This is a genomic window from Sphingomonas sp. CFBP 13603, from assembly GCF_014892665.1.
In the GTDB taxonomy this organism is placed as follows: Bacteria; Pseudomonadota; Alphaproteobacteria; order Sphingomonadales; family Sphingomonadaceae; genus Sphingomonas.
Map to the genome: position 1 here is coordinate 115,343 of NZ_JADBIA010000004.1, position 115,343 is coordinate 230,685.

General features: G+C 66.0%; 98 protein-coding genes, 1 tRNA gene and 2 riboswitches (1 of these 101 cut by a window edge). Of the genes, 58 read left to right on the forward strand and 41 right to left on the reverse strand.

The window, feature by feature from the left end; all coding sequences use genetic code 11:
- Nucleotides 1-5: 5 nt before the first annotated feature.
- Genes IFR23_RS08300 through IFR23_RS08315 form a run of 4 tightly spaced genes read right to left on the reverse strand, consistent with a single transcriptional unit; the run spans nucleotide 6 to nucleotide 7,550 of the window.
- The gene (locus tag IFR23_RS08300; RefSeq protein ID WP_192975472.1) at nucleotides 6-1,469 is read right to left on the reverse strand and encodes a carboxylesterase/lipase family protein; all 1,464 of its coding nucleotides are present in this window, start codon (nucleotides 1,467-1,469) and stop codon (nucleotides 6-8) included.
- The gene (locus tag IFR23_RS08305; RefSeq protein WP_192975688.1) at nucleotides 1,466-2,215 is read right to left on the reverse strand and encodes a GDSL-type esterase/lipase family protein; all 750 of its coding nucleotides are present in this window, start codon (nucleotides 2,213-2,215) and stop codon (nucleotides 1,466-1,468) included. Before IFR23_RS08305 ends, IFR23_RS08300 begins: the two co-directional genes overlap by 4 nt.
- A gap of 2 nt (nucleotides 2,216-2,217) precedes the next feature.
- Entirely contained in the window at nucleotides 2,218-4,167 is a 1,950-nt protein-coding gene (locus IFR23_RS08310) for a glycoside hydrolase family 97 protein (RefSeq protein WP_192975473.1), read from the reverse strand.
- Nucleotides 4,164-7,550, reverse strand: a complete 3,387-nt coding sequence (locus IFR23_RS08315; RefSeq protein WP_192975474.1) for a glycosyl hydrolase 2 galactose-binding domain-containing protein — start codon at nucleotides 7,548-7,550, stop codon at nucleotides 4,164-4,166. Before IFR23_RS08315 ends, IFR23_RS08310 begins: the two co-directional genes overlap by 4 nt.
- Before the next feature lie 197 nt (nucleotides 7,551-7,747).
- Nucleotides 7,748-7,966: riboswitch (cobalamin riboswitch) on the forward strand.
- A gap of 167 nt (nucleotides 7,967-8,133) precedes the next feature.
- Between IFR23_RS08315 and IFR23_RS08320 the strand changes: the two genes are divergently transcribed.
- The 7 genes from IFR23_RS08320 (at nucleotide 8,134) to cobJ (ending at nucleotide 17,223) form a co-directional block, all read left to right on the forward strand.
- Complete coding sequence (locus IFR23_RS08320) at nucleotides 8,134-9,195, forward strand: HoxN/HupN/NixA family nickel/cobalt transporter (protein ID WP_446740893.1); 1,062 nt, start codon at nucleotides 8,134-8,136, stop codon at nucleotides 9,193-9,195.
- A 172-nt stretch (nucleotides 9,196-9,367) separates the two neighbouring features.
- Nucleotides 9,368-9,577: riboswitch (cobalamin riboswitch) on the forward strand.
- Nucleotides 9,578-9,676: 99 nt separating this feature from the next.
- Nucleotides 9,677-10,726, forward strand: a complete 1,050-nt coding sequence (cobW, locus tag IFR23_RS08325) for a cobalamin biosynthesis protein CobW (RefSeq protein ID WP_192975475.1) — start codon at nucleotides 9,677-9,679, stop codon at nucleotides 10,724-10,726.
- A gap of 8 nt (nucleotides 10,727-10,734) precedes the next feature.
- Nucleotides 10,735-13,968, forward strand: coding sequence for a cobaltochelatase subunit CobN (gene cobN / locus IFR23_RS08330; RefSeq protein ID WP_192975476.1), 3,234 nt, complete (start codon nucleotides 10,735-10,737; stop codon nucleotides 13,966-13,968).
- Nucleotides 13,965-15,113 carry a cobalamin biosynthesis protein CobG gene (locus tag IFR23_RS08335; protein WP_342344899.1) on the forward strand — a complete coding sequence of 383 codons (1,149 nt, stop codon included), beginning with the start codon at nucleotides 13,965-13,967 and terminating at the stop codon, nucleotides 15,111-15,113. Before cobN ends, IFR23_RS08335 begins: the two co-directional genes overlap by 4 nt.
- Nucleotides 15,114-15,743: a precorrin-8X methylmutase gene (locus tag IFR23_RS08340; protein ID WP_192975477.1), complete on the forward strand. Its 630-nt coding sequence runs from the start codon at nucleotides 15,114-15,116 to the stop codon at nucleotides 15,741-15,743.
- Nucleotides 15,740-16,477 (forward strand): precorrin-2 C(20)-methyltransferase, encoded by a 738-nt coding sequence (gene cobI / locus IFR23_RS08345; protein ID WP_192975478.1) that lies wholly within the window; start codon nucleotides 15,740-15,742, stop codon nucleotides 16,475-16,477. Before IFR23_RS08340 ends, cobI begins: the two co-directional genes overlap by 4 nt.
- A complete protein-coding gene (gene cobJ, locus IFR23_RS08350) occupies nucleotides 16,474-17,223 on the forward strand; it encodes a precorrin-3B C(17)-methyltransferase (protein WP_192975479.1) in 750 nt (249 codons plus the stop codon). The genes cobI and cobJ overlap by 4 nt, the downstream gene beginning before the upstream one ends.
- On the opposite strand, the gene IFR23_RS08355 is transcribed toward cobJ, so the two are convergent.
- A complete protein-coding gene (locus tag IFR23_RS08355; protein WP_192975691.1) occupies nucleotides 17,199-17,948 on the reverse strand; it encodes a cobalt-precorrin-6A reductase in 750 nt (249 codons plus the stop codon). The two genes, cobJ and IFR23_RS08355, sit on opposite strands and share 25 nt — an antisense overlap.
- On the opposite strand from IFR23_RS08355, the gene cbiE reads away from it, so the two are divergent.
- From cbiE to IFR23_RS20430, 7 genes are all read left to right on the forward strand, one after another.
- Complete coding sequence (cbiE, locus tag IFR23_RS08360) at nucleotides 17,938-19,146, forward strand: precorrin-6y C5,15-methyltransferase (decarboxylating) subunit CbiE (protein ID WP_446740894.1); 1,209 nt, start codon at nucleotides 17,938-17,940, stop codon at nucleotides 19,144-19,146. The genes IFR23_RS08355 and cbiE overlap by 11 nt on opposite strands.
- The gene (locus IFR23_RS08365; protein WP_342344900.1) at nucleotides 19,128-19,520 is read left to right on the forward strand and encodes a cobalamin biosynthesis protein; all 393 of its coding nucleotides are present in this window, start codon (nucleotides 19,128-19,130) and stop codon (nucleotides 19,518-19,520) included. Before cbiE ends, IFR23_RS08365 begins: the two co-directional genes overlap by 19 nt.
- Complete coding sequence (gene cobM / locus IFR23_RS08370; RefSeq protein ID WP_192975481.1) at nucleotides 19,517-20,302, forward strand: precorrin-4 C(11)-methyltransferase; 786 nt, start codon at nucleotides 19,517-19,519, stop codon at nucleotides 20,300-20,302. Before IFR23_RS08365 ends, cobM begins: the two co-directional genes overlap by 4 nt.
- Nucleotides 20,299-21,606, forward strand: coding sequence for a cobyrinate a,c-diamide synthase (locus tag IFR23_RS08375; RefSeq protein WP_192975482.1), 1,308 nt, complete (start codon nucleotides 20,299-20,301; stop codon nucleotides 21,604-21,606). The genes cobM and IFR23_RS08375 overlap by 4 nt, the downstream gene beginning before the upstream one ends.
- Nucleotides 21,603-22,322, forward strand: a complete 720-nt coding sequence (gene cobA / locus IFR23_RS08380; protein ID WP_192975483.1) for a uroporphyrinogen-III C-methyltransferase — start codon at nucleotides 21,603-21,605, stop codon at nucleotides 22,320-22,322. Before IFR23_RS08375 ends, cobA begins: the two co-directional genes overlap by 4 nt.
- Entirely contained in the window at nucleotides 22,319-23,077 is a 759-nt protein-coding gene (gene cobF / locus IFR23_RS08385) for a precorrin-6A synthase (deacetylating) (protein WP_192975484.1), read from the forward strand. The genes cobA and cobF overlap by 4 nt, the downstream gene beginning before the upstream one ends.
- Before the next feature lie 120 nt (nucleotides 23,078-23,197).
- Entirely contained in the window at nucleotides 23,198-23,320 is a 123-nt protein-coding gene (locus IFR23_RS20430) for a hypothetical protein (protein ID WP_274599171.1), read from the forward strand.
- A 77-nt stretch (nucleotides 23,321-23,397) separates the two neighbouring features.
- Here the strand turns inward: IFR23_RS20430 and IFR23_RS08390 are convergent, their stop codons facing one another.
- Nucleotides 23,398-23,667 (reverse strand): DUF1488 family protein, encoded by a 270-nt coding sequence (locus IFR23_RS08390; protein ID WP_107962382.1) that lies wholly within the window; start codon nucleotides 23,665-23,667, stop codon nucleotides 23,398-23,400.
- Between the two features lie 173 nt (nucleotides 23,668-23,840).
- On the opposite strand from IFR23_RS08390, the gene IFR23_RS08395 reads away from it, so the two are divergent.
- The 3 genes from IFR23_RS08395 to IFR23_RS08405 all read left to right on the forward strand — a co-directional run bounded on the left by IFR23_RS08395 (nucleotide 23,841) and on the right by IFR23_RS08405 (nucleotide 29,237).
- A complete protein-coding gene (locus IFR23_RS08395) occupies nucleotides 23,841-24,461 on the forward strand; it encodes a DUF1826 domain-containing protein (RefSeq protein ID WP_192975485.1) in 621 nt (206 codons plus the stop codon).
- A 185-nt stretch (nucleotides 24,462-24,646) separates the two neighbouring features.
- The gene (locus IFR23_RS08400) at nucleotides 24,647-26,677 is read left to right on the forward strand and encodes a M3 family metallopeptidase (RefSeq protein WP_342344901.1); all 2,031 of its coding nucleotides are present in this window, start codon (nucleotides 24,647-24,649) and stop codon (nucleotides 26,675-26,677) included.
- Nucleotides 26,678-26,822: 145 nt separating this feature from the next.
- The gene (locus IFR23_RS08405) at nucleotides 26,823-29,237 is read left to right on the forward strand and encodes a TonB-dependent receptor (protein WP_244655533.1); all 2,415 of its coding nucleotides are present in this window, start codon (nucleotides 26,823-26,825) and stop codon (nucleotides 29,235-29,237) included.
- A gap of 34 nt (nucleotides 29,238-29,271) precedes the next feature.
- Here IFR23_RS08405 and IFR23_RS08410 read toward each other — a convergent pair whose 3' ends face one another.
- Nucleotides 29,272-29,940: a glutathione S-transferase gene (locus IFR23_RS08410; protein ID WP_342344902.1), complete on the reverse strand. Its 669-nt coding sequence runs from the start codon at nucleotides 29,938-29,940 to the stop codon at nucleotides 29,272-29,274.
- 78 nt (nucleotides 29,941-30,018) lie between these two features.
- Entirely contained in the window at nucleotides 30,019-32,166 is a 2,148-nt protein-coding gene (locus tag IFR23_RS08415; protein ID WP_192975487.1) for a TonB-dependent siderophore receptor, read from the reverse strand.
- 145 nt (nucleotides 32,167-32,311) lie between these two features.
- Between IFR23_RS08415 and IFR23_RS08420 the strand changes: the two genes are divergently transcribed.
- On the forward strand, nucleotides 32,312-32,662 hold the full coding sequence (locus IFR23_RS08420; RefSeq protein ID WP_192975488.1) for a hypothetical protein: 351 nt from the start codon (nucleotides 32,312-32,314) through the stop codon (nucleotides 32,660-32,662).
- 317 nt (nucleotides 32,663-32,979) lie between these two features.
- Here the strand turns inward: IFR23_RS08420 and IFR23_RS08425 are convergent, their stop codons facing one another.
- The 6 genes from IFR23_RS08425 to IFR23_RS08450 form a co-directional block, all read right to left on the reverse strand.
- Nucleotides 32,980-34,632: a Na+/H+ antiporter gene (locus IFR23_RS08425; RefSeq protein ID WP_192975489.1), complete on the reverse strand. Its 1,653-nt coding sequence runs from the start codon at nucleotides 34,630-34,632 to the stop codon at nucleotides 32,980-32,982.
- A 75-nt stretch (nucleotides 34,633-34,707) separates the two neighbouring features.
- Nucleotides 34,708-36,306, reverse strand: coding sequence for a family 43 glycosylhydrolase (locus IFR23_RS08430; protein WP_192975490.1), 1,599 nt, complete (start codon nucleotides 36,304-36,306; stop codon nucleotides 34,708-34,710).
- On the reverse strand, nucleotides 36,303-37,691 hold the full coding sequence (locus IFR23_RS08435) for a DUF885 family protein (protein ID WP_192975491.1): 1,389 nt from the start codon (nucleotides 37,689-37,691) through the stop codon (nucleotides 36,303-36,305). The genes IFR23_RS08430 and IFR23_RS08435 overlap by 4 nt, the downstream gene beginning before the upstream one ends.
- Before the next feature lie 187 nt (nucleotides 37,692-37,878).
- On the reverse strand, nucleotides 37,879-41,676 hold the full coding sequence (locus IFR23_RS08440; RefSeq protein ID WP_342344903.1) for a LamG-like jellyroll fold domain-containing protein: 3,798 nt from the start codon (nucleotides 41,674-41,676) through the stop codon (nucleotides 37,879-37,881).
- A gap of 130 nt (nucleotides 41,677-41,806) precedes the next feature.
- Nucleotides 41,807-43,126 carry an MFS transporter gene (locus IFR23_RS08445; RefSeq protein WP_244655562.1) on the reverse strand — a complete coding sequence of 440 codons (1,320 nt, stop codon included), beginning with the start codon at nucleotides 43,124-43,126 and terminating at the stop codon, nucleotides 41,807-41,809.
- A 33-nt stretch (nucleotides 43,127-43,159) separates the two neighbouring features.
- Nucleotides 43,160-43,972, reverse strand: a complete 813-nt coding sequence (locus IFR23_RS08450; RefSeq protein ID WP_192975493.1) for a 2-keto-4-pentenoate hydratase — start codon at nucleotides 43,970-43,972, stop codon at nucleotides 43,160-43,162.
- Nucleotides 43,973-44,121: 149 nt separating this feature from the next.
- On the opposite strand from IFR23_RS08450, the gene IFR23_RS08455 reads away from it, so the two are divergent.
- The 6 genes from IFR23_RS08455 to IFR23_RS08480 all read left to right on the forward strand — a co-directional run bounded on the left by IFR23_RS08455 (nucleotide 44,122) and on the right by IFR23_RS08480 (nucleotide 51,040).
- Nucleotides 44,122-45,162, forward strand: a complete 1,041-nt coding sequence (locus tag IFR23_RS08455; RefSeq protein WP_107962615.1) for a LacI family DNA-binding transcriptional regulator — start codon at nucleotides 44,122-44,124, stop codon at nucleotides 45,160-45,162.
- Nucleotides 45,163-45,264: 102 nt separating this feature from the next.
- A complete protein-coding gene (uxaC, locus tag IFR23_RS08460) occupies nucleotides 45,265-46,707 on the forward strand; it encodes a glucuronate isomerase (RefSeq protein WP_192975494.1) in 1,443 nt (480 codons plus the stop codon).
- Nucleotides 46,708-46,718: 11 nt separating this feature from the next.
- Nucleotides 46,719-47,561, forward strand: coding sequence for a 5-dehydro-4-deoxy-D-glucuronate isomerase (kduI, locus tag IFR23_RS08465; protein ID WP_176499843.1), 843 nt, complete (start codon nucleotides 46,719-46,721; stop codon nucleotides 47,559-47,561).
- A 116-nt stretch (nucleotides 47,562-47,677) separates the two neighbouring features.
- Nucleotides 47,678-48,448, forward strand: a complete 771-nt coding sequence (kduD, locus tag IFR23_RS08470) for a 2-dehydro-3-deoxy-D-gluconate 5-dehydrogenase KduD (RefSeq protein ID WP_192975495.1) — start codon at nucleotides 47,678-47,680, stop codon at nucleotides 48,446-48,448.
- Between the two features lie 38 nt (nucleotides 48,449-48,486).
- A complete protein-coding gene (locus tag IFR23_RS08475; protein ID WP_192975496.1) occupies nucleotides 48,487-49,494 on the forward strand; it encodes a sugar kinase in 1,008 nt (335 codons plus the stop codon).
- A complete protein-coding gene (locus IFR23_RS08480) occupies nucleotides 49,481-51,040 on the forward strand; it encodes a carboxylesterase/lipase family protein (protein ID WP_192975497.1) in 1,560 nt (519 codons plus the stop codon). The genes IFR23_RS08475 and IFR23_RS08480 overlap by 14 nt, the downstream gene beginning before the upstream one ends.
- A 4-nt stretch (nucleotides 51,041-51,044) precedes the next feature.
- Here the strand turns inward: IFR23_RS08480 and IFR23_RS08485 are convergent, their stop codons facing one another.
- A complete protein-coding gene (locus IFR23_RS08485) occupies nucleotides 51,045-51,437 on the reverse strand; it encodes a cupin domain-containing protein (RefSeq protein WP_192975696.1) in 393 nt (130 codons plus the stop codon).
- 296 nt (nucleotides 51,438-51,733) lie between these two features.
- Here IFR23_RS08485 and IFR23_RS08490 point away from each other — a divergent pair, with 296 nt between their 5' ends.
- Complete coding sequence (locus IFR23_RS08490; protein WP_244655535.1) at nucleotides 51,734-54,772, forward strand: TonB-dependent receptor; 3,039 nt, start codon at nucleotides 51,734-51,736, stop codon at nucleotides 54,770-54,772.
- Nucleotides 54,773-54,882: 110 nt separating this feature from the next.
- On the opposite strand, the gene IFR23_RS08495 is transcribed toward IFR23_RS08490, so the two are convergent.
- The gene (locus IFR23_RS08495; RefSeq protein WP_192975498.1) at nucleotides 54,883-56,172 is read right to left on the reverse strand and encodes an N-succinylarginine dihydrolase; all 1,290 of its coding nucleotides are present in this window, start codon (nucleotides 56,170-56,172) and stop codon (nucleotides 54,883-54,885) included.
- 210 nt (nucleotides 56,173-56,382) lie between these two features.
- Nucleotides 56,383-56,459 (reverse strand) — tRNA-Pro (locus tag IFR23_RS08500).
- Between the two features lie 215 nt (nucleotides 56,460-56,674).
- Between IFR23_RS08500 and IFR23_RS08505 the strand changes: the two genes are divergently transcribed.
- From IFR23_RS08505 to mazG, 9 genes are all read left to right on the forward strand, one after another.
- Nucleotides 56,675-57,664: a lytic murein transglycosylase gene (locus tag IFR23_RS08505; RefSeq protein ID WP_244655563.1), complete on the forward strand. Its 990-nt coding sequence runs from the start codon at nucleotides 56,675-56,677 to the stop codon at nucleotides 57,662-57,664.
- On the forward strand, nucleotides 57,648-58,382 hold the full coding sequence (locus IFR23_RS08510) for a septal ring lytic transglycosylase RlpA family protein (protein ID WP_192975499.1): 735 nt from the start codon (nucleotides 57,648-57,650) through the stop codon (nucleotides 58,380-58,382). The genes IFR23_RS08505 and IFR23_RS08510 overlap by 17 nt, the downstream gene beginning before the upstream one ends.
- 26 nt (nucleotides 58,383-58,408) lie before the next feature.
- On the forward strand, nucleotides 58,409-59,572 hold the full coding sequence (locus IFR23_RS08515; protein WP_192975500.1) for a D-alanyl-D-alanine carboxypeptidase family protein: 1,164 nt from the start codon (nucleotides 58,409-58,411) through the stop codon (nucleotides 59,570-59,572).
- Nucleotides 59,573-59,600: 28 nt separating this feature from the next.
- Nucleotides 59,601-60,578: an AAA family ATPase gene (locus tag IFR23_RS08520; protein WP_192975501.1), complete on the forward strand. Its 978-nt coding sequence runs from the start codon at nucleotides 59,601-59,603 to the stop codon at nucleotides 60,576-60,578.
- Nucleotides 60,579-60,628: 50 nt separating this feature from the next.
- Entirely contained in the window at nucleotides 60,629-62,176 is a 1,548-nt protein-coding gene (gene metG / locus IFR23_RS08525; protein ID WP_121885076.1) for a methionine--tRNA ligase, read from the forward strand.
- The gene (locus IFR23_RS08530; protein ID WP_192975502.1) at nucleotides 62,176-62,967 is read left to right on the forward strand and encodes a TatD family hydrolase; all 792 of its coding nucleotides are present in this window, start codon (nucleotides 62,176-62,178) and stop codon (nucleotides 62,965-62,967) included. Before metG ends, IFR23_RS08530 begins: the two co-directional genes overlap by 1 nt.
- The gene (locus IFR23_RS08535) at nucleotides 62,964-63,728 is read left to right on the forward strand and encodes an MBL fold metallo-hydrolase (RefSeq protein WP_192975503.1); all 765 of its coding nucleotides are present in this window, start codon (nucleotides 62,964-62,966) and stop codon (nucleotides 63,726-63,728) included. The genes IFR23_RS08530 and IFR23_RS08535 overlap by 4 nt, the downstream gene beginning before the upstream one ends.
- Complete coding sequence (locus IFR23_RS08540) at nucleotides 63,725-64,312, forward strand: retropepsin-like aspartic protease family protein (protein ID WP_192975504.1); 588 nt, start codon at nucleotides 63,725-63,727, stop codon at nucleotides 64,310-64,312. The genes IFR23_RS08535 and IFR23_RS08540 overlap by 4 nt, the downstream gene beginning before the upstream one ends.
- A 69-nt stretch (nucleotides 64,313-64,381) precedes the next feature.
- Nucleotides 64,382-65,116: a nucleoside triphosphate pyrophosphohydrolase gene (gene mazG / locus IFR23_RS08545; RefSeq protein ID WP_192975505.1), complete on the forward strand. Its 735-nt coding sequence runs from the start codon at nucleotides 64,382-64,384 to the stop codon at nucleotides 65,114-65,116.
- On the opposite strand, the gene hflX is transcribed toward mazG, so the two are convergent.
- The 7 genes from hflX to dusB all read right to left on the reverse strand — a co-directional run bounded on the left by hflX (nucleotide 65,097) and on the right by dusB (nucleotide 74,192).
- On the reverse strand, nucleotides 65,097-66,389 hold the full coding sequence (gene hflX, locus IFR23_RS08550; RefSeq protein ID WP_192975506.1) for a GTPase HflX: 1,293 nt from the start codon (nucleotides 66,387-66,389) through the stop codon (nucleotides 65,097-65,099). The genes mazG and hflX overlap by 20 nt on opposite strands.
- Nucleotides 66,386-66,889: an RNA chaperone Hfq gene (hfq, locus tag IFR23_RS08555; protein WP_192975507.1), complete on the reverse strand. Its 504-nt coding sequence runs from the start codon at nucleotides 66,887-66,889 to the stop codon at nucleotides 66,386-66,388. The genes hflX and hfq overlap by 4 nt, the downstream gene beginning before the upstream one ends.
- Nucleotides 66,890-67,029: 140 nt before the next feature.
- On the reverse strand, nucleotides 67,030-68,406 hold the full coding sequence (gene ntrX, locus IFR23_RS08560; protein ID WP_192144678.1) for a nitrogen assimilation response regulator NtrX: 1,377 nt from the start codon (nucleotides 68,404-68,406) through the stop codon (nucleotides 67,030-67,032).
- A gap of 4 nt (nucleotides 68,407-68,410) precedes the next feature.
- Nucleotides 68,411-70,654 (reverse strand): sensor histidine kinase, encoded by a 2,244-nt coding sequence (locus IFR23_RS08565; protein WP_192975508.1) that lies wholly within the window; start codon nucleotides 70,652-70,654, stop codon nucleotides 68,411-68,413.
- Between the two features lie 52 nt (nucleotides 70,655-70,706).
- Entirely contained in the window at nucleotides 70,707-72,146 is a 1,440-nt protein-coding gene (gene ntrC / locus IFR23_RS08570) for a nitrogen regulation protein NR(I) (RefSeq protein ID WP_192975509.1), read from the reverse strand.
- The gene (locus tag IFR23_RS08575; RefSeq protein ID WP_342344905.1) at nucleotides 72,143-73,213 is read right to left on the reverse strand and encodes a two-component system sensor histidine kinase NtrB; all 1,071 of its coding nucleotides are present in this window, start codon (nucleotides 73,211-73,213) and stop codon (nucleotides 72,143-72,145) included. The genes ntrC and IFR23_RS08575 overlap by 4 nt, the downstream gene beginning before the upstream one ends.
- The gene (gene dusB, locus IFR23_RS08580) at nucleotides 73,194-74,192 is read right to left on the reverse strand and encodes a tRNA dihydrouridine synthase DusB (protein WP_192975510.1); all 999 of its coding nucleotides are present in this window, start codon (nucleotides 74,190-74,192) and stop codon (nucleotides 73,194-73,196) included. The genes IFR23_RS08575 and dusB overlap by 20 nt, the downstream gene beginning before the upstream one ends.
- Nucleotides 74,193-74,283: 91 nt before the next feature.
- Between dusB and IFR23_RS08585 the strand changes: the two genes are divergently transcribed.
- From IFR23_RS08585 to IFR23_RS08595, 3 genes are read left to right on the forward strand one after another with little or no spacing between them, the layout of a single operon-like run.
- A complete protein-coding gene (locus IFR23_RS08585; protein ID WP_192975511.1) occupies nucleotides 74,284-75,432 on the forward strand; it encodes a bifunctional 2-C-methyl-D-erythritol 4-phosphate cytidylyltransferase/2-C-methyl-D-erythritol 2,4-cyclodiphosphate synthase in 1,149 nt (382 codons plus the stop codon).
- Entirely contained in the window at nucleotides 75,429-75,953 is a 525-nt protein-coding gene (locus IFR23_RS08590; protein ID WP_192975512.1) for a hypothetical protein, read from the forward strand. The genes IFR23_RS08585 and IFR23_RS08590 overlap by 4 nt, the downstream gene beginning before the upstream one ends.
- On the forward strand, nucleotides 75,953-76,468 hold the full coding sequence (locus IFR23_RS08595; RefSeq protein ID WP_192975513.1) for a CinA family protein: 516 nt from the start codon (nucleotides 75,953-75,955) through the stop codon (nucleotides 76,466-76,468). Before IFR23_RS08590 ends, IFR23_RS08595 begins: the two co-directional genes overlap by 1 nt.
- Here the strand turns inward: IFR23_RS08595 and IFR23_RS08600 are convergent.
- The 5 genes from IFR23_RS08600 to aspS form a co-directional block, all read right to left on the reverse strand.
- Entirely contained in the window at nucleotides 76,414-76,887 is a 474-nt protein-coding gene (locus IFR23_RS08600) for a type II toxin-antitoxin system RatA family toxin (RefSeq protein ID WP_133031165.1), read from the reverse strand. The genes IFR23_RS08595 and IFR23_RS08600 overlap by 55 nt on opposite strands.
- Nucleotides 76,887-77,810, reverse strand: a complete 924-nt coding sequence (lipA, locus tag IFR23_RS08605; protein ID WP_192144670.1) for a lipoyl synthase — start codon at nucleotides 77,808-77,810, stop codon at nucleotides 76,887-76,889. Before lipA ends, IFR23_RS08600 begins: the two co-directional genes overlap by 1 nt.
- Nucleotides 77,811-77,964: 154 nt before the next feature.
- Entirely contained in the window at nucleotides 77,965-78,738 is a 774-nt protein-coding gene (locus tag IFR23_RS08610; protein WP_192975514.1) for a polyphosphate kinase 2 family protein, read from the reverse strand.
- Complete coding sequence (locus IFR23_RS08615) at nucleotides 78,735-80,147, reverse strand: APC family permease (RefSeq protein WP_192975515.1); 1,413 nt, start codon at nucleotides 80,145-80,147, stop codon at nucleotides 78,735-78,737. The genes IFR23_RS08610 and IFR23_RS08615 overlap by 4 nt, the downstream gene beginning before the upstream one ends.
- Before the next feature lie 222 nt (nucleotides 80,148-80,369).
- Nucleotides 80,370-82,193: an aspartate--tRNA ligase gene (gene aspS, locus IFR23_RS08620; protein WP_192975516.1), complete on the reverse strand. Its 1,824-nt coding sequence runs from the start codon at nucleotides 82,191-82,193 to the stop codon at nucleotides 80,370-80,372.
- Between the two features lie 91 nt (nucleotides 82,194-82,284).
- On the opposite strand from aspS, the gene rnd reads away from it, so the two are divergent.
- Together rnd and IFR23_RS08630 are read left to right on the forward strand one after the other, a co-directional pair.
- Entirely contained in the window at nucleotides 82,285-83,460 is a 1,176-nt protein-coding gene (gene rnd / locus IFR23_RS08625; protein ID WP_192975517.1) for a ribonuclease D, read from the forward strand.
- Entirely contained in the window at nucleotides 83,457-83,753 is a 297-nt protein-coding gene (locus IFR23_RS08630; RefSeq protein WP_192975518.1) for an I78 family peptidase inhibitor, read from the forward strand. The genes rnd and IFR23_RS08630 overlap by 4 nt, the downstream gene beginning before the upstream one ends.
- 32 nt (nucleotides 83,754-83,785) lie before the next feature.
- On the opposite strand, the gene IFR23_RS08635 is transcribed toward IFR23_RS08630, so the two are convergent.
- From IFR23_RS08635 to IFR23_RS08650, 4 genes are read right to left on the reverse strand one after another with little or no spacing between them, the layout of a single operon-like run.
- Nucleotides 83,786-85,297 carry a Ppx/GppA family phosphatase gene (locus IFR23_RS08635; protein WP_192975519.1) on the reverse strand — a complete coding sequence of 504 codons (1,512 nt, stop codon included), beginning with the start codon at nucleotides 85,295-85,297 and terminating at the stop codon, nucleotides 83,786-83,788.
- On the reverse strand, nucleotides 85,294-87,459 hold the full coding sequence (locus IFR23_RS08640; RefSeq protein ID WP_192975520.1) for an RNA degradosome polyphosphate kinase: 2,166 nt from the start codon (nucleotides 87,457-87,459) through the stop codon (nucleotides 85,294-85,296). Before IFR23_RS08640 ends, IFR23_RS08635 begins: the two co-directional genes overlap by 4 nt.
- Nucleotides 87,460-87,475: 16 nt before the next feature.
- Nucleotides 87,476-88,120, reverse strand: coding sequence for an HdaA/DnaA family protein (locus IFR23_RS08645; RefSeq protein ID WP_056482954.1), 645 nt, complete (start codon nucleotides 88,118-88,120; stop codon nucleotides 87,476-87,478).
- Between the two features lie 11 nt (nucleotides 88,121-88,131).
- Entirely contained in the window at nucleotides 88,132-89,376 is a 1,245-nt protein-coding gene (locus tag IFR23_RS08650; protein WP_192975521.1) for a heavy-metal-associated domain-containing protein, read from the reverse strand.
- Between the two features lie 64 nt (nucleotides 89,377-89,440).
- Here IFR23_RS08650 and purM point away from each other — a divergent pair, with 64 nt between their 5' ends.
- From purM to IFR23_RS08670, 4 genes are read left to right on the forward strand one after another with little or no spacing between them, the layout of a single operon-like run.
- A complete protein-coding gene (purM, locus tag IFR23_RS08655) occupies nucleotides 89,441-90,556 on the forward strand; it encodes a phosphoribosylformylglycinamidine cyclo-ligase (protein ID WP_192975522.1) in 1,116 nt (371 codons plus the stop codon).
- A complete protein-coding gene (gene purN, locus IFR23_RS08660; protein WP_192975523.1) occupies nucleotides 90,549-91,121 on the forward strand; it encodes a phosphoribosylglycinamide formyltransferase in 573 nt (190 codons plus the stop codon). The genes purM and purN overlap by 8 nt, the downstream gene beginning before the upstream one ends.
- The gene (locus IFR23_RS08665) at nucleotides 91,118-91,483 is read left to right on the forward strand and encodes an MmcQ/YjbR family DNA-binding protein (protein ID WP_192975524.1); all 366 of its coding nucleotides are present in this window, start codon (nucleotides 91,118-91,120) and stop codon (nucleotides 91,481-91,483) included. Before purN ends, IFR23_RS08665 begins: the two co-directional genes overlap by 4 nt.
- Nucleotides 91,480-92,085 (forward strand): hypothetical protein, encoded by a 606-nt coding sequence (locus IFR23_RS08670; protein ID WP_192975525.1) that lies wholly within the window; start codon nucleotides 91,480-91,482, stop codon nucleotides 92,083-92,085. The genes IFR23_RS08665 and IFR23_RS08670 overlap by 4 nt, the downstream gene beginning before the upstream one ends.
- A 39-nt stretch (nucleotides 92,086-92,124) precedes the next feature.
- Here IFR23_RS08670 and IFR23_RS08675 read toward each other — a convergent pair whose 3' ends face one another.
- The 4 genes from IFR23_RS08675 to IFR23_RS08690 form a co-directional block, all read right to left on the reverse strand.
- Nucleotides 92,125-92,643: a GNAT family N-acetyltransferase gene (locus IFR23_RS08675; RefSeq protein WP_192975526.1), complete on the reverse strand. Its 519-nt coding sequence runs from the start codon at nucleotides 92,641-92,643 to the stop codon at nucleotides 92,125-92,127.
- Nucleotides 92,643-93,065, reverse strand: coding sequence for a nucleoside-diphosphate kinase (gene ndk, locus IFR23_RS08680; RefSeq protein WP_056058698.1), 423 nt, complete (start codon nucleotides 93,063-93,065; stop codon nucleotides 92,643-92,645). Before ndk ends, IFR23_RS08675 begins: the two co-directional genes overlap by 1 nt.
- A 72-nt stretch (nucleotides 93,066-93,137) precedes the next feature.
- Nucleotides 93,138-93,584 (reverse strand): DNA polymerase III subunit chi, encoded by a 447-nt coding sequence (locus IFR23_RS08685; RefSeq protein WP_192975527.1) that lies wholly within the window; start codon nucleotides 93,582-93,584, stop codon nucleotides 93,138-93,140.
- Nucleotides 93,585-93,692: 108 nt separating this feature from the next.
- On the reverse strand, nucleotides 93,693-95,168 hold the full coding sequence (locus IFR23_RS08690) for a leucyl aminopeptidase (protein ID WP_093397480.1): 1,476 nt from the start codon (nucleotides 95,166-95,168) through the stop codon (nucleotides 93,693-93,695).
- 183 nt (nucleotides 95,169-95,351) lie between these two features.
- Here IFR23_RS08690 and IFR23_RS08695 point away from each other — a divergent pair, with 183 nt between their 5' ends.
- The 4 genes from IFR23_RS08695 (at nucleotide 95,352) to rsmA (ending at nucleotide 101,052) form a co-directional block, all read left to right on the forward strand.
- Entirely contained in the window at nucleotides 95,352-97,619 is a 2,268-nt protein-coding gene (locus IFR23_RS08695; RefSeq protein ID WP_446740895.1) for an LPS-assembly protein LptD, read from the forward strand.
- Between the two features lie 79 nt (nucleotides 97,620-97,698).
- Nucleotides 97,699-99,195: a peptidylprolyl isomerase gene (locus IFR23_RS08700; RefSeq protein ID WP_374956427.1), complete on the forward strand. Its 1,497-nt coding sequence runs from the start codon at nucleotides 97,699-97,701 to the stop codon at nucleotides 99,193-99,195.
- The gene (pdxA, locus tag IFR23_RS08705) at nucleotides 99,173-100,210 is read left to right on the forward strand and encodes a 4-hydroxythreonine-4-phosphate dehydrogenase PdxA (RefSeq protein WP_192975529.1); all 1,038 of its coding nucleotides are present in this window, start codon (nucleotides 99,173-99,175) and stop codon (nucleotides 100,208-100,210) included. The genes IFR23_RS08700 and pdxA overlap by 23 nt, the downstream gene beginning before the upstream one ends.
- A gap of 11 nt (nucleotides 100,211-100,221) precedes the next feature.
- Nucleotides 100,222-101,052, forward strand: coding sequence for a 16S rRNA (adenine(1518)-N(6)/adenine(1519)-N(6))-dimethyltransferase RsmA (gene rsmA / locus IFR23_RS08710; RefSeq protein WP_192975530.1), 831 nt, complete (start codon nucleotides 100,222-100,224; stop codon nucleotides 101,050-101,052).
- Between the two features lie 161 nt (nucleotides 101,053-101,213).
- Here the strand turns inward: rsmA and IFR23_RS08715 are convergent, their stop codons facing one another.
- The 3 genes from IFR23_RS08715 to guaB all read right to left on the reverse strand — a co-directional run bounded on the left by IFR23_RS08715 (nucleotide 101,214) and on the right by guaB (nucleotide 104,986).
- On the reverse strand, nucleotides 101,214-101,714 hold the full coding sequence (locus IFR23_RS08715; RefSeq protein ID WP_192975531.1) for a tetratricopeptide repeat protein: 501 nt from the start codon (nucleotides 101,712-101,714) through the stop codon (nucleotides 101,214-101,216).
- A 56-nt stretch (nucleotides 101,715-101,770) separates the two neighbouring features.
- Entirely contained in the window at nucleotides 101,771-102,958 is a 1,188-nt protein-coding gene (locus tag IFR23_RS08720) for an RsmB/NOP family class I SAM-dependent RNA methyltransferase (protein ID WP_192975532.1), read from the reverse strand.
- A gap of 570 nt (nucleotides 102,959-103,528) precedes the next feature.
- The gene (gene guaB / locus IFR23_RS08725; protein WP_060525500.1) at nucleotides 103,529-104,986 is read right to left on the reverse strand and encodes an IMP dehydrogenase; all 1,458 of its coding nucleotides are present in this window, start codon (nucleotides 104,984-104,986) and stop codon (nucleotides 103,529-103,531) included.
- A 120-nt stretch (nucleotides 104,987-105,106) separates the two neighbouring features.
- On the opposite strand from guaB, the gene IFR23_RS08730 reads away from it, so the two are divergent.
- The gene (locus tag IFR23_RS08730) at nucleotides 105,107-106,093 is read left to right on the forward strand and encodes an SPFH domain-containing protein (protein ID WP_192975533.1); all 987 of its coding nucleotides are present in this window, start codon (nucleotides 105,107-105,109) and stop codon (nucleotides 106,091-106,093) included.
- Nucleotides 106,093-106,530 carry an NfeD family protein gene (locus IFR23_RS08735; RefSeq protein ID WP_192975534.1) on the forward strand — a complete coding sequence of 146 codons (438 nt, stop codon included), beginning with the start codon at nucleotides 106,093-106,095 and terminating at the stop codon, nucleotides 106,528-106,530. The genes IFR23_RS08730 and IFR23_RS08735 overlap by 1 nt, the downstream gene beginning before the upstream one ends.
- Nucleotides 106,531-106,657: 127 nt before the next feature.
- Here the strand turns inward: IFR23_RS08735 and IFR23_RS08740 are convergent, their stop codons facing one another.
- Complete coding sequence (locus IFR23_RS08740) at nucleotides 106,658-108,268, reverse strand: phosphoenolpyruvate carboxykinase (RefSeq protein WP_192975535.1); 1,611 nt, start codon at nucleotides 108,266-108,268, stop codon at nucleotides 106,658-106,660.
- Nucleotides 108,269-108,443: 175 nt separating this feature from the next.
- Here IFR23_RS08740 and IFR23_RS08745 point away from each other — a divergent pair, with 175 nt between their 5' ends.
- The 9 genes from IFR23_RS08745 to IFR23_RS08785 all read left to right on the forward strand — a co-directional run.
- Nucleotides 108,444-109,151, forward strand: a complete 708-nt coding sequence (locus IFR23_RS08745) for a response regulator transcription factor (protein WP_056058673.1) — start codon at nucleotides 108,444-108,446, stop codon at nucleotides 109,149-109,151.
- Nucleotides 109,120-110,703: a sensor histidine kinase gene (locus IFR23_RS08750; RefSeq protein ID WP_192975536.1), complete on the forward strand. Its 1,584-nt coding sequence runs from the start codon at nucleotides 109,120-109,122 to the stop codon at nucleotides 110,701-110,703. The genes IFR23_RS08745 and IFR23_RS08750 overlap by 32 nt, the downstream gene beginning before the upstream one ends.
- A gap of 9 nt (nucleotides 110,704-110,712) precedes the next feature.
- Nucleotides 110,713-111,144 (forward strand): HPr kinase/phosphorylase, encoded by a 432-nt coding sequence (locus IFR23_RS08755; RefSeq protein ID WP_446740896.1) that lies wholly within the window; start codon nucleotides 110,713-110,715, stop codon nucleotides 111,142-111,144.
- Between the two features lie 10 nt (nucleotides 111,145-111,154).
- The gene (rapZ, locus tag IFR23_RS08760; protein WP_192975537.1) at nucleotides 111,155-112,069 is read left to right on the forward strand and encodes an RNase adapter RapZ; all 915 of its coding nucleotides are present in this window, start codon (nucleotides 111,155-111,157) and stop codon (nucleotides 112,067-112,069) included.
- Nucleotides 112,070-112,084: 15 nt separating this feature from the next.
- Nucleotides 112,085-112,492, forward strand: a complete 408-nt coding sequence (locus IFR23_RS08765) for a PTS sugar transporter subunit IIA (protein WP_192975538.1) — start codon at nucleotides 112,085-112,087, stop codon at nucleotides 112,490-112,492.
- Entirely contained in the window at nucleotides 112,489-112,764 is a 276-nt protein-coding gene (locus tag IFR23_RS08770; protein WP_056481934.1) for an HPr family phosphocarrier protein, read from the forward strand. The genes IFR23_RS08765 and IFR23_RS08770 overlap by 4 nt, the downstream gene beginning before the upstream one ends.
- Before the next feature lie 126 nt (nucleotides 112,765-112,890).
- Nucleotides 112,891-113,706, forward strand: a complete 816-nt coding sequence (locus IFR23_RS08775; RefSeq protein WP_192975539.1) for a TrmH family RNA methyltransferase — start codon at nucleotides 112,891-112,893, stop codon at nucleotides 113,704-113,706.
- 158 nt (nucleotides 113,707-113,864) lie between these two features.
- Complete coding sequence (locus tag IFR23_RS08780; RefSeq protein ID WP_192975700.1) at nucleotides 113,865-115,310, forward strand: L,D-transpeptidase family protein; 1,446 nt, start codon at nucleotides 113,865-113,867, stop codon at nucleotides 115,308-115,310.
- Nucleotides 115,311-115,321: 11 nt separating this feature from the next.
- On the forward strand, nucleotides 115,322-115,343 hold the 5' end (the start) of the coding sequence (locus IFR23_RS08785) for a hypothetical protein (protein ID WP_107962443.1). The gene runs 317 nt beyond the window's last position; the window shows 22 of its 339 coding nt (coding positions 1-22); it begins with the start codon at nucleotides 115,322-115,324; its stop codon lies beyond the right edge, outside the window.

Here is a 115,343-nt window from a genome sequence, read left to right on the forward strand (position 1 = left end):
TCCGGTCAGGGCGTATCGCGTAGGCCGCAAATGGCGCCGCGCAGATCCCGGCGCGACACCGGCCCGGTCTGGTCGAACGCCATATAGTCCCGCGTGCCATTCGAATATCGGGCCCATTGCGGGAGTGCGCCACCGTTCGGGTTCCCCGTCTTAACGAAGTTCACCCAATAGGCCTGCAACGGCGGCTGTCCGGGTTTCGGCGGGTTGAACAGATAGCCGATCTCGCTCGAATGGCTTACCGTGCCGCCGGGCGGGGCATAGTCGAACTGGTATTGCCAGACGGGCACGCCGACGCGGGTCAGCGCCTTCGAGACGGCGGCGGTCGGGCAGCGGAACGTCAGATCGGTCGCCAACTGCGCGGTCACGTCGCCGAGGCGCGGATCGTCGACGGGCTTGCCGCCGGGGTTGAGCCCGTAGAGGCCAAGCGCCTTGCCGGCGTTGGCACCGAACTCGCTGCGCACGGTCGCTTCGGCTGCGGGGCGGCCACCATGCAAGCCGAGTTCGCGCGCGTTCACGCCGATCACCAGCGGTGCACGATCGACTTGGCCGTTCGCCAGCAGATGCGCGGGGGTGTCGGTGAGGACGCGACCGTCGACCACAGCCTGCAACCAGATGAAGCTGTCGTCGTCGAGATCGGGAACGTCGACCTTGTCCTGCACCGCGAGCAACCGGTCGACCGGCAAGCCACGGAGTTGCGCCGCCGTCGCGGTCTCGGGCAACCCGGCGGCTTGGGCGATCAGCGATCCCAGCCGCTCGTTCTGCGCAAGGCTGCGCGGTGCCACGCCGAAGCCCGGCGTGCCGCTTTCCTCGATCGCCTGCGCGAACAGGCCGCGCGATGCCGGTGCTAGCCGGTGGAGCGCGACGTCCTGCGCTCCGGCGGATTCACCCGCGATCGTGACGCGCGCCGGATCGCCCCCGAACCGCGCGATGTTGCGCTTGATCCAGCCGAGCGCGGCCTGCTGGTCCATCAGCGCGTAATTGCCCGAATGCCCGCCCTGTTCGCGGCTGAGCGCGGGGTGCGACAGGAACCCGAGCGCGCCCAGTCGGTACTGGATGCTGACCAGAACGATGCCGCGGTCGGTGATCGTGGATTCGACCGTGCCGCTGCCCGCGCCGCCTCGGTTGGCGCCGCCGTGGATCCAGACCAGCACGGGCAGGGGCTTGGCGGGCGACAGCGCCGGCGTGCGGACGTCGAGGAACAGGCAATCCTCCGAGCCATGCTGCGCGGCCGTACGGTTCCATTCGCCGTAATCGCCTTGCGGACAGGCAGCATGCTCGGCGACCGCGTCGACCGGCTCGGTCCATTTTGCGGGCCGCTGGGGCGCACGCCAGCGGAGCGGCCCCGCGGGTGCCTTCGCGAACCGGATGCCCCGAAACACGCTCGTTCCGCCGGGCACTGCCTGGCCACGGACCGGTCCGTCATCGGTGCGGACGACCGGCGCGGCGGCCAAAGCCAGCGCCAGGATCATCGCAGGCCTCGCGGGGCCGGCTTGGCGAGCGCGGCGCGGATCGCGGCTTCGGCGACCGGTGCCATCGCCGCATAGCCTGCCTTGTTCGGATGTACCCCGTCATAGGTCAGCGAGGCACGCGTCGCGTCGCCATCGTGCAGCGCACCCCAGTAATCGGCATAGGTCGCGCCGATCTTCGCGGCATAGTCCTTCAGCCATGCGTTCATCGCGGCGATCTTCGGTGCCGTCGCCAGGCCCGGCCGCCACGGAAACCGGTCCGCCGGCGGGATCGAGGCAAAGATCACGCGGATGTTGTTGGCGCGCGCGAGATCGGCCATCGACATGATGTTCGCCTTGGTCTGCTCGGGCGTCATCGGCCCGGTATTGCTGGCGATGTCGTTGGTGCCGCCCATGATCTGGACCACCGCCGGGTGGAGGTCGACGACGTCCTGCCGAAAGCGCAACAGCATCTGCGGCGTCGTCTGCCCGCCGATCCCGCGACCCATCCGGTCGTCGGCGAAGAACGACGGGACCATGTCGAACCACCCCTGCGTGATCGAATCGCCGATGAAGACGACGCGGTGGTTGCCGGGCTTGGGCAACGCGGCGTTGGCGGACTGATAGCGACCCAGCCACGCCCAGTCCTCGTGCAGCCGAGTCTCGGCCGCCTGCGCCTCGCGCTGCTTGTCGGCGTCGGTCTGCGCGGTCGCTGCCGTGCCGGTCAGTGCGATCATGCCGGCAAGGGCGATCCGGGCGTATGTCGTCATGGTCATCGAACAGGCTCCATCATGGCGGCGGCGCCTCCGGACGCGGCCAGTGTCAAGGTCAGGGTGTCGCGCGCGGTCACCGTGCGGGTCGCGGTGACGAGGTCGGTCGGGGTCGCGCCGTCGCTCCAGGTCCGCGCGCGATAACGGCCGGTCCCGAGGAAGCCGAGCGGCAGCGTGATCGTCCGCGCGGCATCGGTCATCGCCCCGACATACCAGGTCTTGCCGCGCCGCCTTGCGAGCGCGATGTGCTCGCCGAGTTCGCCGCTCAGGAACCGCGTCTCGTCCCACGTCGCCGGCACCGCGGAGAGGAAATCGAGCCCCGGCTGGCCACGATACGCATCGGGACTGTCCGCGATCGCGCCGAGCGGGCTTTCGTACACGACGTACATGGCGAGCGTCTGCCCGCGCGTCGTCTGGACCTCGGGGCCCACGGGATGCGGCGCGAACGTCGCCGGCGTACGATTGCGATACCCGCCGGGCGTATAATCCATCGGCCCGCCGAGCATCCGCGTATAGGCGAGCGTCACGTTGTGCCGCGCCGTGATTCGCCGCGTCCATTTGTTGTATTCCGCCCCCAGCACGCCCTCCTGCGTCAGGAAGTTCGGCCAGGTCCGCGTCATCCCCCAGGGATGCGTCGCGCCGTGCAGGTCGAGCAGCAGGTGATGCCGCGCGGTCGCCTCGGCGAGACGGTGATAATAGGCGATCATCTCCTGGTCGTCGCGGTCCATGAAATCGACCTTGATGCCCTTGATCCCCCACGCCTCGACCTGCGCGAGGATGCGCTCCATGTCGGTATCGAGCAGCTTCCAGTGGATCCACACGATCAGCCCGACGCCGCGCTTGCGGGCATAGTCGACCAGCGCGGGCAGGTTCACGCCGGCGATCGGCCTGGTCGGGTCGGCCCCCGGATTGAGCGTACCGCCGTCGCCGCTGTTCACATACCAGCCGTCGTCGATCATCATGTACGGTAGCGTCATCGACTGCGCGAAATCGATATAGCCGCGGATCGTCGCGTCGTTGGTGCCCGCCTTGGCCACGCTCGCCAGGATCGGCCCGGACCACCAGTCCCACGCGGTCTTGCCGGGCTTCACCCAGCTGAAATCCCCCTTCGGCGCGGGGTTCAGGCTGGTGAGCAGCGTGTTCTCGATCAGCGTGCCGGGGTTCGCGCCGACCATGATCACCCGCCACGGCGACCGGATGCCGGTCCCGACGTCCGCCTTCACCGCGATCCCCGGCTCGTCGATCCGCCGCGACAGCTTGGTGTCGACGCCGAGCGCGCCGGTTTCGGTGCCGGTCAGGTACATCGTCGGCCATCCGGTCACGTCGGCCTCCGCGAAGGCCAGCGTCGGCCCGCCCTCGCCGGTGCGGCAGACCAGCGGCAGTTCGTACATATTGTGCCGGCGGATCGCCGCCGCCTTCACCGGATCATATTCGCCCTCATGGCTGGTCCCGAAGGTGCCGAGGTTGAGCCCGGTGCAGTCGTAATCCGCGGGGAAGGCGACCTGCGTCAGTTCGTTGACGATCCGCAGCGACGTCAGGTTCGGCTGCATCGGCACGACATAGCGCAGCGCCGTCCCGGTGTCGTACGCACGGATGACCACGTCGAGCCGTCGCGCCTTGCCATCGGCCTCGGCGAGATGGACGACGATCTCGTTATACCGCTCCGCGACCGACGACGTCTTGCCGGCACGCAAGGTGTAGCGATCCTCGCCGCGCCGCCGGTCGACGCCGGTCACCTTCAACCCGTTCGACAGCTTGGCATATCGCTCGAACTCGAGCCCCAGCGTCGAGGGCGCCACGACTTCGCGTCCGGCCACGGCGACCCGGTAGGTCGGTTGCGCCGCCGCATTGGTTCCGAGCGTAACGGCGATCCGCCCATCGGGCGAAACGACGGATTGCGCCACGGCGGGCGTCGCACCGAGCACCGCCGCGACGAATACCAGCGCCTTCATCGTACCATCCCTCCTGCAACGTTCCACCCACGCAGCGCGACATGCGCGGCGGAAGCCTTGTCCGTCGGATAGCGGATCTCGACGGTGCGTACGTCACCCGGCAGCAGGGATACGTAGTTGTCGCTGAAATAGGCGGGCAGGACCTGCGTGCCGTCGGCGTTCATCACCGTCAGCTTGGTCTCGATCGCGGGCGTCGCGCTGGTATTGCGCAACGTCACAATGGTCACGGTGTCCGCGCCGTCGACCCGCGTCGCCGATGCCGTGTCGAGCGTCACCGCCGCGAGACCGTTCAGCGCCTGGAACTGCGCGTCGTTCGCCGCCTGCCAGTAGAAGTTGGTCGACAACAGCTTGCCTGCCGCATCGCTCGCCTCCAGCCGGACGAGCGCGACGCCGTTCGCGGTCGCCGCCTTGGGATCCAGCGTGAACGCATCGCTCGCCGCCTCGCCGGTAGCGGTGATCGTCGCGGACTTCTCGGCGATCGTCCGGTTGTCGAGTCCGACCACCTTCGCCTTCACCGTGACGCCCCGCAGCGACGCCAGCCCGTTATTGACCAGCACGACCTTCCAGTCGGGCAGGTTCATCTGGACATGGACCGGCTCGGACGCCTTCTTCACGCCGTAGAACGAGGCCTGCGTGTCATAGTCCGAACTGAAGATGTTCCACGCCGACGACGGCCAGGCGGGCTGCGTCATCCACAGCATCCGGCCGCTATGCTCCGTCCACAGCTTCGCGTTCATCCCCTCGAAGATCGCGCGGTACGATTCATACTGCATCATCTGCGCCTTGCGCTCGAAATCCTCGAGGCTGGTGCCGGGGCCGAAGCGCGTGGCGAGTCCGTCCATATACGTCTTCACCGCGCCGTTCCCGGTCTGGTGCCAGTCGTGATACGCCCACGCATCGCTGATCGGCCATTGATCGGCAGGCGCCATCGCGCGCTTCCACGCCTCCAGCGTCGGCAGCGACGGGGTGCCGCTCTCGACAGAGAAACCCTTGGCATGCTCGGTGAAATACTCGACCGGCGGGCGCCAGTTATACGGCCCGGAGTTCTGCAGGTTCACCCGGTTGGACGACCCCATGTACAGCCGCGTGCCGTCCTCCTTGTCGATCAGCGTCTCCAGCGCCTCGTTGAGGATCGGCTGCGGCACGCCCTCGTTGCGGCCGAACCACACGACGATCGACGGGTGGTTGCGGTATCGCTTCACGACGTCGGTCGCGTTGGTCATGAACAGCGCCGGGTCCTGCGCCTCGATGTTGTAGTCCTGCGTCGATTCCCAGAAATCGTTGAGGATCATCAGGCCGTATTCGTCTGCCAGATCGTAGAACGTGTCTTCGGTGTTCTGCCCGACCCAGTTGCGGATGATGTTGAGATGCGCGTCCTTGTGCAACTTGAAGAACGGCTCGAGCCGCGTCCGGTCGACGCGCTTCATGAAGTCGTCCATGCCGATATTGCCGCCACGCGCCGCGATCTTCACGCCGTTGACGCGGATCACCAGATACGGCGTCAGGCCGTCCTGATCCTTGATCCGGGTGACCGCAGGCGATGTCTCGGCGCCCGGCACGAGGCTCGCGGCCCAGCCATTGGCGACCTTGCGGATGCCGGTATGCGAGCCGTCGACGATCCGCTCGCCGCGCTGCCGGGCCTTCGACAGGTCGATGCCGACCCGTTCGAGGTCGCCGTCCTTGTCCATCAGCGAAATGTCGTACGTGACCTGCCGGATGCCGAAGCGGACGTGCTTGGCGTCGCTCGCCGCGCCGTCCACCGACGCGGTCAGGGTCAGGTCGTGCAGGGCAGGGGCGCCGTAGCCGTTCGGCCACCAGAGCTTCGGATTGCGCACCATAAGCTGCGGGAAGTCCGCAGGCTTCAGCACGACGTTGGCGGTCTGGCCGGGCGCGAGCGTCACCTGCTTCTCGACGACGACGTCGTCGAATGCCGCGCGGACAGTGGCGCTCACCGGTCCCGCGGAATGGTTCGCGACGGGTACGCCGATCTCGACTGCCGCCACGCTGTTGTCCGCCTTGGGCAAGGTCGTCACGACCTGCGCATCGCCTAGCATTGCTGCGCCGGTCGCGGTCAGGGTCACGCCGCGCCACAGGCCGATGTTGCGGTCGCGGATGCTCGGAATCCAGTCCCACCCCTCGGTCGCGACGAAGGTCGGGCCGTCGAGCATCATCATGCCGCCATTCTCGCCGACGCCCGACGTCAGCGACTCTTCCTGCGCGATCCCCGGGTGCGGCGGCGGCGACACCTTCACCGCGACCGCGTTGCGGCCGGGCAGCAGCTTGCCGGTCACGTCGAACCGGCCGCGCACGAACGCACCCTTCATCGTGCCGATCGGTGCGCCGTTCAGCCACACCTCCGCGCTGTAGTTCACGCCGTCGAAATTGAGCATCTGTCGCTTGCCCGCGGTCGCGGCGGGTGCGTCGAACTCGGTGCGGTACCAGTAATCCTGTTTCGCCAGGCTTTCGGGGATCGTCATGTTGTTCAAACCGAACGCAGGGTCGGCATAGACACCGCGATCCACCAGCGTCGTCAGTACCGTGCCAGGCACCGTCGCAACGTACCAGTTCGACGCATCGAACCCCACACGGCTGAGCGTGGCCCCGGGTGCGGTCACCTTCGGCGCTTCGGCCAGCCGCCAGCCGGCAACCGTCCAGGCGCCGGCATGCAGCGGTGCGATCGCGGGTTCGGTCGGGAGTGGCTTGGCGACGGGCGCGGGGAAGGGGCCCCTCGACACCGGCCGGGTCCAGGCATCCTGCGGGGTGGTCTGGCCAAGCGATTGACGCACCTGAACCGGCCATGCCGGGCTCGCATCCTGATAGACGATCGACGCGCCCGGCTTGGTCGTGGCGAGCGCCTTCACCGCACCCGCGTCGAGCGCACGTCCCTCCATCGCAAAGCCCGAAACCCGCCCGCCGAACGGCGCGATCGTCGCGGCCGATGGCACGGGTGCCGTGGTCATCCGGCGCTGCGCGACCTGTCGCCCATCGACGTACAGGCGCGCCTGACCCTGCTCGACCGTCGCCGCGACGTGATGCCAGCTGCCGGCCGCGATCCGCGATGGCGCGATCACCGTGCCGGCTTCGGTGATCAGGCTCGGGCGGCCCTTGTCGAGCCCGAGATAGCGGCGCGGTCCGTTCGCGATATCGCCGAACCCCGCAACGGGCACGATGCCGTCGCGGACCGTCCTGGGTTCGATCCACCCCGACAGTGTCCAGTTCGGCGCGTCGATCGGCCTGGCGCTATCGCCACCGATCGCCGTATTGAGGCTGTCGCCACCAGCAGGCGCCGCGACGTTGAACGGACCATAGCTCTGGGCCGACGCGGCGGTCGCACAGCATAACGCCGCCATGGAAATCGTGCCGGCGAACATCCGCTTGCCCATAATCATCCTCCCGTGCGCGGAATCTGACGATGCTCCGCGATTGACGGTCAACATGACGCGGTGCCGCGAAAAAGCCAAATTGAATTACGAATTGTTTCCGATCGGTCGGGGCGTCCGAGACCACGTTTGGCCGAGGCGCATATTGGCAGCGCCGCGAAAGCAGGATACCCAACCGGGCGGGCAGCGGATCAACGCCGCCTGCATGATCGCGTCGGTGCCCCTCGGGGCTTGATTGGGAATGCGGTGCGGTGGGGTTCGCCCTGCCAATGCCGCGGCTGTCCCTGCAACTGTAAGCGGCGAGCGAGACGCACGGGCCCTTCGACTGGAGGGCAGCCACTGGGCCGAAGAGCCTGGGAAGGCGTGGCGTGGAGCTTTGACCCGTGAGCCAGGAGACCTGCCGGCGTCTGGTCGCTCTTGTCCCGGTCCAGGGGGTGGCCGAGGCACGGTGAACGCCGTCTGAGCGACGACACGCGCGGCAGGGGCCGCACGGCGACGCGCGTCGGCTGCTCATGGCGTCCGGTCTTCGCGTGTCCCGGCCGCTCGCGGCAGGCCCCCGTCCTCGTCGGACGCCGGGGAGTTCTGCATGACGACTGCGACGATAGAGAGAACGATCGAGAGACCGACGCGCGCCGCCACCCGCAAGCGGATCGGCTGGATGTTCGCAGGCCTGATCATTGCCAACATCGCCGCCTGGGGCTGGGCGTTCTCGCTGTTCCACGCGCAACCGCTGATGCTGGGCACCGCGCTGCTCGCCTGGGGCCTGGGTCTGCGGCACGCCGTCGACGCGGATCACATCGCCGCGATCGACAACGTGACTCGCAAGCTCATGCAGGACGGCCAGCGGCCGATCGCGGTCGGCTTCTGGTTCGCGATCGGTCATTCGGGGATCGTGCTGATCGCCGCTGTCGCGATCGCGCTCACCGCCAGCGCGCTGTCGCAGTTCGAGGCGTTCAAACAGGTCGGCGGCGTCATCGCGACCGTCATTTCCGCCGTCTTCCTGTTCACGATCGCGGCGATGAACTTGATCATCCTGCGCTCGGTGTGGCGGACCTTCGGCCATGTCCGCAGTGGCGGCACCTATGTCGAGGAGGATCTCGACCTGCTGCTCGGCAACCGCGGCTTGCTCGCGCGGCTGTTCCGGCCGATGTTCCGGCTGGTCACGCGGAGCTGGCACATGGCGCCGCTCGGCTTCCTGTTCGGGCTGGGCTTCGACACGGCCACCGAGGTTGCGATCCTCGGCCTGTCCGCGAGCCAAGCCGCCGACGGCCTGTCGATCGGCACCGTCCTCGTTCTGCCCGTGCTGTTCGCGACTGGGATGGCGCTGGTCGATACCGCGGACGGGGTCGTCATGCTCGGCGCGTATGAGTGGGCGTTCGTGAAGCCGATCCGCAAACTCTATTACAACATCACCATCACGTTGATCTCGGCGATCGTCGCGATCGCGATCGGCGGGATCGAGACGCTCGCGCTGCTCGGATCGAAGCTGGGGCTGACCGGCGGCATCTGGGATCTGGCGGAGGCGCTCGGCGAGAATTTCAACGGCCTCGGCTTCGCGATCATCGGGCTGTTCGTGCTCTGCTGGGTGCTGAGCTTCGCGATCTACCGCTGGAAACGCTTCGACGAGATCGAAGTCGTGCACGGATAGCGCACCCCTCCGTCACCCCGGACTTGTTCCGGGGTCCACGGTTCCGCAAACTCATGGCTATCGAGCATGCGGATCCGTGGATGCCGGAACGAGCCCGGCATGACGTATGCAAAGACGCATTGGCAGTCCCCGCAAACTCATCTAGTTCACTTTCTGAGGGTCGGTTGCACCGAACCTCACAGATCGCGCCGGTGCCCTTCGGGGCTTGAATGGGAATGCGGTGCGGGAGTTCCTCCCAATGCCGCGGCTGTCCCTGCAACTGTAAGCGGTGAGCGAGACGCACACGCCCTTCACGCAAGGGCAGCCACTGGGGAAACCTGGGAAGGCGTACGTCGAGCCTCGACCCGTAAGCCAGGAGACCTGCCAGCGCTACGGTCGCTCTTGCTACGATCCAGGGGATGGTCGCGGCACGGTACTCCGTCTGAGCGACGAACGCGTGCGGCCCTATGGTCGTGCGTGCGTGTGCTTGCAGGAGAATATAATGTCCGATCGTTCGCCCAATTTGGCAAAGGTCCCCGTCACCATCGTCACCGGCTTCCTGGGTGCCGGCAAGACCACGCTCATCAGCCACCTGATCCGCAATGCGAACGGCCGCCGCCTCGCCGTCGTCGTCAACGAATTCGGCACGCTCGGCATCGACGGCGATATCCTCAAGGGCTGTGCGATCCCCGATTGCCCGGCCGAGAACGTGATCGAGCTGGCGAACGGCTGCATCTGCTGCACCGTGGCGGATGACTTCATCCCGACCGTCGAGGCTCTCCTCGCGCTCGACCCGCGCCCCGATCACATACTGATCGAGACGTCCGGGCTCGCGCTGCCCAAGCCGCTGCTGAAGGCGTTCGACTGGCCCGCGATCCGGTCGCGCATCACCGTCGACGGCGTCATCGCACTCGCCGATGCCGAGGCAGTCGCCGCCGGTCGCTTCGCCCCCGATGTCGCCGCGCTCGACGCGCAGCGCGCCGCCGACCCCAGCGTCGATCACGAGACGCCGCTGTCGGAGGTGTTCGAGGATCAGCTCGCCTGCGCCGATCTCGTGCTGCTGACCAAGGTCGATCTCGCCGGCCCCGAGGGCGTCGCGAAGGCACGCGCGGTGATCGCCGCCGAGTCCGCACGGCCGCTCCCGGTGATCGACCTCACCGACGGCATCATCGACCCCCGCGTGATCCTCGGCCTGAACGCCGCCGCCGAGGACGACATCGCCAGCCGCCCCTCGCATCACGACGGCGAGGACGATCACGAGCATGACGATTTCGACAGCGTCGTCGTCGAGCTTGGCGAGATCGCCGACCCTGCCGACCTCACCGCGAAGATAGAAGCGCTCGCCCGCGGTGCCGACATCCTCCGCGTGAAAGGCTATGCGGCCGTCACCGGCAAGCCGATGCGCCTGCTCGTTCAGGCAGTCGGTGCGCGGGTCCGTACTCAGTACGACCGCCCCTGGCGCGCAGGCGAACCGCGCCGCACGCAGTTGGTGGTGATCGCCGAGCACGACCGGATCGACGAGGCCCGCATCAAGGCCGCTCTGGACGGCTGAGGCCCACGATGCACGTCGTCTTCCGCGAGACTCACGGGCTGGAGGAAAGCACGGTCCCGCAGGACCTCGCCCAATCCCCCGCGGATCTCGTCGTCCTCTCCTTCTCCGACGGTGACCTCGGCGCGTTCGCCGCGGGTTGGAGACGTGCGGATGCGGCCGGAAGCCGACTGCCCTCGCTACGCCTCGCGAACCTGACCGCACTCCAGCATCCGCTCTCGGTCGACACCTATGTCGAGCAGACGCTGGCGGGCGCGAAAGGCATCCTGATCCGGCTGATCGGCGGGCGCTCGTACTGGAGCTACGGCCTGCAACAGGTCGAAAACCTCGCGCGGGAGAAGGGCATAGCGCTCGCCGTCCTCGCAGCGGACGGGCGCATCGACACGCGGCTCGACGCCGCCTCGACGATCCCGCTATCGACGCTCCGCCGTTTGGCCCATCTCTGCGACACCGGCGGCGCAGTCGCGGCGCAGGCGGCGCTAGCCCAGTTCGCGCTGGCCGCCGGCTGTTACGCTGGTCCCGTAACGGGCGTCCGCGCGATCGCCGATGTCGGCGGCTGGCAGCCACATGACGGCGTGACCTGCCCGGCCGCGTTCGCCCTGAACGCGACACGCCCCCGCATCCTGATCGTCTTCTACCGCTCATACCTGACCGCCGCGGACCTCGACCCGATCGAAGCGCTCCACGCCGAACTTTCCGCGCGAGGGTTCGACGTCATCGGCCTCTTCGCGCCTTCGCTCAAAGCCCCCGACGCAGCCGTCTGGCTGAGCCGCTGGGTCAATGCACTAGAACCCGCCGCAGTCGTAAACGCCACCGCCTTTTCCGCCCGCGGCGTCTCCGACACGACGCCTCTCGACGGCGCGAACGTGCCCGTCTTCCAGATCGCGCTAGCCACCTCCGACCGCGCCGCCTGGGCCGGTGCCACCCGAGGCCTGTCGCCCGCCGACTTGGCCATGCACGTCGTCCTCCCCGAAGTGGACGGTCGCCTCTTCGCCGGCGTCGCCAGCTTCAAGGAGAGCGCCGCCCGCGACGGCGACCTCGAATACACCCGCCGCGAACACCGCGCCGACCCGGCCCGCATCACCGCCATCGCCGCGCGCATCGAAGCCTGGACTAGCCTCGCCAGCAAGCCCGTCGCTGAGCACCGCCTCGCGATCGTCCTCTCGACCTACCCCGGCAAGGCATACCAGATGGCGCACGCCGTCGGTCTCGACGCGCTAGCCTCTACGCAAGCGATCCTCGCCGACCTCACGGACGCCGGCTACGCGATTACAGCCGACGCGGCGGACCTCGCTAGCGCTTACATTCACTGGCCGCTCTCCGAGTATCGCAACGCCATCGCGTACCTCCCAGAGGCCCTGCGTAAGGACCTTCAGGAAACCTGGGGCGATCCAACGGAAGACTTCACGTTCACCGCGATCGATCAGGGCGGCGCACTCGTCGCCCTTCAACCCGAACGCGGCCGAACCAAGCAACGCACGGAGGAATATCACGACCTCTCGCGTTGCCCCTGCCACGCCTATGTCGCCTTTTACCTCTGGCTCCACGCGCGGGGCACCGATGCGCTGGTCCATGTCGGCGCGCATGGCACGCTCGAATGGCTCCCCGGCAAGTCGGTTGCGCTGTCCGATGCCTGCTGGCCCGAGGCGCTCACCGGCGCGATGCCCGTCATCTACCCGTTCATCGTCAACGATCCCGGCGAGGCGGCGCAAGCCAAACGCCGCCTCGGTGCGGTCACGCTCGGCCACGTCCCGCCACCGCTGGAGCGCACGCGCACCGGTGCCGGCCTCGGCCGCCTCGAAGCGCTGCTTGACGAATTCTCCAACGCCGACGGCCTCGATCCGGCGCGCCGCGACCGCCTGCAACGCGACATCCGCGACGAAGCCACCGCCACCGGTCTCGCCGCAACGCTGGGCCTCGACGACGCACAGTCCCAAGCCGACGCGATTACCCGCATCGACACCTTCGTCTGCGACGTGAAGGAGAGCCAGTATGGCGACGGCCTCCACATCTACGGCCGCGGCGAACACGGCGCAGCGGAACGCGCGGGTCTTCTGTCGGCGCTCCAAGGCAAACGCGTCGCGTCCGGCCCGTCCGGCTCCCCGTGGCGAGGCCGCGCCGACGTCCTCCCGACCGGCCGCAACCTCTACACCACCGACCCTCGCGCGGTCCCGTCGCGCGCCGCCCATACTCAGGGCGTGAAGCTCGCCGACGAACTCATTCGCCGCCATTTGCAGGATCACGGCGATTACCCTCGCACCCTCGTCGTCGACCTATGGGCCTCCGCCACGATGCGGACCGCGGGCGAGGAGTTCGCGATGGCGCTCCATCTGCTCGGCGCGGAACCGGTGTGGGACATGCAATCCGACCGCGTGACGGGTGTCGAGATCCTGCCACTGGCGAACTTCGACCGCCCCCGCATCGACGTCACGCTGCGCGTGTCGGGCCTGTTCCGCGACGCCTTCCCGACGCTTTGCACAATGTTCGGCCAGACTGTCCGGGCCCTCGCCACACGCGACGAACCGCAGGACTGGAACCCGTTCGTCGGCAAGCCCTCCACCGCCCGCGTCTACGGTCCCGAACCCGGCCGCTACGGCCTGAGCATGGGCGACGCCGCCGAAACCTACACGCCCGCAGCGCGCCTGACGGCCGGCCAAGCTTGGCTGTCCGCCTCCAGCCACGTCCTCGACGACGGCCAAGACAGTTTCGATCCCACCGGCATCCGCGAGCGTGTCGCCGCCGCGGATGCTTTCGTCCACGTCCAGGACCTGCCCGAGACCGACCTCCTGCTCGCCGCAGATTACGCCGCGCACGAGGCCGGCTTCGCCGCCGCGCAATCGGTCGCAGGGGGCAGCGCCACGCTCTACCATCTGGACGCGCGCGATCCGAACCAGGCCAAGGCCCGCCCGCTCAACGAGGAGATAGCCCGCGTCGTCCACGCCCGCGCGGCAAACCCGGCCTGGGTCGACGGCATGATGCGGCACGGCTTCCGTGGCGGCGCGGAGATCGCCGCCACGCTTGATCACCTCGGCGCCTTCACGCACCTCGCCAGCGCGGTTCGTCCCGAACTGATCGATCTCTATTACGACGCGACGCTGGGCCGCGACGACGTCCACGCCTTCCTCGCCAATGCCAACCCGGGCGCGCTCGCGGCGATGAAGGCGCGGTTCGCCGCCCTCCACGCCGCCGATCTCTGGCCGACCCGTCGCAACTCGATCCTCGCGAGCCTGGACTTGCCGATTTGACCCCGCCGGTTACCAACGGCGTCGTCAAAGGCTGGTGCCCCGACGCCTGGCGTCCGATGATGGCCGGCGATGGACTGCTGGTCCGTGTAAGGCCACCGCTTGGCCGTCTAACGCGCGCCCAGGCACTTGGCGTCTGCGAAGCGGCGACAAGGCACGGCAACGGTCAGATCGACGCCACCACCCGCGCCAACCTCCAGATCCGCGGCGTCCGGGAGGATAGCTGGCGCCCGCTGATCGACGCGCTTCTCGACCTCGCCCTGATCGAGTCCGACCCGGTCCGAGAAGCGCGCGCCAACATTCTGGTCGCTGCCGAATGGTGCGTGGGCGACGATACCCACCGCATCGCCGAAGACTTGCGCGCCCGCCTCGCGGAACTACCGGACCTCCCCGGCAAAGTCGGCTTCGCGGTCGACGCTGGCCCGACGCCCGTACTCAGAGACGCCTCAGCAGACTTCCGCATCGAACCTGCTGCAACCGGCCAATTGATCCTCCGTGCGGATGGCCGCTCCAACGGCATACCGCTATCGCCCGGTACCGAAGTCGACCGGCTGATCGCGCTCGCGCACTGGTTCGTCGAAAGCGGTGGCCGCGCCAATAAACGCATGGCACGCCACCACGCGCCGCTCCCCGATTGGGCGACCGCGACGACACCCCCCGCATTCGCAGCCACGGCGCTCAAGTCCGGTCCGCATCCGATAGGCATGGCGCTCGGCCTGCCATTCGGTCGTATCGCAGCGCCAGCCCTGACGCGCTTGCTCGAAGCCGAAGCCATCCGCGCCATCCGCATGACGCCGTGGCATGTCGTGATCTGTGAGACAGACGCGCCGTTCCAGGCCAACCCGGCCGAGTTCATCACCGACCCATCTTCGCCGTTCCTGCACGCCGACGCCTGCGTGGGCGCACCGGCCTGCCAGCAAGCCACCGTCGAAACCCGCGCGCTGGCCCACCGCCTTGCCCCCCACGTCGCTGGCCGCCTGCACGTCTCGGGTTGCGCCAAGGGATGCGCCCGCGCGGCCCCCGCCGACATCGTTCTCACCGGTCGCGAAGGCCGATACGACCTCGCCTATGCCGCGCGCGCGGGCGCACCACCTGCCATCACAGGTCTGGACGCCGCCCAGATCCTCGCCCATTTCGGAGCCGCCTGAATGCCGTACGCTTATGAAACCGACGGCGCGGCGATCTACCGCCAGTCCTTCGCGATGATCCGTGCCGAAGCCGATCTCGGCCGCTTCTCACCCGAGGAAGAGCCGGTCGCGGTCCGCATGATCCACGCCGCCGGGCTCGTCGGTTTAGCCCAGCACCTCCGCTTCTCCCCCACCTTCGCGGTCGAGGCCCGTCGCGCACTGCAGGCCGGCGCCCCGATCCTGTGCGATGCGCGCATGGTCACCGAAGGCATCACGCGCGCGCGCCTCCCTGCCGAAAACCGCATCGTCTGCACGCTCCACGCGCCCGAAACACCGGACCTTGCCCGGACGATGGGCAACACGCGATCCGCCGCCGCGCTCGAACTCTGGCGCCCGTATCTCGCTGGCGCGGTCGTCGCGATCGGCAACGCGCCGACCGCGTTGTTCCACCTGCTCGACATGCTCGAGGACCCCGATTGTCCGCGCCCGGCGGCGATCATCGGCTGCCCGGTCGGGTTCGTCGGTGCGGTGGAATCGAAGGCGGCGCTCTGGACCGACCAGCCCGTGCCGTGCGTGGTCGTCGAAGGCCGGATGGGCGGCAGCGCGATCACCGTCGCCGCGATCAACGCGCTCGCGAGCGGCACCGAATGACCCTCGTGCGATCTGGGGGGACGATCCACGGCGTCGGCCTGGGTCCCGGCGCGCAGGACCTGATGAGCGTCCGTTCGGACCGCCTCGTCCGTGGCGCGCGTCATGTCGCGTATTTCCGCAAGGCCGGACGTCCCGGCCAGGCGCGAAAGATCGTCGAGGGCATGCTCCGCGACGACGTGATCGAATTCGCGATGGAATACCCGGTCACCACCGAGATCCCCGTCTCGGATCCGCGCTACAACGACTGTCTGTCGGCCTTTTACACCGCGTGCACCGATCACCTCGCCGCGCTCGTCCAGGCAGGCGAAGACGTCGTGGTCCTCTGCGAAGGCGATCCGTTCTTCTACGGCTCGTTCATGCACCTCTACACCCGGCTCCAGCCCATCGCACCGGTCGCAGTCGTCCCCGGCATCACTGGCATGTCTGGCGCCTGGACCGCGAGCGGTGCGCCGATCACCTGGGGCGACGACGTCCTGACCGTCCTGATGGGGACGCTGCCCGAGGAGGACCTCGTTCGCCGGATCCGAGACACCGACGCGCTGGTGGTGATGAAGATCGGCCGCCACCTCGACAAGCTCCGCCGCGCCGTCGCCGCCGCTGGGCGCGAGGACGCGGCATGGCTCGTCGAATATGCCGCGATGGGGAACCAGCGCGTCACGCGGCTATCCGAAGCGAACGCCGTCACACCCTATTTCGCGATCCTCCTGATCCATGGGCAGGGGCGTCGCCCATGACCGGCTGGCTCGCCATCGCAGGGCTCGGCCCCGGCAACGAAGCGCTCGTGACGCCCGAAGTCACCGCCGTACTCGCCGACGCGACCGACGTGATCGGCTACATCCCCTACGTCGCCCGCGTCGCCCCCCGCGAAGGCCTGACGCTCCACCCGACCGACAACCGCGTCGAACTCGACCGCGCCACGCACGCGCTCCAGCTGGCTGCGCAAGGCCACCGCGTGGTCGTCGTATCCTCTGGCGACCCGGGCGTGTTCGCGATGGCGGCGGCGGTGTTCGAAGCGCTCGAAGCCGGCCCGCGCGAGTGGCGCGACCTCGATATCCGCGTGCTGCCCGGCATCACCGCGATGCTCGCCGCAAGCGCGCGCGCCGGTGCGCCGCTCGGCCATGATTTCTGCGCGATCAACCTGTCGGACAATCTCAAGCCCTGGCCGCTGATCGAACGCCGCGTGCGGCTAGCCGCCGAAGCCGACTTCGCGATCGCCTTCTACAACCCCCGATCGAAGGCGCGCCCGGATGCGCTGATCCGCATCTTCGAGATCCTCCGCGAAACCTGCGCCGACGACCGCCCCGTCCTGTTCGCACGCGCCGTCTCCACGCCCGAGGAAACGCTCCGCATCGTGCCTTTGCCCGAAGCTCGCGCGGAGATGGCCGACATGCGCACGATGATCATCATCGGCTCGAGCCTGACCCGGATTATCGAACGCGCAGGCGGCCCGATCCTCTATACGCCGCGGTCGGCGCCGTGATCGATCCAGCGCAGCACGTCCTCCGCGGCATGCACCTCCAGCCGATCCGGCAGGACCGGTCGGTCGATCATGATCACCGACAGCCCGAGCGCACGCGCCGCGCGCAGCTTGGCCTGCGCGCCCGTACCGCCCGCATTCTTGCAGACGACCATCTCGATCCCGTGCGCTGTCATCAACCGCCGGTCGCCGTCCAGATCGAACGGCCCACGATCGACTACCAGATGATGCCGCAGCAAACCGGGCGGGTGGTCGGGCGCATCGACGAACCGCAGCAGATACTCATGCTGAGGCTGCGCGCCGAACGCATCGACATGCATTCGTCCCAACGCCAGCATCACGCGCCGCGCCGGGCCTGCCAGAGCCGCGACCGCCGCCTCGATATCGGCCACCCGCGTCCACCGATCGCCAGCGACGGGAGCCCAGGGCGGCCGCGTCAAAGCGATATGCGAAACGCCTGCCCGTGCCGCGGCCGTGACGGCGTTCGCGCTCATCCGAGCCGCGAACGGATGCGTCGCGTCCACCAGATGCGTCACGCCGTGCTCACGCAGATACGACGCAAGCCCATCGACGCCGCCAAACCCACCGACGCGCACCGGGATCGGCTGAACCTTTGGGCTGGCGACACGCCCGGCATAGCTGAGCACTGCATCGTCGCCGCGCTTCGCCAGCATCGCAGCGAGCGCGCTCGCTTCGGTCGTACCGCCAAGAACGAGGATGGTCGGAATGGCTGAGGCTCCATGGCTGACGATCGTCGGGATCGGCGAAGACGGCATCGCCGGCCTCTCCGCGCCGGCCCGCCTGGCGCTTGCCGAAGCGGAGGTCGTGACGGGCGCGACCCGCCATTTGGCGCTCGTCGGCGATCTTACGGCTGAGGTCGAACCTTGGCCAGTACCGTTCGATCAGGGCATCTCGCGGTTGCTCACGCACCGCGGCCGCCACGTCGTCATGCTCGTCTCTGGCGATCCGTTCTGGTTCGGCGCAGGCACGTCGATCACGCGCCATCTGCCTGCCGACGAATGGATCGCGTATCCCGTATCGTCGACGTTCAGTCTCGCTGCAGCCCGGCTCGGCTGGCCGCTGGAGGACACGCCGTGCCTCGGTCTTCACGCCGCGCCATTTTCGCGGCTGCGTCCTCACATCGCGGTCGACCGCAAAGCGCTAGTCCTGGTGCGTGACGGCGATGCGATTGCCGTTCTCGCGCGGTATCTGTGCGCGCTCGGCTTTGGAGGATCGCGCCTGCACATTCTCGAAGCACTTGGCGGCCCTCGTGAACGCATCCGCCACGCCATCGCCGCCGACCTGGATTTCGCCGATATCGCCCATCCCGTTGCGATCGGCATAACATTCGCCGGCGCAGGTGACATGTTGCCCCAGGCAACCGGTCTGCCCGACGCGTGGTTCGAGCATGACGGCCAGATCACCAAAAGCCCGATCCGCGCGCTGACCTTGTCCGCACTTGCTCCGAAGCCGGGTGAGAAATTGTGGGATGTCGGCGCCGGCTCGGGTTCGATCGCGATCGAATGGCTGTTGTCGCATCCATCGACGCAAGCGGTCGCGTTCGAGGCCGACCCGACCCGCGCCGGCAGGGCCCGCGCCAATGCCGCCGCTCTGGGGGTAGACCGTCTGACGGTCGTGGAGGGCAGGGCGCCTGAGATCCTCGAAGGCCACGCACGGCCCGACGCCGTTTTTATCGGCGGCGGTCTGTCGGAAACGCTCCTGGAATCGCTGTTCTCGATGCTTGCCACCGGAACGCGTCTGGTCGCCAGTGCGGTCACGCTGGAATCCGAAGCGCTGCTCACGCGCTGGCAGGGACTGAAAGGCGGCACGCTATTGCGCATCGAACTGTCCGACGTGGTCCCGATCGGCTCGCGTCGCGGCTGGCGCGCGCGCTATCCCGTGGTCCAGTGGAGCGTCTGCTTGTGATCGTCGCCGGCTTCGGTTTTCGGGCGGGCGCGACGCTCGACACGTTGCGCACCGTGCTCGCCAGCGCGCAACATGGCTACCCTCCGGTAACCGCGCTTGCCGCGCCGCACGACAAGCAGGCGCTGGTATCGCCCCTCGCCGAGGCTATGGGTGTGCCGATGATCGCGGTATCGCCCAGCGCGTTGCAGTCGGCACAAACGTCGACGCGGTCTGCCGCCAGCCTCGAGGCGCGCGCCACCGGCAGCGTTGCCGAAGCTTCTGCGCTCGCCGCGGCGGGGCCAGGCGCCCGGTTGCTGACCCCCCGTCACATTTCGCCCGATCGAATGGCGACCTGCGCCATCGCGCGATCAGTTGCCGAAGGATTCGAAGCATGACCGTTCACTTCATCGGAGCCGGCCCCGGCGCGCCCGATCTTCTCACGCTGCGAGGTCGCGATCGGATCGCCGGATCACCGGTCTGCCTATACGCCGGCTCACTGATTCCGGTGGCAATGCTCGATCACTGTCCGCCCGGTGCGCGGATCGTCAACACCGCGGCCTTGTCGCTCGACGAGATCATCGCCGAGATCCAGACAGCAACCGATGCCGGCCAGGACGTCGCGCGGCTCCATTCGGGCGATCTGTCGATCTGGTCGGCAATGGGCGAGCAACTCCGCCGCCTCCGCGCGCTCGACATCCCGTTCACTATAACGCCCGGCGTACCAGCCTTCGCCGCCGCCGCCGCCGCGCTGGAGATCGAGCTCACGCTCCCCGAACTCGCTCAATCGGTCGTACTGACCCGCACGCCGGGCCGTGCCAGCACGATGCCACCTGCGGAAAAACTCACCACGTTCGCCGCTACCGGGGCGACGCTGGCGATCCACCTTTCGGTGCACAACCTCGCGCAGGTCATCGCCGAACTGACGCCGGCTTACGGCGCCGAGTGCCCGGTCGCGATCGTCTGGCGCGCGAGCTGGCCCGACCAGCAGATCGAACGCGCCACGCTCGCAACGATCGCGGACACGATCGAAGGCAAGCCCGACCGCACCGCGTTGATCCTCGTCGGACAGGCGATCTCGCCCAAGGATTTCGCCGAAAGCAGCCTCTACGCGCAAGGCTATGACCGTCGCTTTCGCCCACAATCGGCGGAGTCGAAGTTTGCCGGAGGTGAGGCATGACCCCAGGCCTGCTTGTTGCCGCCCCAGCCTCGGGCACCGGCAAGACCACCGTCATGCTCGGCCTGCTCCGTGCGCTTCGCGACGACGGGGTTGCGGTCCAGCCGTTCAAGAGCGGCCCCGACTATATCGACCCGGCCTTCCACCGCGCCGCGAGCGGCCGGGCATCGTTCAACCTCGATAGCTGGTCGATGCCCGCTGCCATGCTCGATACGCTCGCGGCGAAGGCCGACGATGCCGACTTCGCGCTTGCCGAAGGATCGATGGGGCTGTTCGACGGCGTTGCCAGGCCGGGCGAGACCGGCAACGGCGCCAGCGCAGACATCGCTCGCCGGATGGGCTGGCCGGTCGTCTTGGTGATCGACGTTTCCGGCCAGGCACAGTCCGCCGCGGCCACCGCGCTCGGGTTCAGCCGTTACGATCCCAGCGTGCCGATCGCCGGTGTCATCCTCAACCGCGTCGCCAGTCCGCGGCACGAACGGCTCGCGCGCGCCGGCATGGACGCGGTCGGCATCCGCGTGTTCGGCGCTTTGCCGAGGCGCGGCGACCTGAAGCTGCCGGAACGGCATCTAGGGCTTGTGCAGGCGGTCGAGCATGCCGACCTCGATGCGCGGATCGATGAGTATGCGACATTCCTGCGTGCGCACGTCGATATCCCAGCGCTCCGCGAGGCTGCCGCTGCAACCGCGACATCCGTTCCCCACGAAGCCTGGGTCCGCCCTCCGGCACAACGGATCGCGCTCGCGCAGGATGCCGCGTTCTCGTTCACCTATGCGCACGTCCTGGAGGGCTGGCGCAGAGCAGGGGCTGAAGTGCTGCCGTTTTCACCGCTTGCCGACGAGGCGCCCACATCGGACGCCGACATCGTCTGGCTACCCGGCGGCTATCCCGAACTCCATGCCGGACGCCTCAGCGAAGCGCGCAGTTTCCACGCCGCGCTCGCCGAGCATGCCCAGACGCGCCCCGTCCACGGCGAGTGCGGCGGCTACATGGCGCTGGGCGAGGGGCTGATCGACGCCGACGGGACACGCCACCGGATGGCCGGGCTGCTCGGCCTCGTCACCAGTTATGCGCAGCGAAAGATGCATCTCGGTTATCGACGAGCGTCGCTGCTAGCACCGATGGCGGGCTTCGCGCAGGGCGCCACGCTCGCAGGGCACGAGTTTCACTATTCGACGATCCTCGAACAGCCCGACGCGCCACTAGCCGATGTCGTGGATGCGCAGGGAGAGGCAGTGCCGGAAACGGGCTCCCGTCGCGGACGGGTCACCGGTACGTTCTTCCATATGATCGCGCCTGTTTCGTGACGGGGTTCGTGTCCTTCGTCGGCTCGGGCCCGGGCGATCCCGAGTTGCTGACATTGAAGGCCGTGGCGCGGTTGCAGGCTGCGGACGCGGTATTGTTCGACGACCTGTCCTCGGCGGTACTCGGCCATGCACGCCATGGTGCCGATCTGGTCGCGGTCGGCAAGCGCGCCGGGCGGCCTTCGCCGAGCCAGGCGCACGTCTCGCAACTTCTCGTCGAGTACGCCCGAACCGGCATCCGCGTCGTCCGGCTCAAATCGGGCGACGCCGGCATGTTCGGCCGTCTCGAGGAAGAGATCGTCGCGCTGCGAGCGGCGGGCATCCCGTTCGAGATCGTCCCGGGCATCAGCGCCGCGAGCGCCGCCGCGGCCGCTGCGCAGATTCCGCTCACACGCAGGCTCAGCGCGCGGCGCGTCCAGTTCGTGACAGGCCACGACGTCACTGGCGATCTGCCCGAGCAGCGCAACATGGCCGCCCTCGCGGATCCCGAGGCGACGACGGTGGTCTTCATGCCCAAGCGAACCTTCCCCGCGCTGGCCGCATCGCTGATCGCGCATGGCCTGTCGCCCGGCACGCCGGCGATGATTGCCGAGAATATCGGGCACCCCGACCAGAGCCTGGCGCGCTCGACGATCGCAGAGCTTGCCGCGCGATTGCAGGAGGGCTTTTCCGGCAAGCCCGCGCTCATCCTCTACGGCCCGCTGATGGACGCGGAATGATCGACCTTCACCTCATCGGCATCGGTACGGGCAATCCGCAGCATCTCACGCTGGCCGCGATCGCGGCGATGAACGCTGCCGACCTCATCCTCCTGCCGCGCAAAGGTGACGCGAAGTCGGACCTGATCGATCTCAGACGGACGATCTGCGCGGACGTCGTGACCGGCGAAACGCGCATCGTCGAGTTCGATCTTCCGCACCGCGATCCGGACTCGCCGTACCTCGATGCGGTCGATCACTGGCATGATTCGATCGCCGATGCGTGGTCCGACCAGATCGCCGCGCATCTGCCTGACGGCGGTAAGCTGGCGTTGCTCGTGTGGGGCGATCCATCGCTGTACGACAGCAGCCTGCGGATCGCCGATCGGTTGCGGGAGCGCGGCATGGCGATCCGTGTCCATGTCGAACCCGGCATCACCAGTCTTCAGGTGCTCACTGCGGCGCACGCCATTCCTCTCAACACGCTTGCCGCGCCGGCGCTGATCACGACGGGGCGCCGGTTGCGGGCAGGGGGCTGGCCGGAGGGGGTGGATACGCTCGCGGTGATGCTCGACGGCGGATGCGCATTCGAGACGCTCGCAGACGAAGGCATTGCGATCTGGTGGGGCGCCTATCTCGGCATGCCGAACCAGTCATTGATCGCAGGTCCGCTCGAGCAGGCTGGCGCGGAGATCGTCCGCACCCGCGCTTCGCTCCGCGCAGAGCATGGCTGGATCATGGATATCTACCTGCTCCGCCGGGAACGACGCATCTGACCGCCCTATTCGTTCGGCCTGCTGCAGGATGAAATGAACGCACGATTGACGCGCCGTTCAGGTGCCGTGCCGGTTCTGGATCATAAGTCGAGCCGATCGAGGAAATGACGGAGTTCGACCATGCTCAGGATCGTCATCATCGTCTTTGCGACGATATGGGGAGCATCGATGCTGTTCGGGGTGACGCTGCTCGTCGGCAGCCACTATTCGGCGCGCATCCGGCGGTTCGTGACCGGCGACTAGGTCATCGGCTTTCTGGGAAGTGTGAGCCGACGGCCAGCGTGTCCTGAAGACGATCGCCGGCCGCCCGCTTTCCGCCGTTATTCGAGGTCGTTCTCGTCGACGACGATCGTCGAAGCCCCAGGCTTGCGCTCCAGCGCTGCCAGGCACGCATCGACGATATCGTCGTTGAAACGGTTGAACAGCTCGATGCCGTCATCCTCGGGCTCGTCGCCGCTCAACTCCTTGAGAACCGCGTATTTTACCGCGAACTCATATTCGTCGCCATCGAACTCGCCGAGGAACTCGATCTGCTTCTGGATATCGTTGTCGACGATGCTCGACTGATCGATTTCTAATGCGCTGGCCATGTCGGAACTCCTGAGGTTTGCCCGCCTACTGCCCGCGCTCGGGCAACAGCGCAAGCGTCGGCGCAGCAAGCAAAACTATGCGAGGCTTCGAGCGGGTTGACCTTCTGCCGATACGATGACACGAGTGCGGTATGATACACCATACCATTGAACGCTTTGCGGAGCGAATGCCGATGGATACACGTGAAAAAGAGCCTGCGTTACGCGCCGCAGTGGCGATCGGACGTGATCCGGCGATCCTCGAGCGCATCATGGACGAAACCGTGCATCTGGCGATCTGGCAACGGCTTGCGCCGGAGTACGGCGCGGCGGTCAGCGAACTGGGCTGGGATGCGATCGACGACATCGACGACGAGATGGATGTCGTCGACGTACCGCGGGCGTTACCCATATCGCTGGCGAACGCGGGATACCCGGCCGACCTCGGGCTTGCGGACGAGCTCGCCGCGTTCGCGGTGGGCTTCGCGGAGATCGTCGCGTGCGACCGTCTGCGCGTTCGGTTGGATGTGATCCAGACCGATGCATGCCGGAAGTTTCACGCCGACAACGTGACGGTACGATTGCTGATGCCGCTCGTCGGTCCTGGAACGCAGTGGCTCGCGGCGCGCGGGGTTCATGCCGACCCACTCGTCGCGCATGGCCAACTGCAAATCGGCGAGGTCGGCCTGTTCAAAGGGCGGGTATGGGCGGAGCGACCGGAAATTCTACATCGTTCGCCGCCTGTCGCGGCCACGGGGATCACGCGGCTGTTGCTGGCGATCGATCCGTTGGGCGGCGTCCACGATCAGCGATAACGGACGTTGTAACCTCTCGTTGCTCCATGCAAGAAGAGCGTCATCACTCCTGCCATTGTGAGTCCTCGATGTCGCGTTCCAGCCTGCTTCGTTCCGCTGCTCTTCTCTGTTGCATCGCCAGCGCCGCCTCCGCGCAAACCCCCTCCAGACCGATTGCCAAACCGTCGCGCGTCAATCCGCTGACAGTGCCCAGCACGCTGCCGTTCCAGGCGCCGCGCTTCGACCAGATCACCGACGCCGATTATCAGCCCGCGCTCGAACAGGGCATGGCGGAGCAGATCGCGGAGATGAAGGCGATCGCGAACAACGCGGCAACGCCGACCTTCGCAAACACGATCGAGGCGATGGAGCGCTCGGGTCGGACGCTCGATCGCGCGAGCCAGGCGTTCTTCGGCGTGTCGCAGGCGAACACCAACGATGCACTCGACGCGGTACGGTCCGCCGAGGCGCCCAAGCTCGCGCAGCATAGCGACGCGATCTATCTCGACCCGAAGCTCTTCGCGCGCGTCCAGGCGCTGTACGCGAAGAAGGACTCGCTCGGTCTCGATACCGAGCAGAAACAGGTTCTGGAGATCTACCACAGCGATTTCCTCCACGCCGGCGCGCAGCTGAACGATACCGACAAGGCCAAGCTGCGGTTGCTCAACACGCAAATCTCGACCGCGACGACCGACTTCCAGCAGAAGCTGCTCGCCGGCACCAAGGCGGGTGCGCTGGTGGTCGACGACAAGGCCAAGCTCGCCGGGTTGAGCGATGCCGAGATTGCCGCAGGCGCGGAAGGCGCCAAGGAGCGGGGGATGCCCGGCAAGTACGTGCTGTCGCTCCAGAACACGACGCAGCAGCCCGCGCTCGCCTCACTCAGCGATCGGGCGACCCGCGCGGCGCTGTTCGAGAAGAGCTGGAACCGGTCGCAACGTGGCGACGCCAACGATACGCGCGCGCTGATCCGGACGATCGCGCAGTTGCGCGCGCAGAAGGCACAGTTGCTCGGCTACCCGAACTATGCCGCCTATTCGCTGTACGACCAGATGGCGAAGACCCCGGCGGCGGCGAAGGGCTTCATGACGCAACTCGTGCCCGCCACCGCCGCGGAACAGCGTCGCGAAGCGGCCGAGTTGCAGAAGACGATCGACGCGACCGGCGCCTCGTTCCCGCTCGCGCCGTCGGACTGGGATTTCTATTCGGACAAGGTGCGCAAAGCCAAGTACGATCTCGACCAGAACGAGCTGAAGCCGTATTTCGAGATCAGCCGCGTGTTGACGGACGGCGTATTCTTCGCCGCCAACCAGCTCTACGGCGTCACCTTCAAGGAACGCCGCGACATCCCGACCTACCAGCCGGACATCCGCGTCTTCACGGTGTTCGACAAGGACGGCTCCGAACTTGGCTTGATGTATTTCGATTACTGGAAGCGCGACAACAAGGCGGGCGGCGCGTGGATGTCGAACTTCGTCGGCCAGTCGAAGCTGCTGAAGACGAAACCCGTCGTGTATAACGTCGGCAACTTCACCAAGCCCGCGCCGGGCCAGCCTGCGCTGATCACGTTCGACGACGTCACGACGATGTTCCACGAATTCGGCCATGCGCTGCACGGGTTGTTCGCGAACCAGACCTATCCGCTGGTGTCGGGCACCAACACCGCACGCGACTGGGTCGAGTTCCCGTCGCAGTTCAACGAGCATTGGGCGCTCGATCCCAAGGTCTTCGCGAACTATGCCAAGGATTACCGCACCGGTGCGGTGATGCCGCAGGCGCTCGTCACGAAGATCAAGAACGCGGCGAAGTTCAACCAAGGCTATGAGCTTGGCGAACTGGTTGCCGCTGCGACGCTCGATCAGGACTGGCATTCGCTGCCAGCGTCGGCCGGGCCGCAGGACGTCGATGCGTTCGAGACCAAGGCGCTGAACTCGATGGGCCTCGACACGAAGGACGTCCCGCCGCGCTATCGCACGAGCTATTTCGCGCACATCTGGGCGGGTGGTTATGCGGCCGGCTACTACGCGTATCTGTGGACGCAGATGCTCGATAACGATGCGTATGCGTGGTTCATGGCGCATGGCGGGCTGACGCGCGCGAACGGCCAGCGCTTCCGCGACATGATCCTGTCGAAGGGCCATACCGAGGATTACGGTCCGATGTTCAAGGCGTTCTACGGCAAGGATCCGGATATCGGCCCGATGCTGGAAGACCGCGGCCTGACGGCGACGACGAAATAAGGCGGACAGCGGTGCGGCGGTCTTTCGGAACGCTGCACCGCACCATATTAAATCTGTAGCGTAACGGTCATCCGACTGTCTCGCCGTGCCAATAGGCGCAGCCCCGGGAGTGACGATCGATCGATCTCGCTAGGGGTTTTCAAGAATGACGATGTTTTCTCGTACGGCCGCGCGGCTGTTGTGCGGCGCTATCGGTTTTGTCGTGGTCGGCGTGCCAGTCACCGCAACGGCGCAGTCGCTGGTTGCCAAGGACGCGGAGCCGGGTTCGCCTGCTCCAGTGGCCGATCCCGCCGATCCAGCAACCCCGCCCGCCGGGCAGGATGATACGATCGTCGTCACCGGCGCGAACACGCGATCGGTGACTCAGGTCAGCGGCGTCGACATGCAGAAGATCCTCCCCGGCGTCAGCCCGTTGAAGGCGCTCCAGACATTGCCGGGCGTCACTTTCCTCACCGCTGATCCATGGGGCAACAACGAGCAGAACATCTCGCTGTTCGTCCACGGCTTCAACGCGCAGCAACTTGGCTACACGCTCGACGGCCTGCCGCTCGGCGATCAGAATTACGGCAATTACAACGGCTTGTCGCCGCAACGTGCCATCATCTCGGAGAACGTCTCGCGCGTCACGCTGGCCAGCGGCGCGGGCGATCTCGGCACCGCATCGACCAGCAACCTCGGCGGTACGATCGATACCTTTTCGAGCGCTCCCAGGAAGGAGCTCGGGGTTCAGGTCGACCAGACGCTCGGCAGCCATTCGACTTCGCGACTGTTCGCGCGGATCGACAGCGGCGACCTGGGCAACGGCAACGCGTTCTACATCTCGGGCTCGCGGCAGAAGGCGAAGGCCTGGGATTTCAACGGTATCCAGGGCGGCTATCAGGCCAATGCCAAGTTCGTCCACGATGACAGCAACGGCAAGCTGACGCTCTATGGCGCGTTCTCAGACAAGACCGAGCCGAACGAGGATTCGACAGTCATCACGACCACGACGCAAGCCACCGCGCCGTATGTCCGCCCGTTCGTCTATCCCGATTTCAACGCAATGCTGACCTATCTCAACTCCGGCGCGTACAAGGCGGACGGGTCGAACTACCGCAATTACTACGGCGTCGCGGCGCGCACCGACTATCTCGGCTACGTCAAATACGACTGGAACGTCAGCGACAAGGTCACCTTCTCAAACCAGGCCTATTACCATCACAATGACGGTGTCGGCGTCATCGGCGGTCCGATCGACGTCGCCGGTCTGCCCAAGCTGTTCTCGTTCTACTATCCGGGCCAGAACCTAACCCAGGTGTTCGGCGGCTCGGGCCTCGCGACGCGCACGACAGAATATCGGATCGACCGCGGTGGCCTCGTCTCCACCGTCGCGCTCGATCTCGGCGCGCATCATGTCGAGTTCGGCGCCTGGTACGAGCATCAGAGCTCTTCCGCCTATCGCCGCTGGTATCCGTTCCCGGTCAACGATCCGAGCACGCCGTACCAGCGCCCGCGCGAGGAACTGACCCCGCTGATCACGCAATATCACAGCGAAGTCCGCGTCGACGAATACCAGGCGCATATCCAGGACAGCTGGAAGGTCTTGCCGACGCTCACGATCCAGGGCGGCGTCAAGAGTACCTTCCAGAACGCGTCACAGCGCGTGCCGACGCAGCCGATCCCGGGCTCGTTCACCGGCTCGGTCGCACTGCCGGTCGGCAAGATCGACACGCACAAATACTTCCTGCCACAGCTTGGTGCGCTGTGGGATGCGACCGACAATGAACAGGTATTCGTCAACGTCCAGAAGAACATTCGCCAGTTCCAGACGAGCGCCGCCGCCGGATTGTCGCCGTTCGCACTCGGCAGCCAGGCGGCGTTCGACCTGTTCAAGCAGGACGTCGAGCCCGAGACGAGCTGGACCTACGAGGCGGGGCTGCGTTCGCATCATGCGCTGAACCTCGGCCCGCTGACCGGCTTCGATGGCCAGATCAGCGTCTATCACGTCGACTTCAGCAACCGCCTGCTTGGGATCAGCCCGAACCCGGTGGTGACTGCGGTCGTCAGCGGTGCCGCCATCCTGCAGAACGTCGGTGCGGTGAAGACCGACGGGTTCGACATCGCGGGCACGTTCCGGTTTGGCTCGCACTTCTCGTTCTACGATGCGCTCTCGTACAACAACTCACGCTACGAGGAGAACTACATCAGCGGAACCAGCACCGTCGCGACCGCGGGCAAGAAGGTACCGGGTAGCCCCGACTGGCTCAACAAGTTCACCGCCTCGGCCAATTACGGCATCTTCGATGCGCAGCTCGTCGGCGACTATATCGGCAAGCGGTTCGCGACCTATACCAACGACCTGTCGGTGCCGTCCTACTTCACGCTGTCCGGCCGCATTGCCGCGCGCGTACCGCTGTCGGAAGGGGAGATCGTCAAGACGGCGACGGTCAGCATGAACGTCACCAACATCACCAACAAGCGTGCGGCATCGACGCTCAGCATCGGCGCGGCGAGCGGGACGTTCAACCAGTTTCCGGTCGCACCCCGCCAGGTGTTCGGGACGATCAGCGTCGGCTTCTGAGGCGGGAAGGGGGCCTCGGTCTTGCCGGGGCCTCCTACTGTACGTCCGTGGTTGTCGGGAATATCATCGGAGGATCGCCCGGCTGCCAAGGCGCCGGGCGTATCATGACCTGAGCGAACAACGCCGATGCGAGGTGGATCGCCAGCCACGCGTGTAGCCGCTCGAACGGCAGTCCGTCGAAATAGGATCGGTCGGTCTGTGCGAACTGACGGACGAACGGCATGATCGCGAGATCGGTCATCGACTGCGGGCTGGTGCCGAGACTGCCGCTAGCACGCAACCTCTCGTCCAGATCGCGGAGCAGCACGGTAGCCGCATCGCGGTGCTCGATCGGGTCGACGTCGTAGCGATCGGCATATTTGTAGCGGTCGAGATGGTGTTTGAAGGCGCCGTCGTTCGTCGCGATCAATCCAGCGTCGTTATCGGTTGGCCACTCGGCGTCGGGCGAACGCGCGCAGGCCCAGCGCATGATGTCAAGGCTCTGGTCGATCACCGTCCCGTCCGGCAGCACCAGCACCGGCACGGTTCCCTTGGGCGACGCGTCGAGCATTGCCGCCGGCTTGTCCCGCAAGACGATCTCACGCAGTTCGACCTGACGATCGGCCGCCGCGATCGCGAGACGCGCGCGCATCGCGTACGGGCACCGTCGGAAGCTGTAGAGGATCGGCATCATCGGACCTGCATAATGCGAGCGAGCGCTCACGTCGCCTGATCCTGAAAACAGCCGGTGCGACCGCGATCGATACCGTGGAGCGGCATCGATCGCGGCAAGGCCGTCAACTCAGAAACGATAGCCGATCGTCGCCTGCACGGTCCGGCGGTTGCCGTACCAGCACCAGTTATAGTTGGCGAAGCACGACGTCAGATACTTCTTGTCGAAGATATTGGCTCCGTTGACGGCGAGGCTGAGGCCCCGCAGCGATGGGGCGAACTTCTCCAGGTCGTAGCGGATCAGTGCATCATAGACTGTGTAGGATGGGCTGTTGCGGCCTACAATCTCCATAGGCGTGACGCCTGCATAGACCTCGTCGACATGCCGGACCGCACCGCCGATCATCAGCCCTTCGAGGCTACCGCTACGTGGCGTCCAATCGAGATAGGCGGACGTGCCACCACGCCCGACGGTTTCGAGCCCGCGACCGACGCGTGCCGGCGCATCGGCATCGCTGGTAACCTTGACGCGCTGCCGGCTGAACGCGACGCGCGCGTTGAAGCCGTAGGGCAGGGGAGCACTCCCCTCGAACTCGACACCTTGCGAACGAACGCCGCCGGTCTGCCGCGAAACGCTGAAATTGGGTGTCGACGTCAGGACGTTGGTCTGGTCGATACGGAACCATGCACCGGACAGCAGGATCTGCGTTCCCGGAATGCTGAACTTCGCACCGGCCTCGATCTGCTTGCCGAGCGATGGGTCTGCCAGCCCCGGCTGGCCGTTGCTCTGCGTGATCGGACTCGCCTGCTGCTCGAACGACGTCGAATAGCTGACGTACGGCGCAAGACCGAACGGCAGCGTATAAAGTGCGGCTGCGCGATACGTGAACTTCTCGTCGTGCTTGGCGTCACGCCCGTCCTGATGCGCACGCGCCCAATCCTGCCGGCCGCTCAAGACCACGCGAAGGTCGCCGATCGCCATCTGGTCCTGTGCGTAGACGCCCTGCTGACGCTGCTGCACATCGATCGCGAACTGACCGCCGATCTGTTCCGGGGTCGTCGGGACCGTCACCGTACCGTAGACCGGGGCAAAGCCGTTAAGGGGTGGCGCGACGCCGAACGCGGCAAGCTCGCGCGAATGCGCGACCTGGCGGTCTACACCGAACAGGAGCGTGTGCTTGATCGGGCCGGTCTGGACGGTGCCGGAGAGCTGGTTGTCGAACGTCCAGTTGTTGAGCTGTTCGCGGGTCGCGTAGGACGCACGGCTGAAAGTCTGCTGCGTCGGGTCGGTCGTGTCGAGGCCGCCTGCGGTATAGATGAGCCCGAGCGCCGACTTCACATATTGATAGCGACCTGACGAGCGGAGCGCCCAGCCGCCACCGAAATCATGACGGAAGATGTAGGTGAGTGCCGCCTGCTCACGGCTGAAGCGGTTGCCGGCCTCGCCTCCGTCGAAGCTGGTCGGCAGCTTGCCGTTGGGGTTGGCGAGTAGCGTTCCGCTGGCCGGAAACACGCCGTAGTCTCCGTTGTACGGATCATGCGAATAGGCGCCGAGCAGGGTGAAGCTGGTCGAACTGCCCGCGCCTGCCGTCACGGCGCCCGAGATCGTCTGGCGTTCGCGCTTGCCGAACTTCTGCTGCGTGTCGGCGCCATTCGCGCTGCCGTTGATCCGCCAGAGAACGCCTTCGCCCGCTCGCCCACCGATGTCGGCATCGACGCGGTAGAGATCGTAATTGCCGTAGGTGCCGCTGATCGCGCCATAGAGTGCTTGGTCGAGCGGGAGCTTGCTCGATTCCGCGACGAGGCCACCGGGGCTCGACTGGCCATACAATACCGATGCGGGTCCCTTGATGACCTCGATCCGGTCGAGGCGTGAGACGTCGACCTGTGGCACGGCATAGCCCGACGGGCTGCCGAACTGCTTCAAGCCGTCGAGATACACGGGCGCGTCGAAGCCGCGCAGCTTGAACTGGTCATAGACTTCGCCGCTCGACCCGCGCGTTTCGGGCGTCACACCTGCGACAAAGCGAAGCGCTTGGTTGAGGTTCTGCAAGCTGCGGCCTGCAATGTCATCAGCGGTGATGACGGTAATCGACTGGGGCGTCTCGGCGAGCGGGGTATCGGTCTTGGTGCCCGACGACGCCTGAGTGCGCGCCTGCTGTGCGTTGACCACGATGACTCCCGATTCGTCATCGTTTTGCGCGGTCTGCGCATAGCCAGGCGCGATTGCGAGAGCGGCGGAACCCAGCAGGAAAGCGATGCCGAGACGATGTGTCATGTGATACCCTTTACGTTATGGCGCCCCGCTAATGTTTCTGATAGTTATTATCAACAGCGAGTTGGCCCCTGAATTATTGAGCGGTTGCATCTGCGGCAATCTGGCAACACCTGTCTCGTCCCGGATGCGCAGGAGTCGAAGACGCGTGAAGAACCAGAAGGCAATGGCAGCCCAGATCGCGACCGCTGGAGACGAGGCGTGGTTCGACAAGAACCTCGACCGACGATTGCGACTGAGGAACATGGTCGCCGGGGAGTTCGACGACGTGGTCGGGCAGCCGCCGGTCGGCATGACATGGCGGACGATCGTCCTGGAAGCACAGCCGGGTGCCCGGAGCCGTCAGGCGATTGCGTTGCCGATCGGTGTCGATGCCGATGCGCTGACCGACACCGATCTCTTCGAGCTTTTCGTACAGGTGGCGCCGCCGGGTGCCCGCGCGATGATTGCGTCACTCCGCAAGGTCAAACTGCCCCAAGGCACAGCGACACGGCGCTGAAGACAGGTCACGGGCGGACGGACGCCGCGAGGTACCTCGATTTCGGACAAGGCGAGGCGCAGACGTGGTGGGCCGTGCTTCTCACCCCGGCATCTCCTGCTAGCTTGTCGTCAGCGATGCGCGGCCGAACGGCCGCCGCGTCCTCGGTGCCCTGCCCGGATACGAGAGTGTCGCACGGACGGGCAGGGCACCTCGTTCATACTAGATTCATGTTAAAGCGGCATAGCGCGCGTCAGAGGCATCGCCTAGTATCGCGTAACCTTCAGCGCCCCGCCGGTTTCAGTCACACGGACAAGCGGGGCGCTCAACGCCGGCCTTCAGTGCAGTACCTGACGTGACAGTCGGGCATCGGCCAAGTCGAGTTCGCGTCCCAATTGCTCCGCCAGTTCGACGCCGATCTCACGGCGGCGCGCCAGGTCGAAGATTGCGTTGCGTTCGGCACGGACCGCGGCGAGGCGCATGTCGCGTTCGATCACGCCATCGCCGTGCAGTGAACGATCTTCCGGCTGGGTCGAGAGGCTGTCGATCCGTTCGCGATACTGGTCCATCAGGCGTGCGGCGATATCGGTGAAGCGGTCGGGATCGTCGCGTCCCTCGGCCATTCGGTGCTGGACGCGGTCGAGCTCGGCGATCGCCGCGTTAGCCGCAACCAGCTTGGCTTGGTCTCGCGCCGCGCCGACGCCCGTTTCGGGCGGCAGGCTCAGTCCGCGCAGAAGCAACGGCAACCCGACCGCAGCGATCACGAGCGACGACAGGATGACGCCTGACGCCAGGAAGATGACCAGGTCGCGCGCCGGGAACGGTGTCCCGTCGGCCATGCTCAATGGCAACGTCAGCGCGCCCGCCAGCGTGATCGCGCCCCGCGCGCCGGCGCAAGACATCGCGGCGATGATCCGGCGTGGCGGGCTCTCACCGGCGGCGGGGTCATTGCGACGTCGCGCGCGGAGCAGCGTGAACTGGAGCGACACCCACACCCAGCCATAGCGCAGGATCGCCAGACCGGCGACGACCGCGACGACATAGACCGCAAGCCACCACGGGCTGACATGCCCCGTCGACGTCACGGTATCGCGCGCACGGACGAACACTTCGGGCAATTGTTCGCCGAGCAGCACGAAGATCACGCCGTTCAGCGTGAACTGCAGCATGTCCCAGACCGCTCGACGGCGGATACGCGTTCCCGCCGCGACCGCGGTCGTGGCATCGGTAAAGCTCATCGCGATCCCCGCGGCGGCGGCGGCGAGCACGCCCGACGCGTGGATGTGCTCGGCCAGCAGATAGGCGGCGAACGGGATCAGCAGGCTGACGAGGATATTCGATCCGGCTTCGTCACCGAACCGCCGCGCGAACGCACTCTTGGTCGCGACGATGCCGAGCGCGACACCGACGCCGATCGCGACGCCCGCAATCGCCATCCACGCGAAGGTCGCGGCGGCATCGGCGAACGAGAAGGTGCCGGTCAGTACGGCGGCGATCGCAAAGCGGACGCAGACTAGGCCCGACGCATCGTTCAGCAACGCTTCGCCTTCGAGGATATGCATCATCCGCTTCGGGATCGGCGCGTTCTGCGCGACCGCCGATACCGCGATAGGATCGGTCGGCGACACCACGGCTGCGAGCGCGAACGCGACCCCCAGCGGCATCGCCGGGATCAGCCAATGAATGAAGAGGCCCATGCCAAGGACGGTGAGGAAAACGAGGCCGAGCGCGAGCCCCAACACGGCGCCACGATCGCGGAAGAGTTCGTCCTTCGGGATCCTCCAACCGTCCAGGAACAGGAGGGGCGGGACGAGCAGCAGGAAGAAGAGTTCGGGATCCAGCTCGACCCGGACGTGCGCGACCATGCCGATCAAGGCGCCGAGCGCGATCTGTACCAGCGGCCGGGGCAACGCCGAGGGCAGCATGCGCGAGACGATGCCGCTCACCACGACGGCGAGCAACAGGAACAGGCACAAGGTCACAATCTGCAAACCGGACTCCCCGAGGATTTGGACGCGCGGCAGGCACGCAGGCGCGCGATCCAAAGGACCGGCGAGTATCCAGTATCAGATAGCAGAGAACCGGAAATTTCGGAAGCGCGCTGCACCTTTTCCGGCTGCGTACAGTCCGGGTCGCAGCATCAGGAAACCGCCACGGACATTGTGGTGGTAGCCCGACACCTCCATCCCGCGATCGAACCGATGCCAGGTCCGGCCGCCATCGCCGCTGGTGTCGTACGTGACGATATGGCGATCGTTGGTCACGCGGATCCGCATCGAACGGCCGTGCGGGTTCGTGGGACGGCCACGTTCGGCGCCATATTGGTGCGTGACGAACCGGTCGCCGTCGAAGCCGAGCCCGCAATAGAGCTTGTCGTCGTAGAACAGGATCAACCCGGCGGTGGTGTCGGGATCGATCGCGACGTCGCATTCGAATTGGTAGCGCGTGTCGCCGGCGATCAGCAGGAGCGGGGAGGAGTCGACGGGCGCACTACCGCTGGCGGCGAGCGCCAGGGTGTTGCCGGAGACAGACGCGCGTTTCGCCTCGTCGGGGCGGGGGCGGAAGAAGCTCCATTTCGTCCCGAGCGCGAGGGTCTCGAAATTGTCCGAGAGTATCTGGCCATGCGGGACTGCGGTGCCGCCTTTCGGTTTCGCAAGCGGCTTCGACAGATCGCCGCCCTTCATCCGGAACCAGCCATCGGCGGTCCACTCCACGGGATCGAGCAGCGTCTGGCGGCCGAGCGTCCAATAGCCGTTCTCGAACCCGTGATAGAGTGCCCACCAGTCGCCTGCCGGCCCTTCGACCAGCGAGGCGTGACCCCGCGACCACCAGCGTTCGGCGGTGTTGGTGGTGCGGACGATCGGGTTGGCGGGGCAATCCTGCCACGGCCCATGGATCGAACGGGAGCGCGCTGCGATCACCATATGGCCTGTCGGCGGGCCGGCGGTGCCGCCAACCGCGGTAATGAGGTAGAACCAGCCGCCGTGGCGAACGATCTTGGGCCCCTCCGGCGAGAACCCCTCGACGATCCAGTCCTCGGGATAGCGCCACGGATCATAGACGTGCTCGACCGCGCCGACCGTCGACAGGCCGTCGGCGGCGAGGCGGATGCGGTCCCCGCCCGACAGGAAGAGCCAGCGACTGCCGTCCTCGCCGACGACGTGGCACGGGTCGATATGCTTGTGCAGGCCGAAATCGACGGGATCGCTCCACGGGCCCTCGATGCGGTCAGCGTGGATCACCCAGATCGAATTCGGTTCGGCTTTCACGGGAATGTAGAGGAAATAGCGGCCGTCATGCTTCTCGAGGCTGACCGCCCAGACGGATCCGATGTTGCGCGTGAGGGCTGGGCCCACCGGTTGCCAGTTCACCAGATCGCGCGAGTGCCAGATGACGAGCCCCGGATAGGAATCGAAACTGGAGAAGGTCATGTAATAGTCCGACCCGTCCTTGAGGATCGCAGGATCGGGCCGATCGCCGGCCATCACTGGATTGAGGAAACGGCCGTCGCCCAGATCGGCGATCCGCTGGTTATCCAGACCGCGACGCCAATCGGGGGCGGCGGGCGTAGTCTTTGCTGCGGTACGGGCAGGCGCCTCGCCGGGGACGAGCAACGCGCCGGCTGCGCCGAGCGTGGTGAAGGCATCGCGTCGCGTGAAAGTCATGATCGGACCTTTCGGATGTCATCGGTGCGCTGGCGACCGTGGACGAGCAGCGCGGTGTGATACGCGACCGGAGGTTTACCGCGCGCGGTATCGGCGATCGTGAGCCACGCCATCGCCTCGGCGACACGCGTGGCTGGTTCGAGCGGGATGCGCGCGAGTTCGACATCGAACGGCGCGAAATATGCGGGTTCGCCCTGCCATTCGACGAGGCGCTCGCCGGCCTGTTCGATCGACCAGCCGTGGAGGTGGATGCCGAGATCGACGAGTGCGCGGGCGACGCGAAACAGGAGCCAGTGGATGTGGCCAAGCGCGTCGTGTGGATCGGTATAGGCGCCGGCCTGTTCGGCGAGCTGCTCGGCGTAGATGCCCCAACCTTCGACGAACGCCGAAGCGTATTCGATGCGGAGCGGATGCGGCGGGGTGGCGCCTTCCAGACCGAGCTGGATCATGTGGCCGGGTAGCAGTTCGTGCGCGACGACGCTGGGCAGCGTCCAGCGGGGGCGGCGGCGGATGTCTTTCAGGTCGACGACATAGGCGCCGGGGTGGGCTGGCGTCGGGACCTCGCGGTAGCCACCGCGGCCGGCAGCGATCTCTTGTGGCGAGAGCGCGCGCGCGCTGGTGTTCAGACACCAGGGAGCGAGTGTACCGAATGCTGCCGGGATATGGGTTCGCGCCGTGGCGAGCATGCGGTTCATGTCGGTAATGGCTTCGGTCCGGCCCGCGTCGGTGTCCGGGTAAAGGAAGTGCTCGTCTCGCCAGAGTTCGGCGTAGCGTTCTGCGACCGTGCCGTTCGGCGCGCCGATTTGGTCGAACAGGTGCGTTGCGCGGGCGTGAAGGCGGTTCAGTTCGCTGAAGAGTCGGCGTTCGGCATAGGCCAGAGTCATGGTGCCGAGCGAGCGTTGGAGTTGCAGCGCGTACCAGTCCGCGCCGCCCCGGAACCGTCCGACGCCGGGGGCGGAAGGGGCGGTGTCACGCAGACTTTCGAGCGCGGCGATCTGTCGGTCGATCGCGGGGTTCGTGGAGGCGGATCGAAGCGCATCGACTGTGCGGTCGAGAGACAGGCGAGGAAGGATGATGCCGGCTTCGGCGTCGGCGAGGATCGCAGCGGTGTCTGCGTCGATCTTCGCTGCATCCGGACGCGGGGCCTTCCAGGCGCCGGTCGTCGGTGTGACGCGGTAAGGGCCGCGTCCGATGCGGCCGAAGGCGGACCGGGCGATAGCGGCGTCGATCTTGAGGCCGGCACGGGAGGTGGTCAGGTCTAGGCGGTCACCGGGTTGTAGGATGCTCGCGTCGAAGGCGGCTAGCACGCGGAGTGCTTCGTCTGGGTGGGTCGCGGCGGCCTCGTCGAGGGCTTGGCGCAGGGACGGGGTGGGTTGGGCACGCACGTTCGTAGCAAGGAAGGCCGATGCTCCCAGTCCAACGAGTACGCTTCTGCGGTCCGGAGTCATTCCCCATACCTCCGTTCGCCCTGAGCGAAGTCGAAGGGTGTGCCCCAAGAAAAGGTGCTTCGACTTCGCTCAGCACGAACGGACTGGGGAGGGGGTGTAAGAATTACTGGAGTGCGCGGGTTCATCATCGGAGCGGGACGCGGTTGTTGGCTTGGGTAATTTCCGGTTCGTCTCCGGCGAGTGCGACTTGAACGGTCAGCGTCGAGAGATCGACGCCGGATGGGATCGACAGCTTCACGATCGCCGTCTTCGGCCGAAGATCGAGCGGGGCGGCTAGCGGGGAAATGCTCGCAGTGGCGACGAGCCTGCCCGCCGCGTCGACCAGTTCCGCGCGGCCGCCTTTCGCGTCCTTCGCGCCGAGGCTGTGGACGGTGACCCTTACGCTCCGGCCCTTCACGACTACGTCGTCCGTGCCGATGCCGAGGTCGGCGCGCTCATCCACTGGCGGGCCGGGCTCGACTAAGGCGAAGTCGAGTACCGTCGTCCCGGGTGCGAAGGAGACGCCGGTGCTTGCGCTGCGTTCGAGTGTCATGGTCCGCGCAGCCCCGATCGGCGCGAGCGTCTTGCCGCCGTCGGTGCTGCTCGAAGCCTGCATCGACCAGCGGCCTGCGGTGACGGTCCAGGTCGACATCGTCGCTTGCTGGGCGTGGTCGCTTGCGTTGTAGGAGATTACGCGGAACTTCGTCGGCGTCGCGCCCGGCAGCAGGATCGCGACGCGCTCGGCCGCGCCCGGTTCGGCGAAGCGCCAACTCACGGTGTTGCCGGGCCAGCTCTGGTTGCGGCGGAGTGCGATGCCGCCGAGGCGTTCGCGTTGCAGGATCTCGCTCGGCTGGTCGACGCGGTCGCTCCACCAATGGCCCTCGGTGTACATGTCCATATGCTGCGACTTGTCGGCGATCGCGTCGGCGTGAAGCGCTTCCAACGGCGCAGTGTCGCCGGTCGCGGTCCAGGCGGTGTAGCGGGCGAACGGGTCCTCGGATTTGCTCGCCGCGAGTTTCGTGCGGGCCGTCGCGCCACCCGGAAGCGCGTCGAACGCGTTCTCGTTGAACTCGGCCAGCGCGCCCGGACCGGCCTTGGCGAGCCGCGCTTCGATCGGGCGAAGGTATTTCGCATCGCCGGTGTAGCGCCATGCGGCCCAAGTCGCCTGTAGCGACGTGGTGATCCCGCCGCCGTCGCCGGTACGCTCGGCATCGGTGCGCCAGTTGATCTCGTTGGGATAGCTCCAGCTGCCATCCGGGCCTTGCTTGCCGTGCGCCATCCAGCCGTCGATCACGCCGGTGACGAGGCCGCGCGCGAGCGGGTTGGCATTGTAGAGGCCGACCAGCATCGGGCCGTGCATGACGGTGAAGGCATAGGGTTTCTGCCATTCCCATGCGCCCTCGCGGTACATTTTCCGCCCGCCATACCAGTTGCTGGCGAAGTGCATATGGCCGGCGGGGTTCCTGAGGATGACGGTCTGGAGGGCGCGCGTGTTGTCCATCAGGCGCTCGACCGCCTTGGGTTCGCCCCAGTTGAGGTACAGGCGTTCGGCGTTGCTGTTCAGGCCCTCCTCGTACGCGTGCAGTTCGTCGGCGGTGATGTAGCCGAGACCGTTCACGATCATGCCGTTCTTGTAGACCGCGTCCGACAACGCCCGGAGCGAAGCGTTGATCTTGTCAGGCTCGACACCCATCAGCGCCAACCCGGGCCATTGCTGCGTCAGGTCGGTATCGTCAGACAGGCCACCGCCGAAATCGCCATAGGGGACTTGGCGCTCGTCGATCCACCACATGACGAACTGGCGGACGAGCTTGAGGTCTTCGAGTTGGCGGAAGGCCCAGAGCGGGACACCGGCGGGAGCGACGGGCTGGACGAAGGGTGGCAGGTTCTCAGGGCGATAATTGATGTCGGCCCAATAGGCGCGGGCGCGCGTGTTGCCGGGATCGACGCGGAGCAGGTCGGAGATGTCGGCGAAGAGGCGCTGGTAGAGGCCAGCGCGCTTCGACGCGGTGTGTTCCTCGACGAGAAAGCCCCAATTGTCTTTCACCTGCGCCATGCGGTCGGCAATGTGCTCGGGCAGCGCGGCAGCGCGGGGTTTGAAGACGAGGCGGATCTTGGCGCTGTTCAGCGCGGTGGCGTCGAAGTCCGGGGCGGCGCTGGCGATCGTAAGATAGAGGCTGTCGTTCGGCAGGATGCGGTCGCGCAAGTCGAGCCACAGCGTGCGGGCTTCGTTCGGACGGACCGAGACGGAAAGGTCGATCATGTCGCGGCCGGGCCAGATCGGGTCCTTCACGCGGATGTTGAGCGCAATCAGGCCGGCGGCGTTGGGCCTAGCCTTCAGTGCGGGGATGTCGATCGCGATGCCGTCGAGGCCGTCGTTGAGGTTCTGCCAGCCGTAATCGAAGGCGCGGGCGAGGGGGCGATCCGGGAGCGCGTCGCCGAAGCTCGCTGGGATCAGGATGTGGACTATCGGGGCGGCGTCCGTGCGGCGGACCGGGGCGCCGGATGCGCCGCCGGTGCCGGCGCCGACGGCCGCCTTCAGGCCGGCGGAAGGCATCGCGACGACGGTGCTGCGCTCGTCGGGGGCGAACCGGCCGGTGATGTAGGCGTTCAGGGGCGCGAGTGCTGCGAGGTTCGGCGATGCAGCTGCGTCGACGGTATAGGAGAGCTTGAAGCTGCCGACGGGTTCCGCGCCCGCGCCGATGTCATAGGCCCAGATTTCCTGGATCGGCTGCTCCTGCATCATGTTGGTGAAGCTCAACGTGCCGCCGGTGCGCGAGGCGAACCGGTCGACGCTGCGGACTACGCCTTGCGGGCGGGTGGCGATCTGGACGGTCTTGCCGGCGTTGCTCCAGTCGAGCCTGCCGTATGCGGCGCCGCGGATCTCGACGCGATTGACGTGCTCGCCAGGGGGGATCGTCAGGTCGTAGCGCTTGCCGCCTTCGACATAGGTGTTCCAGTCGGGCAGCTCGAAATAATCGTCGCGGCCAGGCAGGCGGGAGCGGTTGTAGACGCCGGGCCAGGTCGTCTCGGCGATCCCGTCGACGCCTTTCCACATCCATTGCTTCAGGTCCTTAGCGTCGGCGAACTCGACTTTTCGGACTCGGGTGACGGGGGTGTCGAGCACCGGTGGCGTGGACTTGTCCCAGCCGTAGCGGTGGAGCCATGCAGCGCGTCTGGCGGTCGGGTCGGTCGCGGAGGCGGGGGACGGTTCGCGTTTTTCCGCGAGCGATGCGACGTCGGTATCGGCGAGCATGTGGTCATAGACGCGGATCTCGTCGAGGTCCGATCCGCGCATGAAATTGTAGCGGCTCTGGACCTGGTGCGGGGACATCACGCGGCCGGCTAGGCCGAACTGGTCGAGACCGCTGTCGAGGTCCGCCTTCTGGTCTTTCCGAGCGACCAGCTTGCCGTCGACGAAGAGTTGGACGCCCACGGTTTCGTCCCAGGCGAAGGCGATGTGTGACCATGCATCAGCGGCTGGCGCTTGTGGGATCGTCCACGAAACGCGGATGCGCGAGAGGTTGGCGTCGGTGACGAAGGCGTCGAAGCCGTGGCCGTTCCAGTCGACCCGCAGGAACGCCATGTCCCAGCTCGAATGGTCGGCGAACCCGGTGCGGAAGATCACGAACGGGGCTTCCCCGACGGGTGTGCGGGCCCGCCAGAAGAAGGTGAGCGTGCCACGGTCGGCGCGAATGTTGCCGGGGGCTTTCCAGGCAACGTACCCGTCGTCCGCCCAGCGCGCTGCGCCGCCGATCGCACCGTCCGGGGTGATATCGACGCCGCTGCGGAAATTGGGGACGGGGTCGCCGGTGGCGTAGTCGGCGGTGAGGCTTTTGTCGGCGGAGGCGCGGAAGAGGAGCCCGGTCGCATCCTGCGCTTGCGCCGGAGGGATGCTCGCAACGGCCAGCGCTAGGACGGATGCCGTGGTGAAACGCTTCACTGCTCTCTCCCTGGGGCCAATCGGCATTGAGCGATTTGGCCAAATGTTCGTCGTCAGAAGCTTGTTCTCCCGCGAAGGCGAGAGCCCAGACTGGGCTCCCGCCTTCACGGGAGAACAAGGAAGGGAAGGCCTAGCCCGCGTCCACCCGCGCCAGGCGTGGCGACAGCAGGTGCACGACGGTGATCGCGATCAGATACGTGCTGCCGGCGACCGCGAAGATCAGCGTGTAGCTCCCCGTTGTCTGCAGGACGTAGCCGGTGAACTTGGCCATCATCATGCCGCCGATCGCGCCGACCGTCCCGCCGATCCCGACCACCGACCCGACCGCGCCACGCGGGAACATGTCCGACGGGATCGTGTACAGGTTCGCTGAAAACGCCTGGTGCGCGGCCGTCGCCAGCCCGACGATCCCGACCGCGAGCCAGAGATTGTCGACATATTGCGCAAAGAAGATCGGCATAACGAGGAACGCGCACGCCAGCATCGTGATCTTCCGCGCGAAATTGGCGGAGTGGCCGCGCTTCATCAGCTTCGAGGACGACCAGCCGCCCGCAACGCTGCCAACATCGGAGAGAAGGTAGATCGCGACGAGCGGCGGGCCGAAGCTCTTGAGATCGAGATGATAGGTCTTGGCGAGGAAATCAGGCGTCCAGAACAGGAACAGCCACCAGATCGGATCGATCAGGAACTTGCCCAGCGCATACGCCCAGGTCTCGCGGTAGCCGAGCAGCTTGAGCCAGCCGATCTTCTTGGCAGGATCCGCCGGATCGCTCTCGATATGCGCGAGCTCAGCAGGCGACAGCTTCGCCACCTCGCGCGGACGGCGATAGATCGCAATCCACGCGACGAGCCAGATCAGGCTGATCGCGCCGGTGATGATGAACGCCATCCGCCAGCCGAATGCGATCGTGATGATCGGCACGATCAGCGGCGTGATCACCGCGCCGATGTTCGCGCCCGCGTTGAACACGCCGGTCGCAAACGCGCGCTCCTTGGCGGGGAACCATTCGGAGACGGCCTTGATGCCAGCTGGGAAATTGCCTGCCTCGCCAAGGCCGAGCACGACGCGTGCCGCCGAGAACTGGAACGCGTTGCCAGCAAACCCGCACAGCGTATGCCCGAGCGTCCAGATCACGAATGCCACCGAATAGCCGATCCGCGCCCCAAGCACGTCGACGATCCGGCCAAAACTCAGATAGCCGATCGCATAGGCCGCCTGGAACCAGAAGATCACGTCGGCATAAGTCGTCTCGTTCCAGCCGAGTTCGGCAGAAATCGTCGGCTTCAACACGCCGATCATCTGGCGATCGACATAGTTTATCGCAGTCGCGGCAAACAACAGGCTGCAGATCAGCCAGCGATACCGGCCGATATTGCCGCCGATGCCATTGACGTTCGTTCCATTTGCTCCGGCCCCATTCGCGCCTGCCGCGCCTCCCGGCATGTCCATCGTTGCCACTGGACTCTCTCCTAAAAGCAGCCTCTAGCGGGCCTTGATGGTGCAATGGACGGCGAACCGTCCGTCAAAGCGCGCCTCGACCCGGTCGCCTATCGCGACCGGATGGACACCGGTAACGGCGCCGGTCGAGACCCACTGCCCGGATGACAACGCGATCCCACGCGCGGCCATATGCTCGAGCAGATACCGAACCGCACCAAATGGCCCGTCGAGCATCGTCGCACTCGTCGCGGCCCCGATCAAGGCGTCGTTGATCCAGAGCTCGACCGGCCAGCCGTTGATATCGCCATCGCGCCATCCCGCAGCATCCGCGCCGATCACTAGCCCGTTGTTGTTACCGAAATCGGACACCGTGACGGTAGGACCCAGCGCGTTGATGCCGGGGAAGGGCGAACTAGCGATCTCGATCCCGACATGGACCGCGTCGACCATCGCGCGTGCCTCGGCCATCGTATAGTGCGCCTTGGCGGGATCAGGCGCGGTGCCGATCCGCAGGAGGAACTCAGCCTCCGCCGCGGCGAACCCGTCCGCAAACACCGGCATCGCCACTGGATCGCCCGCCGCTGGATCATCCGTTGGCGTGACGATCTGATCGGCGAAGATCGGGCCGGTGAGGCGGTCGACGCTGTCGAGTGGCGGGTTGATGCGCCCGACCTTCCACCCCGCGACGATGCCATCGGCCAGGAGAAGCGCGGCGTCCTGCACCGCATAGCCTTCGCTTAACGTAGCCGGCACGGCGCCCGGAAATTCCGGAACGGCGACGCCGTTACGCCGTGCATCGACGAAAGTACGGGCGATATGCCGGATATTGTCGGTCGTGTCGGGCTGTGCCGCCAAGAACCCCTCCTGTAATAGCGTTAATCTGCTTTGTCCCGAGCGTATGGGAAACCGGTGTCATTGACAAGCAGCCGTCCTTTTTATTGCAAGGACAGGGTTTGCCGACGGTGAGACTGGTCGATCCGATGTCTCGCGGCTATGCCGAGCCAATGCAGAAAACCGGTCAGCCTACGATCAACGACGTGGCGCGGATCGCCGGCGTCTCGAAGAAGACGGTGAGCCGGGTGATCAACCGATCGCCATTGCTCAACGACGATACGCGCAAGCGAGTCGAGGATGTGATCGGCGAACTCGGCTATATTCCCAACCCGCAGGCACGCGCGCTGGCGCTCAGGCGGAATTTCCTGATCGGGCTGGTGCACGACAATCCCAATGCACAGACCGTGCTGAACGTGCAGCAGGGCATGCTCGAGGCGCTTCACGGAACCGAATTCGAGATGGTCGTCCGTCCGCTCGATCGCGGCTCGGCGACGATGCTCGATGATCTGCGACACTTCCTGGAACGCCAAAGGCTGTTCGGGGTGCTGTTGATGCCGCCGGTGAGCGAGAACGACTCGGTGGCGGCGCTCTGCGATGCGATCGGCTGTCGCTACGTGCGGATGGGCTCGGCCGTGATCGACGACAACGATCACATGGTCGCGTCGAACGACCGGGAGGCGGTGCGGATCGCCACGGAATATCTGATCGCGCAAGGACATAGACGGATCGGCCTAGTCGCGGGGCCGCACGGCTTCCGGTCGGCACGCGAACGGCGTCTCGGGTTCGAGGACGCCTTGGCCGCGGCTGGGATCGCGCTGCCCCGCAGCATGATCGCGGATGGGAACTACACGTTCGAGTCGGGGCTGGCCGCGGCCGAGCGCCTGCTCGACCTGATGCCGAGGCCGACTGCGATCTTCTCGTCCAACGACGAGATGGCCGCGGGCATCATTCACGCCGCCCGCCAGCGTGGTCTCGATATCCCGCACGATCTGTCGATCGTCGGCTTCGACGATACGCCGATCGCCGCGCATGTCTGGCCGCCCTTGACGACGGTGCGCTGGCCGATCGCCTCGATGGCACGGTCCGCCGCGTTGAAGCTGATCGCCGGCGTCGACGATGGTAGCGATCTCGTCGAGGAGCCGTCCTTGTTCCTGTCGACGCTGATCCGACGTGGTTCGGTGGCACCGCCGGCGGAGCCCGACGCGGCATGATCGCACCACCTCTTTGCGGTTGCGTCGAAAACTGACACCGGTTACCAGATGGTCGACAGGCCGCACAAAAGCGGTTCGAACCTTGGGAAGTGGGAGAGTGGAATGGCCCGTGCGTTGGAACTGCATCCCGATCGCCTGCTTCCCGCCGACCCGGTGACGCGCGACATCGCGCGGGCGCTCTACGCCGAAGTCGCGGGGCTCCCGATCGTCAGTCCGCACGGCCATACCGATCCGATCTGGTTCGCCGAGAATGCACACTGGACCGACGCGACGACGTTGCTACTGGCGCCCGACCATTATCTGTACCGGATGCTGTACAGCCAGGGCGTCGATCTGGATGCGCTGGCGACCCCGCGGATCGACGGCGTTCCGGCGACCGATCCGCGTGCGGCGTGGCGCGTGTTCGCCGATCACTACACGCTGTTTCGCGGTACGCCGTCGCGGCTGTGGCTGGATCATGTCTTTTCGGACGTGTTCGGGATCGACGTCGCGCTGGAGCCATCGACCGCGGACCGGTATTTCGACCTGATCGGCGAGAAGCTCGCGTCGGAGGCCTTCCGCCCCCGCGCGCTGTTCGATCGGTTCGGGATCGAGTTCCTGGCGACCACCGAAGGCGCGCATGACGACCTTGCCGCGCACAAGCGTATCCGCCAGTCGGGCTGGAACGGGCGCGTCGTCACCACCTATCGCCCCGATGGCGTGATCGACGTCGAGCATGAGGCGTTCAAGCCGGCGATGGCACGCTTTGCCGAACTGACCGGTGAAGACGTGTACGGCTGGAAGGGCTATCTTTCCGCGCACCGCAAGCGCCGCGCCGATTTCCGCGCGGCGGGTGCCACCGCGACCGATCACGGCCACCCGACCGCAGCGACCGCGAACCTCTCTGCGGTCGAGGCCGAAGCACTGTTCGCCAAGGTGACGCGGGGCGCTTGGACGCCGGCCGACGCGGAGCTCTTCCGTGCGCAGATGTTGACCGAGATGGCGGCGATGTCGGTCGAGGACGGCATGGTGATGCAGATCCATCCGGGATCGTCGCGCAACCACAATGCGGGCCTCTTCGCGAGCCATGGCCGCGACAAGGGCGCTGATATCCCGACGCGGACCGATTACGTCCATGCGCTGAAGCCGCTGCTCGACCGGTTCGGAACCAGCACGCGGCTGTCGATCATCCTCTTCACGCTCGACGAAAGTTCCTACGCGCGCGAGCTGGCACCGCTGGCGGGGCATTATCCGTGCCTCAAGCTCGGGCCGTCCTGGTGGTTCCACGACAGTCCCGAGGGGATGCGCCGGTTCCGCGAGATGACGACCGAGACCGCGGGCTTCTACAACACCGTCGGCTTCAACGACGATACGCGCGCGTTTCTCTCGATCCCGGCGCGGCACGATGTCGCGCGGCGGATCGACTGCGGGTTCCTCGCACGGCTGGTGGCGGAACACCGTCTCGCCGACTGGGAAGCTGCCGATCTCGCACACGAGCTGACCAACGGCCTCGTCCGCCGCGCCTACCGTATCGACGAACCCTCTTCCGTCGCAAAAGCGGCCTGACCGGAGCCTTTATGTACGATCGCACCTATTACGCCACGCACCCCGACATGATGGAGTGCGTCTCCAACGACGAACTGCGCGACCGCTATCTGATCCAAGACCTGTTCCGCGACGGCGAATGCGTGCTGAATTACACGCACGCAGAGCGCTTCGTGATCGGCGGCGTCGCCGTCGCGAGCGGATCGGTGAAGCTGCCCGACCAGGCTGAACCGGCGTCGGCAGCAGGGCATCCGTTCCTGGAGCGTCGTGAGCTTGCGGTCGTCAATGTCGGCAAGGTCACCGGCACCGTCACGGTCGACGGCGAGACGTTCACGCTCGGCAACAAGGATTGCCTGTACGTGACGATGGGCGCGAAGGACGTCCAGTTCTCCGGCGACGGCGCGCGCTTCTATCTGGCATCGTGCCCCGCGCACAAGGCGTTCACGACCCGCGTCATCTCGGTCGGCGATGCGACGACGCTGGAGCGCGGCAGCCTCGAGGAGTCGAACGAGCGGACGATCTACCAGATGGTCATCCCCGGCATCTGCGACAGCGCGCAGCTCGTCATGGGCCTTACCGTCCTGAAGCCGGGCTCGGTCTGGAACACGATGCCGCCGCACATTCATGAGCGTCGCAGCGAGATCTATTTCTACTTCGAACTCGACGATCTCGAGAAGGATCGCGTGTTCCACTACATGGGCGAAGGCGAGGCGACCCGCCACATCGTCATGGCGAACGAGGAAGCGGTGATCAGCCCGCCTTGGTCGATCCACATGGGCTCGGGCACCAAGGCCTACGCCTTCATCTGGGCGATGGCCGGCGAGAACCAGGATTATACCGACATGAACGTCCTGGATATCTGCCAGCTCGCGTAAATCTTCTCCCCTCCCGTTCACGGGAGGGGTCGGGGGAGGGCGTGTCCACGAGCGTTGGTCCGCATTTCCCCTCCCCTAACCCCTCCCGCAAGCGGGAGGGGAACGAGAGAGAAAGCATGACAAACCCCTTTGACCTGACCGGCAAGGTCGCCATCGTCACCGGCGCGAACACCGGCATTGGCCAGGCCATCGCCGTCGCGCTCGCGACCGCCGGCGCGGACGTCGCATGCGTCGGCCGCACGCCCGCCGAGGACACCGTTGCGCAGATCCGTGCACTTGGGCGCAAGGCCGAGATCGTCTCGGCCGACCTCTCGACGATCGAACCCGTCCAGCGCGTCGTCGACGAGACGGTCGCCAAGCTTGGCGGGCTCGACATCCTGATCAACAACGCCGGCATCATCCGCCGCGCCGATGCCGTCGACTTCACCGAAGCCGATTGGGATGCGGTGATCGACACCAACCTGAAGTCTGTGTTCTTCCTGTGCCAGGCCGCCGGCCGCCACATGATCGCGCGCATCGAAACGGAAGGGGGCTCCGGCAAGATCGTCAACATCGCCTCGATGCTCACCTTCCAGGGTGGCATCCGCGTGCCGAGCTACACCGCATCGAAGTCCGGGATCGGCGGGCTGACCAAGCTGCTCGCAAACGAATGGGCGGCCAAGGGCATCAACGTCAACGCGATCGCACCCGGCTACATCGCGACCAACAATACGGCGGCGCTGCAGGCCGACGAGGTGCGCAACAAGTCGATCATGGACCGGATTCCCGCTGGCGCTTGGGGCGACGCCTCCGATCTTGGTGGTGCGGCGGTGTTCCTGTCGTCGGCGGCGGCGAAGTATGTCCAGGGGCATATCCTGGCGGTCGACGGCGGCTGGCTGGCACGATAACCCTGCCCGTCGGGACGGTGATTTGAAATAGGGGCGACATGGCTAAATTCCTGGCATTCGGCGAGATCATGCTGCGGCTTTCCCCGCCGGGGCGTGAGCTGCTGCTGCAGACGCCAAAGCTCGACGTATGGGTCGCAGGTGCGGAGGCCAATGTCGTCACGCAGCTCGCGCGGCTCGGCCACGACGTCGGCATGGCGACGATGGTGCCGGACAACGACCTCGGTCGTGCGGCGATCACGACGTTGCGCGGGCACGGTGTCGACACGTCGACGATCGCGCTGGGCGGCGACCGGATGGGGCTGTATTTCGTCACGTCGGGTGCGGGCTTGCGCGCGACCGAAGTCATCTACGATCGCGCTTGGTCTTCGTTCGCCGAGGCACAGTCGAGCGCCTGGGACTGGGACGCATTGCTCGCTGGCGTCGATCGCCTCCATCTCTCGGGTATCACGCCAGCTCTTGGTCCGGTGCCGGCCGAGGCCGCGCTTGCCGCCGTGCGTGCGGCGACGGAGCGCGGGATCTTGGTCTCGTTCGACGGCAACTGGCGTGGAAAATTGTGGGAGCGATGGGATTCGAACCCACGTGAGATCCTGACCCAACTCGTCGAGCATGCCGACCTCATGTTCGGCAACCACCGCGATATCGCGCTATTGCTCGACCGGGACTTTTCCGGCGAGGCCGAAGATCGTCGGCGTGAGGCGACGGAGGCGGCATTCGCGGCGTTTCCGAGGCTACAGACGATCGCCTCGACCGCGCGGCATGTCGAGCATGTCGATCTCCACCGTCTGTCGGCGCGGATCGATACGCGCGACGCGCACGTCCAGACGGACGAGGTCGTGCTGGCCGGGATCGTCGACCGGATCGGCGGCGGCGATGCCTTTGCGGCCGGGGTGTTGCACGGCCTGCGTTCGGGCAAGGACATCGAGGACACGGCGCGCATCGGCCTCGCGCTCGCCGCGTTGAAGCACTCGCTGCCGGGCGACGCGAGCCTGTTCCGGCAGGCGGACATCGACGCCTATCTCGCAGGCGGGCTGGATGTTCGGCGCTGACGGCTGGACCCGCCGCGGCACCCTCGGCGGCGCGGCGGCACTGATCCTGGCTGGAGGTGCGCGGGCTTCGGGCGTGCCGATAGTACATTCGCCCGCGGGTAGTTTCGTCGGGCACGCGGACGGACACGTCCTCGCCTTCAAGGGCATTCGCTATGGCCGTGCGGACCGGTTTCGGGCGCCTTTACCGGTATCGATGCCGGGCCAGAGGCGACCGGCGCAGGACTTTGGACCGGTCTGCCCGCAATCGGGCCCATACGCCCCGCAATCCGAGGACTGCCTGTTCCTGAACGTCTGGACCGCGGAACCAGACGCGCGCGCGAAAAAGCCGGTGATGGTCTATATCCACGGCGGCGCATATTCGAACGGGAGCGTCACCGATCCGCTGAACGATGGGCGGGCACTCGCGGCGCGCGGCGACTGCGTCGTCGTGACCATCAATCACCGCCTGAACGCGCTCGGCTATCTGTATCTTGCGAGGCTCGATCCGCGGTTTCCCCATAGCGGCAATGCCGGACAACTCGATCTGATCCTCGCGCTGCAATGGGTGCGGGACAACATTGCGGCGTTCGGCGGGGATTCGTCGCGCGTGTTGGTCTTCGGTCAATCGGGCGGCGGTGCGAAGATCGCAACGATGATGGGGATGCCCGCCGCCGCGGGCCTGTTCCACCGCGCCGCCACGATGAGCGGACAACAGGTCACCGTGTCCGGCCCGATGAACGCGACGGCGCGCGCACGGGCGTATCTGGCCAGGCTGGGCGTGACGGACCGCGATCTGTCTCCGTTGCTGGCGATGCCCATCGAGAAACTGGTCGATGCGCTTGATGCGACCGATCCGATCATGGGTGGCGGCGTGTATTTCGGACCAGTGCTCGACATGAAATGGCTGACCCGGCACCCGTTCTGGCCCGATGCTAACCCACTCGGAAACCGCATCCCGATGATGCTCGGCAACACGCATGACGAGACTCGCGCGTTCATCGGCCTCGATTCGCCGAAGGTGAGGGGACTCGATTGGGGCAATCTCGCAGCACGCATGGCGCCCGAACTCAAGATCGACATCCTGCCCGAATGGGTGGTGGCGCAGTACCGCGCGCGCTATCCGACATGGGCGCCGATCGACGTCTTCTATGACGCCACCACCGCAGGGCGAAGCTGGCGCGGGCAGGTGATCGAGGCTGAAGCGCGTGCGGAGGCCGGCGCCGCCTGCTGGGTCTATCAGGTCGACTTCGCCTCTCGCACGGATCCACGTCGTGGCGCGTTCCACACGATGGATATCCCGCTGGTGTTCGGCACCCTGGGTGCCACGGGATCGCAGACCGGGACGGCAGCGGATGCGCGCGCGGCGTCCAAGGCAATGCAGGACGCGTTCGTCGCCTTCGCCAAGACGGGGGACCCAAACCACCAGGGCACGCCAAATTGGCCACGCTATGACCTGTCGACCCGCGCGACGATGATCTTCGACGCCCGCTCACGGATCGAGAACGACCCGCGCGCATGGCAGCGCGAGCTCTTTGCGCGCGTGCCCTATATCCAGCCTGGAACCTGACCCGCTATTTTACGATCGGATAGGCGATGATCAGCACCAGCGGTGCCTTGCCCGTCTGTTCGATGCCGACGGTTTCCCCGTCGAACAGATAGGCGGCGATGCCGGCACGGACCGGCCGTTTTGCGCCGCCGGATGAGACGATACCCGTGCCGGAGAGGACGTAATACACCTCGTCGTGTGCGATCCGGTGCAGGCCGATCGCACTCCGGGGGTGCAGTATCCGCTTGCGAAACTCCATCGTTCTGCCCGGTACCGCGTCGCTGATCCGGTAGGCCGTGCTGGAGCCGATCGCCCCGTGGGGCGGGGGTTCTCGCCGCATCGTCGTGGCTTCGTCGACGATTACCATCGGCCGCGACGTGGCGGCCTGCGCATGCGCGCCGGCAGCCGGGCCAAGCATCCCGAAAAGCGCCGATAGCATCGATCGCAGCATTCTCGCTTCTCCTGCATGGCACGATGCATTCCGCGGCATGTTGACACGCAACCGATCGTGCGACATTGTTCTGACACCGGTTACCTAAGCATGCAAGGAACCGGGGGGCGGACCAGCAACAACTGGCAGCCCGGGAGAGGATAAGATGCACCCGTTCGAAGCAACGGGTCTTATTCCCCAAGAATTTCAGGGCGGTGGCCGAGCGGTGTCCAGCCGATCGCGCAACCGGTGTCATCGGCGTAGACCGAACGGGGAGTGAAGCAATGGACGTGCAAACAACGGCAGCGAATTTGCGGATGAATTGGCGCACAGGCATCTCCGCCGGCACCCTCGTCCTGGCGCTCGCCATGCCCGCAGCCGCCTTCGCGCAGGCGGCACAGATTCCGAACAGCCAGACGCCGGGAACGCCGGCACAGGTCGACCCATCGCCCGCGCAGACTGCCGTCGTGCCGCAGGGCCAACCGGTCGACCCCGCCGCAACGACGGCACCGCAGTCGGCGCCCGAGATCGTATCGCCCGATAGCGAGACCGCCGAGATCATCGTCACCGGCTTTCGCCGCTCGCTCGATGCGGCGCTGAACGTCAAGCGCCAGTCGGTGTCGTCGGTCGACGCGATCGTCGCGGAGGATATCGCCAAGTTCCCCGATCAGAACCTCGCAGAATCGCTGCAGCGTATCCCTGGCATCTCGATCCAGCGCGATGCAGGCGAGGGACGCGCGATCACGGTCCGCGGTTTGGGCGCGCAATATACGCGGGTTCGCGTCAACGGGCTGGAGACAGTGGCGACGTCGACCGATGGCGCCAGTTCGAACCGCGATCGCGCGTTCGATTTCAACGTGTTTGCGTCCGAACTCTTCAATTCCATCGTCGTCCACAAGACTGCCGAAGCGTCGCTCGACGAAGGCTCGCTGGGTGCGGTGGTCGATCTCAACACCGGCAACCCGCTCGGCGGCAAGACCGGCGTCACGCTCGTCGGCTCCGCGCAGGCAAGCTACAACGATCTCAGCAAGAACTTCGGCCCGCGTCTCGCTGGCCTGCTTTCGTGGAAGTCCGCGGACGGCACGTTCGGCGTCGCGCTGTCGGGAGCGTACACCAAGACCAACAATTTCGAGCTCGGCAACAACAGCGTCCGCTGGGCGCAGGGCGTGTTCGATTCGGTGAACGGCACCCGCTGTTTCACCCAGCCGAACCGCGGTGGCACCTACACGAACGCGGCCGGTTGCGATCAAGCCGCGCTCGCCTTCCACCCCCGCATTCCGCGCTACGGCTCGGTACGTCACGATCGCGAACGGCTCGGCCTGACCGGTAGCGTCCAATGGTCGCCAACCGACGCGACCAAGATCTCGATCGATGGACTCTATTCCCGCTTCAAGGAGACCCGCGAGGAGAAATGGGGCGAAGTGCTGCTCCGCTCGAACGAACGCTCGATCGACATCAGCAACTTCACGATCGACGGCAACAACAATCTGGTGAAGGCGACGCTCAACGACGCCTGGGTCCGCACCGAGCATTATCTGCGCAAATCGCAGACCGAATTCTATCAGCTGGGCGGCAGCTGGGATCAGGACGTGACCGACAAGTTCCGCTTCACGCTGCTCGGCGGCTTCTCGAAATCGGATGCGACGATCCCGGTCGAGACGACCTTCGTGTTCGACGATCGCGACGCGCAGGGGTATAGCTACGACTATACCGACATGAAGCGTCCGACGCTGACCTTCGGGACGAGCGTAACCGATCCGGCGAACTTCCAGCTTGCCGAAATCCGCGATCGGCCATCCGAAACGGTCAACACCTTCCGCACTGGGCAGCTTCGTACGGAATGGGACGTCGCCGAAGGGTTCCAGATCAAGACGGGCGCGATGTATCGTCGCTTCTCGTTCGATACCAAGGGCTTCTCGCGCGATGCCGTCGTCTGCCCTAACGCGGGCGGCAAGGATGTCGTGCTCGGCACGCTCACCTGTTCGCCCAACACGCTGTTCGGCCCGACCGCGATCTACGGTTTCCCCGCTGGCAATCTCGGCGAGATCTTCAACCTGGGCAAGGCCGGGCAACCGTCGGGAACGACCACCAGCTTCCTGGTGCCGAACATCGATGCATCGGCTGCCTATACGGGGCTGTACGGCCGCACGCCGACGGTGCTGGTCGGCGATACCCGCAGCGTGATCGAGGAAGTCACCGGCGGTTACATGCAGTTCGACGTCAAGGGCGACATTCTGGGCCTCAACTATGCGGCGAACGCCGGCATGCGCTATGCCCATACCAGCCAGAAATCGACCGGCATCTCGTCGGCGGTGGTCGGGGGCGTCACCGTCAACACGCCGGCGACGGTCGGACGCAGCTATGACGACTGGCTCCCGGCGATCAACGTCGCGTTCTTCCCGACCGACGATATCATCCTGCGCGGTGCGATCTCCAAGGTGCTGACGCGTCCGAGCCTGGGCAGCCTGACGCCGGGTGGGTCGGTCGACGGCTTCAACTACCGCGTGACGTTCGGCAACCCGCAGCTCAAGCCGTTCCGCGCGACCGCGCTCGATCTTGCCGCCGAATGGTATTTCGCGCCGCAGTCGATCTTTTCGGTCGCGGTGTTCAAGAAGCTGATCGAGAGCTTCCCCGTCACGCAACCCCGCAGCGGCACGTTTGCCTCGACCGGCCTACCGCTCTCGGTGATCCCGGCAAGCTCACCGGCTGCGCTCAATCCCGAAGGCCAGGAATGGCAGATCAACGCGCCGATCAACGGCGTCGGTGCGTCGCTGAAGGGCATGGAAATCTCGCTCCAGTCGAGCTTCCGCTTCCTGCCTGGCTTCCTGAAGAATTTCGGCTTCCTGGCCAACGCGACGTTCATCAGTTCGGACGCGGATTATACGCAGGCCGGTCCGGCGACGACGGTGTCGCGACCGACCTTCAACCCGACCACCGGGGCGGTACTGACACCGGGTGGCGTGCTGGGCGCGCTGCCCGCCACGACGCGCACCGCGACTCTCTACGGCCTGTCGAAGCGCGCCTATAACGGCACGCTCTATTATGAGGACAAGAAGTTCAGCGCGCGCGGATCGATCAGCTATCGCAGCCCGTACATCGACGGCAGTTCGGCCACCGGCAATTTGTTCGAAGGGTATAATTCGACGATCAACGTCGACGCGTCGCTGCGCTACAAGCTCACGCCGATGGTCGAAGTGTCGCTGGAGGGTACCAACCTCACCGACAATTATCGCAGCCGCTACAATGATCTCGACGCGAACCGCAACTACGAGAATAACCATTTCGGGCGCACGTTCCTGATGGGCGCACGCTTCAAGATGTAAGCGCGCGCCAGTCCAACTCTTCCTCCTCCTCGGCTGCATTCGATCCTGGAATGCAGCCGCTTTTTTGATGAATCCGCAGTCGGGCAACCTCCCAAACTGACGGGAGAGGCCTAGATCTCGTCCGGTGCAAAGCCGAGCGCCGCCGTCAACGCCGCGCGAGCTTTGATGCAGCGGTCCCACAGGTGCGGATCGCCGAGGTTTTCGATCGCGATCGCCTCCGGCCATTCGTGCGCGATGACATCCTCCATCCTGCCGCACGCAGCCTCGTCGAGCAGGAAGCGGGGATCGATTGCGGCGAACGCTCCCTTATCGACCTGGACGCGCAGCCTCAGGCACGCCGGACCGCCGCCGTTCCGCATGGACTCGCGGACGTCGACGATCTCCAGCCGCTGGATCGGACCGCCGCTGGCGATCAACTCGGAAAGCCACGCCCAGACGTCCGCATTCTCGTGCGCTTCGGCGGGAAGGACGAGCGTCATGCTGCCGTCCGGCATCGTGACGAGCTGCGAATTGAACAGATAGGTTCGGATCGCGGTGTCTAGGCTCACGCGATCTGCGGGCACCTCGACGATCGCAACGTCGGGCATCATCGCTTTCAGGGTCTCGTGAAACGCGGATGGCTCGGCAAACGCCTGCTCGTGCGCGAACAGGACATGGCCGTTCGAGACTGCGACGACGTCGTTATGGAACGCCCCCGCACCGATCGCGGCATCGCTCTGGCGCACCATCAGCGTATGCGCAGGGCTCAGCCCGTGCCGACGCGCGACCGCCTCGCTGGCGGTGCGGTGCTGACGTGCAGGGAATCCGCCGGCCTGACCCTCGCCATAGACGAACATCTCCACCGCGACGCCACCGGCAGGGGGCACCAGCCGCATGAAGTTCGCAGCACCCTCATCGCCGAACGCGGACGGTATCGGGGAATGGACGCGGAAGTGACGCGGGTCGGCGAAGGCGAGGCGGAGTTGCCGTTCGGTCTGTGCGGCTTCGCTCGCACGGTGCGGCATCGTCGACAGATTGGCCACCGAGATATGGCAGAGACCATCGCGCGTATCGGACGACGGCGAGACCGTTCCCGCGTTCGCCGTCCACATCGCCGACGCCGACATCGCGTTGGCGACCAGCGCCCGATCGGCGGTCCAGGCCGAAGCAAGGACCTCCGCATCGTCGCCGTCGAACCCGAGTGCTCGAAGCCATCCGACATTAGGTCGGACGTGCGGCAGGAAGACGCCCTGGTTCAGCCCCATCGCCATCAGCCGCCGCATCTTCGCAACGCCTTGCAACGCGGCCAGCCTGGGCGCCGAAACGGCACCGGCGTTGGCGGACGATGCGCGGTTGCCGATCGAAAGGCCGGCGTAATTATGCGTGGGGCCGACGATACCGTCGAAATTGACCTCGATCACCGCATCTCTCCTTCGTTTCACCACTAGGTTGGCGTCAACGCAGTCGTGCCGAGATCGGATAGCCGCAATTCGCGACGACGTAAAAGGCGCCGGCACGCTCGTGTCTCGAACGGATCTGCTGACCCGGGATGCGTGAGATGGAGATCGAATGATTGGGAACGACCGCGCTCGCAGGCGCCGTGATCGTCCTTGTATCGCCCCGTAAGACGATGGTCGGGGAGACAGGATTCGAACCTGCGACCCCCTGGTCCCAAACCAGGTGCGCTACCAGCCTGCGCCACTCCCCGACGGCGTTGCGGTTAGGCGTACGCGCCGGGATGTGCAAGCGTCATAACGTCACGAGAATGAAATTGCTGGGGATCAAATCCGCCCGCGTCCGTGCGTGCCTGGCGTACGACGGTGCGAGGTTCCGATACGGACGCGTCTGTGGCACATCCTGGGTATGGGTGGGGCATCGACAGCAGCGACTTGGCTGCGCAACGGCGTATTCGGCATACTCGCAATGCTGTCCGGCAACGGATCGGCGATGGCGCAGGATGATCCGGGTTTTCAGTCTTACATGACGGTGCTGCGTCAGCAGGCGCTCGCCGAGGGCGTCAGCGTCCGGACAGCCGACGCGGTGTTTCCCGGCCTGACGCTGAACCCGCGCGTGATCGAACTCGATCGGGGGCAACCCGGAGCGACGAACACCAGCAGCGCAATCCCCGCCTTCGCACCGTATCGCAGCCAGCATGTCGATGCGGCGCGGATCGCACGCGGCCGCCAGACCTATCTGGCGCAGCGCTCGCGGTTGCAGCGGATCGAACAGCAGACCGGCGTCCCCGAATCGATCATGGTCGCGATCTGGGGGCATGAGACCAATTACGGCAGCTATACCGGCGACTTCGATCTGCTCCGCTCGCTCGCCAGCCTCGCTTACGAGGGACGGCGCCGGTCGCTGTTTGCCGGCGAGTTCATCGCCGGGCTCAAGATGCTCGATCGCGGCGTCACCCGCTCGCAGTTGAAGGGCAGCTGGGCAGGGGCCACGGGCAATCCGCAGTTCCTGCCGTCAATCTACCTCCGTCTTGCGCGCGACGGCGACGGCGATGGTCGCGCGGACATCTGGAACAGCCCGGCCGACACGCTGGCCTCGATCGGTAACTACTTTACGGACGCCGGCTGGCGCGCGGGCCAGCCCTGGGGCGTCGCGGTCAACGTGCCTGCGGGCCTCGACCGGTCGCAGGTCCGCAACCGGCTGGTGTCGCCGCGCTGCCCTCGCGTGTTCGAGCGACATAGCGGCTGGCGGACGATCGCCGAATGGCGTGCGCTTGGCGTGACGCCGCAGGGCCGGAGCCTGCCCGCCGACGGCGTGATGGCGACATTGCTCGAGCCGGACGGGCAGGGCGCTACCGCCTATTTGCTCACCAGCAACTACCGCGTGATTCTCGATTACAACTGCTCGAACTTCTACGCGCTGTCGGTCGGATTGCTGGCCGATGCGGTCGAGCGCTAGGGCCCTCTGCCTGGCGTTCGCGCTGGGGGCGTGCAGCAACGCACACGATAGCGTCGGTGCGACCTTCCCAGCGGGGGGCGGACTTTACGGCAGCTATCAGGATACCGGCCTCGCGAGTTGGTATGGCGAGGAATTGTCGGGTAACCGCACGGCATCGGGCGAGGCGTTCGATCCCGGCGCGATGACCGCCGCTCACCGAACCTTGCCACTGGGCTCGTTCGTCGAGGTGACGTCGGTCGAAACCGGACGGTCTATCCTGGTACGGATCAACGACCGCGGCCCCGGCCGAAAGGACCGGATGATCGATCTGTCGCGCGCCGCGGCGCATCTGCTCGGTACCGATCGACGGCAGGTTGCCGCGGTAAGGATCCGCGCGATCGTACCGACCATGCAGGACGCGTTGCTATTGCGCGCCGGTAAAGCCGCTGCGGCGCGGATGCCGGCGTTCACGCAGGCCGCGAGTTCTGATGCACTGCCCTCTCGCAAGCCGCTCCCCACCTTGATCGCGGGACGGCGGTACGTGTTGCAGGTCGCGACCTTCTCGAACGAAGACCGTGCGACGGCGTTGGCGAAGCGCCTCGATGCCGATGTCGTCGAACGCGGCGGACTGTACCGCGTCCGCGTCGGACCGTTCAAAGATGCCGCAAGCCTGCAACGCGCGCGTGACGCGGTCGCCGAGCGCGGCTATGGCGATGCACAAGTCCTGCCTACGGATTGAGTTCCCTTTTGCTCACGGAATACCGCATGAAGAAGCTGATCGTCGCACCGCTCGTCGCCCTCGCGCTGGCGCATCCGTCCATCGCCGCTGCGCCGCAGTTCCAGACCGCCGCGCCGATCGCCTATATGGAGGATCTGTCGTCGGGCGCCGTGCTGTTCGCGCGTGACGCCGACCGCCGCATGCCGCCAGCGTCGCTCGCCAAGATGATGACCGTCTATGTCGCGTTCGACATGGTCAAGAAGGGCGAACTCAAGCTCGACCAGATGATGCCCGTCCGCCCCGAGACCTGGGCTAAATGGCATGGTCCGTCCGCGGGTTCGACGATGTTCCTGTCGTCGGGCGAGAACGTCAGCGTCGCCAATCTGCTATACGGGATCGTCACGCTGTCGGGCAACGACGCGTGCATCGTGCTGGCCGAGGGCATCTCCGGGTCGGAGCAGGCGTTCACCGAGCGGATGAACCGCAAGGCCGCCGAACTGGGGCTCAAGGACAGCCATTTCGGCACCGCCAACGGCTGGCCCGACAACGGCGTCACCTATGTCACCGCGCACGATCTCGCCAAGCTCGCCGCGGCGACGATCACCAACTATCCCGATCTCTACAAGCAATTCTATTCGAAGCGCGATTTCACCTGGGGCAAGACGATGGGCGGCAGCGCCATCACCCAGGCGAACCGCGACCCGATCCTCGGCCGCGTCGCTGGCGCCGACGGCTTGAAGACCGGCCACACCGAGGAAGCGGGTTATGGCTTCACCGGGTCCGCGATCCAGAACGGCCGCCGCCTGGTGATGGTCGTCGCCGGCCTGACGAGCGCGGGCCAGCGCGCCGAGGAATCGGTGCGTTTCATGGAATGGGGCTTCCGCGCGTGGCAGTCGAAGCCGATCGTCGCGAAGGGCAAGAAGATCGAGACCGCCGCGGTCCAGCTCGGTGACAGCTCGTCGGTCGGGCTCGTCGCCCCCAAGGCACTGACGGTCACGCTGCCCGCCGGCACCTCGCCGACCATGACCGCCAAAGTGGTCTATGAAGGTCCGATCAAGGCGCCGATCAAGGCCGGCCAGCATATCGCCGATCTCGTCGTGACGACGTCCGACGGTCTCCAGCAGACGATGCCGCTGGTCGCCGAGAAGGACGTCGCGGTCGCGGGCTTCTTCGGTCGCGCATGGGCAGGGCTGACCGGCTTCTTCGGCTGATGACCCCGGCGCCGACGGCGTTGCCGGCATGACGCCGATCATCGGCAACACCGCCGCGCAGGCTGCCTTCATGGCGGCGATGCGCGGCGGTTCGCTGCATCACGCATGGCTCATCGCCGGACCGCAGGGCGTCGGCAAGGCGAGTTTCGCACGCGCCGCAGCCATGCGTATGCTGGCGGATGCGGCCGACCCGGATGGCAGCTCGACCGACCTTGCGGTTCCCGAGGGGAACAGGACGCGGTCGCTCATGGAGGCCGGGTCGCACCCCGACTTCCGCGTGCTGGCGCGCCTGCCGAAGGATCCCGAGAAGCCCGACCAGGATCTCGCCCGCAGCATCACGATCGCGCAGGTCCGCACGCTGCAGCCATTGTTCGCGACCACGCCGTCGATGAGCCCCCGCCGCGTGGTCGTCATCGATGCGATCGACGATCTCGAGCGAGGCGGGGCGAATGCGCTGCTCAAGAACCTCGAGGAACCACCCGCGGGGACGATCTTCCTGCTGGTAAGTCATGCGCCGGGCCGGTTGCTCCCCACGATCCGCTCGCGCTGTCGTCTGTTGCGGTTCGAGGCGCTCTCGGACGGCGAGGTCGCGACCGCGATCCGGACGTTGCAGCCCGATGCGGACGAGAGTGAGGTCGCGGCGCTGGTTCGAGCCAGCGACGGCGCGCCCGGTCGCGCGCTCCGCTATGCCGGGCTCGACATCGCCGCGATCGACGATGCCATCGCCGCGATCGCGCAGGACGGCGACCGCGATAACGGCCGCCGGTTGAAGCTCGCCAAGGCACTCGGGCTCAAGACCGCGCAACCCCGCTACGAGGCGTTCCTCGATCGCGCCCCCGCGTTCATCGCCGACGCCGCACGGACCCGGTCGGGGCCGGCGCTGCGATCCGCACTCGACGCGCACGCCGCGGCACGCGAACTGGCAGGCGCCGCGATCGGCCTGTCGCTCGATGCGCAGGCCACCGTGTTCGAGATGGCCGGGATCGTCGCGACGTTGCGCCATTGATCCGCTCGCGCAGGCTTCACCTGATCGGGGCGATGCTCTAGGAGCGCGGCATGGCCGACCCTTTCTATATCACCACCGCGATCCACTATCCCAATGGCCGTCCGCATATCGGCCATGCGTACGAGATGATCGCCGCCGACGCGATCGCGCGCTTCCAGCGCCAAGCGGGGCGTGACGTCCTGTTCCAGACCGGCACCGACGAACACGGTCTCAAGATGGTCCAGGCCGCGCGTGACCGCGATATGCCGGTGCGCGAACTCGCCAACGAAATGTCGTCGTATTTCCACGAGATGGCCGACCGTCTTGGCATCTCGTATGACCGGTTCATCCGTACCGTCGACGAGGATCACTACGCCGCGAGCGCCGCGATATGGCAGGCGATGGCGGACGCAGGCGATCTGTATCTCGACCGCTACGAAGGCTGGTATTCGGTCCGCGACGAGGCATTCTACGACGAGTCAGAACTGACCGGGGAGGGCGACGATCGCCGCTCGCCGCAAGGCACGCCGGTCGAATGGACCGCGGAGGAGACCTGGTTCTTCCGCCTGTCGAAATATCAGCAGCCCTTGCTCGATCTCTTCGCCGCCAACCCCGATTTCATCCGCCCCGAAAGCCGTCGCAACGAAGTGATGCGCTTTGTCGAGGGTGGTCTGAAGGATCTGTCGGTCTCGCGCACCAGCTTCGACTGGGGCGTGCCGGTACCCGGCAGTCCCGGCCACGTCATGTACGTGTGGGTCGATGCGCTCACCAATTACCTGACCGGGATCGGCTATCCCGACATGACCGGCGACAAGGCGAAATACTGGCCGGCGGATATCCATCTGATCGGCAAGGACATCGTACGCTTCCACGCGGTCTATTGGCCCGCGTTCCTGCTGTCGGCGGGCATTCCGCTGCCCAAGAGCGTGTTCGGCCATGGCTTCCTTCTCACGCGCGGCGAGAAGATGTCGAAGTCGGTCGGCAACGTCGTCGATCCGATGGCGCTGGCGGATGCGTTCGGCGTCGATGCGTTGCGGTATTTCTTCCTTCGCGACGTGAGCTTCGGCCAGGACGGCAGCTACTCGCCCGAGGCGATCGTAACGCGTGTCAACGCCGAGCTGGCGAACAGCTTCGGCAACCTTGCACAGCGAACATTGTCGTTCATCGCCAAAAACTTGGGCGGCGAGTTTCCCACGGCTGGTACGGTCCAGGATGCCGACGGGATACTGATCGAAGAGGTCGTCGTCGCCTGCGCCGGGTTCAAGTCCGCCTTCACCGACCTCGCGCTGTCGCAAGGCATCGAGGCGTGGATGCGCGGTGTGTTCGCGTGCAACCAGTATATCGACGCGCAGGCACCCTGGGCGCTGCGCAAGACCGATCCCGAGCGGATGAACGCGGTTCTCCGTACGCTGGTCCGCGCAATCCGCATGCTCGCGATCGCGATCCTGCCGGTAGTACCGGACTCCGCTGGGAAGGTGCTCGAGCAGATCGGCGCGACCGAGCGCGACCATGCCGCGATAGACGACGACGGCTGGTATGATCGTGTGGCTGCTTCCGACTTCCGGATCGCACCGCCGGCGCCCGTATTCCCGCGTCTCGAACTGCCTGCGGAGGCCTGATGCTCGCCGACAGCCATTGCCACCTGAACTACAAGGGCCTCGTCGAGGACCAGCAGGCGGTGCTCGCACGGGCTAGGGCGCGCGGCGTCACGGCGATGCTCAACATCTCGACGCGCGAGAGCGAATGGGACGATATCGTCGCCACCGCCGAGCGCGAGCCTGACGTCTGGGCGACGATCGGCATCCACCCGAACGAGGCTGACGTGTATCCCGACGTGGACGCTGCCAAGCTGATCGAGCGCGCACGGCATCCCCGCGTGGTAGGGCTCGGCGAAAGCGGCCTCGACTATTTCCGCGACACATCGGACCGCGCCCGCCAGCAGGCGAGCTTCCGCGCGCACATCGCCGCGTCGCGAGAGACTGGCCTGCCGATCGTCGTCCACACCCGCGACGCCGAGGACGATACTGCGGCGATCATGGCCGAGGAGATGGGGAAGGGGGCCTATCCCGGCGTCATCCACTGCTTCACCGCGAGTGGAGCTTTCGCCGACAAGGCGCTGGATATGGGGCTTTATATCTCAATCTCGGGGATCGTGACGTTCAAGAACGCGCGGGACCTTCAGGAGACCGCCGCGCGCCTGCCAATCGAACGACTGCTGATCGAGACCGACGCGCCGTTTCTCGCGCCGGTGCCGCATCGCGGCAAGACCGGCGAACCTGGGTTCGTTGCCGACACCGCTGCGTTTCTCGCCAACCTTCGCGGCGAAAATGTCGAGGAACTGTCGCGCCGTACGGCCGAGAACTTCCACACGCTGTTCGGCAAGACGCGGGTGTCAGGGGCGACGGCATGAAGATCACGATCCTCGGCTCCGGCACATCCTCCGGCGTGCCGAGGATCGGCAACGACTGGGGCGAATGCGATCCGGCCGAGCCGCGCAACCGGCGCAGCCGTGCGTCCGCGATCGTCGAGCATGACAGTACGCGAATCCTGATCGACACAAGTCCCGACATGCGCGAGCAATTGCTGGCTGCGGATATCGACCGTGTCGACGCGGTGATCTGGACGCATGACCACGCCGATCATTGCCACGGCATCGACGATCTCCGCCAACTTTTCCACGCAGCCGGAGAGGCTGTTCGCGGCTACGCCCGGCCGTTCACGCTGGCAGCGCTCGACGCGCGTTTTACCTATGCATTCCACGGTCGCCCCGGCTATCCGCCGACGATCGCCGCCGAAGTTCTGCCTGATCGGTTGACGATCGGTGGGATCGATATTTCGGTGACCGACCAGCCGCACGGTAGTATCCATGCCGCCGGCCTGCGGTTCGAGGCAGCCGGAGTCTCGATCGGATACGCAACCGATTTCAACCTGATGACCGACGACATGGCCAGCCTGTATCAGGATCTGGACATCTGGGTAGTCGACGCACTCCGCCGGCGACCGCATCCAACGCACATGGAACTGCCTGCCGTGCTTGCTTGGGTGGAGCGCCTGACGCCGAAGCGGACCGCGTTGATCCATATGGACAACACGATGGATTATGCGACGTTGCGTCACGAACTGCCGGCCGGCGTCGAGCCTGGCTATGACGGCCTGATCCTGACCGCATGACCGATGATCGCACAGCCCAGTTTGCGCTGTATGCGGTCATGTTGATCCTGCCGCTGTCGGCCTTGGTCGCGCGCCGACTGCCGTTGAAGCCGGTGCTGAAGATGGCGCTGGCGTGGGTCGCGATCTTCGCGGTTGGCCTGCTGATCGCGAGCCAGCGGGATCGGCTGTCTGGCTTGAAGACCATGTTTTCCGGTCAGCAGGTCAGCGGAACCGAAACCCGGATTCACATGGCGGACGACGGGCATTTCTGGGCGGATGTCGATATCGACGGTGTCCGCCGCCGGATGCTGATCGATAGTGGTGCGACGACGACTGCCTTGTCCGCTGCCACGGCCAAGGCCGCCAGCCTGAATAGCGACGAAAGCCCGTTTCCAGCGATCATAGAGACCGCCAACGGTACGATATCGGCGCGCACCGCGACTGCCAAAAGCGTGACGATCGGCACTGTCACCGCAACAAACCTCGGCATCGTCACGTCGCCGGCGTTCGGCGAAACCGACGTGATCGGCATGAACTTCCTGTCGAGGCTGGGATCGTGGCGGGTTGAGAATGCCACGCTCGTTCTCACGCCGAACAAGCAGTAGATTTTACATAATGTATATTATCGATCTAACATTATCGTTTAGATCGCATGCTATCAATCGGAGATCCTGATGATCGAACGGCTCGTTTCCATCATGGCGCGACTGCGACATCCGGTCGAAGGTTGCGAATGGGATCGCGTTCAGACCTGGTCGACCATCGCTCCCTATACGATCGAGGAAGCCTATGAGGTCGCCGACGCGATCGCGCGCGATGACCCGGCGGACCTGAAGGACGAACTCGGCGACCTGCTGCTCCAGGTGGTATTTCACAGCCGTATCGCCGAGGAGTCCGGCGCGTTCACCTTGGCCGATGTCGTCGCCGCTATCAGCGACAAGATGGAGCGTCGTCACCCTCACATATTCGGCGATGCAACCTCCTCGCCAGGTTGGGAAACGATCAAGGCCGTCGAGCGCGCGGAGAAGTCCGATCACAGCGCTCTCGCCGGCGTGGCGATTGGCCTGCCTGCCTTGGCTCGCGCCGAAAAATTGCAGAAGCGTGCCGCTCGTGTCGGGTTCGACTGGCCCGATGCTGCTGGGCCTCTAGCCAAGGTTGTCGAGGAAATAGAAGAGGTTCGCGAGGCCGGCTCAGACACGGTAGAAGAGGAAATCGGCGATCTGCTGTTTGCCGTGACCAACTGGGCACGACATCTCGGTGTCGATCCCGAAGCCGCGCTCAGGGCCGGCAACGCCAAGTTCGAAGCACGTTTCCGGGCAATCGAGGTCGGTGGCGGCGACGCGTTCGCCGCCATGACACTCGATCAGAAGGAAGCGCTATGGCAGGCGGTCAAGCATCGCGGCGGCTGAATCGGTCGTAGTCGGTCTCGGACAGCCGAACATCGTAGGTCGTATCGAGCTCGTCGCTGACGCTGCCCAGCACTTCGCCGTGCGCATGGAGCCACGCCGCCCCCGCTCCGTCGCTGGCCTCGATCGTGATGCTATAGCGTCGATGGGCGCCGGTCAGCTTCGCCGCCACCTGCTCGATGAGATGCTGGACCCCTTCCCCGCTCAGCGCGGAGATCGCCACGACGTCGTCACGATGCGCTGCCTGCCCGGCGATCTCGTCGTGCGTGTCGGCATCGAGAAGATCGAGCTTGTTCCATACTTCGAATCGCGGCGTGTTTTCATCGACGCCGATCTCCGCGAGCACGGTCTCGACGTCGGTGCGCTGCGCCTCGGTGTCCGGATGCGCAATATCGCGGATGTGCACGAGCAGGTCCGCCGACACCACCTCTTCCAGCGTCGCTTTGAACGCCGCGACCAATTGAGTCGGCAGATCGGACACGAAGCCTACCGTGTCGGACAGGATAGCCTTGTCGATGCCCGGAAGCTGGATCTGCCGTAGCGTCGGGTCGAGCGTTGCAAACAACAGGTCCTCTGCCATGACATCGGCGCCGGTCAGCCGATTGAACAGAGTCGACTTGCCAGCATTGGTGTACCCGACCAGAGCAATGACCGGCCAGGGCGCGCGCTGACGGCGTTCGCGGTGCAGGCCACGCGTGCGACTGACCTGCTCCAGCTCGCGCTTGAGCCGGGCCATGCGGTCGCGGATCAGGCGACGATCCGCTTCGATCTGCGTCTCACCTGGGCCACCGAGGAAGCCGAAGCCACCCCGCTGGCGCTCGAGATGCGTCCAACTGCGGACCAAACGCCCTGCCTGATAGTCGAGATGCGCGAGTTCGACCTGCAACCGACCTTCGGCGGTCGCCGCGCGCTCGCCGAAGATCTCGAGGATCAGTCCGGTCCGGTCGATGACCTTGGTTTCGAGCGCTTTTTCCAGATTGCGCTGCTGAATGGGGGTAAGGCTCGCGTCGAACACGACGAGCCCCGCCTCTTCCATGCGCACCTGCGTCGCGAGCAGTTCGACCTGCCCGCTCCCGATCAGCGTCGCCGGCTTGGCCTGCCGCACGCGATAGGCGATCCGTTCGACGACCTGGACACCGATGGCCGCAGCAAGACCTGCCGTCTCCTCCAGGCGAGCATCGACGTCACGCGTCGCGTCACCCTGATCGGGCAGCACGACGATCGCCCGCGCGCCGCGCGTGAATTCGTCCCGGTCCCGTTCGAAACCACTACTCAATCGTCATCGTCCGTTTCATCCGTATCAGTAGGCTCTTCGGCAAGGTTCAGCGGGCGGGCCGGCTGGATCGTCGAAACCGCGTGCTTGTAGACCAATTGCGCCATGCCTTCGCGCTGGAGCAGCATGCAGAACAGGTCGAAGCCGGCGATCTGGCCCTGCAGCATGACGCCATTGATCAGGAACATCGTCACGCTGTCTTCGGATTTCCGCACCGCGTTGAGGAAGATATCCTGCAACAACGGGTGCTTCTTCTGGCTTTCGCCCACCGCATCGACGATTGCCGACACGTCCATGGGGCCAGCTGGCATGATCGTCGAGATCGCATGCTTGTAGATCAGCTGCGACTGCCCATCGCGACGGAGCAGAACGGAAAAATTATCGAACCATGTGACGATGCCCTGAAGCTTAACGCCTTTTACAAGGAACATAGTTACGGGCGTCTTGGAGCGCCGGAGTGCGTTCAGGAAAAGATCCTGGAGCGAGCCTGGTTTTTCGGCCAATGGGATAACCCTTTATTTTTGGCGGGACTTTGCCCGCGAGGCGCCGTTTCCCGGCGTCGGAGATGCCCCCGGTTACCGGGAGCGGTACTGATCTATGATCGCCGCCCTGCTATATCCAGAGGGCGGCGAAATTACGGCGTCTATTCTTCGCGCGTTTCGGTAATGCCAAGCAGCTTCAACTTTCGATGAAGCGCCGAACGCTCCATGCCGATGAAGCTGGCGGTCCGCGATATATTGCCTGAAAATCGCCGGATCTGGACCCGAAGATATTCACGCTCGAACGTCTCGCGTGCTTCACGCAGCGGTGATCCCATGATCGCAGTCGATCCGGCCGAACCGATATCGCCTTGATCGCCCATAACCTCGGCCGGCAACAGATCGAGATCGATCCGGCCGATCCGGTCTCCCGGAGCGAGAATGATCGTACGCTCGACGACGTTACGCAGCTGACGAACATTTCCTGGCCAATCGTAGGATTGTAACGCCACCATCGCATCGGGAGCGATTTCCGGCGTCGGCACGCGGCGCTCGGACGCGTAATGCGCAATGAAATGCTGGACCAACGCAGGGATGTCCTCGCGACGATCGGAAAGCGGCGGGATCATCACCGGTACGACGTTGAGGCGGTAATAGAGGTCTTCGCGGAAGCGGCCTTCGGCAATTTCGACGACAAGATCGCGCGCGGTGGCGGAGACGACGCGGACGTCGACCTTCACGACCCGCGTACCACCCACCCGCGTGAAGCTCTGATCGGTCAGCGCGCGGAGGATACGCGCCTGTGTCGTGATCGGCATGTCGGCGATCTCGTCGAGAAAGAGCGTGCCGCCATGCGCCTGCTCGAACAGACCCGGACGAACGAGGTCACCCGCCTCCTCGACGCCGAACAACTCCTCGTCGACACGCTCGGGCGTCATCCGTGCCGCGCTGACGATGATGAACGGCGCATCGGTCCGCAAGCTCCAGCCGTGGAGCAGACGCGCCGCGACCTCCTTGCCGACCCCTGCCCCACCCATGATAAGCACGCGGCTGCCCGTCGCAGCGACCCGCTTGAGTGTCGCCCGCACGCCGTTGATCGATCCCGAACTCCCGGTGAGATCGGTTTCGCGACCGACCGTAGCGCGCAACGTCGCCACTTCGCGACGAAGCCGCTCGGTCTCGGTCGCGCGGGCGACCATGAGCAGCAGGCGCTCGGCTTCGAACGGCTTTTCGATGAAGTCGGACGCACCACGCCGGATCGCTGCGACCGCCGTATCCAGATTGCCGTGCCCGGAGATCACGAGCACCGGGATCGACGGATCGCGGCGCTTGATCTCATCGAGCAGTTCGAGCCCATCGAGGCGCGACCCCTGGAGCCATACGTCGAGCAGCACCAGCGACGGGCGACGCGCGGCAATCGCCTCCAGCGCGGAATCGCTGTCGCCAGCGTCGCGCGTATCATAGCCTTCGTCCTCCAGGACGCCGGCAACGAGTTCACGGATGTCACGTTCGTCGTCAACGACGAGAATATCGAGCGCCATTAATTCATGTCCGGTTGCGGGTCATCGTATGGAGTTGGCCCTCCCCAGCCAACTCGGGTGCCGATGCCCCTTGGTCGAGCGCGGCCAGCGCCTTGGCGTCGAAGATCATGGTGACGAGCGTGCCGCCACCGGGTCGATCGGAAAAGCCGATCGTTCCGCAATGCTCCTCGATGATCTTCTTGACGATGGCAAGCCCAAGGCCAGTGCCTCGTGCTCGCGTCGTCACATAGGGTTCGACGATCCGGTCTCGGTCGGCGGGAAGGCCGATGCCGGTATCCGCGACCGCGATACTCACGGAGTTCCCCGCCTCGGTCAATGTCATCGTCACGCTGCCATCGGGTTCGCCGCGTGTTTCAATGGCTTCGACGGCGTTCTTGACGATGTTCGTGAGCGCCTGCCCCATCTGGCGGCGATCGCAGACGAGCGTGAGACCAGGATCGTCCTGGACAAGATGGAAACCGATACCCGGGTGCGCGACCTCATGCAGGAACAGTGCCTGCCGTGCCGCATCGACCAGCGATTCTTCGCGGAACACGGGCTTGGGCATGCGCGCGAACGATGAAAATTCATCGACCATGCGACGAAGATCGCCGACTTGGCGGATGATCGTATCGGTCAATCGCGAGAACGTTCCGTCTTGCATCTCGGTCTTGGCGCCGTACCGCCGCTGCAGGCGTTCCGCGGCCAACTGGATTGGCGTCAGCGGGTTCTTGATCTCATGCGCAATCCGGCGCGCGACGTCGGACCAGGCCGCGCGACGTTGATCGAGCAACTGCTGCGTGATGTCGTCGAAGGTCAGGATCGGGCCGGTCGCGGGGCGCGCGATACGCACCGCGAGCGTACGGACGTCACCCGCCTGCCCTACCTCGACGATCGCCTCGCGGTCGCCGCTGTCGAGCATAGCGTCGAGTTCGGGGGCAACGTCGACGAGTTTGCGGCCGACGAGGTTCCCACTGCCGACGCCGGTGCCAAGCAATCCCGATGCAGAGTCGTTGGTGATCGTGATTGTCCGGTCCCGGCCCGTCGCGATGACGCCGGCGGACACGCCCGCCATCACGGCCTCGATCAGCGCGCGTCGGCTTTCGAGCTGACCGTTCGCGGTAACGAGTTCGGTGTTCTGCTCCTCGAGGCGGCCGGTCATCTGGTTGAACGCCCTGGCGAGCGTGCCGACCTCGTCCCGACTGCGTGGGTCGGGCACCCGCGCGGTAAGATCGCCGCCCTCTACCCGTCGGGCCGCGTCGACGAGTTCGCCGACCGGACGTACTAGGCGATCCGCCACCGCAAGCGCGATCCACACCGCGATGCCGACGATCAGCAACGAGATCAGCAGGAGCGCCGCGTTGAACGTCAATTGCAGTCGACGCGACCGCGCTAGCAGCGAGCGATAACTCTTCAGAACCTCGTTCGCGCGGACCGTCTGCCCAGACAGCAACTTGGTGTCCTCGACACGCCCCGCGTACAGAAACAGCTCGTCGGACCCCGGCAGCATCGTGATGGTCTGGATACGCTCGCCGGTCACGGTAACGACCGCGGTCTTGCCCGCCCGCAGCTCGGCGATCGCAGCCGGCGTCACCTGCCGGGCGAAGTCGATTTCGTACGGATTGACGATCGCGAAGGTCTGGATGTCGCCCTGCGGCGTGACCTTGAACAGCGCGCCTTCGGACAGGCTGCGGTAATAGACCTGCTGGAGGAAGAAACCGGAGAAGTCGGGGCCCTGGAGCGATTTCTCCTGCAGATAGCCGGACATGTCCGCGGCCATCGTCACGGTCGCTTCCTGCCACCGGTTCAGCTGGCGCGCGTAGGAGGATTGCGCGAGCGCGGTAGCATTCTCCAGCATCCCGCGCGCCTGATCCGAATACCAGAACTGGACGCCGTACTGGAACAGCAACGACGCGAAGATCGTCACCAACAGCATCGGCACGGCAGCGACGATCGAGAAGAGCGCGACCAGCCGAACGTGCAGTCGGCCACCGCCACCGACCGGCGAGCGGGCCGCACGCCGCATCGCCACGCGTCGCCCAAGCAGCATCAGCAACGCGATACCGGGAACGAGATTGGCGACAAGCAGCAGCGCAACGAGCGGCGGTGCCAGCAGGCGCTGCGGCGCATCCGTGCCGGCGATGATGAAGTAGCTCGCCAACGCGGTGGCGATGGCCACCGCAAGCACCAGCAGCTCGACGGCGGGCGTCACCGCGAACCGGTGCGCGGGTCCGTCTTCATCCATAGGTAGCGCCGCGGAAGCGATCATCGTTGCTTCGGTACAACGTCAACCGTTGCCTTGAAACCACATAATTTTCGTTTCAGGCGCGGCCTGCGTCATTTGGGCGGCTGTCGGCGACTGCGATGCCGAGCGTGTCGAGACGCTTGCGCAGCGTATTGCGATTGATCCCCATCGCGCGTGCCGCACGAAGCTGATTCTGGCCGTGGCGCGCGAGCATCGTCTCGATCAGCGGACGCTCGACCTCGCCGATCACGCGGTCGTACAGCGTGCCGTCGTCGAGTGCGGCGGGGTTCTCGCGGGCGATCCGCTCGATCAGCGCGCGAACGGCATGCGCGATATCGATGTCGGCGGCCTGGTCGATCGCTGTGGGCGTGCCGATCATCGTCCGGATCGCATCCGCGCCGATCACCTCGTCGCGCGAGAGAACGGCCAGCCGGCGCATCAGATTTTCGAGCTCTCGGACATTGCCCGGCCAGTCGTGCGCGCCGAGCGCGGTGAGCGCGTCGCTGGCGAGTTGGCGCCGGGGAAGCCCCTGCGCTGCTGCATGATCGAGGAAATGCCGGGCGAGCAAGGCGATATCCTGGCGACGTTCGCGTAACGGCGGCAGGACGATCGGCACGACGTTGAGGCGATAGAACAGGTCTTCGCGGAACTGGCCGGTGGCGACCTGCGCCGCGAGATCGCGATTGGTCGCGGCGACGATGCGGACGTCGACGCGGATCGTACGCGCGCCACCGACACTGGTGAACTCGCCCGATTGCAGGACGCGGAGCAGCCGGGTCTGCGCCTCCATCGGCATGTCGCCGATCTCGTCGAGGAACAACGTGCCGCCCGACGCCTGCTCGAACCTACCGGCGTTGCGCGAGGCCGCGCCGGTAAAGGCGCCGCGCTCATGCCCGAACAGTTCGGCCTCGATCAGTTCGCGCGGGATCGCGGCCATGTTGATGGCGACGAACGGCGCCGTGCCGCGAGGGCCGAGATCATGGATCGCGCGCGCGACGAGTTCCTTGCCGGTGCCCGATTCGCCCGAGATGAGGATGGTCAGGTCGTTCGAAACGACGCGTGCGATGATCCGGTAGACGTCCTGCATCGCCGCCGAACGGCCGATGAGCGGGAGCGCGCGGTCGGCATCATGCAGATCGTCTTCGGACGCCATGCCGCCTCGCGCGAGCGCACCGGTCACGGCGCGGGTCAGCACGTCGAGGTCGAAGGGCTTGGGGAGATATTCGTACGCACCGACCTCGGCCGCTCGCACCGCGGTGGTCAGCGTATTCTGCGCGGACAGGACGATGATCGGCAGCAACGGGAAGCGCGCCGCGACGTTGCGGACGTGATCGATCCCGTCGCCGTCGGGCAGGATCACGTCTGTGACGATGACGTCGGGCAAGGCGATCGCGAGCGCGCGTTCGAGTTGGGCAAGGCTGTCGGCGACGGTGACCTCGTGCCCGGCTCGGCGCAACGCCTGTGCGACGACGGTACGGATTGCAGCGTCGTCGTCGACGACCAGAACCGCACTCATGACGCGGCTCTCGGCAACAGCAGGCGGAGGACGGTCATCTCGGGATTTCCTTCGCGGGCGTATTGGACGATGCCGCCCATGTCTCGCGTGAGTTTGTCGACGAGCGCGAGACCGAGCCCCTGCCCCTCGTGACGCCCGGACACGAACGGATCGAACAGGTGGTCGGCGATGTCGGCGGGGGCGCCCGGACCGTTGTCGAAGATGCAGATCTCGATCGGCAGCGGCACGCGCGGTTTGCCCGGCGCGGCGCTGACGGTGATGCCGTGACGATAGGCGGTCGTCATCACGAGCCGCGGTTCGCGTTCGTTCCGAACGGCTTCGCGCGCGTTCTTGAGCAGGTTTATGACGATCTGGAGCAGCGCGTCGCGGTTGATCTGCGCGGGCGGAAGCGACGGATCGAAGCGTTCCTCGATCGCGATGCCGCGCGCAAACCCGGCGAGCGCAAGCCGGCGGGCGTGACCGAGCAGCGGATAGATGTTCTCGCTGGCGAGCGGCAGAGGCCGCGTGTCGCTGAAGTCCTGCATGCGGTCGATCAGCGCGGCGATGCGATCAACCTCGGTCACGATCAGCGTGGTGAGTTCGCCTGCGCCAAGTAGTTGGGCCGCACCGCGGATGCCGGACAGCGGGTTCTTGATCTCGTGCGCGAGCATCGCGGCCGCGCCGACCGCCGCCCGTGCGCCGGCCGCGCGGTCCGCAGAGTGTCCCAATCGCCGTGATGTCGCCGCGGCATGCAGCGTGATTGCGCGCCAGCCGGGAAAGTCCGCAATCTGTGTTTCGGCGAAATCGACGCGGATCTTCACGCCGCGCGCGGTCGATATCTCGGTGTCGTAGACGGCCAGGCCGTGGCCATCGCGGTTGCGTGGATCGTCGGGCGGCGGGATGATCGCGTCGAGCGGCTGGCCGATCATCAGCCGCTCGGACAAGTTCAGCAGTTGTTCGGCGAGCGCATTGGCGTGCGCGACACGGTAGTCGGGATCGACGACGACGACCGCGACCGGGAGCGCCGCGAACAGCTCCGCAAAGCCCGGCCGTCCGCGTGAACTGGTGTCAGGCCGCCGCAAGGTCACGCCAAGGCGCGTAGAATTCGGCGAGCATCGCCTTGACCTGTTTCGGGTCTGGCACCTGGTTCACCTCGTTGCGGAACTCGGCCGAACCGGGCAGCCCCTTGGTGTACCAGCCGATATGTTTCCGCGCCATGTTGACGCCGGTCTCGATCCCGTAATGCTCGAGCATCGCTTCGTAATGCCCTGCGATCGCGTCATATTGCTCGGTGATCGACGGGTCTTCGATGCGGCGGCCGGTGGCGAACCACTCCATCACCTGGCCGAGCACCCACGGGCGACCGTAGCTGCCGCGACCGATCATCAGGCCGTCGGCGCCCGACTGGTCCATTGCCGCTTCGGCGTCTTCGATGGTGCAGATGTCGCCATTGACGATCACCGGGACCGTGACCGCGTCCTTGACCTTGCGGACGAAGCCCCAGTCGGCGTTGCCCTTATACATCTGGTTGCGCGTGCGGCCGTGGACGGTGATCAGCTTGATGCCGAGATCTTCGGCGATCCGTGCGAGATCGGGGGCGTTGAGGCTGTCGTGGCACCAGCCCATCCGCATCTTCAACGTCACGGGCACGTCGACCGCCTTGACCGTCGCTTCGATGATTGCGCTGGCGAGCTTGGTGTCGCGCATCAGCGCCGAGCCCGCATCGCCGTTGACGACTTTCCGCACCGGGCAGCCCATGTTGATGTCGATGATCGCCGCGCCGCGATCCTGGCTGAGCTTGGCCGCCTCGCCCATCTCGTAGGGGGTGCAGCCGATCAGCTGCATCGACACCGGCTCCTCGAGCCGGTCCCATGCCGCCTTCTGCAACGACTGGCGCGTCTCGCGGATCGCGGCCTGGCTCGCCACCATCTCGGTGACGTTGAGGCCCGAGCCATAGCGTCGCACCAGCGTGCGGAACGGCATGTCGGTGACGCCGGTCATCGGCGCGAGCACGACGGGGCTTTCGATCCGGACGGGACCGATCTGGATAGGAGCAAGGTTACGCATGAATGTGCCTGAAAAAGAGGCATCCCCTTATCCCGTCCCGGGCTTTTTCGCAAGACTGGCGAGTGTCGGGGTGAAGCGCTAGGGCGCGAGGATGACACAGGCACAGCGTATCGTCGCGATCATTGTCGCGGCTGGAACCGGCGTGCGCGCGGGGGGATCGGTTCCCAAGCAGTTCGCGCTGATCGCCGGTCGGCCGATGATCGGCTATTCCTATGCGGCGTTCGCGACGCATCCGGCGATCGCTGAGACGATCGTCGTCGTCGCCGAGGGCCAGCAGGCCTCCGTGATCGCCGCATTGGGGGACGCGGCGATCGTGGTTGGCGGTGCTACGCGGCGCGAGTCGGTTACCAACGGCCTAGCGGCGGTCGGCGACGCGACGCATGTCTTGATCCACGATGCTGCCCGCCCCTTCCTGTCACACACGGTCATCGATTCGCTTGTCGCTGCCTTGAAGACCCGGGACGCGGCCATTCCGGTCCTCCCGGTGACCGATACGCTCGCGCGCGGCAGCGTCCTGCTCGGCGACATCGTGCCGCGCGGGGACCTCAACCGGGTGCAGACTCCCCAGGCATTTGCGGTGGAGGCCCTGCGCGCCTCGCATGCCGTCTGGCCCGCGGACGAAGAAGCCACCGACGACGCGCAGATGGTACGACGGCTTGGCGTCGGCGTCGCGTTGGTGCAGGGCTCGGCGATGCTCGAGAAAGTCACGCACCCAGAAGATTTCGCGGCCGCCGAAGCGCGCGTCGCATACGAAACCCGTACCGCGATGGGGTTCGACGTCCATCGCCTCGAAACCGGCGAGGAGCTGTGGCTCGGCGGCGTGCTGATCCCGCACGACAAGGGCCTGTCGGGGCATAGCGACGCCGACGTCGCGCTCCACGCGCTGACCGATGCGCTGCTCGGCACGATCGCGGCTGGGGATATCGGTACGCATTTCCCGCCGAGCGACCCGCAGTGGAAGGGCGCCGACTCCGCGCAATTCCTTCTGCACGCCGCCAAGCTCATCGCCGACAAGCGTGGCCGGATCGATTTCGTCGACCTGACGATCATGTGCGAGGCGCCGAAGATCGGCCCGCATCGCGCGGCGATGACTGCACGGATTGCCGACATGCTCGGGCTCACGCTCGACCGGGTCAGCGTCAAGGCGACGACGACCGAACGGCTCGGCTTCACCGGGCGCGGCGAAGGTATTGCCGCGCAGGCGGTCGCGACCATTCGCTTGCCCGGATCGCCGCTTTGAAGATCACTGCCGCGTTTTCCGCGATCGCGCTCCTTGCCAGCCCGGCTGTCGCGCAACAGCGCTGCATCACCGGGCCCGAGGCCGAGTCGCTGACGCTCGTCGCTATGCCCGACATCCTGCGCGAGACCGGACGCGTCTGTGCCGCACAGCTTCCCGCCAGAAGTCTCATCCGGTCGCAGTCGAGTGCGTTGATCGATCGCTATCAGGTCGAGTCCGACCGGGCTTGGCCAGCGGCGCGCGCGGCGATCGTCAAGCTCAGCGATCCTGCCGTCGACGCGATGCTCGATTCGGAGTTTGCGCGACCGCTGCTGACGACGTTGCTGGTGCCGCAGATCGTCGGGCGGATCGCGACGCGCGATTGCGGGACGATCGACCGGATGGTGACGCTGCTCCAGCCCTTGCCACCGCGCAACACCGCGGGCATCGTCGTCGAGACGTTGCGGTACCTCAAATCCCAGAAGTCGCGCAGCGGTGATATCGCCGCGGTGGCGATGCTGCTCTGCCCGGTGGAGACTCGCTGATGGATACGATCCTTCCTGTCGAACTGGTCGACGCCGCACGCAAAGTGGTCGAGCAGAACCGCGCGATCGGCCGCCGGGTCGCGGTCGCCGAGAGTTGCACCGGCGGGCTGGTGGCGGCTGCCCTGACCGAGATCCCCGGGTCCTCCGACGTGTTCGAGGTCGGCTTCGTCACCTACTCGAACGCCGCCAAGCTCGGCGTGCTGAAGATCAGTTCGGACGTGCTCGAAACGTTCGGTGCGGTCTCGATCGCGGTCGCCTGGAGCATGGCGCAGGCCGCGCTTAAGCAGTCGGGCGCTGATATCGCGGTTGCGATCACCGGCGTTGCGGGCCCCGGTGGTGGTTCGCTCAAGAAGCCGGTCGGCACGGTGGTGTTTGGCCGCGCCGAAAAGGGCCGTGACCCGTCCGATGTCCACGCCGATCGCAAGGATTTCGGCGATCTCGGCCGCGGCGGGATACGGCTTCAGGCGGCGTTGTGCGCGCTCGAACTCTTGTTGCCGGATGCTTCCGCACCGTAGAGCTCGGCGGCACGCGTTTCGAACGCGCCGATCATCTTCCGCAGTGCAGCGCCGAACACCTGCCCGGCGATCATCTCGAACATCCGGTTCTTGAACGCGAAGTCGACGGTGAAGTCGACAGCGCAACCCTGCGGCTCGGGTCGGAAATGCCATTCGTTGCGCAGATACTTGAGCGGGCCATCAACGTAATCGACATTAAGTTCGCTCGGCCGGACCTTCTGCACCCGCGACGTGAACGTCTCGCGCAGCCCTTTGAAACCAACGATCATGTCGGCGAGCGTCTCGGTCTCGCTGTTCGAGCGCACGCGCATCGCGCTGACCCAAGGCAGGAACTCAGCATAGCGGCCGACATCGGCCACCAGGTCGAACATCTGCTCAGGCGTATAGGGCAAATGGCGCGTTTCCGAATGCTTCGGCATCAGATGCGCGCGACGCCCAGCTTGGCGTCACGGTTAGCGCGCAACCGTTCGAAATCATCGCCCGCGTGATAGCTCGACCGCGTCAGCGGCGACGACGCGACCAGCAGGAAGCCCTTCGCGCGCGCGATCGAGGCATAGGCGTCGAATGCCTTGGGCGGCACGAACTCGGCGACTTTCGCGTGACGCGGCGTTGGCTGGAGATACTGACCCATCGTCAGGAAATCGATGTCGGCGCAGCGCATGTCGTCCATCACCTGATGGATCTCCAGACGCTCCTCGCCAAGCCCGAGCATCACGCCGGACTTGGTGAAGATCGACGGATCGTGCTTCTTCACGCTCTCCAGCAGCCGCAACGACGCGTAGTAGCGCGCGCCGGGGCGGATCGTCGGATACAGCCGCGGCACCGTCTCGAGGTTGTGGTTGTAGACGTCGGGGCGCGCCTCGACGATCGACTCGATCGCCGCCTGCGCCTTGTTGCGGAAGTCGGGCGTGAGGATCTCGATCGTCGTCGTCGGGTTCGACGCGCGGATCGCCTGAATGACCTTGACGAACTGCGACGCGCCACCGTCCGGAAGATCGTCACGATCGACCGAGGTGATGACGATATGGTTCAGGCCCATCTGCGCGGCCGCATCGGCGACGTTCTGCGGCTCCATCCGATCGACCGCGCGCGGCATGCCGGTCTTGACGTTGCAGAACGCGCACGCCCGCGTGCAAGTGTCCCCAAGGATCATGACTGTCGCGTGCTTCTTCGACCAGCACTCACCGATGTTCGGGCACGCTGCCTCTTCGCACACCGTGGTCAGACTTTTCGATCGCATCAGTTCGCGCGTCTTGGCGAAACCGGCGGAGGTCGGCGCCTTGACGCGGATCCAGTCGGGCTTGCGCGCGCGCGGTACGGCGATCGGGGTCATCTCGTTCATGAGCGCGAGATAGCGATCCCTGCTACCCGAGACAACATACATGCGTTTACGTGGGCGATATCATCGGTTTGTTCGGCGACAGTTTGCGGAGCGGACTTGCCGCATGTCACGGTGGCGAGGCTCCGATTATCCGGAACCCCGCAGGCACGCGTGATTATAGACCGAGAGCCTTTTTCGCGACTTTCACGACGGCCGGATCGATCGGCGGCGGCGTCATCGACACGCCGGCTTCGAGGCGGTCGGCGATCAGCGTCAGCGCTGCGATCCGTGCCGCCTTCTTGTCGTTGCCGTCGATAACGGTCCACGGCGCGGTCGCAGTATCGGTGCGGGCGAACATCTCGGCCATCGCCTCGAGATAGTCCTTCCGTCGCGACCGGTTGTGGAAATCATCGAGTCCGGTCTTCCAATGCTTCCATGGATCGTCGAGCCGTGCCTTGAGCCGTCGGTCCTGTTCCTTCTGCGTGGTGTGAACGAACAGCTTGATGAGGGTGGTGCCGCTCTCGACCTGCTGCGCCTCGAACGCGTTGATCTCGTCATAGCCGTGGCGCCATTCGGTCTCGCTTGCGAACCCCTCGACGCGCTCGACCAGGACGCGACCGTACCAACTGCGGTCGAAGATCGCGATGTTGCCGTCGGCCGGTAGTCGGTTCCAGAAGCGCCAGAGGAAATGGTGCGCCTTCTCGTCTGCGGTCGGCGCGGCGATCGGCCAGACCTTGTAGTTGCGCGGGTCCCATTCGGCGGAGAGACGCTGGATGATGCCGCCCTTGCCCGCGGCATCCCAACCCTCGAACATCACGATCGCGCTCTTGCCCGCGACGATGTGCGCGACCTGGATGTGTTCGAGACGCTTTTGCAGCGCGGTAAGGTCGTGCTTGTACTTCCCATCGTACTCGTCGCCGGCTTCGTAGTCGGCCAGGTGTATCGTCATGCATCACGCTCCGTCGCAAGGGTCGGGATATGAACGTTCCAGGCGCCCCGACGACGCAGGACGAACCAATAATAGGTGATCGACAGCAGGATCTGTGCAGCCGTCATGATCAGTCCGGGGCGGCCCTCCTCGAGATCGAGCCAGCTCGTCCAGCATACATAGCCGAGCGCGAGCAGTGTTACGACCGGAGCGAGCGGGTAGAGCGGCATCTGGTAGGGGGCGTGGGCAGTCTTGCCGGTACGCCTGCCGACCATCGCCGCGACGCAGATGCCCGCGTAGATCGCGACGAGGCCGGTGCCGCTGAGCACAAGCAGCAACTGGAGCGACAGGAAACACGCGACGATCCCGAACCCGCCTACCAGCAGCGTGCCGACCCAGGGCGAGCCGAACTTCGGGTGAACCTGCGTCATCCACCGGTCCAGCGGGCGGCCCCAGCTTCCGTCACGCGCGGTGCCGTAGAAGAAGCGCGCGCAGGCGAGGATGCAGGCGATCACCGCGTTGACGATCGCGACGACGACGCCGATCGAGATCCAGTTCGCCGTCGTGGTGCCGCTGCGGAGGGTGACGAGAAGGCCGAACGGGTCGTCGGCGGTGAGCGTGGCGTGAAGGTCCGGTGCGCCAACCAGGACGGCGACGATCGGGATGCCCTCGAACAGCAGCGTCAACGCGAGCGAGGCCATGATCGCGCGCGCGATCAGCCGGGGGGCGTCGAGCATCTCCTCACCGAAATAGACAGCCGCGCCGTAGCCGTTGAGTGCGAAGATCGCGATCGAGGTGGCGAGGCCGATCGAGGCGGCGGACGCGGGGACGAGCGCGGCTCCTTGCGGCATGACCGGGTGGAACAACAGGTCGCCGATCGGGCGGACGGTATCGGCGAACCCGAGCCAGACGACCGCCCCGATCGCCAGGATCTCGACCAGCAGGAAGAGCCCCGTGAGCCAGGCGTTGACGCGGATCTGGAGGATTGCGACGAGCGTCGACCCTCCGACCACGGCGATCGCGACGGGAATCTGCGGCAGGCCGGGGACGAGCGTGCCGAGCACCGCACTGACGCCCAGCCCTGCTACCGGCGGGAAGAGCAGGTTGTTGAAGACGTTGACGCCGAGCATGACGAAGCCCGCCATCGGCCCGAGCGTATGCGCGACCGCGACATACTCGCCGCCCGCGACCGGCCAAGCGGAGGAGAGTTCGGCATAGACGAATGCGGTCGCGACGCAGACGAGCCCGGCGATCAGGGTTGCCCACACCGCGCCGGTGCCGGCGACCTGGAGCATGCCGGGGACGATGACAAACACCGACGATGCCGGGGTTGCGACGGAGAGGGTGAGGAACAGGACGCCCGTGACGCCGAGGCTGCGGACGAGGCTGCGGACGAGGCTTGGCGCCGGTGTCATCTGATCGTCGCGCATGCCAACCCCTTATCGTGCAGAGGTATTTGCATGGTTGAGGGGGTTGAGGAAGCGTGGGACGTCTTTCCCTCGCCCCTTCGGGGAGAGGGAGGGGCCCGCCCGCGCTTGCGGGTGGGAGGGTGACGGTGAGGGGAAGTTGGCGCGCACCAACCGCCCCTCACCCTCTCGTCGCCAAGCGGCTCCTCCTTCCCTCTCCCCGTAGGGGCGAGGGACAGAGAGAAGTTATCCAGCGCTCGGCGCGACCACCTTCGCCGCATCCTTCGGGCCATCGACCGTCAGGCGGATGTTGAGTTCCTTCAGCTGCTTGGCGCTGACCGGGCTCGGCGCGCCCATCATCAGGTCCTCAGCCTTCTGGTTCATCGGGAACAGCACGACCTCGCGGATGTTCGGTTCGCCCGCGAGCAGCATCACCATCCGGTCGATCCCCGGTGCCGAGCCACCATGCGGCGGTGCGCCGACCTTGAACGCGTTGATCATGCCCGCGAAGTTCGTGTCGACATCGGCCTGCGTGTAGCCGGCGATCTCGAACGCCTTATACATGATCTCCGGACGGTGGTTCCGGATCGCGCCCGACGACAGCTCGACGCCGTTGCAGACGATATCGTACTGGTACGCCAGGATATCGAGCGGATCCTTGTTCTCAAGAGCGTCCATCTCGCCCTGCGGCATCGAGAACGGGTTGTGGCTGAAATCGACCTTCTTCGCATCCTCGTCGTACTCGAACATCGGGAAGTCGACGATCCAGCAGAACTCGAACCGGTTCTCGTCGATCAGGCCGAGGTCGGCACCGATCCGCGCACGGGCGGCGCCGGCCAGCTTCGAGGCGGGCAGTTCCTTGCCGGCGGCGAAGAAGATGCCGTCGTTCGGGCCGAGGCCCATCTCGGCGATCAGTTTCCGCGTCGCTTCCTCGCCGTGATTCTTGGCGATCGGGCCGCCCAGTTCGCCATTCTTCTGCGTGATGTAGCCAAGCCCGGCATGCCCCTCGGCACGTGCCCAGTCATTCATGTCGGTGAAAAACTTGCGGCTCTTGTCGGCGGTGTTCGGCGCGGGGATCGCGCGGACCACGTCACCGCCGGCGACGATGCCAGCGAACAGGCCGAAGCCCGAATCGACGAAGTGATGGCCGACGTCGTGGATCAGGATCGGATTGCGCAGGTCGGGCTTGTCGCTGCCGTATTTCAGCATCGATTCGCGGTAGGGGATGCGCTTGAACGGGAGCGCCGAGACCTGACGACCCTTGCCCTGCCAGTCGGCGAATTCCTCGAACACGCCGTGCAGGACGGGCTCGATCGCATTGAAAACGTCGTCCTGCGTGACGAAGCTCATCTCGAAATCGAGCTGGTAGAATTCGCCGGGCGAACGATCGGCGCGTGCGTCCTCGTCGCGGAAGCATGGCGCGATCTGGAAATAGCGGTCGAAGCCCGCCACCATCAGCAGCTGCTTGAACATCTGCGGCGCCTGGGGGAGCGCGTAGAACTTCCCCGGATGAACGCGGCTCGGCACCAGATAATCGCGCGCACCTTCGGGCGACGATGCGGTCAGGATCGGCGTCTGGAATTCGGTGAACCCTTGCGAATTCATCCGGTTGCGGAGTGACGTGATTACCTGGCTGCGGAGCATGATGTTCGCGTGAAGACGCTCGCGACGCAGATCGAGATAGCGATAGCGCAGGCGGATATCTTCGGGATACTCCGCCTCGCCCGCGACCGGCATCGGCAGTTCGCTGGCCATCGACTGGACGGTCGCGGCGGTCGCGCGGATCTCGATACCGCCGGTCGGCAGGTTCGGGTTGACGGCTTCCGGCGCACGTGCGGTCACCTTGCCGGTAATCGTGACGACGCTTTCGCTCTTCAGACCCTCGATGACCCTGAAGACCGGGCCCGACACGTCAGTGACGATCTGCGTGATACCGTAGTGATCGCGCAGATCGATGAAGACGAGGTCGCCGTGATCGCGCTTCTTGTGGACCCAGCCGGAGACGCGGACCTCTTCGCCGACCTGTTCGGGGCGGAGGGCGGCGCAGTTGTGGGTGCGATAGGCGTGCATGATGGGTCTTCTCGGACGATAAACAGGTGGTCCGCGCTTCCCTTCCCTACCGGGCTTTGTCAACCCGGACGAGGCTCGCTATGGACGGGCGATGCATATCCACCCGCTTATCTCCGACAGTGCCACGCTCGCCAATCTGTGCGCGCGCATGGCCGACGCCGACTATGTGTCCGTCGACACCGAATTCATGCGCGAGAGCACCTATTACCCGGAGCTCTGCCTGATCCAGATCGCCGACGACAAGGAGGCCGCCGCGATCGACCCGATGGCGCCGGGGATCGACCTCAAGCCGCTGCTCGACCTGCTCGTCGAGAATCACGACGTGCTGAAGGTGGTTCATGCTGGCGGGCAGGACATCGAGATTGTCTACAACCTGACCGGCAAGACCCCCTTCCCGCTGTTCGACACGCAGGTCGCGGCGATGGCGCTCGGCCAGGGCGAGCAGATCGGCTATTCGAACCTGGTCGACAGCTGGCTCGGGATCGCGGTCGACAAGGGGGCGCGGTTCACCGACTGGGCGCGCCGGCCGCTGGACGCGCGACAGATCGAATATGCGATCGGCGACGTCACGCATCTGTCGAAGATCTTCCCGAAGATGTTGGAGCGGTTGCGGAAAACCGGACGCGGCGTTTGGCTCGATCAGGAAATGGAGCGGCTCGGCGATACCGCCAATTACGCGAACGATCCCGATCTGGCATGGAAGCGGGTGCGGATTTCCGGGCGTAAGCCTGACGTGCTGGGGCGGCTTAAGGCGCTGGCTCGCTGGCGTGAGCTTGAGGCGCAGGCAAAGGATTTGCCGCGTGGACGGATCGTCAAGGACGAGACGCTGGGCGACATGGCGGGGCATCCGCCGAAGAAGCAGGCGGACTTGGCACGGGTGCGTGGGCTTTCGGCGACCTGGGCCGGCAACGACATCGGTGGCCGCCTGATGGCGGCGATCGATGGCGCGCAGCCGCTCGGCGACGACGAACTGCCGCCGCGCGACGATCGCAAGCCGGGGCTTGGCAAAGAGGGTTCGCTGGTGGCGGATCTGCTTAAGCTGCTGCTGAAGATCCGGTCGCGAGATATTGATGTCGCCTCGAAATTGCTCGCTCGGACCGATGAACTGGAGGCCTTGGCCGCTGGTGTGCGGACTGGGTTGCCGATGCTCGAAGGTTGGCGGTTCGACCAATTCGGCCGCGATGCCCTCGATCTAGTCGAGGGACGACTGGCGTTTGCGGTGATCGGCGGGAAGCTGAAGATGACGCGTACGGAGGATGCCGCATGAGGATCGTTCTGGTTGCAGCCTTGCTCGCCTCGGCGGCGTGTACGCCGGTCGAGATGCGTGGCGAAACGCCTACCGCTCCGCCGGTCGCCGCCGCCTGCAATGCCGACTCGCTGGGAGATCTGGTCGGCAAGCGCGCAAGCGATGCTCGGGCCGACGTGATGCAGACGCGATCGGGCGCGCGCACGCTCCGCTGGATCGCGCCGAATACTTCGACGACGATGGATTTCCGCGCCGATCGCCTGAACGTCTATGTCGATGCGAAGGGTCGGATCGAACGCTTCACCTGCGCCTGATAACTCAGTTCCTCCCCCGCAAAGGGTAGGAACTAAGCAGTAGCGAGTAAGGGTTTGCGGCCCAACGCGGTTGCCAAAGCGGTATGGCGCCGTTCTACCGCTTCGCCGTAGAGACCGCGGTCGTCCGGACGCAGCGTCAGCGTGAGCGATACGCCGTCGTCGGCGAGTTGCGAGCGCTTCAGCGGTCCGGCTAGACCGCCGCTCATCCTCTGGCCGAGCCGCATCGCCATGCCCCAGGCCGTAGCACTCTTCAGCGCGGCAGGCGTGGCTAGCCGCCCTACTGGATCAGCCGCCGCCAAGTCGCCGCCCAGGCTCGTGTAGAGCGCCTGCGCCAGCATCCCGCGACCCGGCGCGTCGATCGCGACCCAGTTGCCGTGCAACGCGACCTCGACGCCACGTTCGGCGCGGAACTCGGGGTTGGCGCGCCAGCCGACGTCGGCGAGCAGGCACGCCGTGTGGCGAATGCGGGCCATCGCGGGTGGCTCAGTGGTGAACAGCGGCGCGATCCAGCGGTCGAGGAGATCGCCGTGCTCGGGGAAGCGGCCGAGCAGCCGCCCCTCTTCTCGTGCTGCGACGATCAGCGGATCGAGCGTTCGGTCTGCGGGCTTCAGGTCTTCGTAGAGAAGGCCTTCGCGCAAGCCATAGGCGGATACGATCGTCGTCCGGCTGCCGAGCTGCCGCATCAGCACGCCGAGCAACGCCGCGGCGTCGGCGAGCGTTGCCGTGCGGCCCGACGACAGCCCCGGAATTGCTTTCAGGCGCGGCTTGGAAAGCTGCGGGATCGTCCGACTGAGCCGGGTGATCGTCGCCGCGGTCATCGAATATTGGTGGATGATGGGCAGCGGGTAGTCCGACAGTTCCATGTCGAGCCGTGCCAGCGCGCGCCACGATCCGCCGACCAGATAGAGCGGAAGCCCCTGCCCCTTTGCGGTCCAGCCGGCCTCGCGCACCAGACGCGCCACGTAGCGGGCGAGCACCTTGCCGCGCTTCGCCCGTATCGGGCCGATCCGCAGGACGCCGAGCGGGAACGAGACGCGGTCCTCGATCTTGCCACGGCGGACGCGGACGAGTTCGAGACTGCCGCCGCCGAGATCGCCAACAATGCCGTCTGCTTCAGGAATGGCGGACAAGACGCCGTAGCCGGCCGCGCTGGCTTCCTGCTCCCCCGATAGCGTCTCGACGGTCAGGCCAAGTTGTTCAGCTGCGGCAATGAGTTCGCCGCCGTTCTTCGCATCACGTACCGCCGCGGTCGCGACCGTGCGGAGCGTCGAGCATTCCATTTCCTTCGCCACCGCCGCGAACCGCGCCAGCGCGACGCGTGCCGTTTTCAGCGCGGACTTCTCGATCGCGCCGGTAGCGGCGAGCCCACGCCCGAGCCCCGCCAACACCTTCTCATTGAACCGGATCGCGGGGAGCCGCGGCGGCCCTTGATACACCACCAGACGGATCGAGTTCGAGCCGATGTCGATGATCCCGGTGCGCGGGTGGTCGTCGGTCTCGGCCTTGGGCGGGGAATTGCCGAACAGGATATTGGTGACGCTCATCGTTTTCGACGGAGCGACAGCGTCGGCACGGCATTGCTGGTCGCGAGCGAAGCGCCGCGGCCGGAGAGCGAAGGATTCGTCATGAAATACCGATGCAGGTTGAACGGGCGGTCGCCGGGATCGACGCGGCTATATTCGCCATCGGGGCCTAGCTCCCAACTCTGCTCGTTGTCGATCAGGTTCGCGACCATGACCTGATCGAGGATCTGATCGTGGACGGTCGGGTTGAGGATCGGCAGCATGTACTCGACGCGGCGGTCGAAGTTGCGCGGCATCCAGTCGGCCGACGAGATGAACAGCTTGGCACCGTCATTGGGGAGCGCCTTGCCGTTGCCGAACGCCCAGATCCGGCTGTGCTCGAGGAAGCGCCCGATAACCGACTTCACCCGGATCGTCTCGGACAGACCGGGTACGCCGGGGCGCAGGCAACAGATGCCGCGGATGATGAGGTCGATCTCCACCCCTGCCCCGCTCGCTTCGTACAGCTTCTCGATCACCGCGGGGTCGACCAGCGAGTTCATCTTCGCCCAGACGCCGGCGGGTTTACCGGCGCGCGCGTTGGCGATCTCGACGTCGATCAGGTTCATCAGGTTCTGGCGAAGGTCACGCGGGCTCAAGCTGACGCGCGCCATATCGGTCGGCTCGACGTAGCCGGTGATGTAGTTAAACATCTGCGCCGCATCGCGACCGACCGCGGCGTCGGCGGTGAAGAAGCTGAGGTCGGTGTAGATCTTGGCGGTGACCGGGTGGTAATTGCCGGTGCCGAAATGACAGTAGGTACGGAACGCCTGGCCTTCGCGGCGGACGACCAGCGACACCTTCGCGTGCGTCTTCCAGTCGATGAAGCCGTAGACGACCTGCACGCCCGCGCGCTCCAGCGCGGAGGCCCAGACCATGTTCTGCTCTTCGTCGAACCGCGCCTTCAGCTCGACCACCGCGGTGACGGACTTGCCCGCCTCGGCCGCAGTTATCAGTGCGTTGATGACCGCGGGCTGCTTGCCCGCGCGATAGAGGGTCTGCTTGATCGCAACGACATCGGGGTCGTTCGCGGCCTGTTTCAGGAAGGCGAGCACCACTTCGAACGTCTCGTACGGGTGGTGGACGACGATGTCCTTGGCCTTGATCGCGGCAAAGCAATCGCCGCCGAATTCGCGGATCCGCTCAGGAAAGCGTGGCGTGAAGGGCGGGAACTTCAGGTCGGGGCGATCCTCGTCGACCAGCCCGTCGAGATCGACGATGCCGAGGAGATTACCGCTCTCGGTGATGATCGCGTCGGCGCCGCCGAGTTCGTCCTTGAGGACCGCGGCGAGGACGTCGGGGATGCCGGTTTCAAGTTCCAGGCGGATGACGCGGCCACGGCGACGGCGCTTGATCGCGTTCGCGAAGTAGCGAACGAGATCCTCTGCCTCTTCCTCGATCTCCATGTCGCTGTCGCGCAGCACGCGGAAGCTGGCGGCGGCGAGGACTTCGTAGCCGGGGAACAGGACCGGCGCGAACCGCTTCAGGATCGATTCGATCGAGATGTAGCGTGCGGGCTCGCCGGGCAGGCGGACGAAGCGCGTCATGGTGTGCGGGAGCATGACCAGCTCGCGGACCGGCTCGTTATCCGAACGGCGGACGAGGTCGAAGATCACCGACAAGCCGCGGTTCGGGATGAACGGGAACGGATGTGCGGGGTCGAGCGCCTGCGGGGTCAGGATCGGGAATATCTGATCGCAAAAATGCGTTTCGAGCCACTCGTCGGCTTCGCCTTCGACCGCCTCACGTCGCAGGACGAACAGACCGGCCTCGTCGAGCAGCACGCGCAGGTCGCCCCACACCGCCTGCTGGCTCGCCATCAGCTCGTCAGCCTCGCGGACGATCGCGGTCAGCTGCTGGCCCGCGGTCAGCCCGTCTGCCGAGCGCCGATCGACGTCCTGCGTCTGCTGCCCCTTCAGGCCGGCGACGCGGACCATGAAGAACTCGTCGAGGTTGGAGCCCGAGATCGACAGGAAGCGGAGTCGCTCGAGCAGCGGATGCGCGGGGTTGCACGCCTCCTCCAGCACACGCCGGTTGAACGCCAGCCAGGACAGCTCGCGGTTGAAAAACCGGTCGTTCGGCTCTGCGCCGATGGGATCGTCGTCGTCTTCCGATTGGCGGACGATATGGGCTGGACGGTTCATCGGGCCTCTTGGGGGCTTATGGTGGCGTGAAGAGCGGGAGGTCGAGAGCGAGTTGCGGCCGGAGGATCAACCCGGCCTCGGTGAGTGTGGTTCGTGCAAGAGGAATGGACAAGCGCTTGCGACGTTCCATCGCCTCCTGATCGAGCGCATCGACGGTTCGCGTTACGGTAATATGACTGCGCTCGATTCTGGTCGCGAGCCAGTCGATCAGATCGGGCCGCGCATCGAGGCTGCGACGCTCGAACAGATGCGCGAGCAGCAGCCGCATGAGTTCGTCGTCGGGCGCGCCGATCGCCGCGATCGGGCTGGCGGCAAGGCGCGAGCGGAGGTCGGGGAGCTTCACCTTCCACTCGGGCGGCGCGGCGTCGGCGACGATGAGCAGCGGCTTGTGCTCCTCCTGCGCGCGGTTCCAGGCGTGGAACAGCTGCGCCTCGGGCACGCGCTCGGCATCGTCGATGATCGTGCCACCGCTCTTTGCCGCGAAGATCCGTGCGAGCAGGCTGCGGCCCGATTTGCGCGGGCCGGTGAGGATGGCGGTCATTACCGGCCAGGTAGCGGTATGCTCCAGCGTGTGGACCGCGCGCGAATTGGAGGGGGTAACCAGGAAGGCGTCGTCGCGAGGGTCCGCCGGCCACCCGAGTGGCAGCGCAATTTGAGTCATCTTGGTCGCGCTCACCCTGTCGTCGCATTGTCCGCGGGCAAGTCCGGCGGAAGAAGTTGGGCGACCCGGCGGATGCGGATCGTCTGGCCGGAGCCAAATACCTGATAGCCTCGGGCTTCTAGCGCGGTCTTCAGGGCGGCCGGGTCTCCGTCATAGGCGACGCGCATCAGTGAGACGCCGCCAAGTGCAAGGCTGGTCGTTGCCGCCGAGCGGACGCCGGGGATCGCGCGGAGTGCTGCTTCCGTAGACGAGACGGCGGTCGCTGCGGGCGTGTCGAACTGGACGATGACCAAGATGCCCTCGCCGCCGGTCAGCGCCGCAGTGTTGGCGTCGGCGGTCTCGTCGGTCGGCAGGTCGTCTATCGTTGCGGCTTCGGGCGGAGGTGGGGGCGAGAGGCTGTAGTCGACGCGGAGCGAACCGTTGCGGCGGGCCTGCTGGTACAGGTCGTCGATCCGCTTCACGCCGGTGTCGAGCAATTGCGCGATGCCGTCGGGCGTACCGACTCGCAGCGTGAAGCTGTCGATCAGGTCGTTGTCGGGGCCATGGCGCGCTTCGAACACGCCTATCACCGGGCCGCCGGGCCATTGGCGATACAGTTTCACGACCGGGGTGAGAACGTCGCTCGCGCCATATTGGTCGAGGATCGTCCGCCACCAGCCGCGGCCGGGGCGCTGCGTCTGACCGACGTTGAGCAAGAGCGCGTCGGGGCCGGAGCCGGACGGCCGAACATAGTCGATGCTGCTGTTGCCGGTGCGATAGCGCGCCCAGGCCTGCTGCCACTGCGTGCTCTGCTCGAACGCCTGGCCGACGCCGCCTGAATATTGGACGGGGATGACCAGCATCGGCTGCGAGCGATCGGCATAGGTCGAGATGCCGAGGATCGATCCGGCGCGGCCGCGATCGAAGAGCACGCCGAGCTTGGCGATGTAGCGCTGCGGGCCGATCTGTTCGTTCTCGACGACGATTCCCGAGACCAGCGAATCGAGCGTGCCATCGGAGACGAGACCGCCTCCACCGCCAAGTCGGTTCGACAATTGCACCCAGGCTTTGCGCTGCGCGAGCCGCCAGCCGCTGTAGCGCGCGGCGTCGGCGGTCTTGCCAGCGACGTCGACGGTGACGCCGCTCACCTCGTAGGCGCTGCCGCTGTCGACCGGGGCTGCGCCTCGGCTGCCGCCCTCGATCTGCGCGAGCACGGCTCCGCCGCTAAGCAGCAGGGCGACGCCAGCAAGCGCGATGGGAAGGGTACGGATACGCATCAAGCGGGCCTTTTGGCGAAGCAGACGTGGAAATCCAAGCGCGATGTGGCTAGCAGCACCGATCATGACCGATACGCCAGACTCCGCCGCTCCCGCTTCGGGCCCTTACACCTACGCTCAGGCGGGCGTTTCGATCGCTGCGGGCAACGCGCTGGTGCGGGCGATCGCCCCGCTGGCGCGCTCGACGCGGCGGCCGGGGGCGGACGCCGATCTCGGCGGCTTCGGGGGGATGTTCGATCTCAAGGCTGCGGGGTTCGTCGATCCGTTGCTGGTGGCGGCGAACGATGGCGTCGGCACCAAGCTGAAGCTGGCGATCGAGTGGGACCGGCATGAGGGCGTCGGGATCGATCTCGTCGCGATGTGCGTCAACGATCTGATCGTCCAGGGCGCCGAGCCGCTGTTTTTCCTCGATTATTATGCGAGCGGGAAGCTCGATGCAGCGGTCGCCGAGCGCGTCGTCGCGTCGATCGCGGAAGGGTGCAAGACTGCGGGTTGCGCACTGATCGGGGGCGAGACCGCCGAGATGCCGGGCATGTATGCGGATGGCGACTACGATCTCGCGGGCTTCTGCGTCGGTGCGGTCGAGCGGACCAATGTGCTGACCGGGCGCGAGATCGCGGCGGGCGACGTGATGCTCGGGCTGGCGTCTTCGGGCGTGCATTCGAACGGGTTCTCGCTGGTTCGGCGCCTTTCCGCCGATCGCGGGTGGAAGCTCGATCGGCCTGCGTTGTTCGACCAGGACAAGTTGCTGATCGATCACCTGATGTCGCCGACTCGCATCTACGTCGCCAGCCTGCTGCCGTTGTTGCGCGAGCGGCGGATCAAGGGATTGGCGCACATCACCGGTGGTGGCCTGCTCGAGAACATCCCGCGCGTGCTGCCCGACGGCGTGCATGCGGTGGTCGATGCGGATGCCTGGGAGCAGTCGCGGTTGATGGCGTTCCTGCAAGCCCAAGGTGCGATCGAGCCGGAGGAGATGGCGCGGACCTTCAACTGCGGGATCGGCATGGTCGTGATCGTCAGCGCCGAAGAGGCCGAGGCGGTGACCGCGGCGCTCGAGGCGGCGGACGAGGCGGTGTTCACCATTGGGCGGATCGAGACCGGGGCGCATGGATGTACGGTGCGTGGATCGGCCGGCACGTGGAGCGCACGCGAGGACTGGACCGCGACGCATGGCTGACAAGACGCGCGTCGGCGTGCTGATCTCCGGGCGCGGATCGAACATGATGGCTCTGGTTGGTGCATCTCGCGTGGCCGAGTGTCCGTACGAGATCGCGCTGGTCGCTTCGGACAAGCCGGAAGCGGCGGGCCTCGAATGGGCGCGGTCGGAAGGTGTGGCGACGTTCGCGCTCTCGCCGAAGGGTCTGGGTAAGCCGGCCTATGAGGCGGCAATCGATGCGGCGTTGCGCGAGGCTGGTGTCGAGGTCGTTGCGCTCGCCGGCTACATGCGCCTGCTGTCGGACGGGTTCGTCGCGGCGTGGCGGGACCGGATCGTCAACATCCACCCGTCGCTGCTGCCGAAATACAAGGGCCTCGACACGCACGCGCGGGCGATCGCGACGGGCGATGCGGTCGGCGGGTGTTCGGTGCATGTCGTGACCGAGGAACTCGATGGCGGCGTGGTGCTGGGTCAGGCCGAGGTACCGATCCTTGCCAGCGACGATGCGGATGCGCTTGCGGATCGCGTGCTGGCGGCGGAACATGTCTTGTACCCGAAGACGTTGGCGGAGTTCGTGACGCGATGACCGATCTGTCCCCCCTCGACCGCGTTCGCGCGGCAGCGCTTGCGTTGCCCGAGACCGAGGAGAAGGTTTCACACGGCCAGCCGACCTTCTTCGTGGCCGACAGGCAGTTTGCGCAGTTCCGGGCGGATCATCACGGCGATGGATTGACCATGGTGTGCGTGAAGACCAGCGGCACCGATGAACAGGCGACGCTCGTCGAGGCGAGCCCGGCCGTGTATTCGCGACCGGCGTATCTCGGTGCGACCGGCTGGGTCGGGATGAATGTTGCGGGCGATCCGGACTGGGCGCTGGTCGAGGACAGGATCGCGCGGAGTTGGGAACTGGCGGCCCCTGCCCGGCTGCTGGAGGCTGGTGGGCGATGAGCACCGAGACTCCGACCGAACGGCGCGAGGCTGCGGCGACGCGGCGGCGCTGGGTGACGCTGGCCGAGGTCGTGGCGGTTGCGGGCGTGCTGATCGCGGCGCTGACGCTGTGGACCAACTGGTCGGATCACCGCGCGAACGAAGCCGACAAGATCGCCGCGCAGTCGAGTGCGGCGCGCGAGCGGACGAAGATCGATCTGTCGGCGATCGTGCAGGATGGCGGCAACACGCTGTTGCTGAAGGATGCGCGGCATGACCTGCAGGACGTGACGATCACTTTCCCGCGTGCGCTGGGCGTATCGCCGCAGCGGCCGCCGGCTGAGCCGATCATCGACGGGTCATGGGTTTCGGATGCGATGTTGAAGCTGACCGATGGTGGGTCGGACGATCGTGCGGGGCGGCTGCCGGTTTTGGTCAGCATGCAGTATTTCGACGGGGATACGACGCGGACCGCTAGCGGAATCTACGATGTTATCTGGAAGACGCACGGTCGCAGGTTGCGTAGTCGGGCATTCCAGCTGGAGGGTTTGCAGGTTCGCCAGCGTGGTGGAGATCAGGCGAAGCTTGATGCGATTTGGGTGAAAGAGAAGCCGGCGGCTTAGACACCACCCCGGCGAAGGCCGGGGTGGCGCCAGTCTTACTCAGACCGCCTTGGCGTAGACCGGGTCGTCGTGGAGGGTGGTGCCTACGATGAACTGGCGGGCGCCGATCACCTCGAAGCCCTGGCGTTCGTAGAAGGCTCGGGCGCGGGTGTTCTGGTCCCATACGCCCAGCAGGACGCGGGTTCGGCCTGCCGCGGCGGCGTCTTCGAGGGCGCGGGCCATCAGGGCGGCGCCAAGGCCTGAGCCTTGCGCCTGCTTCATGAGATAGATGCGGCGGAGTTCGATGTCCGCGGGGCCGGGTTCGATCGGGAAGTCCGGCGCGGTCAAAACCGTGTAGCCGATCGGTGCGTGACCTGGCTCGTATTCGGCGAGCGTCACGATCGTCGCGGGATCGGACAGCCACGTCTCGAACGTGGCGATGCTGTTCTTCATCGTGCAGTGGGCGACGATGTCGGCGCCGGACAGCACGGTCGCATAGGTATCGAGAAACGTGGCGGATGCGACGAGCGATAGCGCGGGCGCATCGCCCGGCTCAGCCCGTCGCAGCCGCCAGGTCATCAGCCGACGATCTCTTCGGGCTTGAAGAAGTACGCGATCTCGATTTCGGCGTTCTCGTCCGAATCCGAACCGTGCACCGAATTGGCTTCGATCGACTCGGCGAGTTCCTTGCGGATCGTGCCGGCATCGGCGTTGGCGGGGTTGGTGGCGCCCATGATGTCGCGGTTGCGCTGCATCGCGTTCTCGCCTTCGAGAACCTGGACGACGACCGGGCCCGAGATCATGAACGAGACGAGCTCGCCGAAGAACGGACGCTCCTTGTGGACCGCGTAGAAGCCTTCGGCCTGCTCGCGGGTCATCTGGATGCGCTTCGAAGCGACGACGCGCAGGCCGGCTTCCTCGAGCATCTTGGTGACCGCACCGGTCAGGTTGCGGCGGGTTGCGTCGGGCTTGATGATCGAAAAAGTACGGTTCGCGGCCATGATGGTCACGGGCTCCTGTGTTGACGGTAATCGGATGCGCGGCGCTTAGGCGGGGGACGCGTTTAAAGCAACCTATGCAGCCTGTTCCCAGCGGCCGGAGTCATTCTGCTTCCAGTAGCGGCGTTCGACGTCGTCGCGGTCGGCGAGCGCTTTCCAGGCGAGGCGGGCTTCGCGGATGGCTTCGTCGTCGAAGATGTGGAAGGCTCGGTCAAAGGTTAGGATAAGGTCACGCCAACGTCCGTCTACCACCGCGACATTGCGGGCGGCGTTTGCGGGAGCGGCTTCCTGGATATCTTGAGTAATTAGAATGGGTTGAGCGGTATCGTCGGTGCTGCCGGCCTGGGCGTGGGGGAGGAAGCTCTCGGGAGCATAGGACCAGAGCAGGCGGTCGAGCGCGACGCGTTGTTCTTCGGGTTCGGCGACGATCAGGAGGCGGCCGCCAGTTTGGACGACGCGCTCGGCGATGCGCGGGAGGACGCGGTCGAGGGGGCTGGTTAGGTGGTAGAAATCGACCTGCATTCTTACTCCCCGCTGTTCCCCCGCGAAGGCGGGGGGCCAGGGTCACGATCGGTGTCGGTACTTAGCTGGGCCCCCGCGTCCGCGGGGGAACAGTTCTACTCTCGGAGCTTACCCCTCGAAATTATCGGCGACGAACTGGTCGAGCAGGCGCACGCCGTAGCCGGTTGCGCCCTTGTCGTGGTTCGTCCCCGGCTTGTCCGACCAGACCATGCCGGCGATGTCGAGATGCGCCCACTTCACGCCTTCGTCGACGAAGCGCTTGATGAACTGTGCGGCGGTGATCGAGCCGGCGCCGCGGGGGCCGACGTTCTTCATGTCGGCGATCGGCGAGTCGATCAGCTTGTCGTAGGCGGGCGACAGCGGGAAACGCCAGAGCGTGTCGCCGGTGGTCTTGCCCGCCGCGATCAGCTGGTCGGCGAGCGCGTCGTCATTGGCGAAAATGCCGCCATTCTCGGTGCCGAGCGCGACGATCATCGCCCCCGTGAGCGTCGCGAGATCGACGATCGTGGTCGGCTTGTGCGCCTGCTGCACCCAGGTCACGCAATCGCACAGCACGAGGCGACCCTCGGCGTCGGTGTTCAGCACTTCGATCGTCTGGCCCGACATCGAGGTGATGACGTCGCTCGGGCGAAGTGCTGCGCCGTCGGGCATGTTCTCGACCAGGCCCATGACGCCGACGACGTTCGCCTTCGCCTTGCGGCCGGCGAGCGCCTTCATCGCCCCGGCGACCGCACCCGCGCCGCCCATGTCCCACTTCATGTCTTCCATGCCAGCGCCGGGCTTGATCGAGATGCCGCCCGAATCGAACGTCACGCCCTTGCCGACGAACGCCAGCGTCGGCGCATCGGCCCCTGCCCCGTTCCACTTGAGCGCGAGGATGCGTGCTTCACGGCGTGAGCCCTGGCTGACGCCGAGCAGCGAGCCCATGCCGAGCTCGGTCATCTGCGCTTCGTCGAGTACGGTGATCTCGAGCCCGAGACCTTCGACGTCCTTCGTCACCTTCTCGACGAAGCTCTCGGGGTAGACGACGTTCGGCGGCGACGTGACGAGCCAGCGCGTCAGGTCGAGACCCTCGGTGACCGCGGCGGCCTCGTTCCAGGCGGCATCGGTGCCGTCGGGCGCGCCGGCGATGGTGATCTCGGTCAGCGTCGGCTTCGACTTCTCGGCGAGCTTGGTGCGGTACGTGTCGTAGCGCCATGCGCGCTGGGCGGCGGCAGCGGCGAAGTGCGCAGCTGCCTTGGCAGTCGGCGTGGCGCCGGCCGAGAGGTCGGCAACGACCGAGGTTGCACCCGAGGTCAGCAAACGTGCGGTGATCGCACCGCCGGCCTTCTCCCAATCGGCGGTCTCGCCCGCACCGACTCCGACGAGCAGGACCTGACGAACCGCGCCGTCGACCGGCACGAACAGCTCGACCACCGAGCCTGCCTCGCCTGCAAAGCGTGCCGCAGTCGCTGCGCTGGTCGCCACTGCCTCGCCGTCACCGCCGATCGCGCTCCACTTGATCTTGGCCACGCCGTCCTTTGCAACGGGGACGGCGAGGATCGGGGCGTTGGCGGGAACGGTCGGGGCGAAGACAATCTGCATGAAGAAACCTCGGGAAGCTTTTGAACGGTAGGATGGGCTTGGCTCTAAGTTGATGCCGCGGGCTTGGCAAAGCAAGGTGGCGGCCTGTCATCTCACGGCGATTGCAGCGAAGCGCCGGTGGTGCGATAGGCGGGCGATATGGCGGCAAACGGCTGCCCAGTGCCAAAGGGGTTGGTTCGGATCGTGTTGCGTATCGACCTTTTGACGGGTTGCGCCCTTTCGCTCGCGCTGGCGACCGGACTCGCGACTGCTCCTGCGCAAGCCCAGGACTTCCAGAACCGCCCGGTCGCGCCACCGGTGCCCGAAGCGCCGGTCGCCAATGCGTCGCCGACGACGCCGGCCGAAGACCAGGTGCAGTTCAGCTCGACCGCGCTGGAATACAACACCAACACCGATATCGTCACCGCGACCGGTGAAGTCCGGATGTTCCGCCAGGGCAGCCGACTGCGCGCCGACAAGGTCGTGTGGAACCGCAAGACGGGCAAGGTCGTCGCGACCGGCAACATCGCGGTTACGAATCCCGAAGGCGACATCGCGTACGGCGACGAGATCAATCTGACCGATTCGTTGAAGGACGGCGTGGTCGACAACATGCTCGTCGTGCTCGAACAGGGCGGACGCCTCGCGGCCGAGCAAGGCACGCGCGAAACTGATGGTACCGTCAATCTGAAGACGGCGGCCTACACGCCGTGCAGCGTTACCAACACCGCCGGTTGCCCTAAGGAGCCGACGTGGAAGATCACCGCGGTCCGCGTCACCTATCGCCCCGAGCGCAAGCGCATCTTCTACAAGGGCGCACGGCTGCACCTGTTCGGCCTGCCGAGCCTGCCGCTGCCCGAATTCTCCAACCCGGTCGGTGGCGGCAGCGATAGTGGCCTGCTCTCGCCCAACGGTGGCTATAGCCGCGTCAACGGCGTCGAAGTCAGCGTCCCCTATTACTGGAAGCTTGCCCCGAACCAGGGGCTGGTCATCACGCCGCATATCTACAGCAGCGTGCTGCCGATGGCGCAGGTCGATTATTCGGCACTCAATTCCAAGGGCGCGTTCAAGATCCGCGCCTATGCGACCGAGAGCCGCCGCAGCGACGACCTGACGACCGCAAACCCGACCGACACCAGCATGGCGTTCCGCGGCTATATCGACGGCATGGCGCGCTATCAGTTGACGCCGAACTGGACCGCGAGCGGGTCGCTCCGCCTGACGACCGACCGGACGTTCCTGCGCCGCTACGACATTTCGCGCGACGACCGACTGCGCACCACGGCGAGCCTGGAGCGGATCGACGACAGTAGCTATTTCTCGCTGAGCGGCTGGTACGCGCAGACGTTGCGCGTCAACGACAAGCAGGGGGACCAGCCGATCGCGCTGCCTGAGATCGATTATCGCAAGCGGTTCGACGACGGCCTCGTCGGCGGGCGGTTCCAGCTCCAGCTGAACACGCTGGCGCTGACCCGCACCGACGGCCAGGACACGCAGCGCGCGTTCGCGAGCCTGCAATGGGATCTGCGCCGCTTCACCAACTGGGGCCAGGAGGTCACGTTCACCGCGTTCGCACGCGGCGATCTATACAATAGCAACGAGATCGATAAGACGAGCATCCTCAGCTATCAGGGGTTCGGCGGCTTCCGCCAGCGCGCCATCGGCGCGGCGGCAGTGGATGTGAAATGGCCGTTCATCGGCACGTTCCTCGGCGGCACGCAGCGGTTTACGCCGCGCGTCCAGTTCGTCGCGGCGCCCAAGGTCGCCAATATTTCGCTGCCGAACGAGGATTCGCGTGCCGTCGATCTCGACGACACCAACCTGTTCTCGCTCAACCGCTTCGCGGGCTATGATCGGTTCGAGGATTCGTCTCGCGTCACCTATGGTGGCGAATGGGCGCTCGATTTGCCGGGCATCACCTTCACTACCAACGTCGGCCAGAGCTATCGTGTCGACAAGCGGCCGACGATCCTGCCAGACGGCACCGGGCTCAGCGATCGGTTCTCCGACATCGTCGGGCGCAGCGAGCTTCGGTTCCGCGACTTCGTGTCGATCGTCCATCGCTACCGGCTCGACAAGGACGGCTTCGCGATCCGCCGCAACGAGGTCGACGCGACGATCGGATCGCGCGCGACCTATGTGCTGGTCGGGTATCTGAAGCTCAACCGCAACATCGATCCTACGATCGAGGATCTGCGCGACCGCGAGGAAGTCCGCGTTGCGGGGCGCGTGCAGTTCGCGCGGTTCTGGTCGGCGTTCGGCTCTGGCGTGGTCGATCTGACCAACGCATCGGAGGATCCGCTGTCCCGCAGCGATGGCTTCACGCCGATCCGCCACCGGCTGGGCGTGCAGTATGAGGACGATTGCCTGCGTCTCGGCGCGACATGGCGGCGGACGTACAACGACACCGGCGACGCGCGTAAGGGCAACAGCTTCCTGTTGACGCTGGCCTTCACCAACCTCGGCCGCTAAGCCCGCGTTCAGCTACTATGGGGCAAACCGCGCCGGATATGTGCCGTCATTGCCATGACGGTGCGGATTACGGCGTGCGATGATGGGATACCGACACTTGAAGCATGATGTTCGACTGGCGGCGCGTGGCGGCCGTGTGATCGGTTCGGTGGTTCTGGCCGCACTGACGGCGAGCGCGATCGCGCAGGCCGTGCCACCCAAGGCTGCGCAGGGCAAACGTGGGGCGCGACCTGCGCCAACCCAGCCGGCCCAGGCTCAGCCTACACCGACTCAATCCGCCCCGGCTCCCTCGGCTCCGGGCCAGACGGTTCAGGATCAGAGCGTGCCGGACAATACCGGTCTCGACATTCCGACCAACCTGCAGATCTTCGGCAAGGTCGATCCCAACGTCCGCAAGCCGACCGCGATCGTCAACGATACGGTCATCACCGGCACCGACGTCGACCAGCGCGTCGCCTTGGTTGCGATGGCGAACGAGGCGAAGCTCTCGCCGGAGGATCGCGAGCGGCTCAAGCTGCAGGTGCTCCGCCAGCTGATCGACGAGACGCTGCAAATCCAGGAAGCCAAGACCGCCGACATCACGATCACCCCCGCCGAGCTCACGCAGAGCTATGACGGCGTGTCGAAGCGCTTCAATCGTACCCCCGCTGCAATGCGCGCGTATCTGCGCGAGTCCGGATCGTCCGAGCGCTCGCTCAAGCGCCAGATCGAAGGCGAGCTTGCCTGGCAGCGCTATCTGCGGCGCCGCGTCGAGCCGTTCGTCAACGTCGGCGACGAGGAGGTGAAGTCGATCATCGACCGTCTCCAGGCGGCCAAGGGCACCGACGAGTTCAACCTCAAGGAAATCTATCTCGCGGCGACCCCGGCCAACAGCCAGCAGGTCTTTGCGAACGCCAAGCAGATCCTGCAGGAAATCCAGAAGGGCGCGCAGCCGTTCGAATATTTTGCACGCCAGTTCTCGGAAGCCTCGACGCGTGCGGTCGGCGGCGATCTTGGCTGGATTCGCGCGGCCACGCTGCCGGCGCAGTTGGCCGAAGCCGCGACGACGATGCAGGTCGGCCAGGTCGCGGGACCGATCGAGGTCTCGGGTGGCTATTCGATCTTGTATCTTACCGACAAGCGGCAGGTGCTGACCGCCGATCCGCGTGATGCAAAACTCAGCCTGAAGCAGCTGACGTTGCGTTTTCCGCCGAACACCAACCAGGCGCAGGCGGCGGCGCGGGCGCAGGCGTTCGCCAAGGCGACGCAGGAATTGCGCGGCTGCGGTACGGTCGAGAAGGTTGCGGCCGGGATCGGCGCGGACGTGGTCGACAACGACACGGTGCGTATCCGCGACCTGCCGCCGCAGCTCCAGGAGGTGATGCTGAAGCTTCAGGTCGGCGAATCGAGCCCGCCATTCGGGTCCGCGGAACAGGGCGTTCGCGCGCTGGTGCTGTGTGGTCGCGACGAGGCGGCTGGCGGTTCGGTGCCGAACTCCGAGCAGATCCAGGGGCAGCTCGAACAGCAGCGCGTCAACCTGCGCGCCCAGCAGAAGCTGCGCGATCTGCGGCGCGATGCCGTGGTCGAATATCGTTGATTGGATCGTGACCCGCATCTCGCCGTTGGCGGTTTCGATGGGTGATCCTGCCGGGATCGGGCCCGAGATCATCGCCAAGGCGTGGGATGCGCGCGAGGCCCATGGCTTGCCGCCGTTCGTCGCGGTCGGCGATGCGCGGGCGATCGAACGGGTCTGGGGCGGCCCGATCGCGCGGATTGCGGATCTGAGCGCAGCGGCATCGGTGTTCGGCGAAGCGTTGCCGGTGCTGACGGTGGGCGATGCGGGCGCTATCGTACCAGGCGAGCCCGATGCGGACGGGGCGCGGTGTGCGCTGCATTCACTGGAGTTGGCGGTCGGTCTCGTTCGCACTGGCGCGGCGCGTGCGCTGGTGACCGGTCCCGTATCGAAGTCGCAACTCTACGCGATCGGCTTCAGCCATCCCGGGCAGACCGAGTTCGTCGCTGAGCGCTACGGCGTCGCGGGCGACAATGCGGTGATGATGCTCGCCGGACCATCGCTGAAGGTGGTGCCGATCACGACTCACGTGCCTTTGAAGGACGTATCCGGGTTGCTGACGGTCGACCTGATCGTTGCCAAGGCGCGCGCGACCGCTCGGGGATTGCTGCGGAACTTCGGTATCGAGAACCCGCGGCTCGCCTTTGCCGGCTTCAATCCGCATGCTGGCGAACAGGGGGCGCTTGGCCGCGAGGAGATCGACATCATCGCGCCGGCGATCGCGATCCTTCGCGATGAGGGTATCGATGCGACCGGGCCGTTCGCGGCGGACACGATGTTCCATCCAAGGGCGCGGGCGACCTATGATGTCGTGATGTGCTGCTATCACGACCAGGCGCTGGTGCCGTTGAAGACGATCCATTTCGACGAGGGCGTGAACATGACGCTGGGCCTGCCGATCGTGCGAACCTCGCCCGATCACGGCACCGCGTTCGCGATCGCCGGCAAGGACATTGCCGAGCCCGGCGCTATGATCGCGGCTATCGCGATGGCGGGCGAAGCGGCGGACCGGCGCGCTCAGACCGCTGTCCAGTCGTGAGCGAGGCTGCATTGACGGAGCTTCCCCCGCTGCGCGAGGTGATCGCGCGTTATGGGCTGAACGCGAGCAAGGCGCTTGGGCAGAATTTCCTGTTCGACGGGCAGTTGCTCAAGCGGATCGCGGCAGTGCCGGGCGATCTTCAGGATGCCGAGGTGCTCGAAGTGGGGCCCGGCCCGGGCGGCCTGACGCGCGCATTGCTCGCGGCGGGTGCGCGGGTGACGGCGATCGAGCGTGACCGGCGGTGTATCCCTGCGCTGGCAGAGCTCGGCGAGGCGTATCCGGGGCGGCTGCGGGTCATCGAGGGTGACGCGATGGAAGTCGACGCGCCTGCGCTGTTCGAGGGCAAGCCGCATATCGTGTCGAACCTGCCGTACAACATCGGCACGGCGTTGCTGGTGGGGTGGCTGTCGACGTCGTGGCTGCCGTGGTGGCAGTCGTGCACGCTGATGTTCCAGAAGGAAGTTGCCGAGCGGATTGTCGCCAAGACCAACGACGACCATTACGGGCGGCTGGCGGTGCTGGCGCAGTGGCGCTCGACTGCGCGAATCGCGATGCCGGTGCACCGGTCGGCGTTTACGCCGCCGCCGAAGGTGATGTCGGCGGTGGTACATCTCACGCCGGTCGAAGCGCCGGACGGGGTGAACTTTGCGGTTTTGGAGCGACTGACGGGCGCGGCGTTCGGGCAGCGGCGCAAGATGCTCCGGCAGAGTTTGAAGGGGGTTCCGGGGGCGCTCGATGCGCTGGAGCGGATCGGGGTTGAGGCTACGCGGCGGGCTGAGACGCTGTCGGTTGCCGACTTCGTGGCGTTGGCGAAAGCTGTCGGCTTACCGGTACGCACCTAAGCGGACTGCATTCGACGTAGGACCATGGCGCACCACCCTGGTGTAGGCCGGGGCCCAATTGGAGAGGTGGCAGTAACCTCGCACCGTCCACACTTAGCACCGTTCCCCAATTGGACCCCGGCCTTCGCCGGGGTGGTGAATGGGGTGAATCCGCTGGTAGCTCAGTCCTTGGCGGCGATTGGCGTCTTCTCGACCTGCGCGGTCGCAATCGGTGGGCCCTTTGCGATTACCGCCGCGAGTTGCGTCGCTTCGGGGCAGACACCCTTGCAGAGCGTGCGGATCTTCATGAGGTTGTCCTTCGCGCGGACCACGGCGCCCTTGGCGACCAAAGCCTCGCCCTGCCCCTTCAATGCGGCGACATCGTTCGGCTCCAGCAGCAAGGCCTCGCGGTACAGGCGGATTGCCTTGCCTGGCAGGTCGCGCGTCTCGGCGACCTTGGCGAGCAACAGGAACGCGCCCCGGTTGCGCGGATCGACCGCGACGGATGTTTCGAGCACATCCGTGGCACCGTCTAGATTGCCCGCGGCGACCAGCGAACGCCCCTGCGCCAACAGCTGCATCGAGCGCGCGTCGATCTGGGCGTCGGGACGCTGCCCGCTGAGCGAAGTCGACACGCATACGACGGTCAGCGCGGCGGCAAGGGCAACGGACAAAAAACGCATCATCGTCTCCAGGCGGGATACAGGTTTGGCCGTAAGTTGAACCATAGGTCGGCTGGCTAGCACGCAGCCCGGAGGCGCGCGACAAAAAAGCCGTCGGTGCCGTCGCGGCCCGGTTCGAGGCGGACGCCGTGGCCGTGCTTCGCGCCGGCGGGGAGCGACAGGGCTTCCGTCGTCCAGCCGGGGTTCGCGTTGAGGAACCAGGTGACTTGGTCGGTGCCCTCGGCGTCGAGCAGCGAGCAGACGATGTAGACGAGCGCACCGCCTGGCTTGACCAGCGTGGCGGCTACGGAGAGCACCTGCTGCTGCGTCGATTGGAGCCGCGAGACACGGTCCGGGGTGAGCCGCCAGCGTGCCTCGGGGTTACGCCGCCAGGTGCCGGTGCCCGAGCAGGGGGCGTCGACGAGCACGCCGTCGGCATGGCCTGCCCATTCGCTCAGCGCCTCGATCTCCCGCGTTGGGTTGAGCAGGCGGCTCTCGACGATCGTTGCACCGGCGCGGGTGGCGCGGGGGGCAAGGCGCGAGAGGCGGTTGCGGTCGGTGTCGCAGGCGAGGATCACGCCTTCGTTCTTCATCGTTGCGGCCAACGCGAGCGTCTTGCCGCCCGCGCCTGCGCAGAGATCGACTATGCGTTCGCCGGGTTTCGCCTGCATCGCGAGGCCGACTAGCTGGCTACCTTCGTCCTGCACTTCGAGCGCGCCTTCGTTGAAGAGCGGGAGTGCTTCGACGTTGGTGCCTGTGGGAAGGCGGATGCCGTCCGGAGCGTGGGGGGTGGCTTCGGCTTCGGGGAGCGCGGCGAGCACGGTCGCGCGGTCGGCGATCAGCGTGTTGACGCGGAGGTCTAGCGTGGCGCGGCCGGCGAGGTCGGTGAGTGCGGCCCCGTCGAGGCCGGAAGCGCGCAGGGCCTTGCTCAGCCACTGCGGCGCGACGCCCGCGCGGGCACGCGGTTCGTCCTTGGCGATCGGGGCGGGCGCGTGGGTGGAGCCGTCGAAGGTTGCGGCGACTTCCGGATCGGCGTCGGCTACGAGCAGCATCGCGGTGCGACCGTTTTCGGGGCGGTCTCCGGCCTTGCGGATCGCGGCGTAGACGAGGTCGCGGACGGCGCGGCGGTCCTTCGAGCCGGCGTAGCGGCGGGTGGCGAAATAGCGGGCGATCAGCGTGTCCGCGGCGGCGCCGGACTCGCGGGCGGCGGCGATGATCTGGTCGAGGAGTTCGATCGCGGCCTGGGTGCGTGCGGGGGGAGTCACTTGTTGGCTCCCGACTTGGCGTGGGTTCGGGGGGGGGCTGGGTAGAGAGTGTTCGTCATCATCCCCTCCCCTAGCCCCTCCCGCGGGCGGGAGGGGAATAATTTCGGGGTTTGGGCTCGAGCCCGGTCGCGGGCTGGGGCTCGGCCCTTCCCTCCGTCATCCCGGCGAACGCCGGGACCCATGGACACGGTGGACCCGGCGATAGCGTTCAACCACTACCCGGCCCGCAACCATGGGTCCCGGCGTTCGCCGGGATGACGAAGGGGGGCAGCGGGATGACGGATGGGGCAGTGGTTTGTAGGTCAGACCGCCGTTTGTCGGGGATTGCCCACGCAAATTCGTTCGTCATTCCCGCGCAGGCGGGGATCCATATTCTCGAACGGTTGCGATCTTACCGCACCGTTAGCCAGTATGGGTTCCCGCCTTCGCAGGAATGACGGGAGGCGTGGGAGCAAGCATTTGACTTGCTTGGGAACGCTCCATTTCGGTCACTTGAGCCACCACCGAACGAGCTTGCGGAACCCGACCCACCCCCGGCCTCTCCCTTTCAGGGAGAGGGGGAAAGTGCCTTCACCGCGTCGGGTAGTTCGGCGCTTCCCGCGTGATCGTCACGTCGTGGACATGGCTTTCCATGAGCCCCGCGCCGGTGATCTGCACGAACTCCGCCCGCGCTTGGAGATCCGGGATCGTCGCCGAGCCCGTATACCCCATCGCCGCCTTGATGCCGCCGACGAGCTGGTGAACGACATCCCTCGCCGGGCCCTTGTACGCGACCTGTCCCTCGATACCCTCGGGCACGAGCTTGAGTTGATCCTTGATGTCACCCTGGAAATAACGGTCCGCCGACCCGCGGCCCATTGCGCCGACCGAGCCCATGCCGCGGTACGATTTGTACGCGCGGCCCTGATACAGGAACGTCTCCCCCGGTGCTTCGTCGGTGCCGGCGAGCAGCGAGCCGATCATGACGGTCGAGGCGCCCGCCGCGAGCGCCTTCGCCATGTCGCCCGAGGTGCGGATGCCGCCGTCGGCGATCACCGGCACGCCGGCCTTGTGGCCTGCCTCGGCGCAATCCATCACGGCGGTGAGCTGCGGCACGCCGACGCCGGCCACGACGCGGGTGGTGCAGATCGAGCCGGGGCCGATGCCGACCTTGATCCCGTCCGCGCCTGCGCCGATCAGCGCGCGCGTCGCTTCGCCGGTCGCGACGTTGCCAGCCACCACCTGCACCGAGTTGGACAGCTTCTTGACGCGCTCGACTGCGCGGCCGACGTCGCGGTTGTGGCCGTGCGCGGTGTCGATCACGATCAGGTCACAGCCGGCGTCGACCAGCTGTTCGGTCCGGTCGAAGCCCTTGTCGCCGACCGTGGTCGCCGCCGCCACGCGCAGGCGGCCCGCCTCGTCCTTGGTCGCATCCGGGAACATCACCGCCTTCTCGATGTCCTTGACGGTGATCAGCCCGACGCAGCGATACTGCGCATCGACCACCAGCAGCTTCTCGATGCGGCGGGCGTGGAGCAGGCGGCGCGCTTCTTCCTTGCCGACTTCGGTCGAGACGGTGGCGAGGTTCTCGTGCGTCATCAGCTCGCTGACGGGCTGTTTTGGATCGCCCGCGAACCGCACATCGCGGTTGGTGAGGATACCGACGAGCTTGCCGTCCGCCTCAACCACCGGGATCCCGCTGATCCGATGGCCCGACATGAGGGCCTGCGCTTCGGCGAGGGTGGCGGTCGGCTTGATCGTGATCGGGTTGACCACCATGCCCGACTCGAACCGCTTGACCTGACGAACCGCGATGACCTGCTCCTCGACGGTCAAGTTGCGGTGGAGCACGCCGATGCCGCCAAGCTGCGCCATGACGATGGCCATGTCGGCTTCGGTGACGGTGTCCATCGCGGACGAGAGGATCGGGATGTTGAGCGCGATGCCGCGCGTCAGCTGAGTCCGGGTATCGGCCTGGCTGGGCAGCACGTCCGATTCCCCCGGATACAGGAGGACGTCGTCGAATGTGAGGCCGAGGCGGATATCCATGAGAGCTGCCGTTCCTGGGTGTGAGGTGGCGCGCCATGTAACCAAAGGCGCGGCGTACGGCTAGGCCCCACCTTCGCGGACGTGCTATAGCGGTGCGATACACGGATGGGGGATTGTTCGATGGGCCTGATCGTTGCCGCGCTCCTGCTGGCACTGGTGCTGCTGTACCTCTTCACCAGCATCAAGATCGTCCATCAGGGCTATCAATACACGATCGAGCATTTCGGCCGGTTCACCACGGTCGCGCGGCCCGGCTTCAATTTCTATCCCGCGTTCTTCTACCGCGTCGGGCGGAAAGTGAACATGATGGAGCAGGTGATCGACATCCCCGGCCAGGAGATCATCACCAAGGACAATGCGATGATCTCGACCGACGGGGTCGTGTTCTTCCAGGTGCTCGACTCGGCGAAGGCGGCGTATGAGGTTTCGGACCTGTACCAGGCGCTGTTGCAGCTCACGACGACCAATTTGCGCACGGTGATGGGGTCGATGGACCTCGACGAGACGCTGTCGAAGCGCGACGAGATCAATGCGCGGCTGCTTAACGTGGTCGATCATGCGACGACGCCGTGGGGGGTGAAGATCACCCGCGTCGAGATCAAGGACATCCGGCCGCCGGCGGACATCGTCAATGCGATGGGGCGGCAGATGAAGGCCGAGCGCGAGAAGCGGGCTAACATTCTCGATGCGGAGGGTTCGCGGGCTTCGGAGATCCTTCGGGCCGAGGGACAGAAGCAGGCGCGAATCCTCGAGTCCGAGGGACGCAAGGAATCGGCGTTCCGCGATGCCGAGGCGCGCGAGCGGGCGGCGGTGGCGGAGGCTTCGGCGACGCGCGCTGTGTCTCAGGCGATCGAGGAGGGTGGCGCGCAGGCGATCAATTATTTCATCGCGCAGAAATATGTCGAGGCGATCGGCAAGTTCGCGACCTCGCCGAATGCGAAGACGATCCTGTTTCCGGTCGAGGCTACGCAGTTGATGGGGACGCTTGGGGGGATTGGCGAGCTGGCTAAGGATGCGCTCCGCGATGCGACCGCGTCGCCGCCGGCCAAGCCTGCCGCTCGGGGCCCGTTCGAGTTGTCGAAGTCGACCGAGGTTCCGAAAAGCTGATGGACGCGATCGGGGCGGCTGGCGCTTGGTTGATCGCGGCGTTGGTGCTGGGGATTGCCGAGCTGGCGGTGCCGGGGGTGTTCCTGGTGTTCCTCGCGATTGCTGCGGCAGTGACCGGGGTGGCGGTGTACGTGTTACCGGACTTGCCGGTGCCGGTGCAGCTGGCGGCGTTCGCGGTTTGGAGCGTGGTTACCGTGCTGATCGGGAAGCGCTGGTACCGGGATTACCCGGTCGAGGGTGGGGATGCGATGTTGAACGATCGGTCTGCTCGGTTGGTGGGTCAGGTTGTGGTGGTGGAGGCGGCGCTGGTTGGCGGGCGTGGTCGGGTACTGGTGGGCGACGGGAGCTGGCCGGCGCGTGGCAGCGATGCGGTGGTTGGCGCACGCGTTCGGGTAACGGCAGTTGTCGACGGTGAAGTCGTGGTCGAGCCCCTCTGAACCCTCTCCCTTGGGGAGAGGGAAGCCGCGTAGCGGCGAGGGTGAGGGCACGCCGTATCACGTGCCCTCACCTTCCCACCCGACTTCGTCGTGCGGGCCCCTTCCTCTCCCTAGGGGGAGAGGAGTTTTAAGCCGCCTCTTTAACCTTTGGCGCCGCCTGACGGACACCTTCGTCGACATGCTCGGCGAACTGCGCAAAGTTTTCCACGAACAGATCGACCAGTTTCGCCGCAGTCGCGTCATAGGCGTCCTTGTCCGCCCAGGTCGTCCGCGGGTCGAGGATCGCGCTGTCGACGCCCGGAACGCTCACCGGCACCTGGAACCCGAAGTTCGGGTCCGTCCGGAACTCCCCATCATTGAGGCTCCCGTCTAGCGCCGCGTTCAGCAGCGCCCGCGTTGCCTTGATCGGCATGCGGTTGCCGACGCCGTATTTGCCGCCGGTCCAGCCGGTGTTGACTAGCCAGCAATCGACGCCACCCTTCGCGATCCGCTCCTTCAGCAGGTTGCCGTAGACCGACGGATGCCGCGGCATGAACGGCGCGCCGAAGCAGGTCGAGAAGGTCGCGTCGGGCTCGGTCACGCCGATTTCGGTCCCGGCGACACGCGCGGTGTAGCCCGAGAGGAAGTGGTACATCGCCTGGTCGGGCGTGAGCTTCGCGATCGGCGGCAGCACGCCATACGCGTCCGCGGTCAGCATCACGATGTTGCGCGGCACCGGCCCCATGTTCTCGGCCGACGCATTCGGGATGAAGTCGATCGGGTACGCGCCGCGGCTGTTCTCGGCGAGCGTGTGGTCGTCGAGGTCGAGCAGCCGCGTCGCCGGGTCCATCACGACGTTCTCCAGCACCGTGCCAAAGCGCTTGGTGGTCGCGAAGATTTCGGGCTCGGCATCGGCGGAGAGGCGGATCATCTTGGCGTAGCATCCGCCCTCGAAATTGAAGACGGCGGTGTCGGACCAGCCATGCTCGTCGTCACCGATCAGCGTCCGGCTGGCATCGGCCGACAGCGTCGTCTTGCCAGTGCCCGACAGGCCGAAGAACACCGCCGTGTCGCCATTCACGCACATGTTCGCCGAGCAGTGCATCGGCATCACGCCGGTCGGCGGGAGCAGGTAGTTGAGCAGGCCGAACACCGACTTCTTCATCTCGCCGGCGTATTTCGTGCCGCCGATCAGGATCAGCTTGTCGGTGAAGTTGACCGCGATCACTGTCTCGCTGCGGCAGCCATGGCGCGCGGGATCGGCGCGAAAGCTCGGCAGGTCGACGATGGTGTAGTCCGCGACGAAGTCCTTCAGCGCCGCCTGTTCGGGACGGACCAGCATCGTCCGGATGAAGAGGTTATGCCACGCCAGTTCGGTGACGACGCGGACGTTGACGCGGTGGTCGGGCTGCGATCCGCCGTACAGGTCCTGCACGAACAGTTCGTCCTTGGCGGCGAGCGCGGCGAAGAAATCCTCCTTCAGTGCGGCGAAATGCGCAGGCTCCATCGCCTTGTTGCTCTTGCCCCACCAGACCGTCGTATCCGTCTCGCCATCGCGGACGATGAACTTGTCCTGCGCCGATCGACCGGTATGCGGCGCGGTTTCGACGACCAGCGGACCGTCCGCGGACAGCGTCCCCTCGCCGCGTTCGAGCGCGGCTTCGACAAGCTGCGCGGTGACCAGGTTCCAGTGCAGGGTGGCGCGGGTGTCTATCCCCTGCACGGCCAGGCCGCCGGCCGGAATACGTTCGTTGGACAAGGCATCTCTCCAGATGGTTTCGCATACGTATGTATGTCGTTGATCCGGGATGTAGGCGGCGGCCCCGCACCGGTCAAATGAGCTGCCCTGGTGCAGTTCCGATACGGCTCCAGTTGAGTGCCACAGCGGATTGGCCTACGCCGACAAGCCAACGACCGAGGCAGACGACCCAGAAATGACGGCAACGATCGCGCTGGTCGACGACGACCGCAACATCCTGACCTCCGTGTCGATCGCGCTGCAGACCGAGGGCTTCGTCACGCGCGTCTATTCGGACGGCGAGACCGCGTTGAAGGCACTGACCGACAACCCTCCGGACCTCGCGGTATTCGACATCAAGATGCCGCGAATGGACGGGCTCGAACTGCTCCGTCGGTTGCGCGAGAAGAGCCAGATCCCAGTGATCTTCCTCACCAGCAAGGACGACGAGCTCGACGAGGCGCTGGGGCTGGCGATGGGCGCGGACGACTATATCGCCAAGCCATTCTCGCAGCGGCTGCTGATCGCTCGCATTCGTGCGATCCTGCGGCGTACCGAACTCACCCAGTCGCCGGGCACGGAGACCGAGGCGGAAGCTGCGGGGCCTCTCGATCGCGGGCGGCTCAGCATGGACCCGGCGCGACACCGCACGCTGTGGGGGGGCGAGCCGGTCACGCTGACCGTCACAGAGTTCATGATCCTCGAGACGCTCGCGCAGCGGCCCGGCATCGTCAAGACGCGCAACCAGCTGATGGATGCGGCGTATCAGGACGACATCTATGTCGATGACCGGACCATCGACAGCCACATAAAGCGACTCCGCCGTAAATTCAGGCAGGTCGACCCAGCCTTCGACGCTATCGAGACATTATATGGTGCCGGGTATCGATTTTCTGAGGAATGAGCTCGGCGTAGATGGCCGCGATCTCACGCTGCGCTGGTCGGGACAGATCTCGCTCACGCGGCGTATCCTGGCGGTCAACATCTTCGCGTTGCTGTTGCTCGCAGGCGGGTTCTTCTACCTCGATTCGTATCGCAGCCGCGTCGTCGACAACCGCGTTGCGCAGACCGCGCGCGAAGCACGACTGATCGGCGAAGCGATTGCCGCGGTCGACCCGGCGTTGCGCGATCCGCTGGTGCTGAGGCTCGCGCGCGATACGGGGTCGCGGATCCGGTTGTTCGATGCGGGCGGGCGGACGATCGCCGACAGCCGCGTACTGGGCCTGCGCAACTTCGTACTGATGGACCCCGACAAGGAAGACTGGGACCAGACGATCGCCCGCTTTCTCGACGCATCGATCGACGTGATCGTGATGGCCCCGCGCCCGCCGCTGTACCGCGAGCGCAGCGGTCCGCAGCAATGGCCCGACGTGACCGCAGTCCGCGGACGCAGCGCCGTCTCCACGACAGTCTGGCGCGCGCCTGATCGTACGCCCGTGCTGACTGCCGCCGCGCCGCTCAGCGCCGGCGGGGTCGTGATGACAACGGTCAATGCGCGGGACATTACCAAGACGGTGCGGATCGAGCGGTTCCGGCTCAGCATGGTGCTGCTCGGGGTGTCGATCGTCTCGGTCCTGCTGTCGCTGTTCCTCGCCCGCACGATCGTCCGTCCCTTGCGCCGCCTTGCCCGTGCGGCGGTTCGTGTCCGCCTCGGCCGAGCGCGCGAAGTCGTGGTGCCGCGCCTGCCCTCGCGTCGTGACGAACTCGGCATGCTCGCGCGCGCGCTGTCGGACATGAGCCTCGCGCTGAGGGCGCGCATCGACGCGACCGAGGCGTTCGCTGCGGACGTCACGCACGAGATGAAGAACCCACTCGCCTCGCTCCGATCCGCGGTCGAGGGACTGTCACGCGTCAAGGACCCGGCGTTGCAGGCGCAGCTGCTCGCGATCGTTCGTGACGACGTGCACCGGCTCGATCGGCTCCTCTCGGACATTTCCGAAGCGTCGCGACTCGATGCGCAGCTCAGCCGCGCCAAGTTCGAACCGGTCGACATCGCCGCGATGATCGACGGACTGGTCGCGCAGCGCGACGCACGCGGCGTGGAGCGCGGGATCCGCCTGCGCTTCGATCGCAATCCCGATGATCAGACGATCATAGTCGGCGAAGGCGCGAGGCTCGAACGCGTCTTCGAGAACCTGATCGACAACGCGCTGTCCTTCTCTCCGGACGGCGGCCTCATCGCGATCTCGGCGGTCCGACAGGACGACGAACTCGTGATCCGCGTCGAGGACGAAGGCCCTGGCGTTCCCGAAGAGGCGCGCGAAGACGTGTTCAAGCGCTTCCACTCGGTCCGCCCCGACAGCGAGACGTTCGGCCAGCACTCCGGGCTTGGCCTCGCGATCGCGCGGACCATCGTCGACGGCCATCAGGGCTCGATCGTCGTCGAATCGCGCGAGGACCGGCTCGGCGGCGCGCGCTTCGTGGTGCGGCTACCGCTCGCCGATATACCGTTGTAAGGAACGCACGTGGTCGAAATCTCCTCCGACAGGCTTCACGCCACGACGATTTCGATCGATGGGATCGCGGTGATGATCGAGGGCGCGTCCGGATCGGGCAAGTCCGACCTCGCACTACGCCTGATCGACCGCGGTGCCACGCTCGTCAGCGACGACCAGACGCTCGTGGTCCGTTCGGGCAGGGTCTTGCTGGCGCGGGCACCCACCACGATCGCCGGACGGATCGAGGTCCGCGGGATCGGTATTCTCGCCTTGCCGCACGTCGAGGACGTAGCTGTCGGACTGCTCGTTCGTGTCGACGGCGCGATCGAGCGAATGCCCGAGCGCCGGGTGCGGAAGATCGCGGGCATCGCCGTGCGCCAGTTCGCGGTCGATCCCTTCGAAGCCTCCGCCCCGATCAAGGTCGAACTCGCATTGCGCAATCCGGAGCCCCTAGAATGACGCGATCAACATGACACGGCCAAAGGACATCCTGCTCGTCACCGGCATGTCGGGGGCGGGTAAGTCCACCGTCCTGAAGACGCTCGAGGATCTCGGCTGGGAGGTCGTCGACAACCTCCCGCTGCTGCTTCTCGACCGGCTGCTCGATGCACCGCTTCCCGAAGGATCGCCCAACGATTCGCAGCCGCTCGCGATCGGCATCGGCGCCCGGACGCGCGACTTCGATCCCGAACGGATCGTCGGCCGCATTCGGGACCTGCGCGACAGGCACGGGCTCGAGATCGGGATGTTGTTTCTCGATTGCTCGGGCGCCGAACTCGAACGCCGCTATTCCGAGACCCGCCGCCGCCATCCGCTCGCGCTCGATCGTCCGGCGAACGACGGTATCGGCCGCGAGCGCGAGTTGCTTGCGCCGCTTCGCGACTGGGCGAACCGCCTGATCGACACCACCGACATGGCCGCCAACGAACTCGCACAGCAGATTCGCATGAGTTTTGCGGGGGGAGATCTCGGAGAGCCGACGCTGTCGATTCGCTCGTTCGGCTTTGCCCGCGGCCTGCCTCGTAACGCCGACCTTGTGTTCGACATGCGCTTCCTGCGCAATCCGCACTGGGATCACGACCTGCGTCCCGGTACCGGACTCGACGCCGACGTGTCCGCCTACATCATGGACGACCCCGCCTACGAGGCGGCGGTAAGCCGGATCGAGGACCTGCTGATGCTGTTGCTTCCGCGCTACCGGGCGGAAGGCAAGTCCTATGTCACGGTCGCGTTCGGGTGTACCGGAGGGAGACACCGGTCGGTCCACGTCGCCGACCGGGTGGCGCGACGGTTGCGCGAAGCAGGATTTTCGCCCAGTATCGCACACCGCGACCTCGGGGCCGCACCGCAGGATGCGCTCGAAGGATCACCGGTCGTCTTATGAGTATGAAACGCTGACATGATCGGCCTTGTTCTGGTAACGCACGGTCGATTGGCCGAGGAATTCGTTCGCGCGATGATCCACGTCGTCGGCCCGCAGGAGCGCGTCGCGACGATCGCCATCGGTCCCGACGACGACATGGAGAGCCGCCGCGCCGACATCGCCGCTGCGATCCATGATGTCGATACGGGACGCGGCGTGATCGTGCTGACCGACCTGTTCGGCGGCACCCCCTCTAATCTCGCCATCTCGCTGATGGAACGCGGGCGGATCGAAGTGATCGCGGGGATGAACCTCCCGATGCTGATCCGGCTCGGCTCGGCGCGCAAGTCGATGACCGTCGTTGCGGCGGTTGCGGCAGCGCGTGAGGCTGGTCGCAAATACATTTCGGTAGCCTCCGAGGTTCTCGGCGAGGCCGCTGCGTGAGCGAGGTTTCGCGCACCGTCCAGATTACCAATCGTCGCGGGCTGCATGCGCGCGCGAGTGCGAAGTTCGTGACGCTGGCGTCGTCGCATCCGGTCGAAGTCAGCGTGACCAAGGACGGCTCCGACCATGTCACTGGCACGTCGATCATGGGATTGATGATGCTCGGCGCGGCGATGGGCGACGCGATCACGATCAGCGCGAGCGGCGACGGCGCCGAACATACTGTAGCGGCGCTCGCGGAACTGGTCGAAGCGAAGTTCGGCGAGGATTGACCTTCTGACTGCCCTCCCGCAGGCGGGAGGAGTTGGGGGTGGGCACGCGCTCACCATAATCGAATCATTTGCTGAGGCCGGGAGCCCACCCCCGGCCCCTCCCGCATACGGGAGGGGAGGACAAGAATGCCCCGCGAGATAACCGCCTTTTCGAACCCGCTGATCAAGTACGTCCGCGACCTGCGCGACAAACGGCACCGGCGCGCGGCCAAGCAGTTCCTCGCCGAGGGACTGCGCATCCTTACCGAGGCGCGCGAGACGGGACGCCTGCCCCGCACGCTGTTCTACGCGGCGGCCAGCGCGAACCATCCCCTCGTTCACGCGCTGTCGATGGATGTCGAAGATGCGGGCGGCGATTCGATCCAGACCACGCCCGACATTCTCTCGAAGCTGTCCGGCAAGGATAACCCGCAAGCGGTCGTCGGCGTGTTCGACGAGTTCGACGCGACGCTCGAAGACCTCGATCGCACCACGTCCGGCATCTGGCTGGTTGCCGAACGGCTGCGCGATCCGGGCAATCTCGGTACGATCCTGCGGACCGGCGATGCGGTCGGCGCGGGCGGACTGATCCTGATCGGCGAGTCGGTCGATCCCTTTTCGGTCGAGGCGGTGCGCGCCAGCATGGGAGCGCTGTTCACGATCCCCGTCGTGAAGACCGAGTGGGAGCCGTTCCATACCTGGCTGCGCACCGGGCCCGGCCAGCTCGTCGGCCTCAGCCTCGATACCGACACGGAATACAGAACAGCGACCTATACCGGCCCGACCTTCCTGCTCACGGGCAACGAGGCGCAGGGCATGCCGCCTGAGATGGCCGAGGCATGCGACGTGCTCGTGAAGATCCCGATGCTGGGCAAGGCGGACAGCCTCAACGCTGCGGTCGCGACCGCGGTGATGGCCTATGAAGTGCTGGCCCGGCAGGAAAAATCCGCTCCTCTGGCCTGAACCGTTAATTTTGCCCGATTGGCGATGCTTAGCGAGTCCGGTTCAGCTAAGGGAGAGCTACGTCGTGCGAAAGCGTCGACGGAGTACGGTTAGACAGGACGAATATGGCCCGCGGTTTCAATGATGGACGAGTGACGAACGGCGCAATCCGGTCGGTGATGGCGATCGCTGCCACGCCGGTGCTGATGGCGACCCCGCTGTTCGCGCAACAGGTTACGCCACCTCCGGTCGTACCGACGATGCCTTCTGCCGTGCCGGCCACGACGTTGGCACCGCCCGTCATCACCGTGCCGCCGCTGAGCGACACGCAGGCCGCGCTGCTGGACAGGTTGCTCAACGGCGACATCGTGGCGCAGGGCCTGAAGTCCGCCGCTACGGCGTCGACCAACGCGCCGAGCAAGGACGAACTCGTCCGTGCCGCGCTCGATCATGCGCGCGCGGTCCATGCCGGTCGTCTCAGCGGTGCCGATTTCCAGAAGGATTGGGGCCTGCGCCCGCCCGCCTATGATCCGACCCCAGCGTTCGCCGACGCGGTTCGGCTCGATCGGATCGCGGCGTGGTTCGCGTCGCTGCCGCCGCCCTATGCCGGCTATGACGGCCTGCGGAAGGGCCTTCAGAATTACCGCTCGATCGCCGCCGCGGGTGGCTGGTCGCCGCTCGCATCCGGCCCGGATTTCACGATCGGGGCGAGCGGCCCGCGCGTGATCGCGCTTCGCAAGCGTCTCGCGGTCGAGGACAAGGATGTCTCGACCAGCGGCGACAAGTTCGATTCCGCGCTGGTCGACGCGGTCCGTCGCGCGCAACGTCGTTATGGCCTGAACCCGAGCGGCATCGTTTCGACGCAGACGCTCGCTGCGCTCAACGTATCGGCGACCGACCGCGTACGTCAGATCATGGCGAACATGGAGCGCTGGCGCTGGCTGCCGCAGGACCTGCCGCGCGATCGTATCCAGGTGAACATCGCCGCTGCCGTGCTCACGGTGTTCGACGGCGACACGCCCGTTCAATCGATGCGCGCCGTCACCGGTCGTCCGGGCGACGAGACGCCGATGCTCTCCTCCACGATCCACAGCATCGTAATCAATCCACCGTGGAACGTGCCGACATCGATCGCGACCAAGGAGCTTTGGCCGAAGGAGAAGGCCAACCCAGGGTATTTCAAGCGCAACGGCATCAAGGTGATCGACGGCACGCGGCTTCAGCAGCAGGCCGGCGACCAGAGCGCACTGGGGCGGTTCAAGTTCGATTTCGCCAACGACTATTCGGTGTATCTCCACGATACGCCCAGCCGTGCGAAATTCGCGAGCTTCAGCCGGCTTGCGAGCCATGGCTGCGTACGCCTTGAGAAGCCTGCGGAACTCGCCGACCTGCTGCTCAAGGGCGACCCCAGCTGGACGCCCGAGATGGTCGACGCTGCCGTTGCCAAGGGCGACACGGTCCGTGCTCGCCTGATCAAGCCGGTGTCGGTATACCTGCTCTACTGGACCGCATTTGCCAGCGGCAACGGCCAGATGAACTTCCGCGCCGATCCCTATGACTGGGACGGCATCCTCGCCTCCAAGATCGAGGCACGCACCGCGCGCCAGACGATCGCCGCTCGTTGAGAGGACAAGACATGACGATCTCCACCCGTACCC

Coding starts and splice junctions, on each gene's coding strand:
- ntrC (WP_192975509.1), bottom strand. CDS start 72,146: ATGAGTGCGGTTCTGGTCGTCGACGACGACGCTGCAATCCGTACCGTC.
- IFR23_RS08320 (WP_446740893.1), top strand. CDS start 8,134: ATGACGACTGCGACGATAGAGAGAACGATCGAGAGACCGACGCGCGCC.
- aspS (WP_192975516.1), bottom strand. CDS start 82,193: ATGCACGCCTATCGCACCCACAACTGCGCCGCCCTCCGCCCCGAACAG.
- IFR23_RS08630 (WP_192975518.1), top strand. CDS start 83,457: ATGAGGATCGTTCTGGTTGCAGCCTTGCTCGCCTCGGCGGCGTGTACG.
- IFR23_RS08395 (WP_192975485.1), top strand. CDS start 23,841: ATGGATACACGTGAAAAAGAGCCTGCGTTACGCGCCGCAGTGGCGATC.
- IFR23_RS08505 (WP_244655563.1), top strand. CDS start 56,675: ATGCTGTCCGGCAACGGATCGGCGATGGCGCAGGATGATCCGGGTTTT.
- IFR23_RS08645 (WP_056482954.1), bottom strand. CDS start 88,120: ATGACTCAAATTGCGCTGCCACTCGGGTGGCCGGCGGACCCTCGCGAC.
- IFR23_RS08685 (WP_192975527.1), bottom strand. CDS start 93,584: ATGCAGGTCGATTTCTACCACCTAACCAGCCCCCTCGACCGCGTCCTC.
- IFR23_RS08635 (WP_192975519.1), bottom strand. CDS start 85,297: ATGAGCGTCACCAATATCCTGTTCGGCAATTCCCCGCCCAAGGCCGAG.
- IFR23_RS08615 (WP_192975515.1), bottom strand. CDS start 80,147: ATGCGCGACGATCAGATGACACCGGCGCCAAGCCTCGTCCGCAGCCTC.
- IFR23_RS08480 (WP_192975497.1), top strand. CDS start 49,481: ATGTTCGGCGCTGACGGCTGGACCCGCCGCGGCACCCTCGGCGGCGCG.
- lipA (WP_192144670.1), bottom strand. CDS start 77,810: ATGAACGAGATGACCCCGATCGCCGTACCGCGCGCGCGCAAGCCCGAC.
- IFR23_RS08455 (WP_107962615.1), top strand. CDS start 44,122: ATGCAGAAAACCGGTCAGCCTACGATCAACGACGTGGCGCGGATCGCC.
- IFR23_RS08600 (WP_133031165.1), bottom strand. CDS start 76,887: ATGCCGAAGCATTCGGAAACGCGCCATTTGCCCTATACGCCTGAGCAG.
- IFR23_RS08490 (WP_244655535.1), top strand. CDS start 51,734: ATGGACGTGCAAACAACGGCAGCGAATTTGCGGATGAATTGGCGCACA.
- guaB (WP_060525500.1), bottom strand. CDS start 104,986: ATGGATATCCGCCTCGGCCTCACATTCGACGACGTCCTCCTGTATCCG.
- IFR23_RS08730 (WP_192975533.1), top strand. CDS start 105,107: ATGGGCCTGATCGTTGCCGCGCTCCTGCTGGCACTGGTGCTGCTGTAC.
- IFR23_RS08750 (WP_192975536.1), top strand. CDS start 109,120: ATGGTGCCGGGTATCGATTTTCTGAGGAATGAGCTCGGCGTAGATGGC.
- uxaC (WP_192975494.1), top strand. CDS start 45,265: ATGGCCCGTGCGTTGGAACTGCATCCCGATCGCCTGCTTCCCGCCGAC.
- cobI (WP_192975478.1), top strand. CDS start 15,740: ATGACCCTCGTGCGATCTGGGGGGACGATCCACGGCGTCGGCCTGGGT.
- IFR23_RS08650 (WP_192975521.1), bottom strand. CDS start 89,376: ATGCGTATCCGTACCCTTCCCATCGCGCTTGCTGGCGTCGCCCTGCTG.
- IFR23_RS08670 (WP_192975525.1), top strand. CDS start 91,480: ATGAGCACCGAGACTCCGACCGAACGGCGCGAGGCTGCGGCGACGCGG.
- IFR23_RS08315 (WP_192975474.1), bottom strand. CDS start 7,550: ATGGGCAAGCGGATGTTCGCCGGCACGATTTCCATGGCGGCGTTATGC.
- cobN (WP_192975476.1), top strand. CDS start 10,735: ATGCACGTCGTCTTCCGCGAGACTCACGGGCTGGAGGAAAGCACGGTC.
- IFR23_RS08475 (WP_192975496.1), top strand. CDS start 48,487: ATGGCTAAATTCCTGGCATTCGGCGAGATCATGCTGCGGCTTTCCCCG.
- IFR23_RS08535 (WP_192975503.1), top strand. CDS start 62,964: ATGAAGATCACGATCCTCGGCTCCGGCACATCCTCCGGCGTGCCGAGG.
- IFR23_RS08445 (WP_244655562.1), bottom strand. CDS start 43,126: ATGGACATGCCGGGAGGCGCGGCAGGCGCGAATGGGGCCGGAGCAAAT.
- IFR23_RS08765 (WP_192975538.1), top strand. CDS start 112,085: ATGATCGGCCTTGTTCTGGTAACGCACGGTCGATTGGCCGAGGAATTC.
- dusB (WP_192975510.1), bottom strand. CDS start 74,192: ATGCGTAACCTTGCTCCTATCCAGATCGGTCCCGTCCGGATCGAAAGC.
- ntrX (WP_192144678.1), bottom strand. CDS start 68,406: ATGGCGCTCGATATTCTCGTCGTTGACGACGAACGTGACATCCGTGAA.
- metG (WP_121885076.1), top strand. CDS start 60,629: ATGGCCGACCCTTTCTATATCACCACCGCGATCCACTATCCCAATGGC.
- purM (WP_192975522.1), top strand. CDS start 89,441: ATGACCGATACGCCAGACTCCGCCGCTCCCGCTTCGGGCCCTTACACC.
- IFR23_RS08700 (WP_374956427.1), top strand. CDS start 97,699: ATGATGGGATACCGACACTTGAAGCATGATGTTCGACTGGCGGCGCGT.
- IFR23_RS08300 (WP_192975472.1), bottom strand. CDS start 1,469: ATGATCCTGGCGCTGGCTTTGGCCGCCGCGCCGGTCGTCCGCACCGAT.
- IFR23_RS08375 (WP_192975482.1), top strand. CDS start 20,299: ATGACCCCAGGCCTGCTTGTTGCCGCCCCAGCCTCGGGCACCGGCAAG.
- cobF (WP_192975484.1), top strand. CDS start 22,319: ATGATCGACCTTCACCTCATCGGCATCGGTACGGGCAATCCGCAGCAT.
- IFR23_RS08340 (WP_192975477.1), top strand. CDS start 15,114: ATGCCGTACGCTTATGAAACCGACGGCGCGGCGATCTACCGCCAGTCC.
- cobM (WP_192975481.1), top strand. CDS start 19,517: ATGACCGTTCACTTCATCGGAGCCGGCCCCGGCGCGCCCGATCTTCTC.
- IFR23_RS08515 (WP_192975500.1), top strand. CDS start 58,409: ATGAAGAAGCTGATCGTCGCACCGCTCGTCGCCCTCGCGCTGGCGCAT.
- ndk (WP_056058698.1), bottom strand. CDS start 93,065: ATGGCCGCGAACCGTACTTTTTCGATCATCAAGCCCGACGCAACCCGC.
- IFR23_RS08405 (WP_244655533.1), top strand. CDS start 26,823: ATGACGATGTTTTCTCGTACGGCCGCGCGGCTGTTGTGCGGCGCTATC.
- IFR23_RS08665 (WP_192975524.1), top strand. CDS start 91,118: ATGACCGATCTGTCCCCCCTCGACCGCGTTCGCGCGGCAGCGCTTGCG.
- IFR23_RS08430 (WP_192975490.1), bottom strand. CDS start 36,306: ATGACTTTCACGCGACGCGATGCCTTCACCACGCTCGGCGCAGCCGGC.
- kduI (WP_176499843.1), top strand. CDS start 46,719: ATGTACGATCGCACCTATTACGCCACGCACCCCGACATGATGGAGTGC.
- IFR23_RS08735 (WP_192975534.1), top strand. CDS start 106,093: ATGGACGCGATCGGGGCGGCTGGCGCTTGGTTGATCGCGGCGTTGGTG.
- IFR23_RS08595 (WP_192975513.1), top strand. CDS start 75,953: ATGGATACGATCCTTCCTGTCGAACTGGTCGACGCCGCACGCAAAGTG.
- IFR23_RS08390 (WP_107962382.1), bottom strand. CDS start 23,667: ATGGCCAGCGCATTAGAAATCGATCAGTCGAGCATCGTCGACAACGAT.
- rnd (WP_192975517.1), top strand. CDS start 82,285: ATGCATATCCACCCGCTTATCTCCGACAGTGCCACGCTCGCCAATCTG.
- IFR23_RS08690 (WP_093397480.1), bottom strand. CDS start 95,168: ATGCAGATTGTCTTCGCCCCGACCGTTCCCGCCAACGCCCCGATCCTC.
- IFR23_RS20430 (WP_274599171.1), top strand. CDS start 23,198: ATGCTCAGGATCGTCATCATCGTCTTTGCGACGATATGGGGAGCATCG.
- purN (WP_192975523.1), top strand. CDS start 90,549: ATGGCTGACAAGACGCGCGTCGGCGTGCTGATCTCCGGGCGCGGATCG.
- IFR23_RS08310 (WP_192975473.1), bottom strand. CDS start 4,167: ATGAAGGCGCTGGTATTCGTCGCGGCGGTGCTCGGTGCGACGCCCGCC.
- IFR23_RS08610 (WP_192975514.1), bottom strand. CDS start 78,738: ATGACGATACACCTGGCCGACTACGAAGCCGGCGACGAGTACGATGGG.
- IFR23_RS08775 (WP_192975539.1), top strand. CDS start 112,891: ATGCCCCGCGAGATAACCGCCTTTTCGAACCCGCTGATCAAGTACGTC.
- cobJ (WP_192975479.1), top strand. CDS start 16,474: ATGACCGGCTGGCTCGCCATCGCAGGGCTCGGCCCCGGCAACGAAGCG.
- IFR23_RS08520 (WP_192975501.1), top strand. CDS start 59,601: ATGACGCCGATCATCGGCAACACCGCCGCGCAGGCTGCCTTCATGGCG.
- IFR23_RS08510 (WP_192975499.1), top strand. CDS start 57,648: ATGCGGTCGAGCGCTAGGGCCCTCTGCCTGGCGTTCGCGCTGGGGGCG.
- IFR23_RS08640 (WP_192975520.1), bottom strand. CDS start 87,459: ATGAACCGTCCAGCCCATATCGTCCGCCAATCGGAAGACGACGACGAT.
- IFR23_RS08565 (WP_192975508.1), bottom strand. CDS start 70,654: ATGATCGCTTCCGCGGCGCTACCTATGGATGAAGACGGACCCGCGCAC.
- IFR23_RS08485 (WP_192975696.1), bottom strand. CDS start 51,437: ATGCTTGGCCCGGCTGCCGGCGCGCATGCGCAGGCCGCCACGTCGCGG.
- kduD (WP_192975495.1), top strand. CDS start 47,678: ATGACAAACCCCTTTGACCTGACCGGCAAGGTCGCCATCGTCACCGGC.
- IFR23_RS08415 (WP_192975487.1), bottom strand. CDS start 32,166: ATGACACATCGTCTCGGCATCGCTTTCCTGCTGGGTTCCGCCGCTCTC.
- IFR23_RS08585 (WP_192975511.1), top strand. CDS start 74,284: ATGACACAGGCACAGCGTATCGTCGCGATCATTGTCGCGGCTGGAACC.
- IFR23_RS08675 (WP_192975526.1), bottom strand. CDS start 92,643: ATGACCTGGCGGCTGCGACGGGCTGAGCCGGGCGATGCGCCCGCGCTA.
- cobW (WP_192975475.1), top strand. CDS start 9,677: ATGTCCGATCGTTCGCCCAATTTGGCAAAGGTCCCCGTCACCATCGTC.
- mazG (WP_192975505.1), top strand. CDS start 64,382: ATGATCGAACGGCTCGTTTCCATCATGGCGCGACTGCGACATCCGGTC.
- rapZ (WP_192975537.1), top strand. CDS start 111,155: ATGACACGGCCAAAGGACATCCTGCTCGTCACCGGCATGTCGGGGGCG.
- IFR23_RS08540 (WP_192975504.1), top strand. CDS start 63,725: ATGACCGATGATCGCACAGCCCAGTTTGCGCTGTATGCGGTCATGTTG.
- IFR23_RS08715 (WP_192975531.1), bottom strand. CDS start 101,714: ATGCGTTTTTTGTCCGTTGCCCTTGCCGCCGCGCTGACCGTCGTATGC.
- IFR23_RS08530 (WP_192975502.1), top strand. CDS start 62,176: ATGCTCGCCGACAGCCATTGCCACCTGAACTACAAGGGCCTCGTCGAG.
- IFR23_RS08745 (WP_056058673.1), top strand. CDS start 108,444: ATGACGGCAACGATCGCGCTGGTCGACGACGACCGCAACATCCTGACC.
- IFR23_RS08305 (WP_192975688.1), bottom strand. CDS start 2,215: ATGACGACATACGCCCGGATCGCCCTTGCCGGCATGATCGCACTGACC.
- cbiE (WP_446740894.1), top strand. CDS start 17,938: ATGGTCGGAATGGCTGAGGCTCCATGGCTGACGATCGTCGGGATCGGC.
- pdxA (WP_192975529.1), top strand. CDS start 99,173: ATGCCGTGGTCGAATATCGTTGATTGGATCGTGACCCGCATCTCGCCG.
- IFR23_RS08780 (WP_192975700.1), top strand. CDS start 113,865: ATGGCGATCGCTGCCACGCCGGTGCTGATGGCGACCCCGCTGTTCGCG.